The organism is Micromonospora sp. NPDC049529, from assembly GCF_055586685.1.
This window is the reverse complement of sequence record NZ_JBVJHT010000004.1, coordinates 215502-329933: the sequence shown is the minus strand read 5'-3', so window position 1 is coordinate 329933 and position 114432 is coordinate 215502. Positions and strand designations below refer to the sequence as shown.

The 114432-nt window shown below is 70.4% G+C and carries 101 protein-coding genes (2 of these 101 running past the window's edge); 55 read left to right on the top strand and 46 right to left on the bottom strand.

Annotation, left to right across the window (positions count from 1 at the left end):
* From ACZ6QQ_RS09055 to ACZ6QQ_RS09040, 4 genes are all read right to left on the bottom strand, one after another.
* Positions 1-174, bottom strand: partial view of a MerR family transcriptional regulator gene (locus tag ACZ6QQ_RS09055; protein ID WP_465875367.1) — the 5' portion only. 480 nt of this gene lie to the left of the window's left edge; only the first 174 of its 654 coding nucleotides appear in the window; it begins with the start codon at positions 172-174; its stop codon lies beyond the left edge, outside the window.
* A gap of 297 nt (positions 175-471) precedes the next feature.
* The gene (locus tag ACZ6QQ_RS09050; RefSeq protein WP_465875366.1) at positions 472-984 is read right to left on the bottom strand and encodes a copper resistance CopC family protein; all 513 of its coding nucleotides are present in this window, start codon (positions 982-984) and stop codon (positions 472-474) included.
* Positions 985-1061: 77 nt separating this feature from the next.
* Positions 1062-1649 carry a hypothetical protein gene (locus tag ACZ6QQ_RS09045; RefSeq protein ID WP_465875365.1) on the bottom strand — a complete coding sequence of 196 codons (588 nt, stop codon included), beginning with the start codon at positions 1647-1649 and terminating at the stop codon, positions 1062-1064.
* 99 nt (positions 1650-1748) lie between these two features.
* Complete coding sequence (locus ACZ6QQ_RS09040) at positions 1749-2945, bottom strand: carboxymuconolactone decarboxylase family protein (protein WP_465875364.1); 1197 nt, start codon at positions 2943-2945, stop codon at positions 1749-1751.
* Positions 2946-3422: 477 nt separating this feature from the next.
* On the opposite strand from ACZ6QQ_RS09040, the gene ACZ6QQ_RS09035 reads away from it, so the two are divergent.
* From ACZ6QQ_RS09035 to ACZ6QQ_RS09020, 4 genes are all read left to right on the top strand, one after another.
* Complete coding sequence (locus ACZ6QQ_RS09035) at positions 3423-3953, top strand: DUF5987 family protein (protein ID WP_465875363.1); 531 nt, start codon at positions 3423-3425, stop codon at positions 3951-3953.
* A complete protein-coding gene (locus ACZ6QQ_RS09030; protein ID WP_465875362.1) occupies positions 3950-5587 on the top strand; it encodes an FAD-dependent oxidoreductase in 1638 nt (545 codons plus the stop codon). Before ACZ6QQ_RS09035 ends, ACZ6QQ_RS09030 begins: the two co-directional genes overlap by 4 nt.
* A 138-nt stretch (positions 5588-5725) precedes the next feature.
* A complete protein-coding gene (locus tag ACZ6QQ_RS09025) occupies positions 5726-6835 on the top strand; it encodes a carboxymuconolactone decarboxylase family protein (protein WP_465875361.1) in 1110 nt (369 codons plus the stop codon).
* A 17-nt stretch (positions 6836-6852) separates the two neighbouring features.
* Positions 6853-8481: a DHA2 family efflux MFS transporter permease subunit gene (locus ACZ6QQ_RS09020; RefSeq protein ID WP_465875360.1), complete on the top strand. Its 1629-nt coding sequence runs from the start codon at positions 6853-6855 to the stop codon at positions 8479-8481.
* 82 nt (positions 8482-8563) lie between these two features.
* Here ACZ6QQ_RS09020 and ACZ6QQ_RS09015 read toward each other — a convergent pair whose 3' ends face one another.
* Positions 8564-9370 (bottom strand): TIGR03084 family metal-binding protein, encoded by an 807-nt coding sequence (locus tag ACZ6QQ_RS09015; protein ID WP_465875359.1) that lies wholly within the window; start codon positions 9368-9370, stop codon positions 8564-8566.
* A 285-nt stretch (positions 9371-9655) separates the two neighbouring features.
* On the opposite strand from ACZ6QQ_RS09015, the gene ACZ6QQ_RS09010 reads away from it, so the two are divergent.
* Positions 9656-10399 carry a maleylpyruvate isomerase family mycothiol-dependent enzyme gene (locus ACZ6QQ_RS09010; protein ID WP_465875357.1) on the top strand — a complete coding sequence of 248 codons (744 nt, stop codon included), beginning with the start codon at positions 9656-9658 and terminating at the stop codon, positions 10397-10399.
* A 45-nt stretch (positions 10400-10444) separates the two neighbouring features.
* Here ACZ6QQ_RS09010 and ACZ6QQ_RS09005 read toward each other — a convergent pair whose 3' ends face one another.
* The gene (locus tag ACZ6QQ_RS09005) at positions 10445-11350 is read right to left on the bottom strand and encodes a LysR family transcriptional regulator (RefSeq protein ID WP_465875356.1); all 906 of its coding nucleotides are present in this window, start codon (positions 11348-11350) and stop codon (positions 10445-10447) included.
* Positions 11351-11478: 128 nt separating this feature from the next.
* Between ACZ6QQ_RS09005 and ACZ6QQ_RS09000 the strand changes: the two genes are divergently transcribed.
* The 5 genes from ACZ6QQ_RS09000 to ACZ6QQ_RS08980 all read left to right on the top strand — a co-directional run bounded on the left by ACZ6QQ_RS09000 (position 11479) and on the right by ACZ6QQ_RS08980 (position 16607).
* On the top strand, positions 11479-12522 hold the full coding sequence (locus tag ACZ6QQ_RS09000) for a DMT family transporter (RefSeq protein ID WP_465875355.1): 1044 nt from the start codon (positions 11479-11481) through the stop codon (positions 12520-12522).
* Positions 12408-13667, top strand: coding sequence for an MFS transporter (locus tag ACZ6QQ_RS08995; protein WP_465875354.1), 1260 nt, complete (start codon positions 12408-12410; stop codon positions 13665-13667). Before ACZ6QQ_RS09000 ends, ACZ6QQ_RS08995 begins: the two co-directional genes overlap by 115 nt.
* Before the next feature lie 71 nt (positions 13668-13738).
* Positions 13739-14080: a PadR family transcriptional regulator gene (locus ACZ6QQ_RS08990; RefSeq protein ID WP_465875353.1), complete on the top strand. Its 342-nt coding sequence runs from the start codon at positions 13739-13741 to the stop codon at positions 14078-14080.
* Positions 14077-15027, top strand: coding sequence for a permease prefix domain 1-containing protein (locus ACZ6QQ_RS08985; RefSeq protein WP_465875352.1), 951 nt, complete (start codon positions 14077-14079; stop codon positions 15025-15027). Before ACZ6QQ_RS08990 ends, ACZ6QQ_RS08985 begins: the two co-directional genes overlap by 4 nt.
* Positions 15028-15116: 89 nt before the next feature.
* Positions 15117-16607, top strand: coding sequence for a hypothetical protein (locus ACZ6QQ_RS08980; protein WP_465875351.1), 1491 nt, complete (start codon positions 15117-15119; stop codon positions 16605-16607).
* An 89-nt stretch (positions 16608-16696) separates the two neighbouring features.
* On the opposite strand, the gene ACZ6QQ_RS08975 is transcribed toward ACZ6QQ_RS08980, so the two are convergent.
* Positions 16697-17650 carry an AraC family transcriptional regulator gene (locus ACZ6QQ_RS08975; protein WP_465875350.1) on the bottom strand — a complete coding sequence of 318 codons (954 nt, stop codon included), beginning with the start codon at positions 17648-17650 and terminating at the stop codon, positions 16697-16699.
* Between the two features lie 88 nt (positions 17651-17738).
* On the opposite strand from ACZ6QQ_RS08975, the gene ACZ6QQ_RS08970 reads away from it, so the two are divergent.
* Entirely contained in the window at positions 17739-18578 is an 840-nt protein-coding gene (locus ACZ6QQ_RS08970) for an NAD(P)H-binding protein (RefSeq protein WP_465875349.1), read from the top strand.
* Between the two features lie 110 nt (positions 18579-18688).
* Here ACZ6QQ_RS08970 and ACZ6QQ_RS08965 read toward each other — a convergent pair whose 3' ends face one another.
* From ACZ6QQ_RS08965 to ACZ6QQ_RS08950, 4 genes are all read right to left on the bottom strand, one after another.
* Positions 18689-21775, bottom strand: coding sequence for a DEAD/DEAH box helicase (locus ACZ6QQ_RS08965; RefSeq protein ID WP_465875348.1), 3087 nt, complete (start codon positions 21773-21775; stop codon positions 18689-18691).
* 91 nt (positions 21776-21866) lie between these two features.
* A complete protein-coding gene (locus ACZ6QQ_RS08960) occupies positions 21867-25475 on the bottom strand; it encodes a tetratricopeptide repeat protein (protein ID WP_465875347.1) in 3609 nt (1202 codons plus the stop codon).
* Between the two features lie 15 nt (positions 25476-25490).
* Positions 25491-25946, bottom strand: coding sequence for a hypothetical protein (locus ACZ6QQ_RS08955; protein WP_465875346.1), 456 nt, complete (start codon positions 25944-25946; stop codon positions 25491-25493).
* Positions 25947-26594: 648 nt separating this feature from the next.
* Positions 26595-27011: a GntR family transcriptional regulator gene (locus ACZ6QQ_RS08950; RefSeq protein ID WP_465875345.1), complete on the bottom strand. Its 417-nt coding sequence runs from the start codon at positions 27009-27011 to the stop codon at positions 26595-26597.
* 266 nt (positions 27012-27277) lie between these two features.
* Between ACZ6QQ_RS08950 and ACZ6QQ_RS08945 the strand changes: the two genes are divergently transcribed.
* Both ACZ6QQ_RS08945 and ACZ6QQ_RS08940 read left to right on the top strand, forming a co-directional pair.
* Complete coding sequence (locus tag ACZ6QQ_RS08945; protein ID WP_465875344.1) at positions 27278-27589, top strand: DivIVA domain-containing protein; 312 nt, start codon at positions 27278-27280, stop codon at positions 27587-27589.
* A complete protein-coding gene (locus ACZ6QQ_RS08940) occupies positions 27589-27846 on the top strand; it encodes a hypothetical protein (protein WP_465875343.1) in 258 nt (85 codons plus the stop codon). The genes ACZ6QQ_RS08945 and ACZ6QQ_RS08940 overlap by 1 nt, the downstream gene beginning before the upstream one ends.
* Positions 27847-27891: 45 nt before the next feature.
* On the opposite strand, the gene ACZ6QQ_RS08935 is transcribed toward ACZ6QQ_RS08940, so the two are convergent.
* The gene (locus ACZ6QQ_RS08935; RefSeq protein WP_465875342.1) at positions 27892-28242 is read right to left on the bottom strand and encodes a hypothetical protein; all 351 of its coding nucleotides are present in this window, start codon (positions 28240-28242) and stop codon (positions 27892-27894) included.
* Positions 28243-28414: 172 nt separating this feature from the next.
* Between ACZ6QQ_RS08935 and ACZ6QQ_RS08930 the strand changes: the two genes are divergently transcribed.
* Positions 28415-28852, top strand: a complete 438-nt coding sequence (locus tag ACZ6QQ_RS08930; RefSeq protein ID WP_465875341.1) for a hypothetical protein — start codon at positions 28415-28417, stop codon at positions 28850-28852.
* Between the two features lie 24 nt (positions 28853-28876).
* Here ACZ6QQ_RS08930 and ACZ6QQ_RS08925 read toward each other — a convergent pair whose 3' ends face one another.
* A complete protein-coding gene (locus ACZ6QQ_RS08925) occupies positions 28877-29260 on the bottom strand; it encodes a winged helix-turn-helix transcriptional regulator (RefSeq protein ID WP_465875340.1) in 384 nt (127 codons plus the stop codon).
* Positions 29261-29389: 129 nt separating this feature from the next.
* On the opposite strand from ACZ6QQ_RS08925, the gene ACZ6QQ_RS08920 reads away from it, so the two are divergent.
* The 6 genes from ACZ6QQ_RS08920 to ACZ6QQ_RS08895 all read left to right on the top strand — a co-directional run bounded on the left by ACZ6QQ_RS08920 (position 29390) and on the right by ACZ6QQ_RS08895 (position 36965).
* Positions 29390-30253, top strand: a complete 864-nt coding sequence (locus tag ACZ6QQ_RS08920; RefSeq protein WP_465875339.1) for an SDR family oxidoreductase — start codon at positions 29390-29392, stop codon at positions 30251-30253.
* Positions 30254-30392: 139 nt separating this feature from the next.
* The gene (locus ACZ6QQ_RS08915; RefSeq protein WP_465875338.1) at positions 30393-31607 is read left to right on the top strand and encodes a PP2C family protein-serine/threonine phosphatase; all 1215 of its coding nucleotides are present in this window, start codon (positions 30393-30395) and stop codon (positions 31605-31607) included.
* Between the two features lie 83 nt (positions 31608-31690).
* Entirely contained in the window at positions 31691-32494 is an 804-nt protein-coding gene (locus tag ACZ6QQ_RS08910; protein ID WP_465875337.1) for an alpha/beta fold hydrolase, read from the top strand.
* A gap of 159 nt (positions 32495-32653) precedes the next feature.
* A complete protein-coding gene (locus tag ACZ6QQ_RS08905; protein WP_465875336.1) occupies positions 32654-35275 on the top strand; it encodes an MXAN_6230/SCO0854 family RING domain-containing protein in 2622 nt (873 codons plus the stop codon).
* Positions 35276-35457: 182 nt separating this feature from the next.
* The gene (locus ACZ6QQ_RS08900; protein ID WP_465875334.1) at positions 35458-36150 is read left to right on the top strand and encodes an RNA polymerase sigma factor; all 693 of its coding nucleotides are present in this window, start codon (positions 35458-35460) and stop codon (positions 36148-36150) included.
* Positions 36147-36965, top strand: coding sequence for a hypothetical protein (locus tag ACZ6QQ_RS08895; protein ID WP_465875333.1), 819 nt, complete (start codon positions 36147-36149; stop codon positions 36963-36965). The genes ACZ6QQ_RS08900 and ACZ6QQ_RS08895 overlap by 4 nt, the downstream gene beginning before the upstream one ends.
* A 115-nt stretch (positions 36966-37080) precedes the next feature.
* Here the strand turns inward: ACZ6QQ_RS08895 and ACZ6QQ_RS08890 are convergent, their stop codons facing one another.
* The 4 genes from ACZ6QQ_RS08890 to ACZ6QQ_RS08875 all read right to left on the bottom strand — a co-directional run bounded on the left by ACZ6QQ_RS08890 (position 37081) and on the right by ACZ6QQ_RS08875 (position 41935).
* The gene (locus tag ACZ6QQ_RS08890; protein WP_465875332.1) at positions 37081-38673 is read right to left on the bottom strand and encodes an MDR family MFS transporter; all 1593 of its coding nucleotides are present in this window, start codon (positions 38671-38673) and stop codon (positions 37081-37083) included.
* An 81-nt stretch (positions 38674-38754) separates the two neighbouring features.
* Positions 38755-39375 (bottom strand): TetR/AcrR family transcriptional regulator, encoded by a 621-nt coding sequence (locus tag ACZ6QQ_RS08885; RefSeq protein ID WP_465875331.1) that lies wholly within the window; start codon positions 39373-39375, stop codon positions 38755-38757.
* Between the two features lie 79 nt (positions 39376-39454).
* A complete protein-coding gene (locus tag ACZ6QQ_RS08880; protein ID WP_465875330.1) occupies positions 39455-40681 on the bottom strand; it encodes an exonuclease domain-containing protein in 1227 nt (408 codons plus the stop codon).
* Positions 40682-40828: 147 nt separating this feature from the next.
* Positions 40829-41935 (bottom strand): Ig-like domain-containing protein, encoded by a 1107-nt coding sequence (locus tag ACZ6QQ_RS08875; protein WP_465875328.1) that lies wholly within the window; start codon positions 41933-41935, stop codon positions 40829-40831.
* 205 nt (positions 41936-42140) lie between these two features.
* Between ACZ6QQ_RS08875 and ACZ6QQ_RS08870 the strand changes: the two genes are divergently transcribed.
* Positions 42141-43475, top strand: coding sequence for an AAA family ATPase (locus tag ACZ6QQ_RS08870; RefSeq protein ID WP_465875327.1), 1335 nt, complete (start codon positions 42141-42143; stop codon positions 43473-43475).
* A gap of 7 nt (positions 43476-43482) precedes the next feature.
* On the opposite strand, the gene ACZ6QQ_RS08865 is transcribed toward ACZ6QQ_RS08870, so the two are convergent.
* On the bottom strand, positions 43483-44142 hold the full coding sequence (locus ACZ6QQ_RS08865) for a response regulator (RefSeq protein ID WP_465875325.1): 660 nt from the start codon (positions 44140-44142) through the stop codon (positions 43483-43485).
* A complete protein-coding gene (locus tag ACZ6QQ_RS08860) occupies positions 44139-45350 on the bottom strand; it encodes a sensor histidine kinase (RefSeq protein WP_465875324.1) in 1212 nt (403 codons plus the stop codon). Before ACZ6QQ_RS08860 ends, ACZ6QQ_RS08865 begins: the two co-directional genes overlap by 4 nt.
* 130 nt (positions 45351-45480) lie before the next feature.
* Between ACZ6QQ_RS08860 and ACZ6QQ_RS08855 the strand changes: the two genes are divergently transcribed.
* The 7 genes from ACZ6QQ_RS08855 to ACZ6QQ_RS08825 all read left to right on the top strand — a co-directional run bounded on the left by ACZ6QQ_RS08855 (position 45481) and on the right by ACZ6QQ_RS08825 (position 53406).
* Positions 45481-46392 carry an ABC transporter ATP-binding protein gene (locus ACZ6QQ_RS08855; RefSeq protein WP_465875322.1) on the top strand — a complete coding sequence of 304 codons (912 nt, stop codon included), beginning with the start codon at positions 45481-45483 and terminating at the stop codon, positions 46390-46392.
* Positions 46389-47249 carry a hypothetical protein gene (locus tag ACZ6QQ_RS08850; RefSeq protein WP_465875320.1) on the top strand — a complete coding sequence of 287 codons (861 nt, stop codon included), beginning with the start codon at positions 46389-46391 and terminating at the stop codon, positions 47247-47249. The genes ACZ6QQ_RS08855 and ACZ6QQ_RS08850 overlap by 4 nt, the downstream gene beginning before the upstream one ends.
* A 122-nt stretch (positions 47250-47371) precedes the next feature.
* Positions 47372-48817: an alpha/beta hydrolase family protein gene (locus ACZ6QQ_RS08845; protein WP_465875318.1), complete on the top strand. Its 1446-nt coding sequence runs from the start codon at positions 47372-47374 to the stop codon at positions 48815-48817.
* Between the two features lie 118 nt (positions 48818-48935).
* Positions 48936-51626, top strand: a complete 2691-nt coding sequence (locus tag ACZ6QQ_RS08840) for an FtsX-like permease family protein (RefSeq protein WP_465875317.1) — start codon at positions 48936-48938, stop codon at positions 51624-51626.
* A 141-nt stretch (positions 51627-51767) separates the two neighbouring features.
* The gene (locus ACZ6QQ_RS08835) at positions 51768-51893 is read left to right on the top strand and encodes a hypothetical protein (RefSeq protein WP_465875315.1); all 126 of its coding nucleotides are present in this window, start codon (positions 51768-51770) and stop codon (positions 51891-51893) included.
* A 51-nt stretch (positions 51894-51944) separates the two neighbouring features.
* Positions 51945-52418, top strand: a complete 474-nt coding sequence (locus ACZ6QQ_RS08830; RefSeq protein WP_465875313.1) for a hypothetical protein — start codon at positions 51945-51947, stop codon at positions 52416-52418.
* 154 nt (positions 52419-52572) lie between these two features.
* On the top strand, positions 52573-53406 hold the full coding sequence (locus ACZ6QQ_RS08825; RefSeq protein WP_465875311.1) for a hypothetical protein: 834 nt from the start codon (positions 52573-52575) through the stop codon (positions 53404-53406).
* Between the two features lie 94 nt (positions 53407-53500).
* On the opposite strand, the gene ACZ6QQ_RS08820 is transcribed toward ACZ6QQ_RS08825, so the two are convergent.
* Genes ACZ6QQ_RS08820 through ACZ6QQ_RS08810 form a run of 3 tightly spaced genes read right to left on the bottom strand, consistent with a single transcriptional unit; the run spans position 53501 to position 55353 of the window.
* Positions 53501-54079, bottom strand: a complete 579-nt coding sequence (locus ACZ6QQ_RS08820) for a hypothetical protein (RefSeq protein ID WP_465875310.1) — start codon at positions 54077-54079, stop codon at positions 53501-53503.
* A gap of 24 nt (positions 54080-54103) precedes the next feature.
* Positions 54104-54304 (bottom strand): hypothetical protein, encoded by a 201-nt coding sequence (locus tag ACZ6QQ_RS08815; protein WP_465875308.1) that lies wholly within the window; start codon positions 54302-54304, stop codon positions 54104-54106.
* Positions 54301-55353, bottom strand: a complete 1053-nt coding sequence (locus ACZ6QQ_RS08810; RefSeq protein WP_465875307.1) for a helix-turn-helix transcriptional regulator — start codon at positions 55351-55353, stop codon at positions 54301-54303. Before ACZ6QQ_RS08810 ends, ACZ6QQ_RS08815 begins: the two co-directional genes overlap by 4 nt.
* Before the next feature lie 405 nt (positions 55354-55758).
* Between ACZ6QQ_RS08810 and ACZ6QQ_RS08805 the strand changes: the two genes are divergently transcribed.
* Positions 55759-56226, top strand: a complete 468-nt coding sequence (locus tag ACZ6QQ_RS08805; protein ID WP_465875305.1) for a PPOX class F420-dependent oxidoreductase — start codon at positions 55759-55761, stop codon at positions 56224-56226.
* Positions 56227-56253: 27 nt separating this feature from the next.
* Here the strand turns inward: ACZ6QQ_RS08805 and ACZ6QQ_RS08800 are convergent, their stop codons facing one another.
* On the bottom strand, positions 56254-56646 hold the full coding sequence (locus ACZ6QQ_RS08800) for a hypothetical protein (protein ID WP_465875303.1): 393 nt from the start codon (positions 56644-56646) through the stop codon (positions 56254-56256).
* Positions 56647-56946: 300 nt separating this feature from the next.
* Here ACZ6QQ_RS08800 and yicI point away from each other — a divergent pair, with 300 nt between their 5' ends.
* Positions 56947-59220 carry an alpha-xylosidase gene (gene yicI / locus ACZ6QQ_RS08795; protein ID WP_465875302.1) on the top strand — a complete coding sequence of 758 codons (2274 nt, stop codon included), beginning with the start codon at positions 56947-56949 and terminating at the stop codon, positions 59218-59220.
* 8 nt (positions 59221-59228) lie between these two features.
* Here yicI and ACZ6QQ_RS08790 read toward each other — a convergent pair whose 3' ends face one another.
* From ACZ6QQ_RS08790 to ACZ6QQ_RS08780, 3 genes are read right to left on the bottom strand one after another with little or no spacing between them, the layout of a single operon-like run.
* Positions 59229-60002 carry a YqeB family protein gene (locus ACZ6QQ_RS08790; protein ID WP_465875301.1) on the bottom strand — a complete coding sequence of 258 codons (774 nt, stop codon included), beginning with the start codon at positions 60000-60002 and terminating at the stop codon, positions 59229-59231.
* On the bottom strand, positions 60003-60800 hold the full coding sequence (locus ACZ6QQ_RS08785) for an ABC transporter permease (protein ID WP_465875300.1): 798 nt from the start codon (positions 60798-60800) through the stop codon (positions 60003-60005).
* A complete protein-coding gene (locus tag ACZ6QQ_RS08780; RefSeq protein WP_465875298.1) occupies positions 60797-61696 on the bottom strand; it encodes an ABC transporter ATP-binding protein in 900 nt (299 codons plus the stop codon). The genes ACZ6QQ_RS08785 and ACZ6QQ_RS08780 overlap by 4 nt, the downstream gene beginning before the upstream one ends.
* A 129-nt stretch (positions 61697-61825) precedes the next feature.
* On the opposite strand from ACZ6QQ_RS08780, the gene ACZ6QQ_RS08775 reads away from it, so the two are divergent.
* The 3 genes from ACZ6QQ_RS08775 (at position 61826) to ACZ6QQ_RS08765 (ending at position 64923) form a co-directional block, all read left to right on the top strand.
* Positions 61826-63073, top strand: coding sequence for a sensor histidine kinase (locus ACZ6QQ_RS08775; protein WP_465875296.1), 1248 nt, complete (start codon positions 61826-61828; stop codon positions 63071-63073).
* On the top strand, positions 63070-63810 hold the full coding sequence (locus tag ACZ6QQ_RS08770) for a response regulator (RefSeq protein WP_465875294.1): 741 nt from the start codon (positions 63070-63072) through the stop codon (positions 63808-63810). Before ACZ6QQ_RS08775 ends, ACZ6QQ_RS08770 begins: the two co-directional genes overlap by 4 nt.
* Before the next feature lie 171 nt (positions 63811-63981).
* Positions 63982-64923: a phosphotransferase gene (locus ACZ6QQ_RS08765; RefSeq protein WP_465875293.1), complete on the top strand. Its 942-nt coding sequence runs from the start codon at positions 63982-63984 to the stop codon at positions 64921-64923.
* Here ACZ6QQ_RS08765 and ACZ6QQ_RS08760 read toward each other — a convergent pair.
* Positions 64898-67393 (bottom strand): hypothetical protein, encoded by a 2496-nt coding sequence (locus tag ACZ6QQ_RS08760; protein WP_465875291.1) that lies wholly within the window; start codon positions 67391-67393, stop codon positions 64898-64900. The genes ACZ6QQ_RS08765 and ACZ6QQ_RS08760 overlap by 26 nt on opposite strands.
* Positions 67394-67663: 270 nt before the next feature.
* Here ACZ6QQ_RS08760 and ACZ6QQ_RS08755 point away from each other — a divergent pair, with 270 nt between their 5' ends.
* Positions 67664-68383, top strand: coding sequence for a hypothetical protein (locus tag ACZ6QQ_RS08755; RefSeq protein ID WP_465875290.1), 720 nt, complete (start codon positions 67664-67666; stop codon positions 68381-68383).
* A 146-nt stretch (positions 68384-68529) separates the two neighbouring features.
* On the opposite strand, the gene ACZ6QQ_RS08750 is transcribed toward ACZ6QQ_RS08755, so the two are convergent.
* The 4 genes from ACZ6QQ_RS08750 to ACZ6QQ_RS08735 form a co-directional block, all read right to left on the bottom strand.
* Positions 68530-69255, bottom strand: coding sequence for a hypothetical protein (locus tag ACZ6QQ_RS08750; protein WP_465875289.1), 726 nt, complete (start codon positions 69253-69255; stop codon positions 68530-68532).
* Positions 69248-71581, bottom strand: coding sequence for a hypothetical protein (locus tag ACZ6QQ_RS08745; RefSeq protein WP_465875287.1), 2334 nt, complete (start codon positions 71579-71581; stop codon positions 69248-69250). The genes ACZ6QQ_RS08750 and ACZ6QQ_RS08745 overlap by 8 nt, the downstream gene beginning before the upstream one ends.
* Positions 71582-71583: 2 nt before the next feature.
* The gene (locus ACZ6QQ_RS08740; protein ID WP_465875286.1) at positions 71584-72444 is read right to left on the bottom strand and encodes a hypothetical protein; all 861 of its coding nucleotides are present in this window, start codon (positions 72442-72444) and stop codon (positions 71584-71586) included.
* Positions 72445-72558: 114 nt separating this feature from the next.
* A complete protein-coding gene (locus ACZ6QQ_RS08735; RefSeq protein WP_465875522.1) occupies positions 72559-73239 on the bottom strand; it encodes a Crp/Fnr family transcriptional regulator in 681 nt (226 codons plus the stop codon).
* 161 nt (positions 73240-73400) lie between these two features.
* Between ACZ6QQ_RS08735 and ACZ6QQ_RS08730 the strand changes: the two genes are divergently transcribed.
* Positions 73401-73916 (top strand): SRPBCC family protein, encoded by a 516-nt coding sequence (locus ACZ6QQ_RS08730; protein WP_465875284.1) that lies wholly within the window; start codon positions 73401-73403, stop codon positions 73914-73916.
* A gap of 31 nt (positions 73917-73947) precedes the next feature.
* On the opposite strand, the gene ACZ6QQ_RS08725 is transcribed toward ACZ6QQ_RS08730, so the two are convergent.
* The 5 genes from ACZ6QQ_RS08725 to ACZ6QQ_RS08705 all read right to left on the bottom strand — a co-directional run bounded on the left by ACZ6QQ_RS08725 (position 73948) and on the right by ACZ6QQ_RS08705 (position 79577).
* Entirely contained in the window at positions 73948-74451 is a 504-nt protein-coding gene (locus tag ACZ6QQ_RS08725) for a hypothetical protein (RefSeq protein WP_465875282.1), read from the bottom strand.
* A 228-nt stretch (positions 74452-74679) separates the two neighbouring features.
* Entirely contained in the window at positions 74680-76245 is a 1566-nt protein-coding gene (locus ACZ6QQ_RS08720) for a S1 family peptidase (RefSeq protein ID WP_465875281.1), read from the bottom strand.
* Between the two features lie 266 nt (positions 76246-76511).
* Positions 76512-78107, bottom strand: a complete 1596-nt coding sequence (gene aceB / locus ACZ6QQ_RS08715; protein WP_465875279.1) for a malate synthase A — start codon at positions 78105-78107, stop codon at positions 76512-76514.
* 96 nt (positions 78108-78203) lie between these two features.
* Positions 78204-78644: a hypothetical protein gene (locus ACZ6QQ_RS08710; protein WP_465875277.1), complete on the bottom strand. Its 441-nt coding sequence runs from the start codon at positions 78642-78644 to the stop codon at positions 78204-78206.
* A gap of 180 nt (positions 78645-78824) precedes the next feature.
* Positions 78825-79577, bottom strand: coding sequence for an MIP/aquaporin family protein (locus ACZ6QQ_RS08705; RefSeq protein ID WP_465875275.1), 753 nt, complete (start codon positions 79575-79577; stop codon positions 78825-78827).
* Positions 79578-79710: 133 nt separating this feature from the next.
* Here ACZ6QQ_RS08705 and ACZ6QQ_RS08700 point away from each other — a divergent pair, with 133 nt between their 5' ends.
* From ACZ6QQ_RS08700 to ACZ6QQ_RS08685, 4 genes are all read left to right on the top strand, one after another.
* Positions 79711-80811: an NAD(P)-binding domain-containing protein gene (locus tag ACZ6QQ_RS08700; protein WP_465875273.1), complete on the top strand. Its 1101-nt coding sequence runs from the start codon at positions 79711-79713 to the stop codon at positions 80809-80811.
* A 292-nt stretch (positions 80812-81103) separates the two neighbouring features.
* On the top strand, positions 81104-81511 hold the full coding sequence (locus tag ACZ6QQ_RS08695; protein WP_465875272.1) for a hypothetical protein: 408 nt from the start codon (positions 81104-81106) through the stop codon (positions 81509-81511).
* A 318-nt stretch (positions 81512-81829) separates the two neighbouring features.
* Entirely contained in the window at positions 81830-82222 is a 393-nt protein-coding gene (locus tag ACZ6QQ_RS08690) for a cupin domain-containing protein (RefSeq protein WP_465875270.1), read from the top strand.
* 45 nt (positions 82223-82267) lie between these two features.
* Positions 82268-84088 (top strand): glycoside hydrolase family 15 protein, encoded by a 1821-nt coding sequence (locus tag ACZ6QQ_RS08685; RefSeq protein ID WP_465875268.1) that lies wholly within the window; start codon positions 82268-82270, stop codon positions 84086-84088.
* Between the two features lie 84 nt (positions 84089-84172).
* On the opposite strand, the gene ACZ6QQ_RS08680 is transcribed toward ACZ6QQ_RS08685, so the two are convergent.
* Both ACZ6QQ_RS08680 and ACZ6QQ_RS08675 read right to left on the bottom strand, forming a co-directional pair.
* On the bottom strand, positions 84173-86287 hold the full coding sequence (locus tag ACZ6QQ_RS08680; RefSeq protein WP_465875267.1) for a catalase: 2115 nt from the start codon (positions 86285-86287) through the stop codon (positions 84173-84175).
* Positions 86288-86401: 114 nt separating this feature from the next.
* Positions 86402-87610 carry a threonine synthase gene (locus ACZ6QQ_RS08675; protein ID WP_465875265.1) on the bottom strand — a complete coding sequence of 403 codons (1209 nt, stop codon included), beginning with the start codon at positions 87608-87610 and terminating at the stop codon, positions 86402-86404.
* A gap of 208 nt (positions 87611-87818) precedes the next feature.
* On the opposite strand from ACZ6QQ_RS08675, the gene ACZ6QQ_RS08670 reads away from it, so the two are divergent.
* The 4 genes from ACZ6QQ_RS08670 (at position 87819) to ACZ6QQ_RS08655 (ending at position 92648) form a co-directional block, all read left to right on the top strand.
* Positions 87819-88604, top strand: a complete 786-nt coding sequence (locus tag ACZ6QQ_RS08670; protein WP_465875263.1) for an aldo/keto reductase — start codon at positions 87819-87821, stop codon at positions 88602-88604.
* Positions 88605-88785: 181 nt separating this feature from the next.
* Positions 88786-90657 carry an IPT/TIG domain-containing protein gene (locus ACZ6QQ_RS08665; RefSeq protein ID WP_465875261.1) on the top strand — a complete coding sequence of 624 codons (1872 nt, stop codon included), beginning with the start codon at positions 88786-88788 and terminating at the stop codon, positions 90655-90657.
* A 90-nt stretch (positions 90658-90747) separates the two neighbouring features.
* Entirely contained in the window at positions 90748-91137 is a 390-nt protein-coding gene (locus ACZ6QQ_RS08660) for a TOBE domain-containing protein (RefSeq protein ID WP_465875259.1), read from the top strand.
* 461 nt (positions 91138-91598) lie between these two features.
* Positions 91599-92648 (top strand): hypothetical protein, encoded by a 1050-nt coding sequence (locus ACZ6QQ_RS08655; RefSeq protein WP_465875257.1) that lies wholly within the window; start codon positions 91599-91601, stop codon positions 92646-92648.
* Between the two features lie 65 nt (positions 92649-92713).
* On the opposite strand, the gene ACZ6QQ_RS08650 is transcribed toward ACZ6QQ_RS08655, so the two are convergent.
* Entirely contained in the window at positions 92714-93835 is a 1122-nt protein-coding gene (locus ACZ6QQ_RS08650) for a glycoside hydrolase family 12 protein (RefSeq protein WP_465875255.1), read from the bottom strand.
* Positions 93836-94130: 295 nt separating this feature from the next.
* Positions 94131-95018: an IclR family transcriptional regulator gene (locus ACZ6QQ_RS08645; RefSeq protein WP_465875253.1), complete on the bottom strand. Its 888-nt coding sequence runs from the start codon at positions 95016-95018 to the stop codon at positions 94131-94133.
* 54 nt (positions 95019-95072) lie between these two features.
* Here ACZ6QQ_RS08645 and eda point away from each other — a divergent pair, with 54 nt between their 5' ends.
* The 4 genes from eda to ctaD all read left to right on the top strand — a co-directional run bounded on the left by eda (position 95073) and on the right by ctaD (position 100161).
* Positions 95073-95888, top strand: coding sequence for a bifunctional 4-hydroxy-2-oxoglutarate aldolase/2-dehydro-3-deoxy-phosphogluconate aldolase (gene eda / locus ACZ6QQ_RS08640; protein WP_465875251.1), 816 nt, complete (start codon positions 95073-95075; stop codon positions 95886-95888).
* A 2-nt stretch (positions 95889-95890) separates the two neighbouring features.
* Positions 95891-96988 (top strand): sugar kinase, encoded by a 1098-nt coding sequence (locus tag ACZ6QQ_RS08635; RefSeq protein WP_465875249.1) that lies wholly within the window; start codon positions 95891-95893, stop codon positions 96986-96988.
* A 117-nt stretch (positions 96989-97105) separates the two neighbouring features.
* Positions 97106-98212, top strand: coding sequence for an FAD-dependent monooxygenase (locus ACZ6QQ_RS08630; protein WP_465875521.1), 1107 nt, complete (start codon positions 97106-97108; stop codon positions 98210-98212).
* 191 nt (positions 98213-98403) lie between these two features.
* Positions 98404-100161 carry an aa3-type cytochrome oxidase subunit I gene (gene ctaD / locus ACZ6QQ_RS08625; RefSeq protein ID WP_465875248.1) on the top strand — a complete coding sequence of 586 codons (1758 nt, stop codon included), beginning with the start codon at positions 98404-98406 and terminating at the stop codon, positions 100159-100161.
* A 173-nt stretch (positions 100162-100334) separates the two neighbouring features.
* Here the strand turns inward: ctaD and ACZ6QQ_RS08620 are convergent, their stop codons facing one another.
* Genes ACZ6QQ_RS08620 through ACZ6QQ_RS08605 form a run of 4 tightly spaced genes read right to left on the bottom strand, consistent with a single transcriptional unit; the run spans position 100335 to position 106260 of the window.
* Positions 100335-101561 (bottom strand): MFS transporter, encoded by a 1227-nt coding sequence (locus tag ACZ6QQ_RS08620; RefSeq protein ID WP_465875520.1) that lies wholly within the window; start codon positions 101559-101561, stop codon positions 100335-100337.
* Positions 101562-101614: 53 nt separating this feature from the next.
* Positions 101615-102196, bottom strand: coding sequence for an isochorismatase family protein (locus ACZ6QQ_RS08615; protein ID WP_465875246.1), 582 nt, complete (start codon positions 102194-102196; stop codon positions 101615-101617).
* Between the two features lie 30 nt (positions 102197-102226).
* Positions 102227-103513, bottom strand: a complete 1287-nt coding sequence (locus ACZ6QQ_RS08610; RefSeq protein WP_465875245.1) for a nicotinate phosphoribosyltransferase — start codon at positions 103511-103513, stop codon at positions 102227-102229.
* A 53-nt stretch (positions 103514-103566) separates the two neighbouring features.
* Positions 103567-106260, bottom strand: a complete 2694-nt coding sequence (locus ACZ6QQ_RS08605; protein WP_465875243.1) for a helix-turn-helix transcriptional regulator — start codon at positions 106258-106260, stop codon at positions 103567-103569.
* A gap of 203 nt (positions 106261-106463) precedes the next feature.
* On the opposite strand from ACZ6QQ_RS08605, the gene ACZ6QQ_RS08600 reads away from it, so the two are divergent.
* The 3 genes from ACZ6QQ_RS08600 to ACZ6QQ_RS08590 all read left to right on the top strand — a co-directional run bounded on the left by ACZ6QQ_RS08600 (position 106464) and on the right by ACZ6QQ_RS08590 (position 109110).
* Positions 106464-108158, top strand: coding sequence for a P-loop NTPase family protein (locus ACZ6QQ_RS08600; protein WP_465875241.1), 1695 nt, complete (start codon positions 106464-106466; stop codon positions 108156-108158).
* Between the two features lie 103 nt (positions 108159-108261).
* A complete protein-coding gene (gene clpS, locus ACZ6QQ_RS08595; RefSeq protein WP_465875239.1) occupies positions 108262-108552 on the top strand; it encodes an ATP-dependent Clp protease adapter ClpS in 291 nt (96 codons plus the stop codon).
* Positions 108553-108615: 63 nt separating this feature from the next.
* A complete protein-coding gene (locus tag ACZ6QQ_RS08590) occupies positions 108616-109110 on the top strand; it encodes a DUF2017 domain-containing protein (RefSeq protein WP_465875519.1) in 495 nt (164 codons plus the stop codon).
* A 102-nt stretch (positions 109111-109212) separates the two neighbouring features.
* Here ACZ6QQ_RS08590 and ACZ6QQ_RS08585 read toward each other — a convergent pair whose 3' ends face one another.
* Positions 109213-110076, bottom strand: a complete 864-nt coding sequence (locus ACZ6QQ_RS08585; RefSeq protein WP_465875238.1) for an aldo/keto reductase — start codon at positions 110074-110076, stop codon at positions 109213-109215.
* 129 nt (positions 110077-110205) lie between these two features.
* On the opposite strand from ACZ6QQ_RS08585, the gene ACZ6QQ_RS08580 reads away from it, so the two are divergent.
* The 3 genes from ACZ6QQ_RS08580 (at position 110206) to ACZ6QQ_RS08570 (ending at position 112094) form a co-directional block, all read left to right on the top strand.
* A complete protein-coding gene (locus ACZ6QQ_RS08580; protein ID WP_465875237.1) occupies positions 110206-110694 on the top strand; it encodes a M67 family metallopeptidase in 489 nt (162 codons plus the stop codon).
* A 69-nt stretch (positions 110695-110763) separates the two neighbouring features.
* Positions 110764-111117, top strand: coding sequence for a MoaD/ThiS family protein (locus ACZ6QQ_RS08575; RefSeq protein ID WP_465875236.1), 354 nt, complete (start codon positions 110764-110766; stop codon positions 111115-111117).
* An 11-nt stretch (positions 111118-111128) separates the two neighbouring features.
* Positions 111129-112094, top strand: a complete 966-nt coding sequence (locus tag ACZ6QQ_RS08570; protein WP_465875235.1) for a PLP-dependent cysteine synthase family protein — start codon at positions 111129-111131, stop codon at positions 112092-112094.
* A gap of 13 nt (positions 112095-112107) precedes the next feature.
* On the opposite strand, the gene ACZ6QQ_RS08565 is transcribed toward ACZ6QQ_RS08570, so the two are convergent.
* Positions 112108-112563, bottom strand: a complete 456-nt coding sequence (locus ACZ6QQ_RS08565) for a hypothetical protein (RefSeq protein ID WP_465875234.1) — start codon at positions 112561-112563, stop codon at positions 112108-112110.
* A 305-nt stretch (positions 112564-112868) separates the two neighbouring features.
* On the opposite strand from ACZ6QQ_RS08565, the gene ACZ6QQ_RS08560 reads away from it, so the two are divergent.
* Positions 112869-113615, top strand: a complete 747-nt coding sequence (locus tag ACZ6QQ_RS08560) for an MBL fold metallo-hydrolase (protein ID WP_329107901.1) — start codon at positions 112869-112871, stop codon at positions 113613-113615.
* A 100-nt stretch (positions 113616-113715) separates the two neighbouring features.
* Positions 113716-114432: the 5' portion of a glycosyltransferase family 4 protein gene (locus ACZ6QQ_RS08555; protein ID WP_465875233.1), read on the top strand. 429 nt of this gene lie beyond the right edge of the window; the window shows 717 of its 1146 coding nt (coding positions 1-717); it begins with the start codon at positions 113716-113718; the stop codon falls past the right edge of the window.

Here is a 114432-nt window from a genome sequence, read left to right as displayed (position 1 = left end):
CATTCCGATACCGGTGAAGACCCGGATTAGTTTGAGTCGTGAGAGGTGTTCTTCGTCGTATTCGGCCTGGTTTCGCGCAGTGGGCGTCCCGGGTGGCAGTAGCTGTTCTCTCAGGTAGAACTTGATGGTCGCGACCGAGACCCCACTCTGCCTGCTCAGTGTCGAAATTTTCATCGAACTCCAGGGATTGAGTGGGGTTCGTTCAACGCATGCTGCCACACATGATCGAGCACCGCAAGCCTCGTTACGGGTCAACAAAAGGCCGCTTGACCAGGTATTCTCCGCCCCCGATCCGCATCGGTTAACGCCTCTCGTCGAGGCGATCCGGGCCGCCTGCGGCCACTTTGAAACGGATCAATTCAGGTGGGTCCGACTACGGAAATGCGCACCACCGGAGTAAGCGGGCGGGCGGTCCGGAGCCGACGGCTCACCATTCGGCCCCGATCGGCCGCGCCCGTCCCGCTGCCCCGTTCAGGGCAGGCGCGGGCGGCGCAGCAGCAGGTTCAGGAGGGCGCCGATGAGTAGGAGGGCGATGCAGGTCAGCACGATGCTCAACGGGTCGGCGCTGGCGTGGGCGTGGCCCCCGGTCGCGGCGGCCTCCGGCGGCGGTGCGACCCACCGCTGTGTCGAGCCGGCGGCGACGGTGAAGTCGGCGACCCCGTCCAACTCCTCCCCGCCGGCGAGCGCCACGTGGTACGCCACCCGGTAACCGCCGGCCGGCAGCAGCCCGACCGGCGCCACCACCCGTGCACCGTCCAGCCGTGCCGCGCCCCGGCTCACCACCGTGCCGCGTTGGTCGGCGACGGTGATGTGGAAGTCGTCGGAGACGACCGGCCCGCTGAAGTTCAGGGCCACCTCCACCGGCGGTCCGGGTACGGCCGCGCCGTCGGCCGGGCTGATCCCGGTCAGCTCGACCTCGGGTCCACCCACCACCGCCGGTATGCCGATCGCCAGTGCAGCGACGATCACCAGCGCGGTGCCCAACCGGCTCCGCCAGGGACGCGATCGGGCCGGCGGGGCTGGTTGCTCCCCGCCGGCCGCTGCGACCGAGTCGAGCACGACTACCGTTGGCCCGACGAGACGAGTTCCCGGTCCGGGGCGCAGTTGCACTCCGCCTGCGCCCGTTCGGTCGGGCTCGGCCGCAGGTGGTAGTACATGGCGACGACCATGGGCAGGAACACGATGGTGTTGTAGAACAGGTGCAGCTCGACCCGGGGGAACACCAGCTGGGCGATGCTGGTCGGCACCGCCTGGCCGAAGAAGATCACGCCGGCCTGCGCCTGTACGAAGAGCAGCAGGTGTTCGATGTGGTGCCAGAACTGGATCGCGAACGCCACCATCCACCAGGTACGGGCGCGTCCGACGAAGCCCTTGCGCAGCAGCCACAGTCCGGCGAGCATCACCAGGGCGTACCCGTAGTGCAGCCACTCGGAGCTGACCAGCCACGGGAACCACTGGCCGAGTACGCCACGGGACTGCTTCACGGGTCGGTTGAGGACCCAGATCTGGAACGCCTGGGTGAGGTGCTCGGCCCAGTGGGCGAGCACGATGAGCATGAAGATGTTCAGTGCCGCCCGATGGCGGGCACCGTTCAACCGGTCGATCAGGCCGGTTCCGGAACCGCCGGCCGGGGCGGTGTAGGTGCTCATTTCTCCTCCAGCGGGGATGGTGCGAGGGGTTGCTGGGCGTGCCGCGGCACAGGGGTCGCAACCGTTACAGATTGTCAGATCATCGGTTCCCGGAGTTATTCACGATTGCTGTCTCTCGACGTTCTGGGCCGTGCCCGTACCGCCCGGAACCGGTTCCACCGGACCGGCGGCGAGGGTCGCCGGGGCGTACCAGCTGCCGACATGACGGGCGGTGACGTAGCTCGCCCAGGCCGTGACGTCGAGTAACGCCGCGTCACCGGGGTGCAGGGCGCGGAACTCCCGCACCACATGCTCGTCGACCTGGTACGACGCGAAGGCGGTCAGCAGGGCCAGCCGGGCGGCCACCTGTTCCTCCGCCGGCAGGTCCTCGATCAGCTGTTCACACCACCGACGGCTGAGCCCGGTCTCCTCCCCGCGCCACTGCCCCAACCGGCGCCGGACCAGGTCCCGTACGGCCGGGGTCAGCGACCGGATCCCGGCCGCCTCGAACGTGGCGTCGGCCCGGCCCACCGCCGACGCGATGGCCGGATCGTCGGCCGCCCACTCCGCCCCGGATGGCAGCGGGGCCGCCGGGAGCAGATCCACCGATCGTCCGGGCAGGCGTTCGGCCCGCAGGGTCGAACGCAGCATGACGCTGGCGCCGCGCTTGAACCGGCGGCGGCCGGCGGCGTTGAGCCGGGGCGGGATGAGGAAGCTGGAAAGGAAGACGTTCACCATCCGGCTGAGGTAGTGCATCGCCACCACCACGCCGACCAGTTCGGCGCGTTCGGTCGGCCCGAACGGCAACTCGCCGGCGAGCCCCACCTCGGGCTGGTGCGCACCCCGGGCCCAGGTCGCGATCGCGCGGGTACGCGGATCGCTGAGTTCCTCGACCTTGTCGGCGACGAGCGCCTCCGCGTCCTGCTCGGTCGCCAGCTCGTACATGCCGAGGCTGTGCATGTCTACGCAGTAGGGGCAGATGTTCGCCACCGACACCGCGGTCGCCACCGCCTCCTTGACCTGCCGGTCGACGACGCCGACCGGCAACAGCGTCTCGCGCATGAGCATCCAGTACGCGGAGGCCAGGTCCGGCACGGGTGAGTGCAGCTGCACCGGCGGCACGACGAGCCCCATCTCCTCGGCCACCTGGGTGTACACCTCGGCGAGCGTCCCGGCGGCGGCCGCGACCGGCACCGGGGTGACGTACTTGACCTGACGCTGCACAACTGATGCCGCTATCCGCTTGACGACCATGCTGGCCTCCCCTACTGCGATGCGCGACGAGGTCGCCGGGAGACCGGGACGCGCCGCGCTCATCGATGTCAGTATTGGCGCCCCGACGGGCGCCGCGACCGTCGTCGGCCACAATGAGCACGTTTCGAGAAGGCCACGCTCCGGTCCGTCGGGGAATAACCATCCGGTACGCCGGGAGCACGTTGGAAGAAGACCCGCGGCGGATGGGCCGGTGATGCCGGTGATGTCAATTCTTTCGGGTGCTGCGGAAGATGTTCCGCCGAGCTGCCGATCATGCCCGTACGGCCGTCGGACGGGCGTCCGCCGGCACCTGCCGCACGTCAGGAGATGCGCCGCCATCGGTGCCAATCGGACCATGAGACGTGGCGGATCGATACCGATTCACCACGCGATACCCAGGCCATCATTTCGGCTATCCTTCCGCATTCGCCCGCCGGGCCGGGAGCAATTATCCAGCTGATCCCGGCCCGATGTGCGGTGACTATTTAAGCAGGAGGCGACACCGTGCAACCCGGTACCGCAGAAACGAACCAATGGAGGATGACGCTGGAGGCGTACGCCGACACGATCGTGCCGGGCGAGCGGCGTACGCCGGACGACCGGGCGATCGCCGGAGTGGCGGTGGGCGGCGGGGCGGTCGCCTCCGGTGCGGTGGAGCTGCTGGAACTGCCCGGCAGCGGTCTGGGCGAGATGCTCGAAGGGTTCATGGCCATGCTCAACGGCCACGCCCAGGAGTACGCCGCCGAGCACGACCTCACCCTCGACGAGTCGGTTCCCGCCTTCGTCGCGCTGCCGTTCGCCGACCGTACCGCCCTGGTGGTCCGGCTGACCGCACGGGACCACCCGGAGCGGGGCATCTTCGTGGGGCTGGCGATGTTCAGCAACATGGCCTTCGACAGCGCGGCGCACATGCCCACCCTCGACGCCCTCGCCGCGGGCCACCCCGGACTGCTGACGATCGGCTACCTCAAGCCCGAGCCGGACGGCATCTGGCGCTTCCCGCGTTTCTCGTACGGCCGGGCCCTGGCCCAACTCCACCCGAACACCACCGCCACCGGGAGCCCTTCATGACGAGCACGGAACAGACCGACGTCCTGGTGATCGGCAGCGGCTTCGGCGGCGCGATCGCCGCGTACCACCTGGCCGCCGGCGGGGCGAAGGTGGTCGTCCTCGAACGTGGACCGTGGTTGTCGGCGGACGAGTTCGACCACGACTTCGAGATCGGCAAGTCGTTCACCCGGATCTTCGACTTCACCCTCGGCGAGGGCATGAGCCTGCTCAGCGGCAACTGCGTCGGTGGCGGCAGCGTCGTCTACTTCGCGACGATGCCGAGGGCGCCGAAGTTCGTCTTCGAACGCCAGGGCAGCATCGGCCGTCGGATGTGGCCGGCGTCGGTCACCCGGGAAAGCCTCGACCCCTGGTACGACCGGGTCAGCGAGGCGCTGCCGGTGACCCAGACGAGCTGGGAGGAGGTGCCGTACGCCGGTGGGCTCTGGGCCGCCGCCTGCAACCACGCCGGCCGTACGGCGAACCCGGTGCCCTCGGCGGTCGACGTGTCCATGTGCACCAACTGCAACTGGATGATGGCCGGCTGCAAGTTCGACGCGAAGCGGTCGCTGCTGCTCAACTACCTGCCGGGAGCCATCTCGCACGGCGCGGAGATCCGCCCGCTGCACGAGGTGCAGTACCTGTCGCGCAACGACGACGGCAGCTACCGGGTGCACTATTCGACCCTCGACGAGGTCGACTACCGGGTGCACCACACCAGCGGCACGATCGACGCGAAGATCGTCATCGTGGCCGCCGGTGCCGGGGCGACCCCGGTCATCCTGCAACGCTCCGAGGAGACGCTCGGCGCCATGCCGCACGCCGTCGGCCGTTACTTCTCCGGCAACGGCGAGCGCCTCAACACCGCCGTCATGAACGAGGACAAGGTACGCGAGGTGCTCGGCCTGAGCCGGGAGAACGGGCTCGCGTACGCCGCGAACCAGATCGGGCGCGGCCCGGTCGTGGCGACCTGGGACCACCTGGACGGAAACCTGCCCGAGTACGAGCGCTTCTCGCTGGAGCAGCTCTACTTCCCGCCGGGTCTCGGCACGATCCTCGCCCAGGTGCCCGACGCCGAGGGCCCGACCTGGTTCGGGGTGGAGAAGAAGGAGCTGATGCGGCAGTGGCCGTCCTGGCTGACCATCTTCACCATGTCCGAGGACGACAACGAGGGCGTGTTCGGGCCGCCGCCGCCGACCGGTAACGCGCACCGGATCTCGCAGCAGATGCTGGGCCAGGGCGCGTTGTCGTACCGGCCGACGGTCAACACCCGGCGCGGCTGGGATCTCTCCGACGCGGAGGTCAAGGAGATCCTGGAGAAGGACGGCCTGTCCCGGGTCATGCCGTGGACGAACGAGGTGGTCGGGGCGTACACGGTGCACCCGTTGTCGTCCTGCCGGATCGGTGACGACCCGGAGACCTCGGCCCTCGACGACCGGCACGAACTGCGCAACCACCCCGGCATCTTCGTCACCGACGGATCGGCCGTGCCGGGCGCGTTGACGGTGAACCCGGCGCTGACCATCGCCGCCCTGGCCGAGCGGGCCATGCCGGGCATCGTCCGGGCCGCCCAGGAACGCGGAGTCGCGGTCACCTACGTCGGTTCGCTGCCGGACGCCGGTCACGCCACCCGTACCCCGAGCCTGGATCTCGTCTGATCCTGTCGGCACCGGCCCCGCCCCGGGGCCGGTGCCGACGCTTCGTCCAGCCGCCGCCGTGGCCGGTTTCCGGGCGACACCGGGACCGGCCGGGGCGGCCGAACTCCATTACCCGCTCCTGATCGGAAGGGAACCCGCATGAGTGGGTTGCTCGAACGGGCGACACGTGGCCCGGCCACCGCACACGTACGACACGTCCAGGCGGTTCCGCCGCTGGCCGCGACCGGGCTGGTAGCCCAGGTGTACCGGCAGGTCGAGCGGGACTTCGGCATGCTCGCACCCCCGGTCAGCCTGCATTCGCCGGCACCCGAGACACTCGCCGCGGCCTGGTTGATGCTGCGCGAGGCGCTGGTCGCGCAGGGAATCGCGACCCGCGAGGCGAAGGAGGCCGTCGCCGCCGCCGTCTCGGTGACGAACCGGTGCCCGTACTGCGTCGAGGTGCACGGTGCCACCCTGCGCGGCCTGCTGCGGGGTGAGTCGGCGGCGGCCGTGGCGGCGCAACGCTGGGACGAGGTGACCGATCCGGGCCTGCGGGCGATCGCCGAGTGGGCCGGCGGCACCGGACTGGGCCCGGCCGGTTCCGCGACGGGTGCCCCGGTGCCGATCGGCTCGCCGGAGGCAGCCGAGCTGGTCGGGGTCGCGGTGACGTTCCACTACGTGAACCGGATGGTCAACATCTTCCTCGCCGACTCGCCGTTGCCGGCCGGCATTCCGGGTCCGGCCCGGTCCGGCGTACGCCGGATGGCCGCCTGGCTGATGGGGTCGCTGGCCCGCCGTACGGTCGAACCGGGCGACGCGCTGCCGTTGCTGCCGGCGGCCCCGCCCCCGGCGGACCTGGACTGGGCGGCCGGTCACCCGACCATCGCCGACGCCTTCGCCCGCGCGTACGCCGCGATCGACGCCGGTGCGCCGACGGTGCCGGACGCGGTCCGGGCCCTGATCCGGGAACGGCTCGCCGACCCGACCGCCGAACCGCCCGGACTCAGCGCCCGTGCCTGGGCGAACGCGGCCGTGGCGGGCCTGCCGGAGGAGCAGCGCCCGGCCGGTCGGCTGGGTCTGGTGACCGCGTTCGCGTCCGCGCAGGTCGGCACGGACCTGGTGGACGAGTTCCGGCAGGCCCACCCCGGCGACGACACGCTGATCGCCTTCACCTCGTGGGCCAGCCTGGCCGCGGCCCGGCAGATCGCGGTGACCCTGACCGCCGCCGGTACGGCCCAGCCGCCCGCCGTGCCGCACCTCGAAGCATGACCACGGCACCAGGGCGCGTGAGCACGGCGAGGCCGGTCAACCCGTGGGCCGCGTTGGCCGTGCTCTGCCTGGGCAACTTCCTGATCCTGCTCGACACGAGCATCGTCAACACCGCCGCACCGGTGATGATGAGTTCGCTCGACACCGGCATCGGCACGGTGCTGTGGGTGCTCAACGGGTACCTGCTGGCCCTGTCCACCCTGTTGATCGTCTTCGGTCGGCTCGGTGACCTGGTCGGCCCGCGTGCGGTGTTCGTCGGCGGCCTGGCCGTGTTCGCGCTGGCGTCGGCGTTGTGCGGCGCGGCCCAGAGTCCGGGCCAGCTGATCGCCGCCCGGGTGCTCCAGGGCATCGGCGCCGCCGCCCTGCTGCCGCAGGCGCTGGTGCTGCTCTCGGCCATCTTCCCACCGGCCCGCCGGGGGGCGGCGTTCGGCATCTTCACCGCCGTCGCCGGGATCGCGGCGGTCAGCGGCCCGACCGCCGGTGGGCTGATCGTCACCCACCTCGGCTGGCAGTGGATCTTCTACGTCAACGTGCCGCTCAGCCTGGCCGGCATCGTCGCGGCGTTGCGTCTGGTCCCGGACCTGCGCCAGCCGCGACCGAAGAGCTTCGACCCGGTGGGCCTGGTCCTGGCCACCCTCGGCCTCAGCGCCCTGGTGTACGCGCTGGTCGAGGGGGAGCGGCACGACTGGGGCAGCATCGTCGGACCGGTGACGGTGCCGCTGGTCCTGCTCGCCGCCGGGGTGCTGCTCGGGCTGTTCGTGCTCTGGGAGCGGCGCCAACCCGAACCGCTGGTCCCGCTCGGCCTGCTGCGCAACCGCGACTACGCCATCCCCACCGTCATCACCCTGATCACCTCGTTCGCCCTGTACGGCTTCCTGCTCCTGTTCGTCATCGAAACCCAGACCCTGTACGGCATGACGCCGCTGGAGTCCGGGCTCACCGCGCTCCCGTGGACGATCACGCTCAGCGCGGTGGCCCCGGTGGCGGGCCGGCTCACCGACCGGCTCGGCGGCCGGATCCTGCTCGTGTTCGGCCTGGCGGCGTTCGCGGCCGGGGTGCTGGGGATGGCGTTCCTGCCGACCCGGGGGTCGACCGTCTGGGTCTTCGTCGCGCCGCTGATCCTGATCGGCATCGGGATGGGTGCGGCGATCGCGCCGACGACCACCGAGGCGATGCGCAGCATTCCTCCGGCACAGGCCGGGGCCGCCTCCGGGGTGCTGAACACCGCCCGCCAGGTGGGCGCGGCGCTCGGTGCCGCCGTGATCGGCGCGGTGCTCCAGAACCGGCTGTTCTCCTCGTTGCAGGAGACCACGCGGCAGCAGGCGGCCGATCTCCCGCCGTCGGCCCGACCGGCCCTCCACAGCGGCATCGCCGACGCCACCGAGGACGGGTTGCGGCTCGGCAGCGGCCAGCAGGGCGGATTCACCGCCCCCGACGACCTCCCGGCCGACCTGGCCGAGCAGGTGGAGCGGTCGGCGGTGGAGGCGTTCGGCGACGCGCTGCTCGCCGCGGCCCGCCCGACGCTGGTCGTGGTCGCCGTCGCGCTGCTGCTCGGCAGTTTCCTCTCCACCTTCATGACCCGGCGGGTCCGGGCCGGTCGGGTGGCGACGGCACAACCCGACGAGGTGCCCGCCGGCCGGCGGTAGCCGTACCGGGATTGGTGACGCCGAACGCCGGCCGGTGCGAACCGGCCGGCGTCCGACGTGTCGATGCGGGCCCTCCGAGCAGTCAGGAGCGCTGCGCGGCGGCGAACTGTCCCGGGGTCCGGCCCGGTCCGGCCGGGCCACGGTAGGCCTGGGCGATGTCGAGCCACTGCTCGGCGTCCGGTCCGGTGGCGTGAAGGGCCAGGTCGTCGCGGTGCCGCCGCCTGGTGACGAGCAGGCAGAAGTCGACGGCCGGGCCGGTGATCCGCTGCTCGGCGTCGGCCGGGCCGTCGGCGAACGGCGCCCCCGACGGCAGGGTGAGTTCGAACCGGAACTGCACGTCCGGCGGGGTCAGGTTGCGGGCCTGGTAGCCGAAGTCCCAGACCCGGGCCGCGAACCCGGCCAGGTGGGCGACCCGGTCGGTGTATTCCCGCCGTACGCCGAGCCCGTCGGCGATGTCCTGGCCGTGGGCGAACAACTCCATCATCCCGGCGGCGGCGAGCACCGGCGCGGGCAGTGGCCGGACCAGCCACGGTACGGTCTTGCCGGCCGGCACCGACGCCAGCGCCTGCTCGGCGGCCGCCTTCTCGGTCCGCCAGAGACCCAGCAGCACCTTCGGCGGGGCGGCCAGGAACGGCGCCATCGCCGCGTCGACGTTGGCGTTGAAGTCGCTGCTCAGCCCCTTGATCAGGGCGTTGAAGTCGTCGGGGCGGGCGGCGGACAGGGTGGCCAGGCGGAAGGTCGCGGCGAGGTGGGCGACCTGGTGGGCGACCGTCCAGCCCTCGGCCGGGGTGGGCAGGCTCCACTGGGCGTCGTCGAGATCGGCCACCAGGGCGTCGACGTCGTTCCCGTCGGCGATCAGGGCGGGGATCACGTTCTCCGGTGTTGTCACGCGTGTCTCCTCTCACTCGGTCGGCTGGTGTCCGGTCCGAAGGGGACGGGCCGGGCCCCGCCGCGGCACCGGCCCGCCCGGTCACCCTCGCGGTACGGCTCGGGCGACGAGCACGCCGACCGCTCCATCGGTGCAGTCCGATCAAGCTTCGCCTCGGCCCACCCACGCTGTCTTCTCCGCCCATGCGGAGTCCCTTTGTATTTGTCGCTCCGACGACCCGATTCGAAAAGCGGATCAGGCAACCTGGAAGAAGGCCGCCGGGTTCAACTGCAATACCGTCGACAAATGCGGGTGTACGACATGATCGTCGACGAGCGTCGGCGGGCCGCGGACCTGTTGGCCGGCCTGACCGACGCCCAACTGTGCACACCGAGCCTGTGCGCGGGGTGGACCATGCACGACATCGCCGCCCACCTGGTCAGTTACCTGCGGTTCGGCCAGGCGAAGCTCTACCTCGGCATTGCCGCGACCGGTGCGGATCTCGACCGGGTCAACCTGGCGCTGACCCGCTGGTACGCCCGCCGACCCACCGCCGCGATCATCGAACAACTGCGTCGCGGGTCGCGATCCAGGACCACGATTCCCCGATCCGGATACGATCCGGTGCTCGCCGACATCGTGTTGCACGATCTCGACATTCGCCGCCCACTCGGAATTCCGCGAATTGTTCCCGAGGAACGGCTGTGGGTGGCGTACCAGCATCTCGCGGCGAAGCCGTCGCCGGGTTTCGCGCTCGGCGGCCGGTTGCGCGGACTGCGTCTGGTGGCCGACGACGCCGGCTGGGACCACGGCACCGGTCCGGTCGTACGCGGCGGCGCCGAGGCGCTGGTGCTGGCCATGGGCGGCAGGATCCCGGCGCTGGACGAGCTGACCGGTGACGGGGTGCCGGTGCTGCGCGAGCGGTTGACCTCGGCGACGAGGACGCCGATCGCGCAGCGGCTGGGCCGGGTGGTCGACGTGGTGCTCAGCCCGCCACCACGGGAGCGTCGGTCCCGCGAGGCGGTCGGACCGGGTTCCGCGACCGGTTGAGTAACCGGTCGGCTGCTGATCGGTTCCGGACGCCCGGCCGGGTTCTCACGGCCGGGCGTTCGTTGTCGCCGCCTCCCGTAGCGCGTCGAGCAGGGTGTGCAGCGCCGGCCGGTCCGGGGACGACTCCCGTACGGCGGCGTAGATGACCCGCACCGGGACCGGGTTGCGGACCCGGCGTACGACAACGGCGGGGTGGCGGTTGCCCAGTCCCATCTCCGGCACCAGGCTGACGCCGAGTCCGGCGGCGACGAAGCCCTGCGCGGTGGCGTAGTCCTCGCTCTGCACCACGACATCGGGGCGGAAGCCGGCGACCGTGCAGGCGTCGAGGACCGCGTCGAGGCAGGGGCCGGGCCACTCGCTGCCGACCCACGGCTCGTCGGCGAGGTCGCCCAGGTCGAGCACCCGTTTCGCGGCGAGCCGGTGCCCCCGGGGCAGGACCGCGACGTACCGGTCGTCGAGCAGGTGGGTGAACCGGATCCCGTCGTCGGTCGACCGGTCGGGTGGCGCGACCACGATCGCCAGGTCGGCGCCGCCCTGCTTCAACTCCGGCAGTGAGTCCTCGGGTTCACCCAACCGCAGTTGCACCCGGACGCCGGGGTGGGCGCGGCGGAACAGGGCGACCGCCGGTGCGACCAGGCTCGCCCCGGCGGTGGCGAAGTAGCGGACCGCCAGCCGACCGGTGCGCCCGGCCCGTAGGTCGGCCAGCGCGGTCTCCGCCTCGGCGACCTGTTCACCGATGGCGGCGGCGTAGTCGTTGAGCAGCCGGCCGGCGTCGGTCGGGCGTACGCCGCGCCCGGTCCGCTCCAGCAGCGCGAGCCCGGCCTCCTTCTCCAGCACGGTGATCTGCTGGCTGACCGCCGAGGGGGTGTAGCCGAGGTCGCGGGCGGCCGCGCTGACCGAACCGCTGGTCACGACCGCGCGGAGCAACTGCATCCGTCGTACGTCAAGCATGTAGCTCACCTTAACGCTCCGTGCAAATCTTTTCGCTTGTCTTACACCTGCTTCCGGGACACGGTGAACACCAGTCCACCCCCAGGAGGCGAACGGTGCTCGGCGGCTCGCGCGGAACCCTCGTACGCATGGCGGTCCTCGCCCTGCTCTGGGGTTCGGGCTTCCTCTGGATCAAGGTCGCGCTCGGTGGCGGCCTGACCCCGCTCCAGATCACCGTCATCCGCTGCGCCCTCGGCGCGGCCGTCCTGCTGGCGCTCGCGTACGCCGCGCGCCAGCGCCTCCCGCGCGACCGACGGACCTGGCTGCACCTGGTGGTGGCCGCCTTCTTCTGCAACGCCCTGCCGTTCTTCCTGTTCAGCGTCGGCGAACAGACCGTCGACTCCGGTGTGGCCGGGGTCCTGAACGCCACCACGCCGCTCTGGTCCCTGCTGATCGCCCTCGCCCTGCGCGGCGAACGCCACCCGCGCCCGCTGCGGCTGGCCGGCCTCGGGCTCGGCTTCGCCGGCACCCTGCTCATCTTCGCGCCCTGGCACGAGGCGGGCCTGACCAGTTGGGGCGCCCTGCTGCTGCTCGCCGCGGCGGCCAGCTACGCGGTCGCCTTCGCCTACATGGCCCGGCACCTGAGCGGCCGACCGACCGGGCCGCTCGCCCTCTCCGCCGCCCAACTGCTCACCGCGACCGGCCTCACCACGCTCGCCCTGCCCGCCGGATCGGCCGGCCCGTCGTCACCCACCCTGACCGCGATCGTCGCGGTCGTCGTGCTCGGCACCCTGGGTACGGGGGTCACCTTCCACCTCAACGCCCGGCTCATCGCCACCGAGGGCCCGGTCACCGCCGCCACCGTCGGCTACCTGCTGCCGGTCGTCTCGGTGGCCCTCGGTGCGCTGGTCCTCGACGAACCGCTCAACCCGCGCATCCTCGCCGGCATGGCGGTCGTGCTCGTCGGCGTCGGCCTGACCCGCACCCGGCAGGCGTTGCCCGCTCCGGTACCGCCGCCCGCTCCGGTGTTGCCGCCCGCTCCGGCACCCGGTCACCCCGACGATCGAACGGAAGCACCGTGCAACCCCACTCACCCTGGCGGGTCCCCGACTTCCGCGTCCTGTTCACCGCCGGCATCCTCAGCCAGCTCGGCACCAACGTCGGATACGTCGCCGTACCCCTCATCGCGGTAACCGCCCTCGACGCGAGCCCCGGCCAGGTCGGCGCGCTCGCCGCGCTGGGCACCGTCGCCTTCCTCCTGATCGGACTGCCGGCCGGGGCGTGGGTGGACCGGCTGCGGCAGCGCCGGGTGCTGATCGTCGCCGACCTGGCCCGAGCCATCCTGTACGCCTCCGTCCCGATCGCCTGGGCCCTGGACGCGCTCACCCTCGGGCAGCTCTACCTGGTGGTCCTGCTCGGCGGCTGCGCCACCGTCTTCTTCGACATCGGCTCGCAGAGCGTGCTGCCGCAACTCGTCGGCCGCGACGGTCTGGTCCGGGCGAACGCGGCCGTGGTGAGCCTGATCGCCGCCGCCAACGTCGCCGGGCGGGGCGTCGGTGGAGCACTCGTCCAGCTGCTCACCGCCCCGCTCGCCGTGGCCGGTACGGCGCTGGCGTACCTGGCCTCGGCGGTGCGGCTCACCGCTCTGCGCCGTACGCCGGCCCCACCGCCGCCGCAGCGACGTACCCGGCTCGGGGCGCAGATCGGGGCGGGACTGCGGCACGTCTTCGGCAACCCGGAGCTGCGGGCGCTCGCGCTCACCGCGGCCCTGGGCAACTTCGGTTCGCAGATCGTCAACACCATGCTCCCGGTGCTGATCGTCGGCCAGCTCGGTCTGCCGGCCGGTGCGCTCGGCCTGTTCTGGGCGGCCGGCGGTGCCGGTCTGCTGGTCGGCGCCAGCTGTGCCCGCCCGATCGCCGCCCGCCTCGGGTACGGCCGCACGCTGGGCCTGGCCGGCATCTGCCTGGCCCCGGCCGGGCTGCTGGTGGCGTTGCTGGACCGGGGCCCGTGGCTGTGGTTGGCCGGGGCCGGCTGGGTGCTGGCGTTGTTCAAGACGGGTCTGGACAACGTGCTCGGGGTGAGCCTGCGTCAGCGGATGACGCCCGACGCCCTGCTCGGCCGGATGAACGCCACCTTCCGGTTCGTGCTCACCGGGGCGCTCGCGCTCGGCGCGGCGGTGGCCGGTCTGATCGGCGAGTTGACCGGCGTACGGGTCACGCTCTGGGTCGGCGCCGCCGTGATGGCCACCGCCTTCCTGCCCGTCTTCTGCTCCCCGGTCCGTACGCGTCGTGCGTTGCCGCAGGAGGAACAGCAGGTGGGAGCCATGGTCCGGGGCTGACCCAATGTCCTTGAGGGAGACAATGATGTCCCGATGGACAACACTGTGTGGCACACACTATAGTTTGACGCATGGCAAGCGATGAGATCCTCCGGACGCACCTCCAGGAACTCCGGCGGGGCACGGTGGTCGCGGCGAGCCTGGTCGCGCTGCGCCAACCCGGCTACGGCTACGCCCTGCTCCAACGACTGACCGAGCACGGCTTCCCGGTCGACGCGAACACCCTCTACCCGCTGCTGCGCCGCCTGGAGGAACAGGGCCTGCTGACCAGCGAGTGGAACACCGACGAGAGCCGGCCGCGCAAGTTCTACCGGACCAGCGAGGACGGCGAGACCATCCTGGGTCGACTCCTCGACGACCTCGCCGCCATCCAGACCTCCATGACCGGGCTGATCGAAGGAGCCGACCGATGAACACCCTCACCGACCGCTACCTCGCCGCGACCCTGGTATCCGTGCCGGCGCAACGCCGCGACGAGATCGCCGCCGAGCTCCGCGGTTCGATCGAGGACATGATCGAGGACCGGGCCGGCAACGGCCAGGACCCCGCCACCGCCGAGCGCGACGTGCTCACCGAACTCGGCAACCCGGAGCGCCTCGCCGCCCGCTACGCCGACCGCCGGCTGCAACTCATCGGCCCCACCTACTACCTGGCCTGGGCCCGACTGCTGCGGCTGCTGCTCAGCTTCGTACCGGCCCTCGCCGGCACCATCGTCGCCGTGGTCAACGCGGCCGAGGGCGGATCGGTCGGTAGCGTGATCGGCTCCGGGATCGGCACCGCCGTCGAGGTGGCGGTCCAGATCGGCTTCTGGGTCACCGTCGCATTCGCCATCGCCGAACGCGCCAAGCCCAACCTCGACCTGCCCGACTGGACCGTCGACCAGCTACCCGACGCCCCGGTCGACCGTCAGGTGAGCCTCACCGACACCGTCGCGGTCGTCGTCATGACCGGCCTGCTCCTCGCCTACCTGCCCTGGCAGCACTTCCGGTCCTGGGTCGAGACCACCGACGGCACCAACATCCCGATCATCGACCCGGCGCTGTGGACGTCCTGGCTCCCGGCCCTGATCACTGTCCTGGTCGCCGGCCTGGTCTTCGAGATCGTCAAGTACCGGATCGGGCGCCTCACCTGGCCGCTGTTCGGAGTCAAGGTCCTGCTCGACCTGGCGTTCACCCTCCCGGTGATCTGGCTGCTGCACACCGACCGGCTGCTCAACCCGGCCCTGGCCGACCGCTTCGACTGGCTCGGCGACGACGACAACCTCACCACCGTCACCACCCTCGGCGTCGCCATCACCGCCATCGTCGTCTTCTGGGACATCGTCGACAGCGCGATCAAGACCCGCCGCGCCAACGCCTGACACCCGCGCCGACCGAGCGCCACGCCCGGCACGTGCAGACGTGTCGGGCCGGCGCCCGTGCACTCCCGGCCTCCCGGTCCGGTGCGGTGGTGTCGGCGGTCGCCGTTAGGCTTCGCGCGCTCGCTGTGAGAACGGAGGCACAGGACATGGGAGAGACCGAGACGCCGTCGATGTCGCTCGGGGAGATCATCGACCGGTTGGAGCATCCGGACCCGGTCGCTGTACGGCTGGCCGACGGTGACCCGGCGCTGTTGCCGCAGCGACCGAGGCGGATGTTCCTGGCCGCACCGCTCCGGCACGACAGCGACACCTGGGACCGCTTCGTACGGCGCTTCGAGCTGGAAGAGTGGGGCAAGCCCGGTTGCGTGATCGCCGACTCCGGCAACGAGGTGCCCGTGGGAGGACTGACGGGCTGGTCGCCGTGGCGCCTCTTCCTCGGCTCCGACCCGGCGATATCGCTGTTCGGCTGGCACGGGGCGCTGGGCAAGCCAGCCGGGCTGCCCGAACTCGGAGCATGGGTGCTCGTGCCCGAGCAAGCCACCGCCGACGAGATGTCCGCAATCGCCTGGGCCCGGGAAAACGTCGGGCAGCCGGTCACCGCCCCGAGCGATCGGCGCCACCGGATGATGACCGAACGCGAGCCGGACACGTACGACTACGGTTTCGATCTTCGGTTCAACCGGGCGCCAGAGCAGCGCCTGGCCCTTGTCCTGTTCACCTACGACGACCTGCTGGCCCGCGCGGCTGCACTGGCCGAGTGGCTGAGTGACGTACGCGAGACCGTCATCGCTCCGGTCGCCGGTCGGTTCGGTGACAGGTTGATCATCGATCCGACGGGCGAGGCGTTTTCCGGCGCGGCCTACGGCGCAGCACTGAACCTGCACGTGGTCTCGACGGAACAGGAATCGTGCTGGGCCGCCGCCGACGAAGAGGGCTGGCAGCAAGCGCTCGACCGCCTCCGACGTGGGGAACTGCGCGAGTTCTCCGCCGGTCTGACTCGGTCGAACGGGAAGGGCGCGTGGAGCCACTACCAGGCTGGGCTGGACGTGTCCGTTACGTTGCGGGACCAGTTCAGCGACCTGACCGGGCCGCTCGCCGACGGCCACCCGGCGACGATCGTGCTGGAGGTCGGCAGGTCGCTGCTGGAGGAGGCGGGCATCGGCGGCGTGGCGCACATGGTGGACCTGCTACAACAGGCGAGTACCCGATTCGAAGTCGCACACGGCTACGTGGGTGTCTCTTCGTGGCGAATGACGGACCGCTCCCAGTACGAGAATCGCCACGGCGCCGCATGGAATGGAACCCGACTGGACGTGATGACCCGAGGGGTCCATTGGGGAAACCTGATCGGCTCGAAGCACCTGGCCGCGATCGGTGGCGAGCATCGCCTCCGGCAACTCCACGCCGCTGGGCGGATCAGTGGCGTCGAGCAGTGGAGCACCGAGCCGGCCCTGTGGTGGTACCAGCTCACCGACGACCCGTACGGCCCCGTGAACCAGCGTGCCGACGAGGTAGGGGCCCTGTTGCAAGCGATCACTCCTCGTCGCCTCCGACCAGCGGAGCAGCACAGCCCATCGTGATCGATGACGTACGCGGTCCTTTGGTGCCCTGCCGATCCCGGTTCGGACGCGCGACCCGGTGACCGCCGACCCGACCGAGTGCCACCCCGTCACATTCGCGACGTGACCGGGTTGGCGCTCCGGTGTTCGGCCGCCGAATCCACCAGCCGACGGTGCTCGCTCGGGCTCACCCCGTGCACCCGCTTGAACGCCGCGCTGAACCCGAACGCGTCCGCGTACCCGAGCTGGCGCGCCACGGCCGCCACCGTCGCCGTCGACTCCGTCAACAGGTCGGCGGCCAACGCCATCCGCCAGTCGGTGAGGTACGTCAACGGCGGCTCACCCACCAGCCCGGTGAACCGTTTCGCCAGCGTCGTACGCGACACCCCGGCTCGCGCCGCCAGCGAGGCGAGCGTCCACGGTCGGTCCGGCGCCTCGTGCATCGCCCGCAGCACCGGCCCCACCGTCTCGTCACCCAGCGCCCGGTACCAGTCCGGCGGCTCGGCGTCCGGCTGGTCGAACCAGTCCCGCAGGGTGCAGACCAGCAACCAGTCCAACATCCGGTCCAGCACGATCTGCCGACCGGGCCGACAGTTGCCGAGCTGCGCGTCCAGATAGTCACGCAGCGACGCGCAGTCGTGGTCGTCCGTCGCCACCAGCACCGGCGGCAGTATCCCCAGCAGCCGCTGCGGCGCCCGCCCCTGCACGTGGTACGCCCCGGCCAGCAACACCATCCGCTCGGCTGGATCCGCGTCCACCGCTCCGGTCACCCGCGACTGCCCACAGTGGATATCCCGGACCTCTCCCGGCCGGAAGTCCGAGCGGGGCTCGGTGGAGAAGACGAACGGCTCCGGTCCGCGTACGACCGCGATCTCGCCGAGGCTCACCTGGCGGGGCTTGTCGCTGCTCGGGTGGGTGATCCAACCCTCGCCGCGCAGCGGCGCGCAGAGCGTCAGGGGTGCGCCGTCGACAAAACGCAACGCCCCCGGCGGTGACAGCACCGACCGCCCGAAGGCGGCACCGTCGGCGCGTACGCCGCGCAGCAGATCGTCGAACGGGTCCATGACCTCACCATAGGTCGCGGACGATCGGACATGCCCGGCGTACGGCTGCCCATGTCCTGTCCGTCGCCGAGCCGGTTGACTGGTCACCATGACAGCAGACGCGAACGACATCCTCGTCATCGGCGGCACCGGCAAAATCGGACGCCGGCTGGTACCGGCGCTGCGGGCGTCGGGCCGGCGGGTCCGGGCGGCTTCCCGCTCGGGCGAGGTGCGTTTCGACTGGTCGGACCCGGACACCTGGCAGCCGGCCTTATCCGGGACCTCGGCGGTCTACCTGATGGCCCCGGAGGGCCCCGACGAGGCCGGCGAGTTCGTCACGCTGGCGACAAAATCCGGCGTCAGCCGGTTCGTGGCGCTCTCCGGACGCGGCATCGACCAGATCGAGGGCGACTTCTCACCCGGCATGCTCGCCGCCGAGCAGGCCGTACGCGACTCCGGAGTCGAATGGACCATCGTCCGGCCGAACAACTTCAACCAGAACTTCAGCGAGGACCTGTGGCACCAACCGCTGCGCGACGGCCGGTTGGGTCTGCCGATCGGCTCCACCCCGGAACCGTTCATCGACACCCGGGACATCGCCGACGTCGCCACCCTCCTGCTGACGACCACCTCGGACAGCCACCACGGCCAGGTGTACGACCTCTCCGGCCCCCGCGCGCTCACCTTCGCCACGGCGGTGGCGACGATCGCCGAGGCCGCCGGAAAGTCGATCCGGTACGACGAGCTGACGCCGGAGCAGTACCGGGCGGAACTGCTCGCCGAGGGCTACCCGGAGGAGGTCGCCACCGCCCTGAACGTCATGTTCACCGGAATGCGCGACGGCCACCTAGCCGAGCCGACCGACACCGTAACCCGCCTCCTCAACCGCAACCCGACCGACTTCGCCACCTACGCCACCCAGACGGCAGCGACCGGCGCCTGGTCATAACCGCCCGCACACCGTGCCCGCCCCTCTCTCCTCGTCGATCTAGGGCAAATACGTGTGAGTCAATCTCCAGTCACCACCATCTGCCCTAGATCGCCGAAGAGAGGGGTGGGTTAGGCGGCGATGACGCGGGCGGCGTGGAAGACGTCGGCGGGGAGTTCGTGGTCGAGGCGCCAGAAGATCCGCATCGGCCGGCTCCCGGTGTGTCCCTCGTACGTCATCGGCCCCGCGTAGAGGTACGGCGGGGCGCCCAGGTCGCCGTCACGTTCCTTGGACTCGCGTACGAACAGGTGCACGCTCGACCCGCGTTCCCGGTGGTTCATGTAGCGCTGCCCGGTCGGGGAGGCCACCGAGGTGGTGCTCTGCGACTCCCACTGGAACAGCTCCGGGGTGATGGCGCGGTCGGCGTACATGGTGGTGGGGGAGTAGTGCTGCTCCGACTTGCGCAGGGTGACGAAGAAGATGTCGGCCTGCTCCGCCTCGACCCACTTCACCCCTTCCCGCATCGACGCCGCGTCCGGTACGCCGAACGCCGCCAACACCTCGTTGCGGCTGTACCTGGCGTGCACCCGCAGCGGAACGGTCGGCGACGCCACCGGGCCGACCACTCGATGCATCCGTTCCCGCAGCACCTCGTAGAGCTGCCCCAACTCGGCCCGCCGATCAGGGTGTTCCGACCAGAGCCGGATCAGCCGCTGCTCCCGTTCGCCGACCGCCACCTTCGGCCCGAACAGGTTGAGGTGCATCAGGTCGACCAGCCGTCCGGAGGCCGGCGTTTCACCGGCGGCGATCTGCCGCAGCAGGTCGAGCCGGTCCGGGTCGTCCAGGTGCAGCATCCGACCGATCGCCGGCCCGAGTACCCTGTCGTCCGGCCCGGCCGGCCCGGTGTCCAGCCCGGCGAGCCGACGCAGCCCGGCCCAGCCGCCGATGCTCTTGCGCCGGTAGAGGTCCTCGACCTCCAGCCCGGTTTCGCGCAGGTATTCGGCCAGGCTCACGTCACCGAGTTGGCGCAACTCGGCGGTGAGATTCTTGGTCGAGCTGGGCAGCGCGCTTTTCAGGTTCGCCAGCACGATGTCCTTGGCGACCCGGTCCAGCTCGATGTGGCAGCCGCTGGGCAGGGTGGGAAAATCTTCGCGTACGGCGGTTTCGACCGCTCGCCGGCTGACCCCGGTCAGCGCCCGCCAGCGTAGGTCGAAGCGGAAGTTGGCGTTCTGCCCACCGATGAAGTCGAGCACGGTCAGGCACGCTTTGTTGTCGTCCAGGCGCAGCCCACGGCCGAGCTGCTGGAGGAAAATGGTGGCACTCTCGGTCGGGCGCAGCATCAGGACCGTGTCGACCATCGGCAGGTCGACACCCTCGTTGAACACGTCGACGGTGAACAGGACCCGCACCTCGCCGCGTTTGAACGCGTCGATCATCGGCTGTCGGTCGGTGATGTTCGAGGTCACGGCCCGTGCCGGCACACCGGCCCGGGTGAACCAGTCCGCCATGAACTCGGCATGCTTGATGCTGACGCAGAACCCGAGCGCCCGCATGCTGTTGACGTCGACCTTGTCGCGTACGGCTTGCAGGATCGTGCGGGCGCGGGCGTCGTTGCCGGTGTAGACCCGGTTGAGGTCGGCGGCCTCGTAACCCTGCCCGCGTTTCCACGTCAGCGTCGACAGGTCAACATCGTCGTGCAGCCCGAAATACTGGAACGGCGCGAGCAGCTGCCGCTCCAGCGCCTCCCACAGGTGCAGTTCAACAGCCGCGTGTCCGCCGAACCACAGCCGCACGTCGCCGCCGTCAGCCCGGTCCGGGGTCGCGGTCAGCCCCAGGAGTACGCGCGGCTGCACGTGTTTCAACAGCCGGGCGTACATCGGCGCGTCGGCGTGGTGGAATTCGTCCACGATGACCATGTCAAAGCGGGTCGGGTCGATCTCGTGGCGGTCGAGCGACTGAATCGAGGCGAAGACGTGTCGCCACAGGGTTGGCCGTTCGCCGCCGACCAGGACCTCACCGAAGCTGCCGTCGCGCAGCACATGCCGGAAGACCGACCGGCTCTGCCACAGGATTTCCTTGCGGTGCGCGACGAAAAGCAGTGACTCGACGGTCTTGTCCCGGCGCAGTTCGCGGTAGTCGAGGGCGGCGACGACGGTCTTGCCGGTGCCGGTCGCCATCACCACCAGGTTGCGGTAGCGCCCGTGGACTACCCGTTCGGCGGCGAGGTCGGCCAGGATCTCGCGCTGGTAGCCGTACGGCCGGACGTCGATGTTGGTTATCTGGATGTCGGAGTCGGTGAACGCGCCGCCGGTGTGCTCGTTGCGGAGCGCTCGACGTAGCCGGTCGCCGTCCCGCCCCGGCTGGTAGTCCTCGAACGCGGGATCGCTCCAGTAGTCGGTGAAGGTCGCCTCGAACGTGTTGATGACCGACGGTTGTTCGAGGTTGGAGACCCGGATGTTCCACTCCAGGCCGTCGACCAGCGCCGCCTGCGAGAGATTCGAAGATCCGACGTACGCGGTGCTGGCCCCGTTGTGACGGCGGAACAGCCACGCCTTGGCGTGCAGGCGGGTGGTTCGGGTTTCGTAGGAGACCTTGACCTCGGCGCCCAACTCGACCAGCCGGTCCAGGGCACGTTGGTCGGTCGCGCCGAGGTAGGTGGTGGTGATGACCCTGACCCGGCCACCACGTTCGATCAGTTCCCGCAGGGGGCGCTCGACCAGGCGCAGCCCGTACCACTTGATGAACGCACAGAGCAGGTCGACCTCGTCGGCCGACGCCATCTCGGTAGCCACCTCGTGCCCGATGCGCGGCTGATCCCGCCCGTTGACCAGCAGCGCCCCGGTCGACAGGGGAGTGCGTGGCCGTACGGGAAACCTCGGCACTTCCGGCGGGGTGGGCGGGTCCGCGATCGCGGTGAGCAGCTTGTGTACGTCAGCCACCTGGTCAGCGCCGTCAACGGCGTCCGGGTCGATCCGTTCGATCGCCCCGGCGATCTGGTTCGCGATCGCCACCTGCCGAGCAAGCTTCTCCCTGTCGGAGCCACCGACCGCCCGCAACGCCCGAGTGGTCAGCGCGGCAATATGCCGACTCAACACCTCGTGCGCGTCCACCGGATCAAGATCCGCACGTTCCACCAGCTCAGCCCCGATCCCGTCGAGCTGACCAGCCAGCCCGTACGTGATCAGACGCTCGTAAATCCCCCGCCCCAGCTCAACCACTAATGCAATCTACGATTACAGCCAGGTGAAGTAAAGAACAAACCACGATGCGCGCTGCCGCAGCTTGCGCTGAAATGAATGAGCGTGTCGCTCATGTGGCCTCGCGATCTGGATCGATAGCAATATCCGTCCATTCGCCAAATTCTTCAAGGGTGGCTATTGGCTCACTGCCCGCAATTGCGCTTGCGATCTTCTGCAAGAGGCGTGGAGATCGATGTCCGTTTGCGATAGCGACCTCGACGTTGCGATTGAGTGGCCAGCCCTCGGAAAGAATCCCTTGTAAAAGTAGTTGCTTAACGACTCCTAATGCGCGGCCGGGGCCTCGCTCAACGTGCGCGAACCAGTAAAATTCACTCTCCAGGCGTATGCTAGCCTCGATCTCTTGTGTTAGCAGGTTCGCCACCAGCGCAGTCGCCCTAAGATCTTCTCCTATTATGAAAAGTACTTGTGCAAGATTAACAAGGTTGTTGGGGTCCGGGGGAGAGAAGCTGCATGCCTGCTCAAGAACTTCAAGGGCGGCCTCCAATTGACCTTGGTGGTGATGTAGGAAGAGGCCGAAGCGACCGAGAATATCTGGACTAGCTGCACGTTCGGCCAGCGCCCGCTCGAATAGGGCACGTGCCCGGCCCATTTCTCCTCTCGTCGCAAGCAGTTCGGCGAAGTTGGCAAGATTATTGACATGCCCTGGATCGACTTCTAGGGCGCGATCGTACAGCCTCTCTGCAAGCCCGGGGTCGCCTAACCTCGTTTCGGCGAATATCGCGAAATTACCAATTAAATTGGCATCGTTCGGATTAGCCTCGACCGCATTTTTGTAAAGATCGAGAGCGGAATCCAGTTTTCCTGGAATGCTGCTTAGGTAGCGTGCGTAGCTCTCGGCAGCCCAACTGTTGGAGGGGTCCGACGTCACCGCTCTGTCAAATAACTCCCGTGCTTTTTCATGGGCACCGCGATTGCCAAGGAAGTCGGCGAAGTCGGCTAGGTTACCTGCATTCCTTGGATCTATTTCTAAGGCACGCGTGTAGAGCGTCTCGGCGAGATCGTCATCTTGAAGCTTTGTCTCCGCAAACACGGCGAAACTGCCGATTGTGTTTGGGTTGCGAGGATCGACCTCAATAGCCTTCTCAAATAGCTCGCGTGCCCGATCTGGGTCTGTCTTTTGGTTGGCGAGAAACCGAGCGTAACTAACAAGTACCGAACTGTTGGTGCGCCCGCTCTCTATCGCTCGTTCAAATAGTTCCTGGGCGTCGTCAAGATTGCCGAGGCGGGCCTCTAGGTTAGCGAAATTTGTTAGCGTAACAGCATGTGACGGTGCTAGCTTCAGTGCACGTGAATAAGAACGCTTGGCAAGTTCGAGGTCACGAAGTTTGGTCTCGGCGAAGCTAGCAAAGCTTGCGATTAGACTATGACTTTTGGGATCGACCTGAAGAGCCTGTTCAAATAGTTCTCGTGCACGATCGACCCCGCCAATTTCGCTGGCCATGAACTGCGCGTAGCGCTCTAAGGCCCAGCTATTGACGGGAGCGATCGAAGCCGCACGGTCGAACAGTTCGTGCGCTTCGTTACGTCGCCCTCGCTCCGCGAGGAAATCAGCGAACGCGATGAGTGATCCGAGGTGTCCTGGATTGGCTCCTGATGCTTGCGTGAAGAGCTGCTCGGCAAGATCGAAGTCATGAAGTTTTATTTCGGCGAAAATTGCGAAGTTGCTGATGAGGTTCGGGTCGTTCGGGTTGGTTGCGATCGCGCTTTCGAATAGCTCGCGAGCGCGACCCTCCTCTCCTGGTTGGTCGGCTAGGAACCATGCGTACCGAGACAGTGTTGCGATCCCGCCGGGATCAGCTGTCATTGCTTCGTCAAAAATCAGTTGCGCATCATGCGTATGGCCTTGGCGCGAAAGGAAATTCGCGTAGTTGAGCAAATTTCTTACATGTGCACCGTCTACTATTAGTGCGCGCCGGTAAAGATCTCTAGCTAAATCGGTGTTACGGATATGGGTTTCGGTGAAAGCTGCAAAATCACCGAGAAGATCGGGGTTGTTGGCATCGATTTGAACTGCTTTCTCGTACATCTCCTGCGCTTTGGTATATTGCGTTGTATGCGAGCCTAGTATCCCGGCATAACCGGCCATTACTAAGCTGCTGTGGGGATGCTCCACCAGGGCGCGCTCAAACAGTTCGACAGCTTGTTCGAGTTCCCCTGTGCGTGCATTGAACTGCGCAAAGTTGACGAGGTTATTGGCATGTCGTGGATTTACCTCAAGTGCTCGCGTGTATAGTGATCTCGCTAGGGCGGTATCGCGAAGGCTGTTTGCGGCGAAGATTGCAAAGTTCCCTATCAGTCCTTCGTCATCTGGGTCGATTTCAATCGCCTTCTCATACACTTCTCTCGCGCGAACGAGATCGTGTGCCTTGCTAGCAAGGAAGCGGGCGTAGCTCTCGAGTACCCAGCCGCTGAGAGGTTTCGCTGAAATGGCACGCTCGAACGATTCGCGCGCACGATCTTGTTCGCCTTTGTCTGCCAGGTATTCGGCAAAGCCGGCAAGATTGAGGGCATGGTTAGGGTCAATCTCGAATGCTTTAACGTAAAGTCTTTCGGTGAGATCGGTATCTCGGAGTTTGGTATCCGCAAAGTTGGCGAAGTTTCCGATCAGGTCGGGATCGGTCGGGTCGACCTCAACTGCTCGTTCGTACAATTCGCGAGCGCGTGCAAATTCTCGCAGGTGATCGGCGAGAAAACGAGCGTATCCTTCGAGGGCGCGGGCGATGCTTCCGTCTGTATGGATTGCCCTTTCAAAAAGTTCCTGGGCTTGAGTGTAGTCTTGCTGTTGCGCGAGCATGTCGGCAAAGTTTGCGAGATTTCTCGTGTGCTGCGGATCGATCGATAGCGCACGGGAGTATAGTCGTTCGGCAAGCGCGGCGTCGTGAAGCTTGGTTTCCGCGAAAATTGCAAAGTTGCCAAGCAAATCAGGGTCAATCGGATTTTGTTCGATGGCCTTTTCGTAAATGTCGCGAGCGCGGTTTGGATCTCGCATCTCGTCGCCTAGAAAATTGGCGAAGCTGTACAATGTGAGACTGTTCGAAGGGTCGATTGTTAAGGCTTGTTCGAAAAGTTGGAGGGCGTGCGTCAATTCACCCTTCTGGGCCTGACTCTGTGCGCCTCGTACTAGACGTCGTGCGCTTTCGTCTCTGTTGTCGGTCGGTATTGTCAGATCCGTGGAATCCCCGACGTCATTCCTTGCGACAGCTATTGCTCCGTCAACTATTTCCGCCGGTTTGAGTACCGGGGATATTGTATTCGCGGTCGCCCCGGGTTTCCGTGCACCTTGTTCCATTGCAGGTAGATTGTAGATGAACTTCAGTCGCTGCACTTCTTGGGCTGAAGTTGCCAGAACTAATTCTTGGCCCTCCTGGTCCTGCTCGCGTACTCTATCTTCCTGGCGTTCGGAAATGTTCTCGGTTAGATGCACTTGCGGGGCAGGGGGAGTGACTGGTGGGTCTGCTGTATCCGCCCGCTCTGTGCCGCTGAGGCCGTCTGATTTGTCCTGAGTCGCGTGATTTCGCGGGCTTCGCTTTCGCGCAGCGGCGTCTGCGAGTTCTAGGAGTTGTCGGGCAGCGTCTTCCGCGCGCTTCCATCGGCGTTGCTCGCCTGGAATAGGTATAAAACCCCAACCAACGACGCGAATCGGTGCTTCATCACCCATCTATCCACCCTACACCTAGTCCTGCGTTCCTTGCGTCAGCAACGAGACGGCTGCTATCGCACCTGCGGTGGCGGCGAATGCGATCTGTATCCCTAGCGTCCACTGTACTGCGTGTACCACAGCTACATTGGCGTTCGCTGCCTTTAGCGTCGCTGCGCGTAGTTCGGTGAGGAGTTTTTGTTCGTCCCAACCATGTAAGTGGGAGAGTTCAAGAACCCTGGCCTGATCCGCTTCCGTGATCCTGTCGAAAAGGATAATTAGAATCACTGCGACGAATGAGGTGCCGAGGAGAATCGTAGCAATAAAGTCTAGGGCGCTTACCTTCCCTACTTGCAGCGCGGATGCGGCGAGTGTAGCTGCGGTCGCCGAGGCGAACGTAGCTAATAGCTTGGCGGTGTCGATCTGTGCTCGCTGTCGTGCAAAGGTTCTGTCGGCTTGACTTTCAAGCCACTCTGCGGGGGTCTGCCCCATTGGGCTAGTCCTCATTCCTCAGAGTCGGGCAACTGAATGTTGTCAGAGTAAGCACCTTGAACTGGAAGCGGTGACTTTACCAGGACCGACACCCCTGTTGCGACCCTCGGCGCCGTGCTTGTGTCAGCGCCCCGCAGCCTGAGGCCTTGTCGCTGGGCGTCTATATTGCCTCAAATGTACCGACCTGCGTGATTGATGTTCGTTGAGCCGGGTGTCCCTGGTCTAGTGATGTTCTTTGCCAAAAGGGTGTATGGACCTTCGCCGCCTCCCGCGGCCACTAGGGCCTGCGTCGGAGTCAGTCACAGCCATATTCGTTGATGGCGACGAGGTGGATCGTGGCTTCGTAGCAGAAGCCCAGCTTGTCGAAACGGGTGACAACGGCCCGGTTGCGTTTGAGTCGTTGATGCGTACCCCACGGCGTGACGCTGCTTGTAGGTATCGGGATCGAAAAGCCGGTGGTCGGCCGCCCTCGGACCTTTTGGCCCGCCGGCGGGCGTGCTGGTCAGCCATGCTCGGGATCGTCGTGGATTCCGCGTTGGTGCAGGTAGACCCATTGGCCTTTGACATGTATGCCGGCGTGCCGATTCTCCGCTCGTTCGTCATCGCTCGGGATTATGAGGTGAGCCAGGAGGGGCCGGAAGGTCTGGTTCAAGTCGTCTTCGGGCGGATCAGCTCGACCTGATCGCCGGGCTGAACTTCTACCTCACCCTTTGGGTGACGGATTTCGAGCACGGGCACCCCTTCGTCGAGGTGCATGTCTTGACGCTCCCTGCCTGTTGGCATTCGCGCAACCACTGACCCGCCCGCAGGCAACTCGGCCTTTGTGCGGTCGGGGGTCTCGCGTACGCGGGTGCCGTGGCCCCGGATGGTGCTGACCAAGCCTTCGGAGCGGAGCAGGGACACGGCCATCCGTACGGCTTCGCGGCCGATGCCGTACTCCTGGGTCAGCCGCGCCTCGCTCGGCAGCGTCGTGCCGGGCGCCAGTTCGCCGGACTCGATGCGCTCGCGGATCAGGTCAGCGAGCTGCACATAGACCGGCGTGTGCGAGCGCGGATCGATGCTCATACCGCACAAGTCTTGTTCCCCCGTGGGCTGAGCTGGTTGTGCCCCTGAGCCCCTGTACGTATAGTCGCAGGATCGAACCCCGTTCATGGGCGAATTCGGATAACCGCCCCTGCGCTGAGGGCTCGACTGGCATGGCTGATGAGCGGCCCTGCTGCCGTACTGCTGGACCCGAGGCTGCGGTGGTGGGGCGAGGTGGTCCGCCCGTTCGCGGCGGACGGGCGGGCCACCCCTTCCAGACCCGATCCGAACCGGAAGGCAGGCACAACATGCGTAACTTCTTGGCACGGTTCCGCAGGGGCGAGCGGGAGAGCAGAGGGGTTCACTACCGGTCCAGGGCATACGCGCCGTTGCGGCCGTGGCAGGTGCGCGGGCGGCGGTTCCGTAGGGTCGGCTGGTTCGGGCGGCGCGGGCTCGACCCGAACGAGGTGCAGGAGTTCCTGGACCGGGTCGCCACGGACATGACCAACCTCTACGACGAGCTGGCGCAGAGCAGGGACGAGACGATCCGGGTCAAGGCGGCGCTTCGGCAGTGGCAGTCGCGCCAATCTCGTACGGCGAACGTCTCGGAGCGCTACTGATGACCGACCGGGAGCGTTTTGTCGTACGCGTGCCGGTGCTTGCCCGAGACCTGGCCGGCGCCCAGCGTCTGGCCCGGGTGGTGGGTCGGTCCCTGCGGCTGCTGCCGCTTTTCGACCCTGGCGAGATCACCGTGTCGTACGAGGACGAGCAGCGCGTACATCATCGGGTGTTCTGTGACCGGTTCCTCGGTGGCGGCCGGCGCTGCCTGCTGCATGCCGACCACGACGGCGCCTGCGCCCGCCGGATGCGGCGATGAGCAGGCAGAAGGACGTGTCGCGGGCTGCATCCGCAGGTTCCTGGTTCAGTGCTCGCCGGCCGCCGGGTCGTCGCGGGTCTGCATCTCGCGCAGCGCCTCGTCGGCGGCGATGACCTCCTGGTACCACTGCCGGTGAACCCGGTACGTGCGGTCGAGGTGGAACCGGTAGTAGAGCCCGGTCGGCCTGCCGAACCGGAGGTCGCGCGGGAGGCGCTGTACGCCCCTGCGGCCCATGACGAGGATCGCGCGGTCGGTGACCACGAACGTCTCCGCCGGCATCGTGAAGATCCCCCAGCCGGCCAGCGTCATGAATCCCGTCTGGACCTGCTCGCCGGGCTCCAGATGCGGCGCTGCCTGGGTGGCCAGCATCTCGCTGCGTCGTTCCCTGTAGCCCACGGTTCTCCTCCGATACCAGATGGGCGTCCTGCTGCGGCGTCGTCAGTATGGGCTCGGTCGGCCGTTCCTGCTCCTTGGCGTCCGGAACCGGCCAGGTTGGGGCAATTGTTCACGAACTTCGATACCGTGGCGGGCGACTCCGGATCATTCGTCCACACTGGTGAGGCAATCGATGACCCCAGCCCCCGCCCGACTCGCCGTGTCGATACTGCTGCTCACCGCCCTCGCCGGCTGTGGCGAGGCACCTCGGGAGTCCCGTACGCCGGGCGCCCCGGCATCCGCGACGGACGCCCCTCGGGAACCCCAGCCCTCGGCACCCGCGACGGACGCCCCCTGGGAGGCGCACACCCTGGTCCTCTCGATGACCGGAACGGCGACCCTGGAGCACGTCAGCTACGAGGTCAACGGCGAGACCGTGGAGGAGAAGTCCGCGAAGCTGCCGTGGGAGAAGAGCTTCCGGATCGAGTCGGGCGCGTGGAAGCTGGTTGTCCGGCACAGCGACGGGAACGTCAGGGCGATCGCCACGCTCGACGGGAGTCTGTTCACCCAGGGCGCCGGTAGCGGTGACGGCACCGGCCAGCTACAGCTCTCCGGATCGATCGACGAGTGAGCCGGGGGCGCTGCCTGCCGGAAGCTAGCGGCTGGCGTTGGTGCTGTTCACCTCGGCCTGGACCAACTCCACCAGGTCCACGATCTTGGCGGCGACGCGTGCGCCGAACGGGGTCAGGCTGTATTCGACGTGCGGTGGGATGGTGGCCTGCACGTCGCGCAGGACCAGGCCGTCGCGTTCGAGTCCCTGGAGGGTCTGGGCGAGCATCTTCTCGCTGACGCCGTCGACCCGGCGACGCAGGGCGTTGAAGCGGTACGAGCCCTCGTGCAGTGCGGCGAGGGCGAGCAGGCCCCACTTGCCGGCCAGGTTCTCCACGATGCGCCGGGAGCCGCAGTCGCGGGCGAAGACGTCGGCGACCATGGCGTCGTCGCCGTCGTACCCGTCTGTGGCGGGGGTGGAGTCAACCATGGTCCCTACGGTAGCCGTGAGCTGGGCGCGGGCATCAGTGAAAGTGCTCACTATTCCTCGGCGCTTTCGAAAAGTTAGTACATCCTTCTGGGAGGCAACCCGTCAGTTGACCCGCCAAAGGAGCTGGACATGATCGTCGTCACCGGGGCCACCGGGCATCTCGGCCCCATCGTCATCGAGGAACTGCTGGCGCGCGGTGTGCCGGCCGCGGAGATCGTTGCCGCCGTACGCACCCCGGAGAAGGCGGCCGGGCTCGCCGAGCGGGGCGTACAGGTGCGCCGGGCCGACTACGACGAGCCGGACAGCCTCGTTGCCGCGTTCGCGGGCGCCGACAAGCTGCTCTTCATCTCCGGCAGCGAGGTCGGGCAGCGGGTGCGCCAGCACGGCAACGTCGTCGAGGCCGCCAAGGCGGCGGGCGTCGGACTGCTGGTCTACACCAGCATCCTGAACGCCGACAACACCGAGATGCTGCTCGCCGAGGAACACAAGGCGACCGAGGCGATCATCCGCGAATCGGGCCTGCCGTACGTCCTGCTGCGCAACGCCTTCTACTTCGAGGTCTACTCGGCCAACTTCCCCGCCGCCCTGGAGCACGGGGCACTGGTGAACGCCACGGGCGACAACCGGCTGTCGGTGGCGAGCCGCGCCGACTTCGCCGGTGCGGCGGCGGCCGTACTCACCACCGAGGGACACGAGAACAAGGTGTACGAACTGGGCGGCGAACCCGGGTTCACGCTCACTGAACTCGCCGCCGAACTGACCCGCCAGAGCGGCCGTACCGTGGTCTACAACGACCTTCCGGGGGCCGAGTACACCGCGTTCCTGACCAGTGTGGGTCTGCCGCAGCAGGCGGCCGAGGTCTTCGCCGACGCGAGTGTCGGGGCGACGCGTGGCGAGGCGTTCACCGACAGTGGTGACCTGCCGCGCCTGCTCGGCCGCCCCACCACCTCGCTCACCGACGCCGTGGCCGCCGCACTCAAGGAACTGGGCTGATCCCGATCCGGTCCTGACCGGGGTGACGGCGTGCCGTTGTCGGAGGGTACGCCGTCACCCCGCCTACCTCCCGTAGCCGGGTCGGCCCCCGGTGGCAGGATCAGCGGCGGGCTCCTACGGTGGGGGTGACATTTGGAGGATGCGCGTGGTCGACGCGGGCGAGGCCGTGCGCTGGTTGCACCTGAACGCACCCCGTGGGGGGCCGGACGACCTGTCCGGTCTGATCGCGCGGGCGGCGCCGAGGATCGGTGCCGGTGAGATCGTGGTCTACCTGGCCGACTACGGGCAGACCCAGCTCGTGCCGCTGCTCGGCAACGGTCTGGAGGACCGGGAGGCCCTGTCCATCGAGGCGACGCTCGCCGGGCGCGCGTTCAGCGGGCTCGACGTGCAGGTGACGGTCGACGGCGGAGACCGGATGTGGGTGCCCCTGCTGGTCGGGTGCGAGCGGATGGGCGTACTGGAGGTGGTCACGCCGGCCGCCGGGGATCCGGACACGGAGGCCGCCGCGCGGGAACTCGCCGTCAGCGTCGCCCAGGTCCTGGTCAACCGCCGGCCGTACGGCGATGTGGTCGAGCGGATGCGGCGGCGGCTGCCGATGCAGGTCGCGGCGGAGATCGTCTGGGGCCTGCTGCCGCCGCTCACCTTCGCCACCGACGACATGATGGTCACCGCCATCCTCGAACCGTGTTACGACGTCGGCGGGGACGTCTTCGACTACGCGCTCAACGACAACGTGCTCAGCGTCGGACTGTTCGACACCTGCGGGCACGGGATCAAGGCGAGCACGCTGGCCTCACTCGTGGTCAACGTCTACCGCAACGCGCGCCGCTGCGGCCTCGACCTGGTCGACACCGCGCTCAGCATCGACAAATGGATCCGTGCCGAGCACCCGAACCTCTTCTCGACCGCGCTGCTCGCCGAGCTGGACCGGGCCACCGGGCGGCTGCGTACGATCAACGCCGGTCATCCCGGTGCGCTGCTGCTGCGCGACGGCAAGGCGATCCGCGAACTCCCCGGACCGACCGCGCTGCCGCTGGGCCTCGGCCACCTGTCGGGCAGGCGTCCGCAGGTGCACGAGGAGGACCTGCATCCGGGTGACCGGGTGCTGGCGTACACCGACGGGGTGACCGACGCGCGCAGCGGCGACGGGGAGCGGTTCGGGGTCGAGCGGCTGGTCGACTTCGTCAACCGGGCACTCAACGACCGGTTGCCGACGCCCGAGACGATGCGCCGCCTGGTACGCGCCGTCGTCGCGCACCAGGACGACGAACTCCAGGACGACGCGACGGCGATGTTCCTCGAATGGCGCCCGCCGCGCAGCCCGCTCGCCCACCTCTCCGGCGCCGACTCGTAGGGCGGCGGGACCACCTCCACGCCCACCGGACCGTAATCTGTTGACGACCTGTCGAGTGTCGTGAACAGGTTCGGGGGAATCGCATGGGCCGGGTGACGTCGCAGGACGGCACGTCGATCGCGTACGAGCGGCAGGGGAGCGGACCGCCGGTGATCCTGGTCGGGGGCGGGCTCGACGACGGCTCGGAGAACGCGCCGCTCGCGGCCGAGTTGGCCCGGTGGTTCACCGTGTATAACTACGCCCGGCGCGGCAGGGGCGACAGCGGCGACACCCTGCCGTACGCCGTACAGCGGGAGATCGAGGACCTCGCGGCGCTGATCGGCGAGGCCGGCGGATCGGCCAGCCTGCACGGTGTCTCCTCCGGCGGTGCGCTCGCCCTGGAGGCCGCGGCGGCGGGTCTGCCGATCGACCGGCTCTCGGTGTACGAGGTGCCGTACCTGGTGGCGGCCGATGTCGCCCAGTGGTGGCCGGAGTACGTCGATCACCTCGAACTGCTGCTCGCCGAAGGTCGTCGCAGTGCGGCGCTGGCCCTGTTCATGCGGATGGCCGGCTCGTCCGAGCAGGACATCGACGAGGCGAGACGGTCACCGCTCTGGCCCGGTCTGGAGGCGCTCGCCCACACCCTCGTGTACGACGCGGCCTGCCTGGGTGAGGACGGCAGACCACCGGTCGCGCGCCTGGCCCGGATCAGCCAACCGACCCTGGTCAGCACCGGCCGGGCTCGCATCGAGCCGATAACCATCAACCAGCAGCGCAGCTTCTTCGACCATGCCGCCGACGTGATCGCGGCGAAAATTCCGGGAGCCCAACGGCAGATCGTCGGAGGTCACGGCCACGTCGTCGACCCGTCGAGGTTCGCCCCGCTGCTCGCCCTGTTTTTCCGCTGAAACCCGCGTGCGGTCCTCGGGGCGGCGGCGGTAACGTTCCGGTCTGCGGCGAGGGCGGCTCCTGGGCGTGCTTCCTTCTATCTTCTTCTTAAAAAGGCAACTAGTGCGCCCGATCTCCGCCCTCGCCGTCTATCCACTGTGGAAAGGGCGGTGTCGGCCGTGGCGATCGCGCTCGGTACGGGTTCCAAGCGGGTCACCCCGGACCCGGTCGCGCTCGCGTTGCTGCGCCGGTCCGGGCTGGTCGTACCGGGGCTGCTCGCCGGTGGTCGGAAGGTCAAGCGGCCGGGGCGCCAGTCGGTGCCGGCCGAGCCCGGTCTGCTCGCGCTGGAAGCCGACGTGCTGGCACTGGGCTACCTGATCGGACCACGGCTGCGCGGCTACCTGGCCGGGCGGGAAGTCGAGCGGCTCGCCGCGATCGGCCTCGGCCTGATCGGCGCGCTGGAGTCGATCGTCGGCGCGGACAAGCCGCACGTCCCCCTGTTCCGCAACTTCCCGCGCAGCGTCCCCGAGGACACGTACACGCTCTGGGTGCGGCGGGTTTTCACGCTGCTGCTCCAGCAGCCGGACCAGCCGTGCGTGCTGTGCGGGGACGTCGAGACCGTACGCCCGGTGGCACCCTGCGCGCACCTGATCTGCGACGACTGCTGGGACCTGGGCGACTACACCGGCTGCCCGATCTGCCACCAGCGGATCGACCCGGTCGCACCGTTCCTGCACCCGGCCCGTGCGACCGGCGCCACCGGTCAGCTCCCGCCGCCTCGGCGGGTCGCCGTGCTCGAACTCGTCGACGACCTGGGCCGCTCGGTGGGCCTGGCGGTCGAGGCGATGCTGGCCCGGCGTACGCCGCTCACCCCGCAGGACAAGGGCGAGCTCGGCGTGCTGCTCGACCGGGTCGGACACGGCGACCTGGACTGGCTGCCGGACGAGATCCCGATCCGGGAGACCCGCGCGCTGGTGCTCGCCCGCCTGGTCGCCGACCCGTCGCTCGCCGACCGGCTGCCCGACCTGTTCACCACCCACATCGGCACGGCCACCGACGCGCTCCGCCTGCTCTACGTCCTGAACGGCGGCGACGCCGGACTGGTCACCGCGCCGACCCGGCGCCGTTCGCTGCCCCGGCGGCTGCGCCGGCTCCTGCTCGCCCGCCTGGACGCGCTGCCGCTCGCCGCGCTGGTCGAGGACCTGCACCGGCACGGGCCGGCGTGGCAGCGGATGGCGGAGAACCTGCACCCGTTCGAGCAGGCCGACCGCCACCCGCAGGCCGCGGCGGCGTTCGCCGTGCTGCGCGGGACGCCGGTCGACACCGGCACCGGGTTCGGGCGGCTGCTCGCCGGTGTGGCCGCCGCGCACCCGACGATCCTGGAACACGACCGTGGTCGGCTGCGCACCTCGGGCTGGGCGGCACGGGTGGAGGACGCCCTCGTGGCCTGGGACATCGGCACCGCGCTCGACCTGCTCGCCCGGCGTCCGGGCGTACTGGCCCGTCGGCTGGTCGAGCTGGCCTCGCGTACGGACGAGCCGGAGGCGCTGGTCACCACGGCCGGCGCGGCGCTGCGTACGGTGGCGCCCGGGGTGCTGATCGCCGCCCTGGGTGCGGTCCGGGCGGCCACCTGGCCGGCCGGCACCCGCCTCTACTTCCCGCGCGGTGGCAGCGCCCGGCTCTGGGCCGAGCCGGATCACCGGCCGCGGCTCGACGCGGACCTCGGCGCCGCGCTCGACGCGATGCTCACCGGGGAACTGCTGGACCGCGCCGCCGGGCTGGCGCCGGTCGGGGTCGCCCTGCTCGACGCAGGCCTGGCCGACCTGGTCGCGCCGTTCACCGAGCGGACCGCGTCGGCAACCCTGGTACGCCTGCCGCGCGGCAGCAGCCAGCCGCTGCCGGACGGGCGGATCGTGCGGCTGTTCCTGCACTGGACCGAGCCGGCCGGCACCCGCGTCGACCTGGACCTGTCGGTGGCCATGTACGACCGGGACGGTGGGTTCGTCGGCTGGTGCGACTACACCCGCCTCCGGTACGGCGACCGGCTGGCCGTGCACTCCGGCGACCTCACCTCGGCACCGGCGCCGCTCGGCGCGAGCGAGTTCGTCGACCTGAACGTCTCCGCGCTGCGCAAGGAGGGGATCCGTTATCTGACGATGGTGGTGTTCAGCTACAACGACGTCCCGTTCGACGCGATGACCGACGCCTTCGCCGGCTTCATGGGCGACCCCGGCCAGGGTGGTACGCCGTTCCAGCCGAAGGCGGTCGAGCAGCGGTTCGACCTCACCGGTTCGGTCAAGGTCGCCACCCCGCTCCTGGTGGACCTGGAGGAGCGGCGGCTGCGCTGGGTCGACGCCGCGATCGGTGGCACCGGTGGCGAGCACTCGGTGGCCCGTTACTCGCGTACCCTCGGGCGGCTCACCGCCGCGGTGGACCACTACTTCGCCGCCGGTCGGCGGGTCAGCCTGTGGGAGTTGGCCTGCTGGCACGCGGCGGCCCGCGCGGCCACCGTGCTGGTACGACACCGCGACGGCACGGTTGTCGGCTACCGGCGCGACGACGGCGAGTCGATCGTGGCGTTCGCCGCCCGCCTGGTCGCCCTCGGCCCACCCGACCAGGAGGTGACCGGGGAGGACCCGGGCGGACCAGGTACGCCGCCGCCGGACTTCGCGGCGCTGGTTCGCGGGGACGTGACGCTGCTCGGCGGCGCGCAGGCGTACGCGCTGTACCGGTCCGGGCTCGACGCCGGCACGGTCGACCTGCTCGACGCGGCCGACCTGCTCGGCGTGCTCAGCCGCTGACCGCTCCACGCCAGCCGGTGACCGCGCCGTCCGTCCGGTCACCGGCAACCTCCGGATACCGCACGTCCGAGGGGCCGGGGGTGTGACGAAACGGTGGTCCGCGACGCTGAGTCCTTGGTGGAGTGGCTCTGCCGTGCGGAGGGGGTGCTGATGTCGCAGTCGTATCTTTGGCCGAGAGCCCGATGAGTGGTCGGGTGGACCATGACAGGGCTGCCGACACCGATGAGCTGTCGGCCTCCGTCCTCGGTGCCCAGGCCGGCGACGAGGAGTCGTTCTGCCGCCTTTACCGGGCGGTCCAGCCACTCCTGCTCCGGTACCTGCGCGTACTCGTCGGTGCCGCCGCCGATGACGTGGCCTCGGAGACCTGGTTGCAGATCGTCCGCGATCTGTACTCCTTCCGCGGCGACTATGACAGCTTCCGGGGGTGGGCGGCGACGATCGCCCGGCACCGGGCACTGGACCACGTCCGATACCAGCGCCGCCGACCGAGCGTCGCGGTTCCGGTGGAGGAGTTGGGTGAGTTGGCCGACGCGGCGGACACCGCCGGGCTGACCGAGGAGGCCCTCGCGACCCGCGCGGCGATCGAACTCATCGCGACCCTGCCGCCCGACCAGGCCGAGGTGGTCCTGCTCCGGGTGGTGCTCAACCTCGACGTGGCGACGACCGCGCGGGTTCTGGGCAAGCGGGCCGGTGCGGTACGAACCGCCGCTCACCGGGGGCTGCGCCGGCTCGCCGAACAACTCCGGCAGCGGGCCACCGTCACCACGGTGACCGCCGGCACCATCGGCCCGGATCGGGGCGACGCGACAGCGGCGGGGCGGGACGGTGCGACTGTGACAGCGGCGGGGCGGTTGACGCTGAAGGACATGAGATGAGCAGACCCCCGTACCACGGGAGCGACCGCGACCCCGCCGAGCGCGTACGCGACGACGGGTCGGACGACCTTGCCCGGTTGCTCGCCGCAGCGTCCACGCCCGCGCATCCGGACGAGTTGTCCGGCGAGCCGGTGGTGCTGAGCGCGTTCCGGGCCCACCACGAGGGCCGGATCCGTCGGCCGCCGGGTCGCCGCTCCGTCCCGGCGGCGCTGGCCGTCAGATTCCTCACCGTGAAGGTCGCCCTCGCCTCGGTCGTGGCGGTCGCCGCCACCGGTGGCGTGGCGCTCGCCGCGACCACCGGCGTGTTGCCCGACGCGCTGGTCAGCGCCGGGTGGACCGGTACGCCGGGCCGCCCGCACCCCACGTCCGCGCCGCCGCAGGCGGCCACCCGGTCACCCACCCCGGCCCCGCGTGACCTGTGCCGGGCCTACCGCGATCGAACGAGTGAGAGTGAGGGCGGCATGTTGGACGACCCGCACTTCCGGACCCTGATCGAGGCCGCCGGGGGACGCGCCGACGTGCCCGGCTACTGCGACGGGCTGCTGGCCGGCGGCGGGGCCGTGGTTCCGCCCACGGCCGGCGGTTCCGCCGAGCCGGGTGACCGGCCGGCCCAGCGGACCGGCCAGCCCTCGTACCCGCCGGGTAAGCCCACCGGCCTGCCGGGCAACCAGCCCTCGTACCCGCCGGGTAAGCCCAGCAGCGTGCCCGGCAACAGGCCCAGCAGCCTGCCCGGCAACAGGCCCACCGACCGGCCGGGTAACCAGCCCACCGATCGGAGCGGTAAGCCGGACCGGCCCGCCGTACCCCGCTCCTGACGGTGTGTCGGGCGGGGGCGGTGCCCGAGCCGACCGCGCCGACCGGGACGGACGCCGCGAGCCCGCACCCCGGCAAGGGGTACGGGCTCGCGCTCGGTGACGCGGGTCGGGCGGCTCAGTGCATCGGCGCTACGGTCGCCGCCGTCGCCTGCTCTTCCTGTTCGAGCCGTTCGGTGCCGCTGAGGGTGCTCAGCGGCTTCTCCTTGATGAAGATCACCGCGATGAACGCGAGCAGTGCGATCGGTGCGCCGACCAGGAACAGGTCGGCGGTGGCGGTGCCGTACGCGTCCTGCACGATCCGCAGCACCGGGGCGGGCAGGGTGGCGAGGTCGGGTACGGCGGCGGTGCCGCTGCCACCGCCGGCCGCCGCCGGAAGGTTCTCGGTCAGCAGCGAGGTGACCCGGTTGGCCAGGACGGCGCCGAGGGCACTGACGCCGATGGCACCGCCCATGCTGCGGAAGAAGGTCAGCACGCTGGTGGTGGCGCCGAGTTCCTGCGCGGGTACGTCGTTCTGGGCGGCGAGGACCAGGTTCTGCATCAGCATGCCGACGCCGATGCCGAGCACCGCCATGTAGACCGACAGCACCAGCACGCTGGTCCGGGCGTCGATGGTGCCGAGCAGCACCATGCCGGCGGTCATGATGGCGCCACCGGCGACCAGGTAGATCTTCCATCGGCCGTACTTGGTGATGAGCTGGCCGGCGATGGTGGACGAGACCAGCAGGCCGAAGATCATCGGCAGGCTCATCAGGCCGGCCACGGTCGGCGACTTGCCCAGCGCGATCTGGAAGTACTGCGACAGGAAGACGGTGCCGCCGAACATGGCGACGCCGACCAGGATGCTCGCCACGGTGGCCAGCGAGACGGTGCGGTTGCGGAAGATGCCGAGCGGGATGATCGGCTCCGCGACCCGTGACTCGACCCAGATCGCCAGTGCCAGCAGCACCAGGCCGCCGACGACCATCAGCGCGGTCCAGCCGGACGCCCAGGCGAACCTGTGCCCGGCGAGCGAGGACCAGATGAGCAGGGTGGAGACGCCCGCGATGATGAGGGCGGCACCGGCCCAGTCGATGTTGACCTTCCGGCGTACGACCGGCAGGTGCAGGGTGCGCTGGAGCAGGAAGATCGAGATCAGGGTGAACGGTACGCCGATCAGGAAGCACCAGCGCCAGCCCAGCCAGGAGGTGTCGACCAGCACGCCGCCGATCAGCGGGCCGGCGATGGTGCCGACGCCGAACACCGCGCCGAAGATGCCGGCGTACCGCCCCAGTTCGCGCGGCGGGATCATGGCGGCCATGACGATCAGGGCGAGCGCGCTCATGCCGCCCGCGCCGATGCCCTGGACGATCCGGCTGACCAGCAGCACCTCGACGTTCGGGGTGAAGCCGGCGATCAGCGAGCCGACCACGAACAGGCCGAGGGAGAGCTGGATCAGCAGCTTCTTGCTGTAGAGGTCGGCCATCTTGCCCCAGAGCGGGACGGTGGCGGTCATGGCCAGCAGTTCGCTGGTGACGATCCAGGTGTAGACGGTCTGGCTGCCGTGCAGGTCGGCGATGATGCGGGGCAGCGCGTTCGCCACCACCGTGGAGGCCAGGATCGACACGAACATGCCGACCATCAGGCCGGAGAGGGCCTGGAGGACCTCCCGGCGGGACATGCGACCGGAACCGACCTCGGCGGGTTCGGATGGCGCGGCGGTTGTGGTCATCGACGCTTCCTTACTGAACTGACGAGCAGGGGTGGATGGCCCCGGCGCCGACGGGCCGGAGCGGGAAGTGGGTGGGTCGGTTCAGGTGGTGGACCGGGGGTCGGGTAGGCCGGCGGCGACCCCGGCGAACGCCTCGTCGACGAGGGTGGCGAGCGGCAGGTTACCGGCACTGCCGGCCCAGCGGATCATGGCGACCCGGAAGGCCGCGCCGGTCACGGCCGCGACCAGGGCCGGATATCCGTGGTCCGGTCCGACCCCGGTACGCGCGGCGAGCGCCTCGGTGATCGCCCGCTCGGTTTCGGTGCCGCTGGCCACCAGCCGGGGCAGCAGCCCCGGATTGTGCGCCACCACCCGCATCCGCAGGAACCACAGTTCGGCGTCGGCCTGCATCTCGTCGACCACGGCGGTCAGCGCCAGCCGGACGGCCTCCAGCGCGGGCTCCTCCGGCGGCACGGCCGCCAGCGCCGCCAGTACCCGGGCGCTCTCGCCGGCCTGGTCGCCGACGAGCGCCTCGTCCTTGGAGGAGAAGTAGTTGAAGAACGTCCGCGCGGAGACGTCGGCGGCCTCGCTGATCTCCTCGACCGTGACCTGGTCGAGTCCGCGTTCGGCGACCAGGCGCAACGCGGCGGCCATCAGGGCGTCGTGGGTCTGCCGCTTCTTGCGGTCCCGGCGCCCCGGACCGGCGTTGTCGTCGATGGTCACCCGGCTACCGTACGAATAAAATTGCAGCTGCTGCAAACTTTTACTTTGCGCAGTGAAGTGATGCGTGCCACCGCTGGCGCTAGCTGCGGTTCACCATGGCGAGGAAGGCCGCCGGGTGCACCACGGGAATCCGGTACTTCCGGGCCTGCCGTGCCTTTCCGGAGAGGCTGTCCGGGTCGGCGGCCACCAGGAGAGCGGTCTTCTTCGTCACCGAGCGGCCGACCCCGTACCCCGCGCCGATCGCCCGGGCCTCCCAGACCTCACGCGGCTCCGCCATCTGTCCGGTGAACACGACGAGGTCACCGGCGGAGAGGGCGAAACGCTGTGGTACGAGCGGCGCCGACGCGGCGCCCCGGTTGCCGGACATCGCCCGGCCGATCGCGTTCTCCACCTCGTTCGGCGGCAGATCCAGCAGGGCGGCCACCGCATGCAGGTCGCTCAGTTCCTCGGCGGTGACGATCCCGTCGTCGGCTGCCTCCGTCGCCAGCGAGCGCAGGTACTGCCGGTGCAGGGCGACCACGTCCGGGCGGGTGAGTGCGAGCGCGCTCGCGGTTTCCACCAGCGAGTCCATCTCGCTGGCCGACAGATAGCGGTCGAGCAGCGCCCGGTCGAGCAGGGCCAGGTACGCGTCCGCCTGCGGCGGCTCGGGTACGCGTGGCAGCCGGTCGACCAGGCGGGCCAGGAAGTGGTCCTGTTTGCCTGCGGCGGCGCCGCGGGTCAGCCCGGTGACGCCCGCAACGGTCGTCAGCTGCGGCCACACCTGTTTGCCCGCGAGCCGGATCGAGTCCTCCCACGGCGGTGGTTGGCCCGCCGCGTCGAGGTAGTAGCCCAACAGGCGGGCGGCCGCGAGCGCGTCGTCGAGTGCCGAGTGTGCCTGCTGCTGGGGAATCGCCGCGGCCAGACAGCAGTCGGCGAGACTGCGGCTGGCCAGCGGGAGAAACTGCGGTGCCAGTCGCATCGTGCACAGGCCGTCCGCGTGGTGCACCGGGACGGTCGCTCCGATGCGGGCGTACTCGGCGGCGACGAAGCGGGCGTCGAAGGTGAGATTATGCGCGACGACGAGCCGGTGCCGCAGGCGTTGCGCGATCTCACCGGCGAGGTGGCGGAACGTCGGTGCGCGCCGGACGTCGGCCGCCCGGATCCCGTGTACGTGCTGCGGGCCGAGGTCACGCTCCGGGTTAACCAGGCTGGACCACTGGTCGGTGATCCGTCCCCGACCGTCCACGTGCACCACCGCGATCTCGCAGATCCGATCGTGCATGCCCGGATTGAATCCGGTGGTTTCCACGTCGATGACGGCGTACACCCGGCGTCACCCTCTCCATTGTCGAGGACGGAGACGCCACCCTATGGGCAAAGGATCGAGGACCAGAACACCCGAAGGTACCGGTGATCGGCATGGTGGTCGGGTCGGGTCGACCGATCAGCCAGGTGCTGCCGGTGCAAACTCGGGTCAGTCCTTCATGTTCACGGTGACGACGGCGGTGTCGCTCAGGCCGCCCTCGGTCAGCCGGTAGGTGAACGAGTCGGCGAGCGCGTGGCTGGCCGTACGGATGTAGTTCACCTCGTAGCGGGAGTCGACATTGGTCAGGTAGCCGTACTTCGGCGCCTTGGTGATGGTGAGCGTCGCCATGCTGGTGGCGACGTCGTTCACCCGTACCTTGATCACTTTGGGGGTGGCCCGGTACGCGTGCGCCAGGTCGTCGTGGGCGATCGGGGTGGTGCTGAAGGTGCCGTCGCCCCGACCGAGGTACTCGATCGTCGTACCGTCCGACTCGGAGGTGGTCCGTACGTCGGGTCGGCCGTCGGCGTTCAGGTCGAGCACCTTGAGCACGTACGTCTCGTTCGGGTCACCGGTGCGCAGGGTGATCTGCCGACCGTCGTCGAGCAGCACCCGCACCGCACCGTCCTCCGGATACTCCACGCAGTTGATCACCACGTCCTGTCGTCCGTTCATGTTCAGGTCGGCCAGCAGGAACCTCGGATCGGTGCAGGTGTAGTCGATCGGCCCCGGAACCAGGGTCCCGGCGGTGGTGTTGAGATAGGTGGTGAAGCCGCCGAAGTAGGTGCTGACGTGGAGGTCGGGCAGGCTGTCGCCGCCGAACTGGGCGACCCCGATCTCGTCGGTCTCCCAGAGGCCGGGCAGTGTGCCGACCGGCTGGAAGTTTCGCAGGATCAGCAGGCCGTAGTCGACGACCGGGCCGCAGCACCAGCCGACGATGACTTCCGGTGTGCCGTCGCCGCCGATGTCGAGCACGGTTCCGGCGTCCGGGCAGAATTCCGAGTTCGGGTCGCCGGTGATCGGGTACGGGTGCGACGTCGGGGCACCGAACCGACCGGCCGCGTCGCCGGGGAAGACGTTCGCCGCGCAGTGTTCGCCGTCGAAGCCGAGCGTGATCCGGTCGGTGAGGCCGTCCCCGGTGAGGTCCCCGTAGAACGGCTGGTTCGTCCCGGCCGCCGAGACGGCCGGCGGATGGAGCCCGAGTACGGTCACCAGGCTGGCGGCGAGGACACCGACGGTGACGATCAGTTGGCGTTTGCGTGCACGTACGATCCACATTGGTCTGCTCCTCGAATATCCGCAAAGGCCGTCTGACCTCGGGTTTCTCGGACGGTAGCGGTCCCTGGTCCACGCGGCCGTTTTCTGACAGTGATCTGACAGTCACTCTCAGTGTCGTTGGGTCGGGTTCGGCCCGGCGGCTGGGAGCGGATCGGTGCGGGCCGGTAGTGTGCCGGACACCGTCGGGTGGAAAGTGGGGCGGCGCATGGGCACGGGTTTGGCGTTGCCGCCGTCGGTCGAGGCGGGACGGGTGGTCGACGCGGTCCTGGCCGACCTGCGTACCGGCGCACACCGGGGCGTGGTGGTCGACTCGCCCCCCGGTGCCGGCAAGTCGACGCTGGTGGTGAGGGCCGCGGTCGAACTGGCCGCCGCCGGGGAGCCGCTGATCGTCATCGCCCAGACGAACGAGCAGGTGGACGACCTGGTCGACCGGTTGGCGGCGCAGGCACCCGGACTGCCGATCGGCCGGCTCTCGGCCGCCGACTACGTGCCGTCCGAGCGGGTCGCCCGGCACGACGGGGTCCGGGTCGCGGCCAAGGTCGCCGACCTCGGTGGTCCGGCCGTGATCATCGGTACGGCCGCCAAGTGGGCGATGATCAGCGAAGGTTCCTGGCCGTGGGCGATCGTGGACGAGGCGTACCAGATGCGCTCCGACGCCCTGCTGCGCGTCGCCGCCCGGTTCGAGCGGGCGCTGTTCGTCGGCGACCCCGGCCAGCTCGACCCGTTCTCCACCGTGGACACCGTCCGTTGGACCGGCCTGACCTGGGACCCGATGCAGAGCGCGGTGGCGGTGCTGCTGCGCCACAACCCGGACCTGCCGGTGCACCGGCTGCCGGTCTCCTGGCGGCTGCCCGCCTCGGCGGCACCGGTGGTGGCGGCGGCGTTCTACCCGTTCACCGGTTTCCGGGCCGGTACGTCGGCCGGGGACCGCACCCTGTCCCTGACCCGGCCGGGCCCCGGTGACCCGGTCGACGCGGCGGTGGACCTGGCCGCCGCCACCGGCTGGGCGCTCTACCAGCTACCCGCCCGGCACACCCCGCGTACGGACACCGAAGCGGCGGCGGCCTGCGCGGCACTGGCCCGCCGGGTGCTGGAACGCGGTGCCGTGGCGGTCTCCGAGCGGTCCGGTTCGGGTGCACCGGTCGACGCGTCCCGGATCGCGATCGGCGCAGCTCACCGGGACCAGGTGGCGGTGATCCGGTCGATGCTCGGCCCGGCCGGTGCGGACATCACCGTCGACACCGCCAACCGGCTCCAGGGCCGGGAGTACGACCTGACCGTGGTGCTGCACCCGCTCTCCGGCCGGCGCGACGCGACCGCGTTCCACCTGGAGTCGGGGCGACTCTGCGTGCTCACCTCCCGGCACCGGCACGCCTGCGTCCTGGTCGCCCGCGCCGGCATCGCCGACCTGCTCGACGCCCACCCGTCGACCGAACCGGTGCACCTCAACGTCCCGGTGAAGTTCCCGGACGGTTGGGAGGCCAACCAGTCGATGATGGCCGTGCTGGAGGGATCCCGCGTCCTCGCCGGTCGGGCGTGAGGCCGCCTCACCGGGGCGGCGCCACCAGCCCCGTCTCGTAGGCGATGATGACCAACTGGACCCGGTCGCGGGCGTCGAGCTTGGCGAGCAGCCGGGTCACGTACGTCTTGACGGTGGCGACGCTGATGAACATCTCGGCGGCGATCTCGGCGTTGGACCGGCCACGCCCGATGAGGGTCAGCACCTCGCGTTCCCGGTCGGTGATGCCGCCGACCGGGCGCGGTCGCGGCGGGGTGGGCTCGGGTCGACCGGCGAACTCTTCGATCAGGCGGCGGGTGACGCTCGGTGCGATCAGGGCGTCTCCGGCGGCGACGACCCGGATCGCGGTGAGGATGTCCTCCAGCGCCATGTCCTTGACCAGGAATCCGGACGCGCCGGCCCGCAACGCGGCGTAGACGTGCTCGTCGTCGTCGAACGTGGTCAGCACGAGGACCCGGGCCGGGCGGGGGGCCGAGGTGACCAGCCTGGTGGCCTCGATCCCGTCCATGCCGGGCATGCGGATGTCCATCAGCACCACGTCCGGGTGCACGTCCCCGGCCAACCGGACCGCTTCGGCACCGGTCGCGGCCTGCCCGACGACGTCGAGGTCGGCAGTGTCGGCGATGACCATCTGGAGGGCCGTACGCACCAGCGGCTGGTCGTCGGCGAGCACGACGCGTACGGTCATCGGACCCCGGCCGGCACCGGCAGGCGGGCCGTGACGCGGAAACCGCCCTCGGGCAGCGGTGCGGCGGAGAAGTCCCCGTGCAGCAGGCCGACCCGTTCCCGCATGCCGAGGATGCCGTAGCCGGTGCCCGAGACGCGGTCGGCGGTGCTGCCCCGGCCGGACCCGTGGTCGACGATCTCGATCGACAGCTCCTCGGGCCGATGGTCGATCGACACCCGGCAGAATCCGGTGCCCGCGTGACGCGCCACGTTGGTGATCGACTCTTGGATGATGCGGTACGCCGACAGGTCGATGTCCGGCGGCACCGGTCGGTGCTGCCCGTGCCACCGCACCTCGACCCGGACACCGGCGGCGGTCGCGGCGGCGGCCAGCCGGTCCACGTCGGCCAGGCCGGGCACCGGGTCGAGCGTCGTACCCGATCCCGGTTCGGCCTGGCGGAGCGCGCCCAGCATCCGGCGCAGCCCGGTCAGGGTCTCCCGGCTGGCGGTCTCGACCGCCGTGATCGCGGTGCGGGCCGCCGCCGGCTGGGTGTCGATGACCCGCGCCGCCGCGCCGGCCTGGAGGGCGATGATGCCGATGCTGTGGGCGACGATGTCGTGCAGTTCGCGGGAGATCCGCAGCCGCTCGGTGGTGATCGCCTGGTCCGCGTTCCGGGCGGCCAGCCGCTCGGCGTGGTCGCGGGTCCGCCGGGACGAGTTGCCGATCTGCCAGGCGATGACGGCCGTCATCGCCACGGCCAGCTGCTCCGAGGTGTCGATGGGAAAACCGAGCAGCAGTCGCGTGGCCGCGTGGACGATCAGTACTCCGAGGACCGTGGACCCGGCGGCGATCGAGGTCCGGCGTGGCCGGGTCGCGGCGACGAAACACAGGGCGACGTCGACCGCGAGGAACTGTGGGATCCTGATCGCCGTCGAGTTCAGCTCGGTCGTCGTGACGACCGCACCGGCGAGGACCAGGAGCAGGGCCGGCAACGGTCGCCGCCGCAGCAGAGCGCTGCCGGCGGCCACCATGGCGGTGGCGATGGCGAGCAGCAGCCAGCTGGCGAACACCCGGTTCAGGCCGGGACCGGGCTCGGGCTGCCACGCCGGCTCTCCCGGCAGCCGGACGGACGGGACGAACGCGTACGCCAGGCCCGCGCACCAGGCCAGGGCCGTCCAGACACCGGGCGGTACGCGCCGCAGCAGTGGCAGCGGCGGCGTGGCGGGCATGGCCCGATCGTAGTGCCGGGCCCCGGTACGGGCATTCGACCGTGGTCGTACAGCCCCGGTCCCCGGCACCGGCCGGATTGCCACCGGGGGTCAGATGTGGTGTGCGCGCGGCTTCGGCACCGTTGACCCGGTGATCGAAGTCAACGAACTGACCAAACGGTACGGAAAGACCGCCGCGGTCGCCGGTCTGACCTTCACCGTGCGTCCCGGACAGGTGACCGGCTTTCTCGGACCCAACGGTGCCGGCAAGTCGACCACGCTACGGATGATCCTCGGCCTGAACACCCCCACCGGCGGAACCGCGACCGTGGGCGGGCGGCCGTTCCGGGACCGCCCGCGCGGGCTGCGGCACGTCGGGGCGCTGCTCGACGCGCACGACGTCCATCCGGGGCGCAGCGCGGTGGCGCACCTGAGCGCGCTGGCCCGCAGCAACGGCATAGCGCGTCGCCGGGTCGACGAGGTGCTGACGGAGGTGGGGTTGGCCGGCGCGGCGCGGCGGCGGGTCGGCGGGTTCTCGCTGGGGATGAAACAGCGGCTCGGCATCGCCACCGCCCTGCTCGGGGACCCGCCGGTGCTCGTCTTCGACGAGCCGATCAACGGCCTGGACCCGGAGGGTGTGCTGTGGGTGCGGGGCCTGTTCCGGCGGCTGGCCGCCCAGGGGCGCACCGTGTTCGTCTCCAGCCACCTGATGACCGAGATGGAGAACACCGCCGACCAGCTCGTCGTCATCGGCCGGGGCAGGCTGATCGCCGCGGAGTCGCTGGCGGAGTTCGCCGCCCGCAGTACCCGGCACCGGGTGACCGTACGCACTCCGGACGCGGCCGCGCTGGCGACCGTACTGGTCGGTGCGGGCGGGGTGGTGGAGCAGGACGCCGAGGGGACCTGCACGGTCACCGGGCTGAGCGCGCCCCGGATCGGCGAACTCGCCTTCGAGCACCACATCGTGCTGCACGAGATCGCCACCCGTACCGCGTCGTTGGAGGAGGCGTTCATGGAACTGACCGCCGGCAGTGTCGAATACCTCGCAGGAGAATCCCGATGAGCATCCCGAGCCTGTCCGCACGGTCGACGTCCGCGCGTACCGCCGGGCCCCGGGCCCGGTTCGGCGACCTGCTCGCCGCAGAGTGGATCAAGCTGTGGTCGCTGCGCAGCACCTATCTGGTGCTCGGGACCGGCGCGTTGGTCTCCCTGGGAATCACCGCGAACTCCGCCCGGGTGAACACCGGCTTCGTCGCGGGCAGCGCGAATCCGCTGGAGCAGGGCGCCGCGATCGACACGATGTACACCGCCTTCGCCTCGGAGGCATTCCAGCTTCTCATGATCGTGGCGGCCGGCATCGGCGCGTCGGCACTGTCCGGCGAGTACGCCACCGGACTGATCCGTACGACGTTCGCGGCCGTGCCCGCCCGCCGTTCGGTGATCGCGGCCAAGATGGTCGTGGTGGCGGCGGTCATGCTCGCCTTCGGCACCCTCGTCTCGGCGACCTCGTTCGGCGTGACCCAGGCGATCTACGACACCCAGCACATCGGACTGTCGATCGGTGCTCCCGGCGCACTGCGCGCCGTCGCCGCGTCCGCCCTGCTCGCACCGGTGTGCGCCCTGGTCGGGATGGCCTTCGGCGCGCTCGTACGGCACGCGGCCGGGAGCATCGTCGCGACCATCCTCGTCCTGCTTCTCCTGCCGGCGCTCGTCACGGGCGAGACCTACCGGTGGGTGAGGGAGATCGGCAACGCGATGCCGCTGTCGGCGTGGCAGGCCCTGGTCAGGGATCCCACGCTCGTGCGCCATGTGTCGGAGAGGTACCCGGTGACGGTCACCGAGGCGTGGATCGTGCTCGGCGCCTGGGCGGTCGTCGCGGTGCTCGTCGCCGTGACCGTCGTCCGTCGCCGGGACGTCTGAGCCGGCCGTCCACTGTGTGGTGATGTCCGCGTCGGGATTGACATGTGACCTTCTGGTCACCTAACTTGGAGTGAGCATCGAGACGTACGCGGCACCGACCGCCGACACAGGGGAGTACGACGATGAACTCGATCCCGCGCCGAGGGTTGCTCCACGCCACCCTGCTCGCGCTGCTCGCCGGCTCGCTCACCGCCGCTCCGGCCGTCGCCGCGCCACCGCCCGGCGAATCCGGCGCCGGCACCGGGAGTCGCAGCCACACCGGCACCGAGCGGCGCAGCCACACCGGCACCATCGACGGTGCCGACTACCGGGTCGAGCTGCCCGACAACTGGAACGGCACGCTGGTGCTGTTCAGCCACGGCTACTACCCGCCGGACTGGCGACCGGAGGGGATCGCGCTGGCGAACCGCCCGGAGACCGAGCAGTGGCTGCTCGACCACGGGTACGCCCTCGCCGGATCCAGCTACCGGGGCACGGTCGGCTACGCCGTCGAGTCGGCCCTGCACGACCAGATCGCGCTGCTGGACTGGTTCGACTCGCACGTCGGCCGACCCCGGCGCACCATCTCCACCGGACAGTCGCTCGGCGCGGCCGTTGCCGTACTGCTGGCCGAACGGCACCCGCGCCGGTTCGCCGGGGTGAGCACCACGTGCGGCGAGTACGACCCGCTCGGCACCTGGAACATGGCACTCGACCTCACCTTCGCCATCCGTACGCTGCTCGCCCCCGGTGAGGACATCGACCTGGTACGCGCCGACGACCCGACCGCCAGCGCGGGCGCGCTGCAACGGGCGGTGCAACGGGCGGCCGGCACACCGCAGGGACAGGCCCGGATCGCGCTGGCCGCCTCGTTCGGCAACGTCCCCGGCTGGTACTCGGCGCACTCGCCCGAGCCGACCGACCCGACCGAGGTGATCCTGGCCCAGGCGGCGTGGCTGGAGTGGGCGTACGCGCTCGGCATGGGGCCGACCGGGCGGGCGGACCTGGAGGCGCGGGCAGGCGGCAACCCGTCCTGGAACGTCGGCGTCGACTACGGCCGTCAACTGGCCCGCTCGGCCCAGCACGAGCAGGTACGGGCGGCGTACCGGACGGCCGGGCTCGACCTGCGGGCCGACCTGGACCGGCTGGCCGCCGCACCCCGGATCGCCGCCGACCCGGCCGCCGTCGGTTACCTGTACCACTACGGCGTGCCGGTCGGGCGTACCCCGGTGCCGGTGCTGAGCCTGCACAACACCCGCGACGGCGGTGCCGTCACCGACCAGGAACGCTGGTACGCCGACCAGGTACGCCGCACCGGTGAACCGAGCCAACTGCGCCAGCTCTACGTCAACCGGGGTGGGCACTGCGCCTTCAGCGCGGCCGAGGAGATCGTGGCGCTGCGGGCACTGCTCGATCGGATCGAGACCGGCCACTGGTCCGACCTCGACCCGCACCGGCTCGACCGGGCCGCCGGCGGCTACCCCGAGCCGTACCAGTTCGTCCTGGACCTGGCCACCTTCGCGGACCGGCCGATGCCGCCGGCCTTCGTCCGGTACAGCCCGCCGCGGTTCCCGCGCCCCTCGCGTTGACCCGTCGTGCGGTGCGAACCTTTTGCCCCGCCCGACCGGTCAGGACTGGCAGAGCCGTCCGGCAGTTCGACCGGATCGGCGCCCCGGGGCGGCGAAGGGCGGTACGACCGTGGGACAGGTGTCCGAGCGGGCCGGTGGCGAGAAGACCCGGCCGACCGGTCCACCGATCGCCGAACGTCGAGCGGGGCGGCGCCACCACGCGACCCGGTCCGGTCCGCTGCGCCGGATCCGGACCTACGCCGGACTCATGGCACTGCTCGGCGTGCTCTGCCTGGTCGCGGCGCTGCTGGTCGGCGCCGTACCGCGACTCGCGAACGGGTTCACCGACGAGGGGCTGCGGCAGGACCTCGGTCGGCTGCTGCACCCGGCCCGGGACCTGACGTTCACCGCCCGGCCGGGACAGTCCGCAACCGACGATCCGGCCGCGATGGCGGCGCGGCTCGACCCGTACCGCAAGGGGTTGCCGGCCCCGCTGCCGGCGCTGGTCGACCAGCAGTGGTACGCCGCCCGGGTCGGCCCGGAGCGGTTGGAGGTCTCCGGCGACGCCGCGCCGTTCGACGGCCGTTGCCGGCCGGTGCTGTCGTTGCGCTTCCAGACCGGCGCGCAGCAGGCGGTCACGATGGTCGACGGGCGCTGGCCCGCATCGGCCGGCACCGTCGAGGCGGCCGTCTCCCGGCAGGTGGCGGACGCGGTCGGACTGCGGGTGGGGCAGACCTTCAGCATCGGTGGCGCCGACCCGGCACCGGACCCGAGCCGGTCGGCACCGGTCCGGGTGGTCGGGATCTACCAGCCCGACCAGCCCGACGCGCGGGACTGGGACGACATGCCGCTCGCGGTCCAGTCGTGCCCGGTGCCCAGCGACGGCGATACGCACCGGGCCGCGCTGCTCACCGACCTGTCCGGGCTGAGCACGGCGGCCCGACGGACGGGCGTGCTCACCCACGAGTGGAGGTACCGGCTCGACGAGCGGCGGTTGTCCGCCTCGGACCTTCCGGCGCTGGTCTCGGCGGTGGCGCGGACGACCCGTACCCCACCGGCGGACGGGCTGGTTCTGACCACCGGTCCGGCCGCCGCGCTGACGACCTTCGAGGACCAGCTGCGTACGGTCCGAGCCCTGCTCGCCGTGGTCCGGGCCGGTACGTTCGTCTGCGTACTCGGGCTGGTCCTGCTCGCCGCCCGGCTCCTGACCGACCGGCGGCGGGAGGAGTTCCACCTGCTCGGGGCACGAGGTGCCGCCACGTCGACGCTCGGTGCCCGGACACTGGCCGAAACCGTGCTGGTCGTACCGGCGGCGGTCGGCGCCGGCTGGCTGCTCGCCGCCCTGCTTCCGGGTCGCCCGGCCGAACTCGAACAGCCGCTGCTGGCGGCGCTGACCCTGACCGGCACACTCGCGGTGCCGTTGTCGGTGATGGCCGCGCACCGTCGGCGGGGACCGGTCGACCGGCGGCGGGAGGCGGTTTCGCCGCGCCCGACCGTACGCCGGCTGACCGCCGAGGCCCTCCTGCTCCTGCTCGCCGCGCTCGGCGTGGTGCTGCTCCGGCTGCGCGGGCTCGACGCCACTGTCATGAACGTGATGCCGCTGGACCGGGACGGCGGCGTCGACCCGTACCTGGTGTCGGTGCCGGTGCTGCTGGCCGTCGCGGCGGCGGTGATCGCGCTGCGGGTGGTCCCGTGGCCGCTGCGCGGGGCGGGCGGGCTTGCCGCCCGGTCCCGCGGCGTGGTGGCGTTCGTCGGGCTGAGCCGGGCCGGTCGGGCCGCGCCGGCCGGCTTCGGGCCGCTCGCCGTCCTGATCGTCGCGATCAGCACCGGCGTGTTCACACTGTCGGTGGCCGGCGCCATCACCGGTGCCCGTGATCGCGCCGCCGACGTGGAGATCGCCGCCGACGCCCGGCTGACCGGTGCCGCGTTCGTGCCGTCGACCGTGGACCGGCTCGCCGGGATCCCCGGCGTGAGCGCCGTCGCACCGCTGCTGGTCGAGTCCGGTACGCCGGTGCGCACCGGTACCGGGTCGGGCGGTCGGGAGGTCGGCCAGGTGCAACTCGTCGTCCAGGACGGTCCGGCGGTCGTCCGGGTCGCCGGGGCGAGCGGACTCGATCCGGACCTGCCGGCCGAGCTGACCCGGCCCGGACCCGTCGGCGGTCCGATTCCGGCGGTGGTCTCGCCGGACGTGGCCGTGGACCTCGCCTCGGGCGGCGTCGTCGAGGTGCAGGGGCGCCGGTACGAGATCCGGGTGAGCGCCGTACGGACCAGCTATCCGGGCGTCGACCTCGACGTCCGGCGTTTTGTCGTCCTGCCCTGGCAGGCGTTGCCGGTGCCCGATCTCCGGCCGATCGTGCCCAACCGCTTCCTGCTGGCCGGTGACGGCTTCTCGGCGGCGCGGGTACGTGAGGTGGGTGACGCCGGTCAGCGCGAGTATCTGGCCGGGGTGCTGGGGCGTGCGGTGGTGGCCGACTCGCCGCTGCCGCTGCCGGCCGCCGTGACCACCCGGCCGGCCCATCGGCAGGCGCTGGAGCGGGCCGGGGTCAACCGGGTGCTGAGTTTCACCTTCGTCGCCGGTGCCGCCGGTGCGGTCGGGTTGGCGCTGCTCGCGGTGGCGTTCACGGTGCTCGCCGGTGCGCCGGGCCGGGCCATGGTGGTGGTCCGGTTGCGCACGCTGGGCCTGTCGGCACGCCAGGGCCGGGAATTGGTGCTGTACGAGCTGGTGCCGGTGCTGGGAGCGGCCATACTGACCGGCATCTCGGTCGGCGCCGTGCTGCCGGCCCTGCTAGGCCCAGCGCTCGGCTTGTCCGACCTCACCGGTGCGGATTGAACCACCAGCAACTTCCACAACCTACTGATCCAAGATCCGCGCAGATGTAGAGAAAGAGTGGCTTCCCACGCGGGAATAGCCCCTCTTTCTCTACATCTGCGCGATCGTGGGGTGGGGTGGGGTGGGGTGGGGTGGGGTGGGGTGGACTCGGGATCGGCCGTTGCGGCCGCCGACCTCCTCGCCGAGCGGAGCGAACTGGTCGAACCGTCGGGGTCGCTCGATCTCCAGGGCGGGCGGCTCGTCGTACCGACAGCGACGGTGCCGTGATCGTGGTCATGATCAACCCAAATCGGACGCGGGGACGGTAAGCTCACCCCCGTGACCGCCGTGATGCTCTCCCACCCCCTGTGGTGGATGGCGCGCCGGTCACTGCGGCTGCTCACCGGCCTGATCCTGATGGCGCTCCTGCTCGGCCTGGGCGCCGGTGCCGCCGAGGCCGCCCCGCCGTCCGCCGTCGCGCCGCAGTCGGTCGTGACCGCGCCCGCCACGGCCACGGACGCAACGGCAACGGCCCTGTACGTGTCGGCAACGGCCACGGACGCAACGGCAACCGACGCAACGGCAACGGCCCTGTACGTGCCGGCAACGGTCACGTACGCAACGGCCACGGACGCGTCGACCGTCGAGACGGCGCCGCAGGCCGGTGCGTCGACAGCGGACGCCGCCCCGGTCACCGTCGGACCCGGCCGAGCGGACCAGCCCACGGTGTCGCACCGCCCGGCGCGGTCGGACCTCCCGACCGGCACGGGGTACGGGCTTCCCGCCGCCCCGAGGGCCCCGCCCCGCAGGTGACGCGGCCGGCCACTGCGGCCGGCGAACGTGTCTGCGCGATCCGCGACCCGTATCCCAGGCTCCCCGTGGGCTGATCGGTGACGACGTCGGACGGAATCGCGCGAATCTGCTGGGAACCCCGAACGCGATCGTTTATCGGCGAGGTGTGCTGGTTATGGACAATCTCATGTACTTCTTCCTGCTCGACATTCCCCGGGCGGCGGTGATCTGGTCCGCCCTGATCGTGGTGGCACTGATCGCCATGGCCGTCCTGATCGCCCGTCGGCCCGCGCCCGAGTTCTCCGACGGAGACGTACCGACCGGCGGCGGGGCCGGCAACCCGATCCGGGCGGCCGTCGCCGGCCGGGCCCGGCTCACCGCCGAGGCACAGGAGTTGATCCGGTACGCCGACGAGGTGGCCGTCGCGGCGGGACGGGCGGCCGAGACGGCCCGCCGTCGCCGCGAGGAGTGGCTGGCCGCGCAGGACGACGCCGAGGCGGCGTGGCGGGCGTACGAGGCTGCCGACGTCGACGCCCGGCGGGTGGCCGCCACCACGTACCTGCCGGTTCCGCGTACGCCACGCACCCCGGCCGAGTACGCCGACCGGGAGCGTTACCTGCACCGGGCCGCGCTGAGCGCCTGCGGTCGGCAGGAACTGTCCGTTCTGGAACTGGGCGACGCCCTGGCGCACCGCAACGGGTGGGACCCCCGCCGGCACCCGGTCGAGCAGGAGGTCGTGCTGCGCCGCGCCGTACGCGACGGTCGGCTCGCCGCCCAGCACCGGGCGGCCGAACGGGAGCGGGCCGCGTGGCGTACGGCCGAGGCCGCCGCGGTCGCCGCCCGGAGCCTGCGGGACGAGGCGTTCGCGGCGGCCGAGCGGGCCAGCCAGGCGTCGCACCTGCTGCCGCCGGGCGGCGGCGGTACGGGCGGCGCCGCCGGTACCCCGGTCCGCGACGCGTCCCGCCGAGCCCGGCCGAACGCCCGGTGGCGCCCGGCCAGCGCCGGCTGATCCCAGCCCGGCAGTTGGCCGGGCCGGGACCGGAGTCGGTCCGCCGATCAGGATCCGGGCGACGTCGGTCGGCCCGCGATCCGGGTGTCGCCGGTCAGGCCATCCGGAAGCAGGTGCCGCAGAACCCGCCCGGGTCCCCGATCTGCCCCTCGTCGAACAGCAGGATCGGCTTCGTCACCAACGGATCGTTGGTGGACAGCGGCTCCCAGGTCATGTCGAGGTCGGCATCGAAGGTCACCCGGAGGCAGGCCACCGGGGCGGTGATGGTCCGCATCAGACAGATCCCGAGCTCACCGGGCTCCATCAGGCCGTACGTGTGGGCCGAGACCGGTGTGGGCGCGCCGACCAGGTACGGCCGCAGTTGTCCGTAGAAGGCGCGGGCCGAGGTTTCGTCGGCCCGGAACGCCACCATGGCGAAGCGGTACATCGACCAGTCGGGGCCGCAGTTGGTGATCTCGGCGGTGACGAAAAGCTGTTGGCTCGCACCGAGGACCGGGGGATCGATCTCCCCGGTCGCGCAGGACGTCGCGAACCAGGCAGCGGGGATGGGCGGCGGGTCCGCCTGGACGACCGGGGGATTGCCGCCGGCAACGGCGGTGCCCGGGGAAAACAGCAGTGTCACCGCGGTGACGATGGCGAGAAGCTGGGCGAGGCGGACCGGTGACCGGCGCATTCGTCTCCTTGGGGTGGGGTGTCGTCAGGGCGCTACGGGCTGGTCCGGCTCCGGGGCCCCGGGACGCACCCCGGGGTCCACGAAACAGGTGGCGCAGACGCCGACTCCTCTGCCCGAGAGGTTGAACTCCGTACCGGCTGCGGTCACCGCGCCCGCGAAGGCGAGTACGGCAGCGGTCACGAGCGTGATCAGGGTCGGTACGAGGCGGATCGGCAGGTGTCTCATTCGTCTTTCCCGGGTGGAGGTTCGGTGGTGCAGGACGTCGGTAGGGGAGCGGCACCGGCGGCGCCGAGCAGGAGGGCGAGTTGGAACCGGTTCTCCACGCCGAGCCGGTCCATCAGCTCCCGCATGGTGTACGCCACCGTCCGTACGCTGAGTTTCAGCTCGTTGGCGGCGGACACGTCGGTGTGTCCGGCGGACAGGAGCGCGACGAGCGCCTGCTCCCTGGGCGTGAGTGTGATGGGCGGAACCCCCTGTCGGTGCGGATCGCGTCCCTGCATCCACAACCGGTCGAAGAGTCCGCAGAGTGCCTGTACCACCGGCGGGTCGTCGACCTCGACGACGCCGGTTTCGAAGTTCAGCGGGTCGGCCGGGAAGAGCACGACGCGGCGGTCGAAAACGATCAACTTGATGGGTAGGTCGGGCAGTTCCCGGTAGGTCATGGCCGTTCCGCCCATCTGGGCCAGGTGCGCGGTGGAACGGTCGCCGTCGCCGGGTGGCCGGCCGAGAACGCGGATCTGGATGCCCCGTTCGACCAGGGCGCGGTCGACCGGGAGGGCAGCAGCGGTCGCGTCCGCCGTGATCACCTCCTCGGTGTTGATCGCCAGGTGCTCGTACCGCTCGGCGGCGGCGAGGTGGGCGATCCGGCGTCGGGCGAGCGAGCGGCTGCCCCAGCGCCGGATCCGGGACTCGTCCAGCACCGGCAGGTCCAGCCCGTCGAGCGTGCCGAAGTGCTGCCGCCACCGGTCCCGCCCGGTGCACGGCACGACCGGTCGGCGCAGGTGTCGCAGCACCTGGGACACCGGGCACGGGTCCCAACGCCGGGCCACCGGGCTGCCGGACCGCAGCGCGGGCGACCGGGTCGGCCGGGCCGCCCGTACGGCCGCCAACTCGTCCAGGGCGGCGACCACGCGTGACCGGGGCAGGCCGAGTTCTCGGCTCAGTTCGGTGTCCTTGCGTCCCCCCATCATCGTGAGTGCGCGGTAGATGAGATCCGCGTCCGGTGACACCCCCCACCGGGTGAGGCGCGGAATCGTCTCGGTGGTTTCGGGCACCCGATCCTCCCGTTGACCGTTGTGGAGCGGCCCCCCGCTCTTGCCCATACACAGCACATCATCGCGTCAACCCGACGGGAAGGGCGGCGGTGCGGCATTGCACGATCATGCAATGGATTGCCGAGTGTCCTTGCTCGACCGTGACGCGCTGTCGCATTGTCATCGGGCAGCGCGGGGAGAGCTACACAACGGGGGGTAGCTCTCTCCGCGACGTGGGTCGGGGCCCGGCGACGCGTGCGATGCGGGGGCACCGCGCGGCAGCCGACCCGGCCATGCCCGCCGTGGGGCCACGGGTGCCGTCCTCCCGGACCCGCAGGCCCCACGGCGGTGCGCGACCCGTCGCCGCGAATCCGGTACGGGGACCGCCCGCCGGGCCGCCGCAGGTGGCGACCTATGGTGGGTGCCATGCCCCGCGCCATCGCGACCAACACCCGGGTCGACCGTGACCACCTGACCGAGTTCCTCGCCCCGCGTCACCGGGCCGTCCTGCTCACCACCCGGGCCGACGGCCGCCCCCAGTCGTCGCCGGTGGCGTGCGGCGTCGACGCGGCCGGCCGGATCGTCATCTCCACCTATCCCGAACGGGCGAAGGTGGCCAACATCCGCCGCGACCCCCGGGTGTCGGTCTGCGTCCTCTCCGACGACTGGAACGGGCCGTGGGTGCAGGTCGACGGCACCGCCGAGGTGCTCGACCTGCCGGAGGCGCTGGAGCCGCTGGTCGACTACTTCCGGTGCATCTCCGGCGAGCACCCGGACTGGGACGAGTACCGGCAGGCGATGCGTACGCAGGGCAAGTCGCTGATCCGGGTGACGATCGACGGCTGGGGTCCGCTGGCCACCGGTGGCTTCCCACCCCGGCTCGCTGACAACTGACGGTGATGAGCACGGCGACGTGACCGGTCAGCGGGTCGGGCCGCCGACGACCTGTAGTTGCAGCGGGCGGTAGTCGGTGTGCGGGTCGGTCACGGTGAAGCCGGCCGAGTCGAGGATGGACCAGATCGCCTGCCGCATCGACTCGGCGACGGCGCCGAAGTGCCGCAGCACCGGGTCGTCCATCCGTTGTTCGGCCACGCACGCCACCACCGCGTTGCCCAGTCGCCGGTGCGGTCGCCAGAGCACGAACACACCGCCGGCCTCGTCGTCGCCCGGGTCCACGTCCACGGTCACCCCGGCGAAGTAGTCGTCGTCGCCCTCGGCGGCGACCGGCAGACCCGCCTCGGACAGCACGTCGCGTACCTGTGCCGCGAGGCGCTTCCAATCGTCGAGCACCGTGGCCGGTACGAGGGTGAACACGCCGGGACTCCTCCAGCGTCCGAAGCGGCCGCGTCACCGCGGTCCTGACCTGATCAACAAGGTCGACCCTAGCTGGTCCTCCCATACGACCACACGCCCACCGTGACGACGCGGGCCGTGCTCGTACGGGAATTCCCGGTCACGCCATTGACACGGCCCTGGTGCGCTCATAGCTTCGGTCGAGGCCGTCAGTCGAATCGCTTCGACTGACGGCTCTTCCCGATCTCGACCTTCGACGACGACAACAACCGGCGGTGTGGCCGGCGCGGTCAGGTGACGCATCGACCGATAGGACCTGGGATGAAGTTCAGCAACGGCTACTGGCGGATGCGCGACGGCGTGCAGCCGCTCTACCCGATGCAGGTACGCGACGTCACGGTGGAACCCACCGCCCTCACCGTGTACGCCCCGACGAGGAAGATCCTGAACCGGGGCGACACCCTCAACCAACCGCTGGTCACCGTACGGTGCACCTCGCCCGCGCCCGACGTGATAGCGGTGCGGGTCGGGCATCTGCTCGGCGGACGTCCCCGCCGACCGGAGTTCTCCCTCGCCACCGACCCGTCGACCGAGGTGCGGACCGGCGACGGCGCCGACTTCGCCACCATCACCTCCGGTGCGCTGACCGCCCGGTTCCACCGGGGCGACGACTGGCGCCTCGACTTCGTCGCGGCCGACCGGGTGCTGACCAGCAGCGGTTACAAGAGCATGGCCGCGCTCGACACCGACGACGGCCCGTACGTCCGCGAACAGCTCCTGCTCGGCGTCGGCGAAACCGTGTACGGGCTCGGCGAGCGCTTCGGCCCGCTGGTGAAGAACGGCCAGACGGTCGACATCTGGCAGGAGGACGGCGGCACCAGCAGTGAGCACGCGTACAAGAACGTGCCGTTCTACCTGACCACCGGCGGGTACGGCGTCTTCGTCAACCACCCCGGTCGGGTGTCGTTCGAGGTGGCCGCCGAGGCGGTGTCGAAGGTGTCGTTCAGCGTCGCCGGGCAGTCGATGGAGTACCTGGTCATCTACGGCCCCACGCCACGGGAGATCCTGCGCCGGTACACCGCGCTCACCGGCCGCCCGGCCCTGCCACCGGCCTGGTCGTTCGGCCTCTGGCTGAGCACCTCCTTCACCACCTCGTACGACGAGGAGACGGTCAACACGTTCGTCAGCGGGATGGCCGACCGGGACCTGCCGCTGTCGGTCTTCCACTTCGACTGCTTCTGGATGCGCGAGTTCCACTGGTCCGACTTCGAGTGGGACCCACGGGTCTTCCCCGATCCGGTCGGGATGCTGAAGCGACTGCGGGAACGGAACCTGCGGATCTGCGTCTGGCTGAACCCGTACATCGCCCAGCGGTCGGCGCTGTTCGCCGAGGGGATGGAACACGGCTACCTGGTGCGGAACGCCGACGGCGACGTCTGGCAGTGGGACCAGTGGCAGGCCGGCATGGCCCTGGTCGACTTCACCAACCCCGACGCCTGCCGCTGGTACGCCGACAAGCTGCGGGTCCTGCTGGACATGGGGGTGGACGCGTTCAAGACCGACTTCGGCGAGCGGATCCCGACCGACGTGGTGTGGCACGACGGCTCCGACCCGGAACGGATGCACAACTACTACACCCACCTCTACAACCGGGTCGTCTTCGACCTGCTGCGCGAACACCGGGGCGAGGGGGAGGCGGTGCTGTTCGCCCGGTCCGCGACCGCCGGTGGGCAGCAGTTCCCGGTGCACTGGGGTGGCGACAGCGAGTCCACCTTCGAGTCGATGGCGGAGACGCTGCGCGGCGGGCTGTCACTGGCTATGTCCGGCTTCGGCTACTGGAGTCATGACATCGGCGGCTTCGAGGGCAGGCCGGATCCGGCCCTGTTCAAGCGCTGGGTGCCGTTCGGGCTGCTCTCCACGCACAGCAGGTTGCACGGCAGCCAGAGTTACCGGGTGCCGTGGGAGTTCGACGAGGAGGCGGTCGACGTACTGCGGATCTTCACCCGGCTCAAGGCGCGGCTGATGCCGTACCTGTTCGGGCAGGCGGTGGTGGCGCACCGGGAGGGGATGCCGGTGCTGCGGCCCCTGGTGGCGGAGTTCCCGGACGATCCGGCGGTGGCGTACCTGGACCGGCAGTACCTGCTCGGCGACAGTCTGCTCATTGCCCCGGTGTTCTCGGCGGACGGCACGGTGGACTACTACGTGCCGGCGGGCACCTGGACGGATCTGATCACCGGGGCGGAGATCACCGGTCCGCGCTGGGTGCGCGAGTCGGTCGGCTTCGACCGCGTTCCGCTCCTGGTCCGCCCCGGTACGGTCCTGCCGCTCGGCGCCGTGCACAATCGCCCCGACTACGGGTACGCCGACGGCGTGACCCTGGCCGTCTACCAGCTTGCCGACGGCGCGGACGTGACGGTGAGCATCCCCGCCCCCGACGGCTCCGAAGCCGCCCGGTTCACCGTCACCCGCACCTCCTCCACCCTCACCGCCACCCGCCGCCTAGGAGCCCCCCTCCCCTGGCACATCCACCCCCACCCCCACCCCACCCCCCACCCCATCCCCGCCCCCCAGCCCACCTGGACCGGCCCCTGTTGATCATGAAGTTAGGTACGCGGATCGGCTCGGGTTCCGTCGCCAACTTCATGATCAACAGGGCGGGGGGTGGGGGTGGGGGTGGGGCGGCGCCAGTGTTGGTGTTTTTGGTCGTCTTTGAGGATGTAGCCGAGGTGGGTCAGTTCGGTGCGGATTCGGGTGGCGTAACTGGACCTGCCGTCCTTGAGGGCCTTCTGGCGGGCGGTCAGCAGGACGTTGACGTTGTCGGGCAGGTCGTCGACGGGTGCGACCCAGAGGCGGTAGTCGGCCCGGTACGGATCCTCGGCGAGCCAGCGGTAGCCGTGCGCCTCGAACGCCTCGCGGAGAGGGTCGCCACTCAGGTCCGACTTCTCCCGGGCCAGCTCGGCGCCCACGGGGTCGAGCAGCACCAGGTGCTTGCCGTCGAGGAAGACCACGGCCACCGCGGATCCGTCGACCCGACGTACGGTGCCGTCGCGGCGGGCGAGGGTGATCCGGTCGGCGGCCACGGTCACCGCGAGCTGCTCGTGCACCGCCGTGACCGCGACGATCAGACCGGCGATCACGCCGATCACGACGGCGCCGAGGGTGGCCGCGGGGTCGGGCAGGTCGTCGACGAACTTGGCCGGGATCCGCAGCGGTGCCCACGGCACCTTCGTCATCCAGCCGGTGAGCGCGTGCAGCCCGGCGATCGCGCCCGCGCCCAGCAGTGGGAAGAGAACCCAGATCAGCAGTCGTACCCAGCCGGGCTCGGCCACCACCCGTTCACCGGGTGGCGCCCCCGGCGCGGGCTCGGCCGGGGACATCTACGACACCTCGCGACGGATTATCCGCACCACTCCGGCGACCAGCGGCACCAGCACCCAGACCGCCACCGACACCGCGATCCGGCCCCACTGTCCGGCGGTCACGTCGGGGGTGGTCAGCGGCTCCAGGGTGAGGGTCAGGTCGAGCCACTCCGCCACCTCGCGTAGCCCGCCGATCATCGTGCCGAGCAGCGTCCAGGCGGTCGGCAGCACGAAGTAGAGCACGATCGCCAGCGGGGTGTTCAGCAGCAGCATGCCGAACGCCACACCCATCACCACGTTGACCACCTGGAACACGGCCGCGTACGCGATCAGCTGCGGTTCGAGCGACCAGGTGCCGGCCCCGCCGAGCGCCTCGGCCAGGACGGTGCCGATCGCCGCGATCACCAGACTGGCCAGCACCGAGGCGAGCGAGGCGACGACCGCGGCGGCGATCTTCGCCACCAGCACCCGCGACCGCTGCGGCACCAGCGCGAACGTCGTCATCACGGTGCGCTGCGACCATTCGCTGGTGACCAGCAGGATGCCGAGCACCGGCAGCAGCATGCCGATCGGCAGCAGCGACGGGACGAAGAAGTTGGTGAACGTCTGGTCCGCGTCCGGCATGTTGAACAGCTGGACGGCGACGATCACCGCCGCCGCCAGGGCGATCACGATCAGCAGCCAGTAGCCGGCCCGGGTGTCGGTGAGCTTGCGCAACTCGACACCGGTCAGCCGGGCCAGGCCGGGGTGGGGCAGCGCGGGAGGGGACTTCGGCCCCGCCGGCGAGGTGGCCGGGTTGATGGTCGTCGTGGTCATTTGACTGCCTCCCGTACGGAGTCGCCCGCGGTCAGGGTGAGGAAGATCTGTTCCAGGCCGTTGCTCTCGGCGGAGCGCAGCTCGACCAGCACCGCGCCGACATCGGCGGCCACCCGTCCCACCGCCACCGGCTCGGCCTGGACCAGCAGGCTCCCGTCGGTGCTGGTGGTGGCGGTCAGCCCGGCCCGTTGCAGGGCCGTACGCAGGGTCTGCGGGTCGACCGCCCGGACCACGGTGCCGGTGCCGGCCAGCAGCTCGTCCTTGCTGCCCTGGGCGACGACCTTGCCGCCGCCGATCACCACCAGCCGGTCCGCCACCGCCTCCACCTCGCGCAGCAGGTGCGAGGAGAGCAGCACCGTCCCGCCCCGGTCGGCGAACTCGCGCAGCAGTCCGCGCATCCAGAAGATGCCCTCCGGGTCCAGCCCGTTCGCCGGCTCGTCGAGGATCAGCACCCGTGGCTCGCCCAGCAGTGCCTGGGCCAGCCCGAGCCGCTGGCGCATGCCGAGCGAGTACTTACCGACCCGCCGCTTCGCCGCCACCGCGTTCAGCCCGACCCGGTCCAGGGCCTCGCCGACCCGTCGCCGGTTCACGCCCATCGTCATCGCGGCCAGGGTCAGCGCCTCCTGGCCCGTACGCCCGGCGTGCTGGGCCGAGGCGTCCAGCAGGATGCCGATCTCCCGCCCCGGGTTCGGCAGGTCCCGGTAGCGGACCCCGTTGATGGTGGCGGTGCCGGCCGAGGGCGGGGTCAGCCCGCAGATCATCCGCATGGTGGTGGACTTGCCGGCACCGTTCGGGCCGAGGAACCCGGTGACGGTGCCCGGTTCGCAGTGGAACGTCACGTCGTCCACGGCCGGGTGCGCCCCGTACCGTTTGCTCAGGTGGTTGACCGCAATCATGGGATCAGCGTGACCGTCCGGGGCCACCCGCCGCTGCGGCCGTCGGTCGGTGTCGCGCGACCTTGGTCTACGCGCGGACCTCGACTTTGGTCGCTGTCGGTGGCCGGTGACGGTACGTAACATGGGTGCGTGACCGGTACCGGGGCTTCGGAGAACGCCTGGCTGCTGCCGTCCGCCCTGACCGCCCCGGCGGACCGGGCCGGCCGCCAGCCGCGCCGCACCACCCGGGACTGGATCGTCGACTCGCTCTGCTTCCTGATCGCGTTCGGTTTCGTGATCCTGGTCTCCTGGGACCTGCACCAGCGGGACCAACCGAGTCCGCTGGGCACCATCCCGGAGTGGGTGCTCACCATCGACGGCTGGCTCAGCGTCGCGCTCTGCGGCGTGCTCTGGGTACGCCGCCGCTGGCCGGTCCAGCTCGCCCTGGCCGCACTGCCGCTGAGCCTGATCTCCACCCCGTCCGGGATGGTGGTGCTGATCCTGCTCTTCACGGTGGTGCTGCACCGGCCGCTCAAGGTCGCCGGCCCGGTGATCGGCCTGCACGTGCTCGCCGCGCTCGCCTTCTGCTGGCTGCGCCCCGACCCGTCGATGAGCATGCTGGTGTCGATGACCCTGACCGTCGCGATCACGGTCTCGGTCGTGCTCTGGGCCATGGTCGTCCGGGCCCGACGGCAGCTCGTGGTGTCGCTGCGGGAGCGGGCGCACCGGGCCGAGGCGGAGCAGCAGTTGCGCATCGCCCAGGCCCGGCACCTGGAACGGACCCGGATCGCCCGGGAGATGCACGACGTGCTCGCCCACCGGATCTCGCTGCTCAGCCTGCACGCCGGGGCGCTGGAGTTCCGCCCCGACGCGGCCCCGGACGAGGTGGCGCGGGCCGCCGGGGTGATCCGCGACAACGCCCACCTGGCCCTACAGGACCTGCGCGAGGTGATCGGGGTGCTCCGCGAGGAAAGCACCGGCGAGGCGCCGGAGCGGCCCCAGCCGACCCTGGCGGACCTGGCCGTGCTGGCCGAGGAGTCCCGCCGGGCGGGGATGCGGGTCAGCGTCCGGGAACGGGTCGACCGGGCGGAGGTGGTGCCGGCCGGGATCGGGCGCAGCGCGTACCGGATCGTGCAGGAGGGGCTGACCAACGCCCGCAAGCACGCGCTCGGCGCGGCGGTGACGGTGACCGTGGCCGGTGGTCCCGGCACCGGGCTGAGCGTCGAGGTCCGCAACCGGTGGCCGGTCGGGCAGCTGCCCACGCAGCGGATCCCCGGCACCGGCACCGGGCTGGTCGGGCTCGCCGAGCGGACCAGCCTGGCCGGCGGGCGGCTGGAACACGGCCGGACCGAGGCCGGTGACTTCCGGCTCGCGGCCTGGCTACCGTGGTCGGCGTGAGAGTGGGCGGCGACGGGTCGACGGCGGCGGGCGGGGACACGACGATCCGGGTGCTGCTGGTCGACGACGACGCGCTGGTCCGGGCCGGACTGTCGATGATCCTCGGCGGGGCCGACGATCTCCGGGTGGTCGGTGAGGTGGCCGACGGTGGTGAGGTCGCCGCCGCGGTGGCGGCGTACGCGCCGGACGTGGTGCTGATGGACATCCGGATGCCCCGGGTCGACGGGCTGGCCGCGACCGAGGCGCTGCGGCAGGCACCCGATCCGCCCGAGGTGCTGGTGCTGACCACCTTCGACGCCGACGAGCACGTGCTCAGGGCGCTGCGCGCCGGTGCCAGCGGCTTCCTGCTCAAGGACACTCCGCCGGCCGAGATCGTCCGGGCGGTGCGCCGGGTGGCGGCCGGCGAGGCCACCCTGTCGCCGGCCGTCACCCGCCGGTTGATCGCGTACGCGACCGGCCCCGCCCCGGAGTCCGGCGGCGCCCCTGCGGCCGCCGGTGGGCGGTCCGGTGCGGATGCCCGGCGGGACCGGGCGCTGCGGCAGCTCGCCGGACTCAGCGAGCGGGAACGCGAGGTGGCGCTGGCGCTCGGCCGGGGCTGCTCGAACGCGGAGATCTCGGCCGAGCTCTACATGAGCGTGGCGACGGTGAAGGCGTACGTCTCCCGGCTGCTGGCGAAGCTCGACCTGAACAACCGGGTGCAGGTGGCCCTGTTGGTGCACGACGCGGAACTGGTCTGAGCCGACCCCGACTTGCGCGATCACTCCCAGTTTGTCCGTTCGGCGTCTTTTCCAGATGACCGCAGTTCTTTGTACGGATGCTGACGCGGATCGATGCCGTCCCCAAAATGAACGTGGAGTATCCAGTTAGTGACGATGGGTAGTCATCGTGGGGTTGGAAGGCGGATCGACATGCCGGACAGCAAGCTCGACCAGCCGGAGTTGGCCGCCCTCCTCGCCCGGTACGACATCGCCGCACCCGACGTCGTACCGGTGCCCGACGGGACGACCAACACCAGCTACCTGATCCGGGGCCGGACCGCCTCCTACGTCCTGACCGTGCTCGACGACCACGACGAGACCTCCGCCCGACGGCTCACCGCCCTGCTCGACCACCTGGTCCGGCACGGGGTGCCGACCAGCCGCCCGCTGCGCGGCCGCGACGGTGCCGAACTGGGCACCTTCCGGGGCCGACCGGTGCTGGTCAAGCAGTACCTGCGCGGCCACTGCCGGGCACCCCTGCCCCGGCACAGCTGCGCCGCCGCCGGGGCACTGCTCGGCCGGGTGCACACCGTGCCGGTGCCGAACTGGCTACCCCGGCGGGTACGCCGACTCCCCACCGGCTGGCTGGCCCGGGTGGACACGTTCGCCGACCGCCGGTTCGCCGACTGGCTCCGCGAGCGGTGGGTCGACGCCGCCGGGGTGGAGACCCTGGCCGGACCGTACGGACTGGTGCACGGCGAGTACGTGGCCCGGAACCTGGTGATCGGTGAGGACGGCGGGCTGGCCGTACTCGACTGGGAGACGGCAAGCCACGACCTGCTGGTGCTCGACCTCGGCATGGCACTGGTCCGGCTCTGCGCCATCGACGGCCGGTTCGACGCCGACCGGGCGGCTGCCGTACTCGGCGGCTACCGGCGGGCCCGCGAACTCACCGACGGCGAGTACGCCCACCTACGCCCCGCCGCCCTCTACGCCGGGCTCTGCGTCGCCTACCACCGCTACCTGCGCTACCAGCGGCGCCGGCCCGACCCGGACGGCGTGCACCGCTACCGGGCCCTGCCGGCCTTCCTGGCCAGCCTCGACCAGCACTGGGACCGGCTCCTGGTCAACTCGGCCGCCCGGACCCGCTGACCGGCCCACCGCCCGGACCATCAGCCGGGGCGCCGTCCGGACCGTCGACCGGGCCGGCGGCCCGGATCCGGGGTCGGGGTACGGCGGTCGCGGATCCCACCTCACCGGCCAGCCGGTCCACGGTCAGCCAGACCGCCGGGTCGGTCCAGTAACCGGAGTGGCGGCCGGCGACCGGCTCCGGCTGACCGTAGATGTACCAACTCGTCCGTGGGTCCGGCAGTTCCACGTCCACCGGCTGCCCGTCACCGTCACCGCCACCATCACCGCCACCGCCGTCGATGGCGGGATCCGGGGCGAGGACCGGGCCGCCGACGAAGTCGGTCAGGTAGTAGAAGTTGCGCCAATCGCGTACCGCCGTCCCCGACGTACCGTCGGCCGGGGTGAGCCGGCGCAGCGCCGCGTCGTCGAAGTACGCCGGAAACGCCCAGCCGTAGAGGGTGCGCAACGGCGACCCGAAGGTCACCAACGCCACCACGTCGTCGTCCGGCCGGCTGTGCGGCTGCAACAGCGCGGCGGCGGCGATGACGGTGCCCTGGCTGTGCGCGGTGAGGACCACCCGGCCGCCCCGGTCGTGGATCCGCCACAGCCGCCGCTGCACCTCCGGCACCGCCCGTTCCGCGTACGACGGCGGCGCCAGCGGGTGGTACGCGCGCGGCCAGAACGTCATCACGTCCCAGATCACGCCGATCCGGCGTCGACTCTCCAGGTTGCGCCAGCCCCGGCGGAGCACCACGATCACCGCCAGCGGGATGCCCGACGCCAGGTAGCTGCCGAGGGTGAAGGCCCACTGGGTGCCCCAGGGCAGCTTGCCGCAGAGCCAGAAACGTACCTGGATCGCGACCAGCACCGCCGCCCCGACCACTGCCATCGTGGTCATCAACTTGTCCAGGTCGTGCGCCACCCGGGCGAACCGCCGGGCCCGCGCCACCCGTGCGCCCCAGGCCCACCCGACCGACGACGACCCCGGACTGCCCGATGGGGAGGATCCGCCGGTTGCCGCGTCGTACTGCCAGCGTCGCTCGTCGGCCGGCTCGGCCACATTGCCCCGGTACCACTCGCAGATCCGGGCCACCGTCGCCCGGTCCGTCCCCGCCCGCCAGTAGACGACCAGCTCGTACAGGGCGAAGAGCAGGATCAGCGCCAGCGGGACCAGGGTCAGGTAGTGCACCAGCTTGCCGATGATCGGGTAGACGTACACCTCCGAGCCGGTGGTCGGTGCCGATGGCAGCGTGGTCCGCGACGACACCTCGGCCACCAGGTCGGCGAACCGGGACATCGCGCCGAGCAGGACCACGTTGAGCGCGAAGACGCTCAGCGCCAGCGCCACGAACGGGCCGAAGATGACGAACGTCCCGCGCCGCCAGCCGCCGGCCAGTGACGCGACCAGCACCAACAGCAGGCTGCCGAAGACACTGCCGAGGGTCAGGCCGGCCACCGTCGGGATGCCCGGCAGGTAACCGAACGGTTGGGCGTACCCGGGTTGGATCGCGGCGAACCAGCCGGCGCCGACCAGCGCGACCGCGCCCACCGCGAGCGTCGCGAGCGCACCCCCGGCCGGGCACGCGTCGAGCGCGGTGAGGACCAGTACGGCGACCATCAACCCGCCGCCGACCAGCAGGACCAGCAGGTGCAGCCAGCCGGCGGCCACCGGCGCCCCGGCCGCCGACGAGGTGGCGTGCACGGTGTGTACGAGGCTGAGCCCGACGAAGCCGAGGCCCGCGCCGAGATGCAGGCAGCCCAGGTCGAGGGCGCTGCGCCGGCCCGCCCAGAAGCTCGGATCGGACAGCCCCACGCCGGGCTGGGCGGCGCTGCGCGCCGAGGGCGGGACGGTGACCCGCAGCGGCGGGCTGACCGCCTCGTACCGGCTGATCGAGCGCAGCGTCAGCACAGCCAGCAGGGCGATCAGGGCGAGCGGCGCCAGCGCGCCGATCAGCAGCCGCCGGCCCGGAAAGTCGGCCAGCAACGGGTCGCGCAGCGGACGCAGCAGCCAGCTCTCGTCGGCGCACCGGGCCTGTCCACCGCACTGGTACGCGAGCAGCTCCAGCGCCGTGATCACGGAGATGAGCAGCAGGTTGAGGGTGAGGCAGAGCGCCGCCCAGCGGGCCGCCGTGCGGTGCAGCCGGAACCGCCACCGGGAGGCGAGGGTACGCGGCGAGCACATCCAGCCGGCGACGTTCGCCAACGCGAACGGGAAGAGCAGCAGCCAGAGCACCCGTGACCCGGCCCGCGACGTGATCCCGCCCCACGAGTACGCCTCGACGTGCCGCCCGGCCATGTCGGCGGTCCGGTAGAAGCCGGCGATCCGGTCGCCGGAGACCTGCAACGGGGCGTCGTCGCCGAGCAGGTCCTGCGGGGTGGTCCCGCCGACGCCGTGCAGCCGTAGTTCGGTGACCCCGGTGAGGTCGGGAATCGGGGGTACGAGCCCGGGGGGACGCTGGACCGGATCGGTGTCGAATCGCACGAGCGGCATGGGCAACATCTCCGATGATCAGCTCCGGAACCTCGTTCTCCCTGTTCAGGGCCGTGTTCGAGGCGACCGTCGCTGCTCCACCGTGCGCCCGTCGGGCACCTGACGCAGTCAGATTTCGGACTATATGCGCTGAAAATGGCAAACCAGCGGGTGTGGCGTCCCATCCGACATCCACCGGCCGGGTGCCGTGTCACCGAGCCGACGCAACCGTCGTCACGGTCCACGGGTGTAACGGGCACGGCCGGGAACCGGCCATGACGAGGAGGAACGATGTACCGAGCACGGGGGACCGGCGGCCGATGGCGGGTCGCCACGATGACGGCCGCACTGGGCGCCGGACTGCTACTGGCCGGGTCGGGCTGCACCGGCGCCGACGAACCGTCCACCGGCGGCACCGGTGCGGGCGGCACCGCGCCGACCACCGCCGTCGCCACACCCACCGCGTCCACGCCCGTGACGGCGGCACCCGCGACGGCGACACCCACCGACCCGCCCGCCACCCGTACCCCGAGCCGCCCGGCCGCGACCAGCGCGAAGCCGCCGGCGGGGCACCACCCGGCGCGCGACCTCACCGACCTGGAAGCGCTGACCGACGGCCTCACCCTCGGCCGCCCGGTCAACGGGGTACGCCACGGCGAACTGGTCGTGACCATCCGGAACAACGGGCGCTTCCCGGTCGACCGGCTGATCTTCACCGTCGAACTGCCGGCGAGCATGTCCGCCGACGGCGGCGACTGGGCCGGCTGCGACACCCTGCGGTCGCGGCAGGACGGATTCCCCGCCGGATCCAAGTGTGACAAGGGCCTCCTGGCCGCCGGTGAGTCCCGCGTCTACCGCCTCGGCGTGCAGTCACCATCCTCGGAGGACGACAACGACAGCACCGTCTCCCGCTGGCTCACCGACACCTGGTCCGCCGGCCCCCGGGGCGAGATGTACCGCGACACCGCCCCCGACAACAACCGCCGAATCTTCCGCATCACCCGCTCCTGACCCCCCACCCCACCCCCCCACCCCACCCCACCCCCCCCTTGCCCCACTCCTTGCCCCGGCGATCTAGGGCAAATGGTGGTGGTCGGAGATCAACAAACACGTATTTGCCCTAGATCGCCGGGGCCGGGGGCGGGGTGGGGGAGCGGTTAGAGGTTGAGGACGCGGGCGGCCAGGTCGCCTCGGTCGAAGGAGACGAAGACGTCGCCCAAGCGGGCGAGGAGGTACCTGCGTTCCTCCTCGTTTAGTCCGCTGAGGAAGTCATGCACCATGCCCGCGATCGCGGGGACCTCCGGTGTGACGGACGATGTGATCCGGGCTGCTACCCGCTCGAACTGATCGTTCAACAGCGGCTCCAACGAATTCGGGTGGTGCTTGAGCCAGTAGCAGCGTGCCGTAGCGGGATCGGCGAGTACCTGCTCCCGCAGGTACCGCAGCTGTGACTGCTCCAGTTGCTGTTCCAACTGCTGGACGGCCAGGTTCCGCCGCAACTGGGCTGCCAGTTGCGCGGCCTGCTCCACCTCCGGCGCCACCGTCAGCGCAACCTTGCAAAGCAGTATCCGGATGTTGGACGGCTTCAGGTTCAGCAACGGCAGCCGGTAGTTCAGTTCGGCTTCCAACACCGAGCGACTGGTCACCTCGGCCGCTGCCGTAATGCGTCTCGCCGTGTCCAGCAAAAAGTATTTCAATGCCGTCTCGCCACGCTCGGCCTCACCACCCAGCAGTTGCCATTCGGCTGTGACCACTACGGTGAACGTCGCCCCAGGCATGCTGCTCGGCAGCACGTCGATGATCTCGATTCGCCGGGTGGCCGGTGGCGGTGGCGCAACCGGCGGCTCGGGCGGACTGAATAGGTCATGGAAGAGCTCAGACATTCCCATACGTGCTCCAAACCTCGGATCGGGAAGGGCGGGTCAGGGTCGGATCGGCTTTGTGTAGTTCGCTGACCAAGCGGTCTCGGAGAGCGCCGTGCGCCGGACGGCTGAGGTCCGAGGCGGGCGGCTGCCATTCGTACAGCAGGGCGCGGATCCGGGCGATCCGGCGGCCGGCGGCGGCGTCGGCGCCCACCGCGACGGCCATCAGATGGGTGACCAGTCGGGTCCGGTGCTCGTTCCCGGCCGCCACGTCCCACCAGCGGCGCAACAGCACCGAGACCCCACTGCCGGCCCCGGCCGAGTGTGTCACCGCGTGGCCGACCGCCGTTCCGAGCGTCCGGAGCATCTCCGGGGACGCGTCGACGACCTCGTCGAGGACCTCGTCGGCGGTATCGGTCGGCGTCCGGGTGTTCGGGATCGGGTGCTGCGACGGTTCGGTTTCCGGCGTACGCAGGGAGCCGGCCGGTGGCCCGGACGGCCGACCGACGAGTTCGAGCGCCCGACCGGCCAGGACGATCCGGGGTACGGAGTTGCCGGCCAGCCACCTGCCGAGTCGGAGCAGCACCGGGGTACGCAACGCCGGGCGCTCCCAGAGTGACCGCAGCGCGGCCAGCACCGCCTCCTCGACCTCGGGCTGACCCCAACGGGCCAACTGCCCGAGCCGGACCAGTGCCTGCTCGACGTAGAAGTCGGCGAACCTGCCCCCGCAGACCTGGGCCACCGTTGCCAGCACCGACGGGTGGTGCCGCACGGCCGCCCACCGGTAGAGCCGACGTCGGGTCGCGGTGCCGATCTCCGGACTGAGGGCGGCCAGCCCGAGCAACTCCACCAGCGGTGCACGCAGCTCGGTGCGTCGGGCCCAGACTGGTGTCACCACGGACAGGATCTCCGGGGATTGTCGCCGCAGGGCGGTACGCAGCAGTAGCTCGGCGATCCCGGCGGCAAGCGTACGGTCGACGCTGTTTCCGGTGAGCGGCAACCGGGCCAACCAGCGCCAGAGTTCGTACTGGAAGCTGTCGGTTCGGTCGGTGATGACGAAGTCCAGCACCGCGTCGCCGTACCGGGGGCGGCGAAACTGCACCCGACCGGCCTGGTCGAGGTACGCGCCCACCTCGTCGAGCAGTGCTCGCACCCCGGACTCGGCCAGGCCGACGGGTGTGTCGTCGCCGAGTTGTGCGCCCAACTGCTCGGCCGCCCAGAGCACCCTCCCCGGGGTGGTGCCGGCCAGGGTCGCCGCCGCCACCAGGAAGAGTCTCGGCCGTGGTTCCCGATGCAGACTGAACCAGGTGCGTAGCTCGGCGTCCCAGTTCCGGAACGCCGAGGTGAGTCCCTCCAGTAACTCCTTGGAGGCCGGCTGATCCGGACCGAGCAGTTCCTCCCGAGCCGGGCGGCCGGTTGGCGATGCCAGGAGGTCGTTGGTCAGCCGGGCCAGCCGTACCGCGTCGGCGGGTGTCGCGGCCGTCAGCAGGTTCGACACCCTCGGAGTGTCGGGCAGCCAACTGAGGTCGAGTTCCGGGAAGAACTTTCGTAGCTGTGCGCCGAGCACCCGGTGTGCCGGTGGTGTGCCCACCCGCAGCACCGGTCCGTCCGCCTCCGGGTCGAGTTGAGACCACACCTCCCTGGTGACGGTCACCACCAGGTAGGAGCCGATCCTCGCCAGGGATTCGCCGTGCGCCGCGAGGTCGCGAGCGAATCCCGGGTGCACGTGCGATGCCTGCTCGGGCAACTCCAACAGGTATGCGAAACCCGCGTGTACGGGCAGCGCGGTGATGTCGAGTTGTTCGTCCCTGGCCGGGTCGAAGGCCCGGATCTCGCGCAGCGTACGGCCGGTGCCGTCGAGCAGACGCAGAGCGGCGGTCCGGCGACCGCTACCGGCCGCCGCCACGAGCACCGTCGCGCCGTACAGCCGTAGCAGGTCGACGGCTTCCGCACTGCCGAGCAACTTTCCGTTCGTACGCCGGTAGCCGGGCTCGACGAAGGTACCGAGCAGTTCCCGTACATACCGCTTCGTCAGCTCGTGGTAGTCGCGCATCCGGTCGAAGTGTTGGTACAGATTGCCGTAGACGATTCCGGCGACCTGGCCGGAGTTGGGTCCGACAGTGACCGTCACCGAGGGCGCAAGGTGCTCGGCGTCATCTTCCGCCAGGTCGTCTTCCAGCAGCTCATCCTCTTCGATCCCAAGGTCCGCATTCCGGTCCTCGGCCAGATCCGACGGTGCCGACTCGGCATCGGCGGAGGTGAGCTGTGGGCTGTGGGCGAACGGCGGTGCGGCGACGGTCGGGTCCCCAGCGGAGGCGTCCGGGGCTTCTTCGGTCGTGCCGGTCATGCTCACCGTCCTGCGCCGGACTGGTGCATGCCGCCGCTGACCGTGCCGGCCACCTGCCCGCTGTTCCGTGCGACGCGTACGGCCGTGCTGCCCGGCCGGGCCCGCTGCCCGCCGCCGACGGACTCGTCCGCGGGATCCGGCCGCCCGTCCGGCGCGTTGACGGAAGCACTCGTCTGGTCGTGGTGGCCGGGCGGAGAGAGGCGCGGCAGGACCAGCAGGCTTCCCGAGGGCTCGGGTATGTAGATCCAGGCTCGCTGGCTGAACTGTTTACCGGGCACGGTGGCCGCGACCTCGATGAAACGGTCGGGATGGCGGCCGGTGTAGCCATCCACCACCACGTCCTGGAAGACCCGGTCGGAGAGGACAGCGGCCACGCAGGTGACCTCGGCGCTCGCTGCGGCGAGCATCAGCTTCACCGGCTCGGAGTCGAGCAGCCGGTGCGTGTCGTTGCGGGCGGTGCCGTTCCCGGACAGGTGCGCTCGGCTCGTGTCGACGGTGACGGGGCCGACGTTCAGGGCCACCCGCAGACGGATGAGCGGCGTCCCGCGCCGGGACGAGTGGTTGTATTCCGCGACCACTTCCTGAAGCGTGGCCAGGTAGGGGTGGACGAGCGCGGGCAGCAACCGGGTCGGTACGCCGATCGCGAAGCCGTCGCCGGTACCGGCGAAGAACGGCGGCATGGTCCAGGCATCGCCGATCCCTGCCCTGGTCGCTGCTTCTTCGGCCAGCCGGGGGATGAGGTCACTGACCTGCTGGTGCGTGCTGCCGGGCTCGCCGGTGAAGCCCTTCGCGTCCACGGCGAGTATGCCGGTATAGGGCGGCAGTTCGCGGGCGGCAGTGAATGGGGTCTGCGTTGCGATCACGGTGTCTCCTGCCGTCGGGGGTGACGACACCGCATCTTGCCGACCGGAGGTCTTCTGTTCTGCCCAGTAGTGGGCAGTTGTGGCAACCGTACGTGGACGGTCGTGGCGGAGCGGTCAGGAGATCTCGTACCCGATGTCCGTGAGCCGCGCGATGTCGGTCAGGTACATCCGCCGTTTTTCCGTCCGGAGCACACCCGCCTTGCGCAGCGACGTCAGTTCGGCCACCACGGCGTTGCGGGACGCGCCGATGAGCTGCGCCAGTGCGTCCTGCGGCAGGCCCAGGTCGAGGATTGCCTGGTTGTCCCCGTTCCCGCTGTCGTGGGTGAGGCGCAGCAGCGTACGGGCGAGACGTTGCCGTACCGGCAGCAGCGCGATCTCGACCCGTTGGTCGTCCGACTCGCGAACCCTGGCGCTGTGGTACCTGTGCAGCGCGCGGTCGAGTCGGCGTTCGGCGATCAGCGTGGTGAACTCCTCCGCGTTGAGCACCCGCGCGTCGACCGTGCGCAACACCGCCACTCCGGCGGAACGGGGAGTGCCATTGAGCGCGGCCATTTCACCGATCAGATCGCCGCCGAAACGGATGCCGATGAGGCTCTGGTGGCCGTTCGCCTCGGTCCGGAAAACCTTGACCGAGCCGGCGAGCAGGACCAGGACCTCCCGATCGGTCGTCTCCTGAAGGAACAACACCTGGCCGCCGGGTAGGCGTTTCGGGTGTCCGGCAGTGGCCAGGGCGGCCCAATCCTCCCGCGTCACGAAATTGACGAAGCTCGCTTGTGCGGGTGGGGTGACCGGCATACCGGTCACCGTACTGATGATGCGCCGACCATGGGCCCCATCACCTCGGCGTTCCGGCGGGCCAGTGTGGACACGGGCGCCGGTGGATACTGGCGGTTGCTCGTGCCGCGACGATTCGTGCGGCCGGCGATGGCTGGACAACGGGGGACGGGGAGAGCGGTATGCGTCGACAGGACATCGATGTCACGGCCCGGTCGCGGGGCGGGGTGGAGACGGTGTACGAGCTGTTGCGGGCAGGCGAAACCTGGCCGACCTGGTCGGGGCTGGACTCGTTCCAGTTGGAGCGGGCGGTGCCGGCGATGGCCGGTGACGGGGCGGCGCACAGCGGAGCCGGCGCACAGGAGGGCGTGGGGGCGATCCGGGTGTTCCGTACCGGGCCGATGACCAGCCGGGAAGAGATCGTCGAGCTGGTGCCGGGGCGGCGGTTCAGCTACGTACTGCTGTCCGGGCTGCCGTTGCGCGATTACCGGGCCGACGTCGACCTGACACCGACCGCCGACGGGTCCAGCATCCGTTGGCATTCGACGTTCGAGGCCAAGCTGCCCGGCACCGGCTGGTTCTACCGTTGGTTCCTCGGCCGGTTCATCCGACAGACCGCCGAGGGCCTGGCCGCGTACGCCGGGCGGGGTGCCGCCGGTCCTGATCCGTTGACCCCGGTTCAGGACCCGGCAACGTAGCGCAACTTCGGCAAGACGAAGTTCGCTCCACCTAGCAGGTGCGTACGCTGGGGCGGCCTTCGATCCGGAGGCTGAAGGTAGCGGACGCCGTACCGGGGCTGGAGGTCGAGCTGGCGACATCCAGCCGGGTGACCACTCCGTCGATCGCCTTGCAGTAGGTCAAATAGGAAAGCTCGGAGCTCTCCCGGCCCTCGACGAACCGCCAACCGGCCGCTTCCGCGCTGACCCGGGAAAGCGACAGCAGGTCACTCTGGCTGTACTGGCGGTCGATGTCGTAGTTGCGTGTGACGGCCGCGAACTCGGGACCGACGTGGTCTTCCTTGTTCCGGGGCGGCCGGAAGTCGCACGCGTGCGTCGTGGCGGTTTCACGTACGAGCTGCGCATTCTCGGGGGCGAGCAGGAACAACGCATCCGCCCGATAGGTTTCCAGTGCGCTCGCCTGACTACCGGAGGGAGTGCACCCCCACCAGCCGAGTGCTTGACTCGCCCACGCTGTAGTCGCGATCGCGGTGCCGACGACGAGACCTGCGGCCATCAGTCGGGACCGCCGCGACCACGTGATTGGGCTCACGGTTCACCATCCTGCCAAAATCATGGCAACTCTACATTGTGGCAATGTGAGAAACTGTAGCACCGGGTGTCAATGTTCGTGCTGGCCCGGGTTCTTCGCCGGCTGGTACCCGGTGAGAGCGATTGCCGTCGTACGGGCCTGCCGTTCCGGATGTGACCGACGTTCTCGTCGGCCACATCCGGAACGCTGATCTCAGGCCGCCGTGTGCAACCTGAAGCCGTAGTCGATACCTTCCAGGTTTATCGTCTGTGCACGTACGTGTGAGAGCACGTTCTCGATCGGGGTGTAGTAGTTGGTCTCGCTTCCCGGCGGACCACAGGCTCCCGTGCTGGCATCTCCGTACGAGAGGATGCCGTACGCCTTGTTGTCGATCTCGCTAAACAACGGACCGCCACTGTCGCCGGGACGCGCGCAGATGTTCGCCATGAATCCACCCTGCGAATGTCCGACCTGTCCGCACCGGGTTCCGGGATTGTATCCGGCGTTCGAGTGGTAACCGGATCCCAGAGAGCTGTCGCCGCTGCCGGTGGCGCAGACAATCCAGCCGCTGACCACCTGTGGGCGGGTGTAGTAGCCGTTGATGGCATAGCGGCCGTCCTGGCAGCCCGTCCATGTGGAGTCGCTCCACCAGCACCACGACACCACCCGGTTCTTCGGGTGTCCACCGAGCCAGTAGTCGTACCAGTTCTGTCCGGGGTCCGTGCGGAATGGCATGATCGCGTAATCCCAGGGGTAGGCCCTTGCCCCATTGACGTGCGCGTTCTCGAAATTGAAGACTTCGTAGCTGATCGGTGTCCCGTCGATCGTCTCGCTGTAGTTGACACCAGTCTTGTACGGTCCCACGGTGCAGTGACCAGCGGTTAGCACGTAGTTCCAGCCACGACTGTCCGTCATGTTGAAGCCGACGCTGCATTGTCCCCACCAGGCGCTCTGGTAGTCGCTGTTCGGATAGACCGGGGCCGCCGCGCTACGCAGCATGTCGAGCCGCATGCCGCCGCTCATCGGGGGTCCGCAGTATCGCGGATCGCAGCCGGGACTCACCGGATTGGCGGCCTTCTGGGCCGCCTTCTCCTTGCCGCCGAGGACCATTTGCCTGACCGTGACCTTGTCGCCCTCCGCTGCGGCGGCCTTCAGGATCGACGCGTCAGGGTTCAAAATCCGCGACTGCTCGGCCGCCGGCCTTTTTGCGCTTTCCTCCGCGCCGGCCCGCTGGTAGAGCACGACTGTGTTCGACTTGACATCGATGTCGGTCTCGGCCCGCCGAATCTTCGGGTTCGGGTCGTTGTTCAGGTCCTTTTCCAGGCGATTCTGTGTCGCCGTCAGCTCCTTCAGTGACCAGCGGGACTTCGCCGTCGCCATGTGTTCTTTGTCTTCCAGCAGGCGGATTGCCTGGGCGGCCCGTTCGGGTACAGTCGAACTGATGTTTAGGACCCCGCCGTTTTCCTGGTCCAACCACATTCCCGCATACTCGTCGGGATGATGCTTGGAAAGCCACTCGCCGATCTGGATCGACGCCTTTTGTAGATTGAGGCGACGCAGGGCCTCGGTCTCGTCGACTTTGAAGGCGTTCATCAGGTACGAGACCGATCCCTTGGCCTCGTTCGCGGTGACCGGTGTGAATTCGAGTCGTGGCATCGCCTCGACTGCGGATGCGGCGGGTACGCCGAGGGTTCCTGCGGTGAGGCCGGCGGCCAGTATCACCGCAATTCGTAGGGTGATCGACCGTCTGGGCCGGATTGTGCTTACCTTCGTCTTCATCGTTCTCCCCGTGACGTGATGACCAGGTGTGGCAAGTACATCGGGAAGATCGATGTTCCGAACAGTCCATTGTGGAAGAAATCACTGTGACAAATTTCGATGCATCGAAGTACCTGGTCGCGCGTTCGTGACGCTGCGCTGATCTTGACTGAATGTGGGGGTGTTCGTTACAGTGCGCCAACGGTCATGGCGGCTCGTCCGACCGACCGCCGAGGGCCTGGCCGCGTGCGCCGGGCGGGGCGCCGCCCCGACCACCTGATCGCGGGTCAGGGCATCCGCTCGTACGCGGGCAGGGTGAGGAAGTCGACGAAGTCGTCCGCGACGGCGACCTCGAGGAAGAGTGAACGGGCGGCGTCGTACCTGCCGGGGTCGCCGCCCAGCCTCGCGATCTCCTCGTCGGCGATCCGTTCGACGAGTTCCCGGGTGACCAGGGTGCCCGGCTGCGCGCCGTCACCGTCCACCGTCACCCCGGCGTGCAGCCACTGCCACACCTGGGAGCGGGAGATCTCGGCCGTCGCCGCGTCCTCCATCAGGTTGTTGATCGCCACCGCACCGGTGCCGGTCAGCCAACTCGCCAGGTACTGGATGCCGACGCTGATGTTGTCGCGCAGCCCCGCCTCCGTACGCGAGCCAGGCGTGTGCCGTACGTCCAGTAGTTGCGCGGCGGTGACGGTGACGTCGGCGCGGACCCGGTCCACCTGGTGCGGCCGGTCGCCGAGCTGGGCGTCGAAGATCTCCCGGCAGAGCGGCACCAGGTCCGGGTGCGCCACCCACGAGCCGTCGAAGCCGTCGCCGGCCTCGCGGGTCTTGTCCTCGCGCACCCTGGCCAGCGCGGTCTCGTTGACCTGCGGGTCGCGCCGGCTGGGGATGAACGCGGCCATGCCGCCGATGGCGTGGGCGCCGCGCTTGTGACAGGTCCGGACGAGCAGTTCGGTGTACGCCCGGATGAACGGCGCGGTCATCGTCACCGTGTTCCGGTCCGGCAGTAGGAAGTCGGCGCCCCTGCTCCGGAACTTCTTGACCACGCTGAACATGTAGTCCCAGCGACCGGCGTTCAGCCCGGCGGAGTGCTCGCGCAACTCGTGGAGGATCTCCTCCATCTCGAACGCCGCCGGGAAGGTCTCGATCAGTACGGTCGCCCGGATCGTGCCCCTCGGCAGGCCGAGCCGCTCCTGGGACAGGACGAAGACGTCGTTCCAGAGCCGTGCTTCGCGGTGGCCCTCCAGTTTGGGCAGGTAGAAGTACGGCCCCGCGCCCCGGTCGAGTTGCCGGCGGGCACAGTGGAAGAAGTAGAGACCGAAGTCGACCAGTGCCCCGGCCAGTCGTTCACCGTCGACGAGCAGGTGCTTTTCGGTCAGGTGCCAGCCGCGCGGCCGTACGACGATCGTGGCGAGGTCGCCGTCGCGCAGCGTGTAACGCTTGCCGGTGGGTGCGTCGAGTTCGAGCGTACGGTCGATCGCGTCCCGCAGGTTGAGCTGGCCGCCGACGACGTTCTCCCAGGCCGGGGTGTTGGCGTCCTCCAGGTCGGCGAGCCAGACCTTCGCTCCGGAGTTCAGTGCGTTGATGGTCATCTTCGCGTCGGTCGGGCCGGTGATCTCGACCCGGCGGTCGACCAGTCCGGGGGCGGGTGGCGCGACCCGCCACTCACCCTCGCGGACGTGCGCCGTCTCGGGCAGGAAGTCGAACAACTCGCCCCGCGCCAGGGCCGCCTCCCGCGCGGCCCGGCGGGCCAGCAGCTCCCGCCGCCGGGGCTCGAAGGTGCGGTGCAGTTCGGCCAGGAAGGTCAGCGCCTGCGGGGTGAGGATCTCGTCGTAGCGGTCGTGCAGCGGGCCGTTGATCTCGACGCCGTCGGGCAGACTCATCCGGCACTCCTCCCAGCGTTCCGGGCGGTCCGCCCGGACTCGATCGACAACGGCGGTGCCGACTCTAGCCCCTGCCGACGCGGAGCAACCGCCTGCTCAGGACAGCGCGGTGGCGGTGACCGGACCGGTCTCGGGCAGCTCGGTGACCGTGATGGCGGCGACCGCCCGGTCGGTGATCAGCCCGCCGTCGACCAGGGCCAGCCGTACGCCGTTCGGGTCACCGGAGCGTTCACGCAGGTTGGGGGCGAGTTCGCGGACCCGCTCGCTGCTGGCGTCGTCGAGGGTGAACCGGCCCCCGTCCCAGCTGCCCTTGACGGCGAAGAACGGCTTGCTGTCGTTGTCGAGGTCGCCGTTGAGCACCACGCTCCGGTCCGCCCCGGCGAGTTCGCTGGACGCCTCGTTCAGCCCCCACACCTGGTAGGTCGCGGAGCCCGAGTCGGGTGCGTCGCCGACCCCGACCCCGGTGCAGCCGGTCAGCCCGAGCACTGCGCCCAGCAGCAGCAGGGGAAGTGCCCGCCGCAGGTGTCCGTACGCCATCCCGACCGCCCTGTCGTGGACCGTGATGGCGATCCGGGCGCCATCGACCGGGTGCCAGTCTATCGACCGGGATCTCCGTACTCCCATTCCGGCGAGGTCGGGGCCGCTCAGCCGGTGAGCTTCGGGCACTGGCGTGTCCGCTTCGGGCACGGGCACCCGCACCGCCGGTTCCGAGCGAACCTAGGCGAGGCCGGGTCCGGGGGAGTCGGGTGCCGGAGCGGGGCCGCCGGGGCCGGGGCTGGGCGCCTGGGCGGGGCTGCGCCAGTCGGGACCGAGGGTCAGTGGCAGGGCCAGCGCGGCGAGGACGCCGCCGATGAGCGGCGCCACGATGAAGACCCAGAGTTGGGACAGGGCCGCCCCGCCCTCGAACAGGGCCGGGCCGAACGATCGTGCCGGGTTCACCGAGGTGCCGTCCAGCGCCACGCCGACCAGGTGACAGGCGGCGATCGCGAGGCCGATGGCGACCGCGGCGATCGCGCGTTGCTCGTACCTGCTGGTGACCGTGAGGATGACCAGGACCAGCAGGAAGGTGAGCACGATTTCCAGCAGGAACGTGCCACCGAGGTTGATGTTGGCGCCGTAGCCGTTGGTGCCCAGCGCCCCGCTCTGGTCGACCACGTCGCCGCCCTTGACCAGGATCCAGAGCAGGAGTGCGCCGATCACCGAGCCGACCAGTTGGGAGATCCAGTAGCCGATCGCCCCGGCCGGGGTGATCCGGCCGGTGAGCAGTGCGCCGAGGGTGACGGCCGGGTTGACGTGACAGCCGGAGAGCGGCAGGAGCATGTAGGTGAGCACGAGCAGGATGAAGCCGAAGGTCAGGGCAACCACGACGACGCCGCCCTCGACCCGGGCGGCGATGACGCTGCCGACGCCGAAGAAGACCAGCAGCAGGGTGCCGAGGAACTCCGCGCCGTAGCGTTTGCTGTTGTCCATGTCGTCAGGATAGGAACCTGTTGGTAGTTTCGATGACATTTCCTGCTGATTGTCTGAGACGCGCCGAATCGGGGTGAGCCGGCCCACGCCCGCGCGCGGTACGGATCCCCGCACCGAGGTGGTTGTACCGGCCGTGGACGGCCGTGATGTCGACGTGGTGGTGATCGGAGCCGGTCAGGCCGGGCTCTCCGCCGGATACTTCCTGCACCGGGCCGGGTTCACGCCCGAGACCGGTTACCTGCTGCTGGACGGCGACGACGGACCGGGCGGGGCATGGCGGCACCGGTGGCGGACGCTGCGGCTGGACGGCGTACACGGGATTCATGATCTGCCCGGACTGGCGCTCGGGGCGGCCGACCCGACCCGGCCGGCGGCCGACGTGGTGGCCGAGTACTTCGGGGCGTACGAGCGGGAGTTCGGGTTGCCGGTGCACCGCCCGGTACGCGTCGACGCCGTCCACGACCGCCCCGACGGCCGGCTCGACGTGGTCGGCGTACGGGTGGGTGCCGGTCCGGACGCCGCGCCCGTCGGCTGGACCGTCCGCGCGCTGATCAACGCCACCGGCACCTGGACCAGGCCGTTCTGGCCGCGCTATCCCGGCCAGGAACTGTTCCGGGGCCGGCAGTTGCACACCGCCGACTACCGGGGACCGGCCGACTTCGCCGGACGGCACGTGGTGGTGGTCGGTGGTGGCACCTCGGCGGTCCAGTTGCTCGGCGAGATCTCCGAGGTGGCCGGCGGGACGACCTGGGTGACCCGTCGACCGCCGGTGTTCCGGGAGGGCGAGTTCACCCGTGAGGAGCACGGTCGAGCCGCGGTGGCCCGGGTCGACGAGGCGGTACGCGCCGGTCGTCCGCCGGGCAGCGTGGTCGGTGTGACCGGGTTGGTCGACACACCCGGGGTGCGCGAGCTGCGTGAACGCGGCGTACTGCGCCGGTTGCCGATGTTCGACCGGATCACCCCGGACGGGGTCGCCTGGGCCGATGGTCGGCTGGTTCGGGCCGATGTGATCCTCTGGTGCACAGGGTTCCGGGCTGCGCTGGACCACCTCGCCCCGCTGCGGCTGCGCGCGCCGGGTGGCGGGATCACCATGGACGGCACGCGGGTGGTCGCCGATCCGCGGATCCAGTTGGTTGGTTACGGTCCGTCGGCGAGCACCATCGGCGCGAACCGGGCCGGGCGGGCGGCCGTACGCGAGGTCCGGCGCCTGCTGCGTCCGGCGGCCCTCGGTTGAGGGTTCCCGCCGGTTGACCTTTCACCCCTTCCGACCAGCACTGACGTCGGCAGTCTGTCCACAAGGGAAGCGATCCGGTCCGGAGATTTGCGAGCACTACTCGTATTTGTAGTGGTGTGTCGTTGATTATACAGGTGTACGACCTGGTCACTGGCGGTAGTCGAGCTTAGCCTTAAGGTAGTAATTGGTATTGATCAAGATGAAACTCCACTTTCATCCCAGGTCAAGTTATAGATACCAATTTCTCTGATTCCACTGGCTACCGTCAGCCCGTCCCGCAAGGAGTCGCACCATGTCCGAATCCGCCAGCAGCAAGACGACCGCGCAGCCGCCCGTGAGCGCGGCCGAATCAGCCGAAGCCGGTGTCGAGTTCATCCCGGCGACCGGCGCCGGGATGCCGCCCACCGCCCAGACGTTCTTCGCCGTGATCAACGGCGGCACCGGTGCCGTCGTACGCGGCTTCGGTGTGGTCTCGGCCGCCCGTCTCGCCGTCGGCCAGTACCAGGTCGTGTTCAGCCACGACCTCACCGGCTCGGCCTACGTCGGGACGCTCGGACTCCCCGGCAACGTCGGCGCGTCCCCCTCGGGCGAGATCGCCGTGGTCGGTCGCAGCGGCGTCGCCAACGGAATCTTCGTCCAGACCTGGACCTCCGCGGGTGTCCCGGCGGACCGCTCGTTCCATATCGCTGTGCTTTCCTGACACCCCACCAGTGGTCCCCGGGACCTCCCCGGTCCCGGGGACCACTGGTGTCCGGGACCGGGCGAGGTGTGGACAGGCGCGCGACGGGTACATGAGCGCGCGGCGCCGCCCGACCTCTGCCGGGCGTCGCCGCGCTCTGGCCGTCTCCCACCGTCGCAGCCCTTCGGCGGTACACCAGCGGGGACCTGGCTCGACCGGCCCGGTTCGCCGGTCACATATTGACGTTCCCGCTCCGCCGGCCGGCAAACCTCCATCGCGTGACTCTTCGTCCCGCACCGGCCGTGCGTCATCCGGTGTCGGTCCGGGTAAGGAGGGGACATGGAGCATTTCACTATCGCGACCGTCGCCGAGAAGAGCCCGGACTTCCGTCGGGTGCTCTGGACCGGTGAGCACACCCAACTCGTCATCATGACCATCCCGGCCGGCGGTGAGATCGGCGAGGAGGTCCACGAGGACACCGACCAGATCCTCACCTTCGTCTCCGGCACCGGCGAGGCCCGGGTGGCCGGCGAGACCAGGGCGGTGGCCCAGGGTGACCTGGTGGTGGTGCCGGCCGGCACGAAGCACAACTTCGTCAACACCGGCCCCAACCCGCTGGTGCTCTACACCGTCTACGGCCCGGCGGAGCACGCCGACCAGGCGGTGCACCGGACCAAGGAGGAGGCCGACGCCGCCGAGGAAGCCGGCCAGGACCAGCCGCCGACCTCCTGACCCGAGCCCGAGGCTGACCGGCGGGGAACGGGGTATGCGGGGGCGGTGTCCGCGCCGCTGCACACCGATACCCCGATCTCCGACTACGGGTTCCTCTCCGACTGCCGGTCGGCCGCACTGGTCGGCCGGGGCGGCTCGGTCGACTGGTGGTGCCCGGCCCGGTTCGACAGTCCCTCGGTCTTCGGTCGGCTGCTCGACCCGGACGCCGGGCACTGGCTGCTCGCTCCGGCCGGACGGGGACGGCCCGACCACCGGACCGAACGGGACTACCTGTCGGGCACGCTGGTGCTGCGTACCGTGCACCACACCGACGACGGAAGCGTGGCGGTCACCGACGCGCTCGCCCTCGAACCGGGGGCGCGCGGCCACGACCTCGGGCAACGCTCGCCAGCGGTGTTGCTCCGGGTGGTCGAGGGGCTCACCGGCACCGTACGGATGCGCAGCGAGTTCGTACCCCGGCCCGAGTACGGCCTGCTGGCGCCGTACGTGCACCACCGGGGGGACAGGATCGTGGCGGCCGCCGGCCCGGCGACGCTGACCCTGAGCGCACCGGTGTCGGTGCACTGCGAGCAGGGCCACGCCACCGCCGAGTTCGACGTCGACGCCGGCCAGGTGGTCGAGTTCGAACTGGCCTACACGCCGGAGTACGGCCAGACGGTGCCACCGGTCGATCCCGCCCGACGGGTGAGCGTCGCCGACACCACGCGGGCCTGGTGTTCGCTCGGCGCGGTGCACAGCTACGAGGGGCGGTACGCCGACCAGGTACGGCGCAGCGCGCTGGTGTTGCAGGGGTTGACGTACGTGCCGAGCGGAACCCTGGTGGCCGCCGCCACGACCTCGCTGCCGGAGGACCCCGGCGGCAGCCGGAACTACGACTACCGGTACGCCTGGCTGCGCGACTTCGCGTTCACCATGCACGCCCTCTGGGTCGCCGCCTGCCCGGACGAGACGTCCCGGCTGTTCGCCTGGGCGGCCCGTTCCGCCGGCCGGATCGGCACCGGCCCGATCCAGATCATGTACGGCGTCGAGGGCGAACGGGACCTGACCGAGCACTCGTTGGCACACCTGCGCGGGTACGCGAACAGCCGCCCGGTCCGGGTCGGTAACGACGCCTGGGGGCAGCGCCAGCTCGACGTACCGGGCGAGATCTTCGGCGCCGCGAAACGGCTCAGCGACCAGCTCGGCGACTTCGACGAGGAGTTGCGGGCGATGCTGATCGACCTGGCCGAGGGGGTGGCGGGCAGTTGGCGGGAGCCGGACTGCGGCATGTGGGAGGAGCGCGGCACCGAGCGGCAGTACCTGTCGTCGAAGGTGATGGCCTGGATGGCGCTGGACCGGGCGGTGCAGCTGGCACCCAGGCTCGGTACGCACGGACAGGCGCAGGTCAGCCGCTGGTCCGCGATCCGCGACGAGATCCGGGCGATGGTGCTGGCCGAGGGCTGGAACGAGCGCCTCGGCGCGTACGTCGGGGTGATCGGCACCGACGAGCTGGACGCCTCCGCGCTGATCATGCCGTTGGCGAAGTTCCTGCCGGCGACCGATCCCCGGATGCGTTCGACGATCGAGGCGGTCGAGAGCCGGCTCGGTGCCGACGGGCTGATCCGGCGCTGGTCGGGTGACCCGGCCAGCTTCGTGCTCTGCACATTCTGGCTGGTGGAGTGCCTGGACCTGCTCGGCGAGCGGGACCGGGCCGAGACGCTGTTCGAACGTACCCTGGCCCGGAGCAACGACCTGGGACTCTTCGCCGAACAGATCGACCCCGCCAGCGGCCAGCATCTCGGCAACACCCCGCAGGCACTCTCCCACGTAGGCCTGATAAACGCCGCCTGGCAACTAACCCAACCCGCACCCCCGTCCCACAGGTAAGGCCCCTCATGTAGAGAAAGAGTGGCTACCCCCGAAGGAATAGCCACTCTTTCTCTACAAGAGCGCGGCCGGTGAGCGCGCGGGTCAGGCGGGGACCGCGTCGAGCGCGCGGTTGAAGTGGCGGTGGGCGGCTACCGCCTCGACGAAGGAGGTCACGAAGTCGTCCCCGGCCGGTCCGGCGGCCGACTGTACGACCACCCCGGCCGCCCGGCCCACGCCGCTGCGGTCCGGTACCGGTGCGGTCAGGCCGGCCTGGTTGAACACCGCCAGCCCGCCGCCGAGGATGCCGATCGGCTTGGCGTGCTTGTACGCCTCGGCGACGAAGTGGACCGCGTACCCGTCCCCGGCCAGCGCCAGCGCGGCATCCTCGCCGGCCGGGAGGACCACCGCGTCGTAGAGGACCGAGGCGACGGTGGTCATCGCCCGGGTGACCGGCAGGGCGCCGCCGTCGGCGGTGGTCACGTTCCCGTCGACCGGGGCGAGCAGCTCGACCGTGGCACCGAGCCGGGTCAGTGCCTGCTCCAGCACGGTGACGCTCTGTCGGTCCACCCCGTCGGTGACCAGGACCGCGATCTTTCGGCCGAGGATCGTCTCCCGGGCCGTGTCGGCCTGGCTGAGCGCAGGGGAGCGGCGGCCGTGGTTCTCGCCCTCCGGTTCCGGTACGGGCACCCCGATCCCGGCGGCGACGGCGGCGGCCAGCCGGTGGTCGATCCGGTTGAGGTGCGACACCATCAGCGCCCGGATCCGGGGCCGGGTGACCTTGCCCAGCTCGAACCGGTACGCGGCCACGATGTGCTGCCGCTCCCAGTCGGACATGCTGTTCCAGAAGAGGGTGGCCTGGCCGTAGTGGTCGGCGAAGGTGGCGCTGCGGCGGCGTTCCTTCGGCCCGTCGACCCGTTCCGGGTAGTGGACGAACGGCTGCGCGTCCGGCCCGGCGATCAGCGGTCCCTCGTCGCCGATCGAGTGCGGGTGGTAGTTCGCCGGCCCGCGCCGGATGGTCTGCTGGTGGAAGCCGTCCTGCTGGTGGTTCGCCACCGGGGCGACCGGCAGGTTGATCGGGATCTGGGCGAAGTTCGGGCCGCCGAGGCGGGTGAGCTGGGTGTCGAGGTAGGAGAAGAGCCGGGCCTGCAACAGCGGGTCGTCGGTGAAGTCGATGCCCGGCACCACGTTGCCGATGCAGAACGCCACCTGCTCGGTCTCGGCGAAGAAGTTCTCCGGGTTGCGGTCGAGCACCATCCGCCCGACCGGGGTCACCGGCACCACCTCCTCCGGGATGATCTTCGTCGGGTCGAGCAGGTCGATGTCGTCGAAGGCGAACTCCTGGTCCTCGGGGATGAACTGCATGCCGAGCTCGTACTCCGGGAAGTTGCCGGCCTCGATCGCCTCCCACAGGTCCCGGCGGTTGAAGTCCGGGTCCTTGCCGGCGATCTTCTGCGCCTCGTCCCAGACCAGCGAGTGGGTGCCGAGCACCGGGGTCCAGTGGAACTTCACGAACGTCGCCCGGCCGGCGGCGTTCACCAGCCGGAACGTGTGTACGCCGAACCCCTGCATGGTGCGGAAACTACGCGGGATGGCCCGGTCGGACATCAGCCAGATGACGTGGTGCATCGTCTCCGGTTGCAGCGACACGAAGTCCCAGAAGGTGTCGTGCGCGGAGGCGGCCTGCGGCATCTCGTGCTGTGGCTCCGGCTTCAGCGCGTGCACCAGGTCCGGGAACTTGATCCCGTCCTGGATGAAGAAGACCGGCATGTTGTTGCCGACCAGGTCGAAGTTGCCCTGCCCGGTGTAGAACTTGGTGGCGAAGCCGCGTACGTCGCGCGGGGTGTCCGACGAGCCACGGGATCCCTGCACGGTGGAGAACCGGACGAACACCGGCGTACGCGCCGACGGGTCGTGCAGGAAGGTGGCGGCGGTCCGGTCGGCCAGCGACTCGTACACCTGGAAGTAGCCGTGCGCGCCCGACCCGCGCGCGTGCACCACCCGCTCCGGGATCCGCTCGTGGTCGAAGCGCATGATCTTCTCGCGCAGGTGGAAGTCCTCCAGGAGGCTCGGCCCCCGCGCCCCGGCCCGCAGCGAGTTGTCCGTGTCCGACACCCGGATGCCCTGGTCGGTGGTGAGGTATCCGGAGAGCGGGTCGACCTGGGCGCCGGCCAGTTGTCGGGACTTGGTGGTGGGTTCGGGGTGCGGTGGCGTGGTCATCGCGGATCCTCCCGAGGCGAGGGTAGTTTGTCCCGAATCAGGGCAAGCTGCGTGCTTACCGCGATTCTGCGCCGACGAAGCGCGCCCCGGGCGGTTTCAAGCAGTTTCGGAGTGTTACGGGCGGGGCAGCACCGGCAGGTTGTCGGCCTCGACCGTCTCCGGGTACTTCAGCCCGGCGCCGGTGTTGAGCACCACCACCCGCTCGTCGCCCCGGATCCAGCCACCGGCCCGCAGCTGCTTCGCCGCAGTCAGGCAGGCGGCGCCCTCGGGGCAGAGCAGCAGCCCCTCACGGGCCCCGAACTCGCGCAGGTCGGCCAGGATGTCCTCGTCCCGTACGGCGATCGCGGTGCCCGCCGTGTCCCGCAGCGCGTCCAGGATCAGCTCGTCACCCAGCGGCGCCGGTACGGTGATGCCGAACGCCACCGTCTGCGCGTCGACCCAGGGCTCGGCCCGCCGGGCGCCCGAGCCGAAGGCCCGCACGATCGGGGCACAGCCGGTCGACTGGACCGCCACCAGCCGGGGGAACCGGTCCCCGATCCAGCCGAGCTGGCGCATCTCGTGCAGCGCCTTGTGGATGCCGATCAGCCCGACCCCGCCCCCGGTCGGGTAGAGGATCACGTCCGGCACCTGCCAGCCGAGCTGCTCGACGATCTCGTACCCCATGGTCTTCTTGCCTTCGAGCCGGTACGGCTCCTTCAGCGTGCTCGCGTCGAAGATCGGACCCTCCGGCGAGTCCGCCGACGCGGCGATCAACCCGGCGATGTAGCGCCCGGCGTCGTTGATCAGGCCGTCGATCAGGTGCAGGTCGGCGCCGGCGGCGATCACCTCGCGCCGGGTGATGGTCGGCGCCGCGACCGGCATCGCGATGGTCGCGCCGAGCCCTGCGCGGGCGGCGTAGGTGGCCCAGGCGGCACCCGCGTTGCCGTTGGTCGGCATCGCCACCCGGCGGATCCCGAGCTCCCTGGCCCGGCTGACGCCGACGGCCGCACCGCGCGCCTTGAACGAACCGGTGGGGATCAGCCCCTCGTCCTTGATCAACAGACCGGGCAGGCCGATGCCGGCGCCGTAGCGGGGGGCCGCCAGCATCGGCGTCCACCCCTCGCCCAGGGTGGTCACGTTCGCCTCGTCGGCAACCGGCAGCAACTCCCGGTAACGCCACAGGTCGGCCGGTCGGCCGGCGATCTCGGTCGGCTTGACCACGGCGGCCACCGCGTCCAGGTCGTAGCGGGCCAGCAGCGGCGAGCCGCAGGAGCAGAGGTTCTGCGGCCGGTCGGCCTCGGCGGTGTCGCCGCAGCGCGGGCACTCCAGGTGGGTCAGGTACACCGTTCTCCTCGGGTGGTCCGTGCGGCGGGACGGCCCGGAGCGGGCGTCCGCGCCGGGCCGCCGTCCGAAGATCAGAAACTGTACGCCGGTCGGCTGACCGTCGTGCGCGGACGTCCGGAGCCGTCCGAACCGTGATCGGCACCGGTATTGTCCCCCTGGGCGGGTGACCGGCGTGCATGGTCCCGGCCGCTACGGGTAGGAGATCACCATGACCTCATCTGTGGACCAACCCACCGTCGCCCTCCCCGGCGACGTGGCGATGCCGCTGGTCGGGTTCGGCACCTGGCAGGCCACCGGTACGGCCGGCTACGAGTCGGTCCGGGCCGCGCTGGAGATCGGCTACCGGCACATCGACACCGCCACCGCGTACGGCAACGAGGACGAGGTGGGACGGGCGCTGCGGGACAGCGGGGTGCCGCGCGAGGAGGTCTTCCTCACCACCAAGCTCCCGCCCGAACACGCCGGCAACGAGCGTCGTACGTTGGCCGCCAGCCTGACCGCCCTCGGCACCGACTACGTCGACCTGTGGCTGATCCACTGGCCGCCGCAGCGTGGTGGCGGGCTCGACGTCTGGCGGGAGTTCCTCGCCGTACGCAACGAGGGGCTGGCCCGCGCGGTCGGTGTGAGCAACTACAGCACCACCCAGCTCGACGTGCTGATCCAGGCGACCGAGGAGGCGCCGGCGGTGAACCAGATCCGCTGGGGCCCGTCGCTGTACGACCCGGACCGGGTGGCCGAGAACCGACAGCGCGGGGTGGTGCTGGAGGGGTACAGCCCGTTCAAGACCACCGACCTGAACCACCCGGTGCTGGTCGAGATCGCCGCCGCGCACGGCGTCACCACCAGCCAGGTGGTGCTCCGCTGGCACGTCGACCACGGGGTGGTGGTGATCCCGAAGTCGGTGACGGCGGAGCGGATCCGGGGCAACTTCGACGTGTTCGGCTTCTCGCTCGACGAGGACGAACTGCGCCGGATCGACGGCCTGGCCGGCTGACCACGAAGCGGGGGTACGGCCCCCCGTTTGTCCGGATAGTTTGCTCCATCTAAGCAACATGCGGTACGATCGGTCCGTTTTCGTCGTAACCGCCCCTTAAGCGCCTTCGTTACAAGGATCGGGTTCCAGCGGTTCCTTCTCGGCTGTCGGGAAGAGCTGGCGTGATCTTGAGACGAGGCGAATGGTGCGTCCTTTCTGGCGGAACACATCTACAGCGGTGCTGACCCTGGCGGTCACCGGAGCGGCGACGCTCGGGCTGGCAACGCCGGCCCTCGCGGCGGCTGGCGACGCGAGCGCCCGAGGGGTCGTGGTCGACCTCGACGCCGAGGTGCTCGGCGTTCCGGTGATCAGCGCGGGCCGCACGATCGGCACGGCAGTCGCGCCGGTCGGTTTCGGTACGGACAGCGAAACGGCCGTCCCGATCGTCCTGCCGGGCGCGGTCGGCGTGGTGGCCGGCGGCACGGTGGACGTCAGCGCCACCCGCGCCCCCGGTATCTCCCTGGTATCGAGCACGATCAACGGGCTCTCGCTCGGCATCCTCGGCATCAGTGCGATCACCGCCGAGGAGATCTCCGCGGACGTGACCTGTCCGGCCGTCGGCGCCCAGACCGCCGAAACCGTGGTGACCGGACTGGAGGTGTTCGGCGTGCCGGTCGTCCTGGTCGCCAACGCGCCGGCTGTCACCAGGAGTTCCCCCGTCGTCGTCCCCGGCGTGGTCGGCGCGGCCCTCAACATCACGTTGACCCGGATCGAGACGGTCACCGCGGGCGGGGCCACCGCCACCGGTGTGCTCGCCACGATCACACTCACCGGCACGGTGGTCGTGCCGATCAACATCGCCGTGGGCAGCGTGATCCTGGCCGAGGCCACCTGTGAGCGGGCGTTGCCCGCGGCGGCGCCGACCGCCGCCACGATCAACCCCAACTCCGGACCGCAGTCCGGCGGGCAGCAGGTCACCATCACCGGCACCAACTTCGTCCCCGGTGCCACCACCGTGCTCTTCGACGGCGTACCGGCGACCAACGTCGTCGTCGCCCCCGCCGGCACCTCGCTGACCGCGACCACCCCGGCCGGCGAGGTCGGACCGGCGTCGGTCGTCGTCGGCACCACGAGCGGGGACTCCGACTCACTGGCGTACACGTACATCGCCGACGGCAGCGACGCGGTCATCACCAGCCTGGCCCCGACCACCGGCCCCACCGCCGGCGGCACGACGGTCACCATCATCGGCAGTGGGTTCGAGGGCGTCACCGGAGTGACCTTCGACGGCACTCCGGGCACCGGCTTCACCGTGAACCCGGCAGCCACCGAGATCACCGTGGTGACCCCGAGCAACGCGGCGGGACCGTCCGTGGTGAACCTGGTCTTCCCGGCCGGTACGGCGCTCGCACCGGTCTTCGCCTTCGTCGCGCCGACGATCGCCGACGTCGTACCCGACACCGGCTCGACCTCGGGCGGCACCAGCGTGACGATCACCGGCACCGGCTTCACCGGCGCCACCGGGGTGACCTTCGGCGGCAACCTCGGCACCAACCTGGTGGTGAGCCCGGACGGCACCTCGCTGACCGTCACCACCCCGGTCGGACCGGTCGGACCGGTTGACGTGGCCGTGCTCCTGCCCGGCCCGGACGCCACCGCACCGGACGGCTTCACCTACGTGCTGGCCGCGCCGACCATCAGCGACCTCGACCCGAACCAGGGCCCGGCCGCAGGTGGCACCACCGTCAGGGTCAACGGCAGCGGCTTCGTGCCGGGCGCGACCATCGTCAACATCTGCGAGCGGTCCATCGCGGCCACCTCGGTCACGGTCAGCCCGGACGGCCTGTCGCTGACCTTCGTGACCCCGCCCTGCGCGAGCGGGAACACCACGGTCAGCGTCACCACCGACGCGGGCAGCTCCAACGGGCTGACCTTCCGCTACATCCCGGGTGGCCTGCCGGTCACCGGTGCCCCGGCGGGCACCCTGTTCGCCGTCGCGACACTGCTGATCGGTGCCGGTGCTGTCGCACTGATGCTGATCCGCCGCCGTACGCGGCTCTCCTTCACCGCCTGATCCGGCGACAGCCGATCCGGGCTCCGGGGCACCTGCCCCGGAGCCCGGCTTCGTTCGAGGCGGCACGGGGTGCGGCTCTAGGGTGGTCGGGTGGCGACGTATCGGATTGGTGAGGCGGCCGAACTGCTCGGGGTCAGCGTGGACACGGTCCGGCGCTGGGTGGACGCGGGCCGGCTCGCCGCGACCCGGGACGAGCACGGTCACCGGACGATCGCCGGCACCGACCTGGCCGGTTTCGCCCGGTCACTGGCGGAGACACCCGACGGCGGCACCGGCCGCTCCTCGGCCCGCAACCGGCTGCGCGGAATCGTGACCGCGGTGAGTCGGGACTCGGTCATGGCGCAGGTCGACATCCAGGCCGGACCGTTCCGGGTGGTGTCGCTGATGAGCCGCGAAGCCGTCGACGAACTCGGGCTGGACGTGGGGTCGACGGCGGTCGCCGTGATCAAGTCGACCACCGTGGTGGTCGAGCGCGCCTGACCGGTCGAGCGGGTCCGGCCGGTCCGGGCGGCGATCCGGACCGATCGGGTACGCCGTTGCGTCCGAATTGGACAGTGGTGTCACACCACCCGGAAGTGACCATACCGGGGCGCGTTGTCGAAGGGGTGCCGCCACCCGCTCCCCACCTCCTCGGCCTCCCCGCTCACGAGGCGCTTCGACTACGCAGAGTGTTGTTCCTGGGTTCATTGAGCAACGTTGTCTCACGGCCCTGACCTGGTGTATTACCAATCTGGACGGCCGCACTGTCAATTCCGTGACTAACAGCCAGTATGTGTAACGCCGCGCCGCGTTGCCCGTGGATTTTCTCGCCGTTCTAGGGCAAAGTGGCGTCACCCACAGACCGAACCACCCGACCTGCGCCCTGACCGGTGGCACAGCGGGCCGGGTGAAGCGGACGGGTGGGACAGGGACCTGGGGTGGAGCCATGGGGAGGCGCACAGATGAACAATGACGTGGACCGCGGCGGCGCCGTGCCGCCGCTGTGGGGGCACTACAGCGAATCGGAGCCCGATTTCGCCACCTGCCTGCTTTACCTGGACTGCGGTGACGAACCGTCGCGCAGTCTCGCGCTGCTGGAGCACTGGTACGACGAGGCGTGCCGGCTGCTGCTGCCGTTCGTGCAGCCGGAGGGTGCGCCGGAACCGTGGCTGTCGCTCAGCGCGTACGAGCAGCACCCGGACGGGCGGGCCCGGCGTCGCCGGCCGCAGCGCTGGCGGGACGGGCTGACCGAGGGGCTCTACCAGCTCTCGGCGCACTGGGCGGACGTCGACCCGGCGGCGGTCGCCTCCGAGCTCGAACTCTACGTATTCCGCTACGCCCACCAGCGGCACCTCAAACTGCAGGTGTCGGTGGGGTTCGAAGGGCGTCCGGGGCGGCTGGCGCAGGTGCTTCCGGCGCTGGTCGAGCTGACCCGCCGGGTCGGCGACGTGGCCAACCCCGCGTACGGCGAGATCGTCATCAACGCCGGCACGATCGCGCCGGCCACCCTGCTCGACTCGGTGCTCGCCCGACCGGTCGAGGAGTCGGCCCAGGCCAGCCGGGGTTACCTGCGCGGCTACGAGTGGGTGACCCTCTGCCCGGAGGAACTGCTGGCCCGGCTGGGCGGCGTCGCCGCGCTGCGGGACACCGGCGCGTTCGTCGAGGTCGTGCCGCTGTCGTACGGCGGAGCGTTGCTGCGGGCGACGTACTCGCCGGCCGACTACCGGGGTGACCGGGTCCGGGCCGTCTTCCAGGCGCTGGCCCCGGTGCTGCCGCCCGGTCAACCCCGCGACCTGCCGGCCGATCTGCCGAGCCAGGACCTGAGCCGGGTGGTCTTCGCCGACGCCGGGTACCCGTACGGGGCGCTGGACCTCGGTGCCGCCCTGCCGCCGAAGGACACCGCCGCGCCGGTTCCCGCCCGAGGGCAGCAGCCGGTGCAGGCGATGGCGCCGCAGGGCTGGTCCGGCTTTGGCACCCCCGGCGGCACCGCACCGGCGCACCGCGACTACTGAGCCCCTGGTCGTCCGGGTTTCGCGTACGTGTCCCGGGCGACCAGGGGCCGGTGGTCCGTTCAGTGTCAGGCGCGGGTGCAGGCCGTGCCGTTCAGGGTGAACGTGGTCGGCGCGGTGTAGCCGCCGCCGTGGGTGCCCTGGTAGCCGAAGGCGACCGTGGCACCGGGGGCGATGGTGCCGTTGTGGCCGATATTCCGGGCGGTGACCGCTGAACCGCTCTGTGTCACGGTGGCGTTCCAGGAGCTGGTCACCTGCTGTCCGGAGGGCAGGTTGTAGGCGAGCGTCCAGCCGTTGACCGGGCTGGACCCGGTGTTGGTGACACTGACGTCGGCGGTGAACCCGTTCGACCAGGCGTTCGAGGTGTAACCGACCCGGCAGCCACCCGTACCCGGGTTCGTCGGCGGCGTGGTCGGCGGGTTCGTCGGCGGGGTGCCGCTGTTGACGGCTGCGGCGAACGAGGTGACGCCGAGCCCGGCCCCGCCCTGCCACGGTTCGAAACCGGCCTGGATGCTGGTCAGGTACCAGGAGTTGGTGATCGCGCCCCGGTTACGCACGTCGTTGATGAAGTCGAGCACGCTGAAGTTCCAGGCGGTGATCGGCGACGGGGCGACGTACGAGATCACGTTGTTGCCGCCGTTGTTGCCGGTCCACACCTCCCAGCTGCGCCCACCGACGGTCGCACTGCCGGTACGCGATCCGATCGGCTGGATCGAGCCCTGCCGGTTGAACCAGATCATGATCTCCATCTGGTTCACGCCGGTGGTCTTCGGTGTCGGATCCAGCCAGATGTCGTACGACGCGTTGTACGTCGCGCCGCTGACGTACGTGTAGTTGATGCTGCTGGTGGCGCTGCTGATCCGGCTGACCTGGATCGGCAGGTTGGTGCCCGGGGAGCAGTTGCCGTAGTGGCAGCCGAGATAGACCGACGGGTACGACACCGGGGCGCCGTTGGTCGGTGCCGAGCCCTGCTGGCTCAGTACCGAGAAGCCGGTCGAGGTGACGTTGATGCACTGCTGGGCGGTGGTGCCCCAGCGGTTGTTCTGGACCACGTAGCGGCTCTGGATGGTGGTGCTGCCGTACTGCTCGCAGATCTGGGTGTCGGCCTGGGCGGGGCCGGCGACCACGATGGCGACGAGCGAACCCGCGGCGAGCAGGCCGGTCGCCGCGATGGCGCGGACGGTTCTCATGGAAGCTCCTTGGACGGTGGGTGGCCGTGGAGTGTGTCCCAACTGCCGTGCACTCCCCGCCAAAAGCGCCGGGAGCGCTCCCATCATCACCCAACACATTCACCCCCGTCAAAGCCTCACCCGCCCACCACCCCCCACCACCCCCCACCGCGCCTTCCCGCGTCCCCGTTGATCTAGGGCAAATGGGGGTGATCGGAGATCGACAAGCCACCATCCGCCCTAGATCGACGGGGAGGGTTGGGGCGAGGGCGAGAGCGGGGGTGGGGGTGGGGGTGGGGGTGGGGGTGGGGGTGGGTTAGAGGGTGGGGAGGAGGGGGCGGGCGGCTCGGATCTGGGTGAGGGTGGTGGTGAGGGCGGTGACGATTCGCGGTTCGCTGGTGGCGTCCAGACGGGTGGTCGGGATGGAGAGGCTGATCGCGTCGGTGGCGGGGGCCTGGAGCGGTACGGCCATCGCGAAGCAGACGATGCCGTCGGTGTTCTCCTCCCGGTCCACCGCGTACCCACGGGCCCGGATGGTCGCCAGCTCGTCGTGCAGCGCGTCCGGATCGATGATGGTCTGCCGGGTCAGCGCCGCGAGCGGCCAGTGCAGCAGCCGGTCGACCGCCTCGTCGGCCCGCTCGGCGAGCAGCACCTTGCCCAGCGCGGTGGCGTGCGCCGGCAGGTGTCGACCGATCGCGCTGTAGAGCCGCAGCGGGTGCACCGACTCGCGCTTGGCCAGGTAGACCACGTGCGGCCCGTCGAGCCGGCCGAGGTGCACCGTCTCGCCGAACTCGGCGGCGAGCTGGTCGAGGACCCCGCTGAGCAGTCCGGTGACGGTGTCCGTCTCCAGGTAGGCGGCGCCCACCTGAAGGGCGCGTACGCCCAGCCCGAACCGGGTGCCGGTGACGTCCGCCTCGACCCAGCCGCGCTGGATCATCGTGCGCAGGATGCCGTGCAGGCTGCTCTTCGGAATGCTCAGCGCGCGGGCCAGGTCGCCGAGCGAGCGCGGGCCGGAGCCGTCGGCCAGCGCCTCCAGCACGTCCAGGGTCCGCCCGGCCGACTTCACCGGCTGGAAAGCCTCGCCCCTGGCCACCTCACCCCCGGCTGTCTCGGCCCTGGCTGTCTCGGCCCCGGCTGTCTCGGCCCGGGGGGTCTCACCTCCGGGCGCGTCGATGTCGCTGGTCGCGTCGGCGGTGCTCGTCATGGCGGCCACTCTAGACCGCTTGACACCCGCAACGGCCACAGTAGGGTCACGTATGTGACTAGCGTTCATCATTCTGAACAATCATCGGACCCGGCGAGGAGCACGGCGACGCCTGCTGGCGGTGCCGACGGGCGGCACTCGGTCCCGTCGGCCATCGCGGCCGGGCGGATCCTGCCCGTGGTGGTGCTCGAAGACGCCGCGGCGGCCGTCCCGCTCGCCGCCGCGCTGACCGCCGGTGGCCTGCACACCGTCGAGGTGACCTTCCGCACCGACGCCGCCGCCGAGGCAATCGCGCTCATGTCCGAGCGGCCGGACCTGCTGGTCGGCGCCGGCACCGTACTCACCCCGGCGCAGGTCGACCGGGCGGTCGAGGCGGGGGCCCGGTTCGTGGTCAGCCCCGGCTTCGGGCCCGCCGTGGTCCGGCACTGCCAGGAACTGGGCGTACCGGTGTTCCCCGGTGCGGCCACCGCGACCGAGATCCAGTTCGCGCTCGACGCCGGGCTGGACACGGTGAAGTTCTTTCCGGCCGAGCAGCTCGGCGGGCTGAACATGATCAAGGCGCTGGCCGCGCCGTTCCGCTCGGTCCGGTTCATTCCGACCGGCGGGGTGAACACCACCAACCTGCCCGACTACCTCGCCCACCCGGCGGTGCTCGCGGTCGGCGGGACCTGGATGGTCGCCCCGGCCCTGCTCGCCGCCGGCCGCTGGGACGAGGTCACCCGGCTGACCGCCGCCGCCGTCACCGCCGCCCGCGCCGCCACCGCCGGTAGCGACGGGGCGCACGCCATCGCCACTGCCGGTAGCCCCGGCACGAAGGGCGCCGCCACCGCACAGGCCGCCGCCGGCACCGCCACCGGGAGTCAGGTGTGAGTGTGATCGAGCTTCGTCCCGCCGACCGGTGCCGCTACGACCTGGTGTCGCTCGGCGAGATCATGCTGCGACTCGACCCCGGTGAGGGACGGGTGCGCACCGCCCGAAACTTCCGCGCCTGGGAGGGCGGCGGGGAGTACAACGTCGCCCGGGGGCTGCGCCGCTGCTTCGGACTGCGTACCGCCGTGGTCACCGCGTTCGCCGACAACGAGGTCGGCCGGCTGCTGGAGGACCTGGTCCTGACCGGCGGCGTGGACACCGCACTGATCAAGTGGATGCCGTACGACGGGATCGGGCGCACCGTCCGCAACGGACTCAACTTCACCGAGCGGGGCTTCGGCGTACGCGGCGCGGTCGGCACCTCGGACCGGGGCCACACCGCCGCCAGCCAACTCCGTGCCGACGACGTCGACTGGGACCACCTCTTCGGCACGCTGGGCGTGCGCTGGCTGCACACCGGCGGCATCTACGCCGCCCTCTCCGAGACCACCCCGGAGACCATCGAGGCGGCGATGTCCGCCGCGCGCCGGCACGGGACGGTCATCTCGTACGACCTCAACTACCGGCCCAGCCTCTGGCAGGCGGTCGGCGGGCAGGCGCGGGCCCAGGAGGTCAACCGCCGGCTGGCCCGGTACGTCGACGTGATGATCGGCAACGAGGAGGACTTCACCGCGTCGCTCGGCTTCGAGGTGCCCGGCACCGACGAGTCCCTGGCCGACCTGGACGCGGCGAACTTCCGCCGCATGATCGAGGCGGTGACCAAGGAGTACGCCAACTTCCGGGTGGTCGCCACCACCCTGCGTACGGTGCGTAGCGCCACGGTCAACGACTGGGGTGCGGTGGCCTGGTCCGCCGACTCGGGATTCGTCGAGGCGACCCACCGGGCGGGCCTGGAGATCCTGGACCGGGTCGGCGGCGGTGACAGCTTCGCCTCGGGTCTGGTCTACGGGCTGATGGAGCACGGTGACCTCGCCCTCGCGGTCGAGTACGGCGCCGCGCACGGCGCCCTGGCCATGACCACCCCCGGTGACACCTCGATGGCCAGTCGGAAGGAGGTGGAGGCCCTGATGAGGGGTGCCGGAGCGCGGGTGCAGCGCTGATAATCGAAAGCGGGGAGGGCCGGAGCGCCACCCGCGTGGTGCTATCGGTGAGCGGTCGCGCGGAGTAGCGTCTTGGCTTCAACGCGTGCCGAGACCCCTCCCGGAGGCGTCACCAACATGCTCGGTTCCACCCTGCGCATCCTCATCGTCGGCGGAGGCATTGCCGGTCTGGCGACTGCCCGTGCCCTCCGGCTCGCCGGTTTCCGACCGGAGGTGACCGAGTGGCAGTCCGCGCCGATGTCCATCGCGGGCGGCATCTACCTGCAGGGTAATGCCGCCCGCGTACTGCGTGAGCTGGGACTGGACAGCCCGGTCCGGCCACTGGGCCAGGTGATCGGGCGGCAGCGGTTTCTCGACGTGCGCGGGCGACGGCTGTGCGAGGTCGACCTCGGCCTGCTCTGGGCCGGGGTGGGGGAGTGCCGGGCGCTGCCCCGCGCCGAACTGCACCAGGTTCTGCTGACCGCCGCCGGTGGCGAGGTCCGGTACGCCACCGGGATCAGCTCGCTGGATCTGTCCCGGGACGCCGTCACGGTCACCTTCGACGACGGCCGCCACGGCGAGTACGACCTGGTGATCGGGGCCGATGGCCGGCACTCGACGGTGCGGAGGATGGCCGCGCTCGGCGGTCCGGCCCGGCCGGTCGGCCAGGTCGTCTACCGCAGCGTGGTGACCGGTGGCCCCCGGGTCACCGACTGGACCGGGCTGCTCGGCCACCACTCCGCGTTCGTGGTGGTGCCGATGGGCGCCGGTCGGCTGCACTGCTACGCCGACGAGACCTGCGCCGAGATGCCGGACGACCCGGTGGCCCGACTGCGGGAACGCTTCGCCGAGTACGGCGGCCCGGTGCCGGCCGTGCTCGACGCGATCCGCTCGGTGCGGGTCGGGATGAGCGACGAGGTCGAGTTGGGACGCTGGTCGCGCGGGCGGGTGCTGCTGGTCGGTGACGCCGCTCACGCCACCGCGCCGACCCTGGCCCAGGGTGCCGCGATGGCAATGGAGGACGCCCTGGTGCTGGCCCGTGCACTCACCGTGGCGGAGACCGTGACCGAGGCGCTGGACCGGTACGAGAGTCGTCGGCGCCCCCGTACGAAATGGGTGCTGGACCGGACCCGCGACCGGGACCGGACCAGGGACGTGCCGCCGCCGCTGCGCGATCCGTTGCTGCGCGGACGCGGCGCCCGGATCTTTGCCGAGCACTACCGGTTACTACTCGATCAGGCGTAACCGCGTACCGCGACGTCGGCCGAACGGCGGACGCCGGTGGACCACCCCGACGGCGCGTCCGGCCACCCGGCGCCGGAGCCGCCGCTGCTGGGGACTATTCTCGCCTCCGAGATACGGCCAACAGAGAATCAACAGCGCGTGCGGATCAGATCTGTGGGCGCAGTGGGACTAACGAGAACCGGAGGCCACTCGTGACCACCGTCGCACCGAAGCCGATCGTGACCCGGCCCTGGCCGGTCCGCCAGCCGGTAAAGGGTTCGGCCATCGCGCGGCTGCTGCGTACGACGGACGCGAAGCAGATCGGGATCATGTACATGATCACGGCTTTCGCGTTCTTCATGATCGGCGGCCTGATGGCGCTGCTCATGCGCGCCGAGCTGGCCCGGCCGGGCCTGCAGTTCCTGTCGGCCGAGCAGTACAACCAGCTCTTCACCATGCACGGCACGATCATGCTGCTGTTCTTCGCGACGCCGATCGTGTTCGCGTTCGCGAACTACGTGGTGCCGTTGCAGATCGGCGCACCGGACGTGTCGTTCCCCCGGTTGAACAGCTTCGCCTACTGGCTCTACCTGTTCGGCGGAACGATGGCGCTCGGCGGCTTCGTGAGCCCCGGCGGCGCGGCCGACTTCGGCTGGTTCGCCTACGCGCCGCTGAGCAGTGTGGAGAACTCGCCGGGTGTCGGCGCCAACCTGTGGATCGTCGGTCTGGCCGTCTCCGGTCTGGGCACCATCCTCGGTGGCGTGAACATGATCACCACGATCCTCACGCTGCGTGCCCCCGGCATGACGATGTTCCGGATGTCGATCTTCACCTGGGCGATCCTGGTCACCAGCCTTCTGGTGATCATGGTCTTCCCGCTGCTGGCGGCGGCCCTGTTCGCGCTCGCCGCGGACCGGATCCTCGGCGCGCACGTCTTCGACGCGGCCACCGGTGGACCGATGCTCTGGCAGCATCTCTTCTGGTTCTTCGGCCATCCCGAGGTCTACATCGTCGCGCTGCCGTTCTTCGGCATCATCAGCGAGGTCATCCCGGTCTTCTCCCGCAAGCCGATGTTCGGCTACAAGGGCATGGTCGGCGCGATGATCGGCATCGCCGCGCTGTCGATGAGCGTCTGGGCGCACCACATGTTCGCCACCGGCCAGGTGCTGCTGCCGTTCTTCTCCTTCCTGAGCTTCCTCATCGCCGTACCGACCGGCATGAAGTTCTTCAACTGGATCGGCACCATGTGGCGGGGCCAGATCAGCTTCGAGGCGCCCATGCTCTGGGCGATCGGCTTCCTGGTCACGTTCCTCTTCGGCGGCCTCTCCGGCGTACTGCTGGCCAGCCCGCCGGTCGACTTCCACGTCTCCGACACGTACTTCGTGGTGGCGCACTTCCACTACGTACTCTTCGGCACCATCGTGTTCGCCGTCTTCGCCGGCATCTACTTCTGGTTCCCGAAGATGTTCGGCCGGATGCTGGACGAGCGGCTGGCCAAGGTGCACTTCTGGCTCACCATGGTCGGCTTCCACACCACCTTCCTGGTGCAGCACTGGCTCGGCGCCGAGGGCATGCCCCGCCGGTACGCCGACTACCTGCCCGGAGACGGCTTCACCACGCTGAACACGATCTCCACGATCGGCGCGTTCATCACCGGTATCTCGACGTTGCCGTTCATCTACAACGTCTGGAAGTCGTACAAGACCGGACCGGTGGTCGAGGTCGACGACCCGTGGGGTCACGGCAACTCGCTGGAGTGGGCCACCAGTTCGCCGCCGCCGCTGCGCAACTTCGACCGGATGCCCCGGATCCGCTCCGAGCGGCCGGCATTCGACCTCAAGTTCCCGGAGCTGGCCGCCGGCCACTCCCTGGCCGGTCCCCCCGAGGGCGGTGCCAAGCCCCTGACCAGCGAGTCCGACGGCGGCGCCAGCTACCAGGAGGACACCGCCACCAACGTCGACCGCCACTGACACACCGCACGAACGCCGAAGGGCGCCGCACCCCCAACAGGGTCCGGCGCCCTTCCGCGTGTCCCCCCACCCGCCCCCGCTGGGCGGGGAGAGGCCCGCAGATTCACTGAATGAGTGGGAATCCGAGGCGCGATTACCACTCATTCAGTGAAAGTGTGCGGATCTTGGAGGGGTTAAGGGGTGAGGGCGGGGGTGGGGACCGGGGGGTGGGACGGGCGGCGGCGGTGTAGGTGTAGGGGGAGGACGGTCAGGGCGATCAGCGCGCCGAGCAGGCCGGTCGCGGCGAAACCCCAGACCGGGGACGACGCGTCGATCACCGCACCGGCCAGCGGGGCGCCGAGCGCCACCCCGACGGTGATCGCCGAGCCGTGCAGGCCCATCGCCTCGCCCCGTACGCTCGCCGGGGCCAGCCGGCTGACCGCGTCCGCGGTGGCGGCCAGGGTCGGCGCGCAGAGTGCACCGGCCGGCAGCAGGAGGAGGCTGAGCAGCCACCACCGGCTGCCGCCGAGCCCGACCGGAATCGTGGCCAGACCCAGCAGGACGGTCAGCAGCAGGGGCGACACCGAGCGCGACAGCGCCCCGTACGCGAAGCCGCCGACCAACGAGTACGCGGCCCACACCGAGAGCACCGCACCGGTCCAGCCGACCTGGCCGTGCTCGCGCAGGATCGCCACCACGGAAACGTCCGTACCGCCGAGCACCAGTGTGCCGGCCGAACTGAGCGCGAGCAGCCCGACCAGGCGTCCGGTGAGCCACTCCCGCCGAGCGATCCGCACGGGTGGCGCGGTCGCCTCCTGCGCCGTGCGGGTCGGCGGGTCGAGCAGGAACAGGGTCACCCCGGACAGGACCATGCCGGCACCGATGGTGTAAATCGCGACCTCGGGCGACACGACGGTGGCCAGGAGCACGGCCAGCGCCGGCCCGGTCATGAAGGACACCTCGACCGACATCGAGTCCAGCGCGTACGCCTGCCGCCGCTGCGGCGGCGCGACCAGCGCCGCGATCGACTGCCGGACCACGGAGAAGACGGGAAGCGTGAGCAGACCGCCGAAGAGGACCGAGCCGAGCAGGACCGGGTAGGACAGGCTCGGCGCGGCGACCCAGAAGACCGCCGACGCGACCGTGGTGAGCAGCAGCACCGGCCGCAGGCCGCGCCGGTCGACCAACCGCCCCAGCATGGGTGCGCCCAGCGCCGAGCCGACCGTCATGACACCGCCGGCCGCCCCGGCGGCGGCGTAGCCGTGACCCAGGCCGACGACATGCAGCGTCAGCACCACGGCCGAGGCCGCCATCGGCACCCTGGCCAGGATCGACACCAGTAGCAGCGGCCTCAGTCCGGGCAGCGCGAGCACACTGCGGTAAGGCTTCAAATCCAGCACGGTCCGTACCTCCCGGACCATCTTGGCCCAGGGGCCGGACCCCGGCGCCACCGGGTTTCGGCCGAACGCCCCGCTCAGCTGCCCTGGAGCACCGGTTCACCCCGGAGGGTGATCCCCGCCTCGTCCAGCTCGACCAGCGTCGCCCGCGTGGTCTGCCGGCCCACCCCGGCGGTCAGGTCGAGCAGAACCGTGGTGGCGAAACCCTCCCGGGCGGCGTCGAGCGCGGTCGCCCGGACGCAGTGGTCGGTGGCGATGCCGACCACGTCGACCGCGTCGACATCGCGCCCGCGCAACCAGTCGGCCAGGCCCTCGCCGCTGTCGGACAAACCCTCGAACCCGGAGTACGCCGCCGCCTGTTCCCCCTTGCGGAAGACCTCCTCGATCGGGTCCGTACGCAGGTTCGGGTGGAAGTCCGCACCGGGCGTGCCGGCCACGCAGTGCTCCGGCCAGGAGTCCACGTAGTCCGCCGGCTCACCGAAGTGCGCGCCGGGATCCACGTGGTAGTCCTTGGTCGCCACGACGTGCTGCCACCGGTCCGGTTCGGACGCCAGGAGTTCGGAGATCCGTGCCGCGACCCCGGCGCCGCCACCGACGGCGAGCGAGCCGCCCTCGCAGAAGTCGTTCTGCACGTCGACGATGATCAGTGCTCTGCCCATCTGGCTCATGCCTTTCGCAACGGTCGCGGGTCAGCTCGTGGGAACCACGGTGACCGGGATGGTCGGGTCTCCGGCGGAGAGCTTGAGCCCCTCCCAGGGGATCGAGATGAGGCACTGCCGCAGATGCTCGCGGGACTCGACCAGGCCGGGCAGGTCCGCCGGCTCGCCCGCGATCACGTAACTGCGCTGGAGCAACCGGTCGTTGGGCCGGTGGTCGGGCACCCCCTGGGAGACCACGATCTCCTCGGTCGCCGTACCGGTCGGCTTGTGCCGGCGGATCGCGACCTTGCGGCCGCCGACGGTCGCCTTGTTCTCCGACCGCTTCACCACCGGTCGCCCGTCGACCTCGACCAGCTTGTAGACCAGCCCGGCGGTGGGCGCACCGGAGCCGGTGACCACCGCGGTACCGGCGCCGTACATGTCGACCGGTTCGGCGGCGAGCGCGGCGATGGCGTACTCGTCGAGGTCACCCGAGACGATGATCTTCGTTTCGGTGGCGCCGAGCGAGTCGAGCAGTTCCCGCGAGTGGTGCGCCAGCACCGACAGGTCACCCGAGTCGATCCGGATCGCCCGCAGGTCCGGGCCGGCGACCGCGATCGCGTTCCGGATGCCCTGCGCGATGTCGTAGGTGTCGACCAGCAGCGTCGTCCCCTTGCCCTGCGCCGCCACCTGGGAGGCGAACGCCGCCGCCTCGTCGTCGTGCAGCAGGGTGAAGGCGTGCGCGGCGGTGCCCGCCGTCGGGATGCCGTAGCGCCGGCCGGCGGCCAGGTTGGAGGTGAAGCCGAAACCGGCCAGGTACGCCGACCGGGCGGCGGCGACCGCCGCCTCCTCGTGCGCCCGCCGGGAACCCATCTCGATCACCGTACGGCCACGGGCGGCGGTCACCATCCGGGCCGCCGCGGCGGCGATCGCACAGTCGTGGTTGAGCACCGACAGGGCCAGCGTCTCCAGCACCACGCACTCGGCGAAGGTGCCGGAGACGGTCAGGATCGGCGAGCCGGGGAAGAACAGCTCACCCTCGGCGTACCCCTCGATGTCGCCGGTGAAGCGGAACCGGGACAGCCAGGCCGCGGTCTGCTCGTCGACCACCCCGGCCGAGCGCAGCCAGTCCACCTCGGCGGCGTCGAAGCGGAACTGCCGGATCAGCTCCACCAGACGGGCCGTGCCGGCGACCACGCCGTAACGCCGTCCGGTGGGCAGCCGGCGGGTGAACACCTCGAAGACGCACTGGCGGTCGGCGGTGCCGTCCTTGAGGGCGGCACTGACCATGGTCAGCTCGTAGTGGTCGGTCAGCAACGAGGAATGGGGATTGCTCACCGGTCCAGCCTAAGGGTGTGCTGTTTCGGGCGGGACGGCATGACCACAGGCGTTCACCCAGTGGTCTTCCCGCCGTGGTCCGGCAACGCCCGCAACGCCGGCCAGAGTTCCCCGCGTCCGGTGACGCCGAGCTTGGTGTAGACCCGCTGGAGATGATTTTCCACCGTGCGGGTGGAGATGTAGAGCTGCTCCGCGATGTTGCGGCTCGGTACGCCACCGGCGGCCAGCCGGGCGATCTGCCGCTCCCGGTCGGTCAGGGCCGGCTGCTCGGCGGTGAGCGCCGGGGTGCGTACGACGTCGCAGCGCTCCAGCAGCGCGCTCAGCCGTACGGTCGCCTCGTGTGCCCGCGGCGACTTGGCCTCGCGGAGCCGGGCCACGGCCATAGCCGTCGCCTCGGCGGCGAACAGGGTCAGTTCCCGCTCGTCGAAGCCGTCCGCGACGGCCAGCAACTCGTCGCCGGAGCGGGCGGCCACGGCCCGCCCGTGCCGGGCCAGCAGCGGCGGCAGCGGACCCTCGACAACCTCGGTCAACTCGGTGAGCCGGTTCGCCACGGTCTGCCGGCGCCCTCCCCGGTTGGTACGGCCGATCTCCCGGTCGGCGCGGTCCAACCGGACCAGGTCGTGCAGGGCCAGCACCTCGTGCCCGGCGAGCCTGTGCTCGCGGAGCCGTTCGACCAGCTTTCCGAGGTGGGCGGCGGCACCCTCGACGTTGCCGGTCGCCGCCAGCACCGCGGCCCGCGCCTGCTCCCGCCACGGGTAGAGGATCGCCATGCCGGGCGAGTGCCACTGGTCGGAGGCGGCCATCGACTCGGTCGCCAGGACGGTGTCGCCGCTCAGGGCTGCCGCGTGGGCCCGTTCGGCGTGCGCCAGACCGGCGAAGACCCGGCTGGTGGCGAGCACCGCGCAGGCGTCCGTGCTGCTCCGGAACGCCTCCCCGGTCCTGCCCCGCAGCCTGGCCGCCTGGGCACGCAGGATGGACAGGTAGCCGGAACCGAGCCGGAAGTCCCCGGCCACCGCCAGGTCGGCGAACTCGGCGGCCACGATCGCGTCGATGCCGTGCAGGTCACCGGCGAGCGCGAGCCGGGTGCCGCGCGCCAGTTCCAGGGCGAGTTGCAGGTACGGCATGTCGGTACGCCAGAGCGCGGACTCCGCCTCCACCCCGGCGACCGCCCGGCCGCTGTGCAGCAGTTCGCCCCGAGCCGCCTGGAGGTGCGCGATCGTGCACCGGGCCAGCCCACGGGCGGAGAGGGTGGCGGCCGGCCGGTCCAGCACGGCCCGGCTCAACCGCAGCGCCTCGGCGAAGTCGAGCTGGTGCAGGCGCATGATGGCCTCGAAGGCGCGTACCCGGGCGTGGGCCGGCGGGTCGGTGAGCTGGTCGGCGGCGGCCGCTATCTCCTTCACCGTCGACTGCTCGCTGAGCCCCCAGTAGGTCACCATCCCGCGTACGGTCAGCCACCGGCCCCGTTGTTCGTCGGAGTCGACCTGGTCGGCGGCGGCGTCGAGGACCGAGATCGCCTTCTCCGGCTGGTCGGTGAACATCAGGATGGTGGCGAGCAGTTCGGCGGCGTCGAACCCGCGCTCGGTGTCCAGTGCGGCCTGGGCCAGCCGGGCGGCGAGCGGGACGTCGAACCGGCCGAACGCCTGCCCGGCCGCGCTCATCAGCAGGCCGGCGTCCTGTGCGGTACGGGAGTCGAGCCGCCAGACCGCCAGCCGCAGCAGGTCGTCGCGGCGCTTGTTGCCGGCCTCTTGGAACAGGTCGGCGAGGATGCCCTTCAGTCGCCGGGCCCGGGTCGCCGGGCACTTCCTGCGGACCAGGTCGCCGTAGAGCGGATGGGCCAGCCGTACGTTGGTGCGGCGGTCGTCGGGCAGCAGGCGGATCAGGCCGCGTTCCAGGGCCGTGTCGACGTCGGCCTCGTCGGCCGCCTCCTGCAACAGCTTCAGCCCGATCGGCTCGCCGAAGGCGACCAGTTCGAGCACCCGGCGTACGCCCGGACTGAGCGCCCCGATCCGGGTGTCGATCAGGTCCTCCAGGCTCGGGGCCAGCTCCAGCGTGCCCTTCCGGGTCCAGGTCCAGGTACCGAACTCGCTCTCCACCAGCTCGTTGCTGGTCACCGCGGCGAGCACCAGCTCGCGCAGCATCAGTGCGTTGCCCTGGGCGTACCGGGAGAGTCGGTCGGCGGAGATGGGGTCGAGTTGGCCGCCGAGCATCTCGTCGAGCAGCTCGCGTGCCTCGGCCAGGCCCATCGGCGGCAGCTCGATGTGCTCGACCAGGTCATCCCTCCACAGTGCCCGGATCGACAGCGGGATCTCCTCGCCGCTGCGGACCGTGCAGAGCACCTTGGCGTTCTCGGCGTGCGCGATCAGGTAGACCAGCGCGGCCGAGGACTGGTCGAGCAGGTGGGCGTCGTCGATGGCGAGCACGATGGTCCGGCCGGCGGCCTGCTGGTGCAGCGCGTCGAGCGCCCAGCGCAGCACCCCGGCGGCGGAGAGTCCGGCCGGTTGGTCGGCGGGCAGCACCTGGGCCAGTCCGCCGAACGGCAGCCCGCTGGTGGCGATGTTCCCGGACGCCTTCCAGACCGCGAACTGGTCCGCCGGCAGGCGTTCGAGGGCCTCCCGGAGGAGTCTGCTCTTGCCGATCCCGACGTCGCCGCTGAAAATGAGGCCACGACCGCCTGCACTGGTGATGGCGGCGATCAGTCGGTCGAGTTCAGCCGTGCGGCCGACGAAGTTCCACAGAGGCATCGCCATCCACGCAGCATATCGATCTGACTCATTTCAGGTGCTACCCGCGACGCGCCGGAGTTGAGTATGGATGCGGTTGCCGATGAGTAGCAACGCTGCTCGCAGCGTGTGGACATCGACACGTAGCGTTCTCTTGTCCGGGGGTGAATGCCGGACTCGCACCTGTCCGGCGTGATCCGCCGGATCCCCGATGGTCAGGAGGCCGCCGCATGGAGTCCGGACCGCGCTACGACAGCACCGGTTCCGGCCCGGCCGACACCGCCGGCACCGCTCCCGGCCCTTCCGATGCCGGTTGCGTCCCGGTCCGTACGGTCGACGACTCCGCCGACGGCCGGGACCGGCCCACCGACGCGCCGGACCCGGCCGCGACGGGCCAGCGGTCCGGCACCGCGCCGGACCGCCCCGCACGGCCACGGGTCGACGAGGCACCGGTCGACCCGGCACCCGACGAACCGCTCGCGGTGGTCGCCGTCGGTCCCGCCGGAGCAGGCCGGGGCGCCGTCATCGCCGCCCTGCTCGGCGCCGACGAGGCCGACCTGCGAGTGCCGGAGGGCAGCTACCTGGTGGTACGCCACGGCCGCGAGGTCACCGGCGCGGCCTACGTGCCCGGCTACCGGGAACCGCACGGGTACGCCACCGGGCCCACCGGCGCCGGACCCGCCCTGGCCCGCCCGCCCCGCCGGGTCGAACTGACGCACCCCGAGCCGCTGCTGCGCCGCTTCGACCTGGTCGACACGCCGCACACCGGCGCCCTCGGTCTCGCCGGCATCCGGGTCCTGCTCGACGTGGTCGAGCGGTCCGGCGCACTGCTCTTCGTGATCTCCGCCGACCAGGCGTTGGGCCTGGCCGACCTGGACCTGCTCACCCAGGTCGCGCGCGGCGACGCGAAGGTCTTCTTCGCGGTGACCCCGGGCCCGGACGGTTGGTCGCCGGCCGGTGCCGACCCCGGATCGGACCCGCCGGACCCGGCCCACGACCTCGGGCCGGAGATCGGCTACCTGCTCGCCCCGACCGATGGCGACCCGACCGAGGTGGTCCTCGGCGCCCACCGGGCGGCCCTGCTGGCCGCCGTGCCGGCGCTGGCCGACGCGGTCTGGTTCGCCGTCGACCCGGAGCACGGGGACGCCGGCCCGTTGCCCGGTGCGCTGGCCGGCTGGGCGGACCGCGAGGCGATGCGACGGATAGCGGCGCATCCGCCGGTGCCCGCGAACGCGACCCGTACCGTGCGGGTCGCGCTGACCGAGCCCGACTCGGACTGGGCCGACTGGCTCGACCGCGAGGTGCACATCCGCGCCCACCGGCTCCGACAGCACCTCGCCCTCGAACTCGCCCACATCCACCTGCGGTGTGTGCAGGAACTCGTCTTCGGCGGCGGCTGCCGGGCCCTGCCGGCGGCGCTGGACCGGGAACTGCACGCGCTGTCGCTGCGCACGGTCGCCGAATCCGACGAGGGCGTGGACCGGATCCTGACCGAGACCCTCACCCGGGTCTTCGGTGAGGCACCCGACGAGGCCGTACGTCGGCGGGTCGCGGTCGCCGTACGGTGGGGCGTCGCCGAGGAGCGCGGCGGGCGCGAACTGGCCCGGGTGCTGCTCGTGACGAGCACCGGCGGGGTCGCCGCGGTCACCGGTGCGCGGGCGGTGTCGGCGCTGGCGGTGTACCCCGGTGAACTCGGCGGGCTGGTCCTGCCGCCGATCGGCGTCGGTCTCTCCGGCGGCTGCTACCAGCACTGGCGCAGTCCGGCGAACGCCGACACGCCCAAGGCCCGGTCCTGGCTGCAACGGGCCCTGCGCGAGGTCGAGCTGGAACTGGCCCGCGAGCTGAGCCGGCGGTTCGAGGCGGTCCAGGTGTCCCTGGGTGTGGTGCTCGGTGACGCCGTCGAACATGGCATCCTGCTCGCCTGAACCGCCGCCGATCCGGCGCCCGCGGCGACCCCCGCGCCAACTTCCGGACATCGGCGGCGTTCCGGTTCAACAGTTCCCGTGGGGCAGTGGCACGATGGAGGGCATGGCGGCTCCCCAGATAGCACCAGTCGAGACGCCGGACACCGAGGAGGTGCCGGTTTCCGACCGGGCCTGGGTCACCATCGTCTGGGACGACCCGGTGAACCTGATGTCGTACGTCACCTGGGTGCTGCAGAAACTCTTCGGCTACAGCCACGAGAAGGCCGAGCAGCTCATGCTCGACGTCCACCACAAGGGCCGCGCGGTGGTGTCCAGCGGCGCCCGTGAGCGGATGGAGCACGACGCGTCACAGTTGCACGCGTACGGACTGTGGGCGACAGTCGACCGGTCGTGAATAGTGGGCACCGGGCGATCGGATCGGCCGGGCGCACGAGGGCAGCGGGGAATCGGAGTGAGCATGTTCCGTCGGTACGGCGAACACTGCGTGGCCACGTTCGCCGCGGACGAGGTACGGGTGCTGCGCAAGGTCGCCGCCGAGGTGGTCGGCCTGCTCACCGACGGCTTCGACCATGACGACCCGGTGGTCGGTCGGCTCTTTCCGGACATCTATCCCGAGGACCCGGCCAACTCGGCCGAGTTCCGCCGCTACACCGAGGGCGACCTGAAGACCGGCAAGATCGATCAGGCCGGGGCGATCCTGGCCGGGCTGCCGCCGGAGTCCGGTGGTGAGGTACGTCTCGATCCCGAGGCGGCCGAGGCGTGGCTGCGGGCCCTCAACGACGCGCGGTTGGCGATGGGCGTACGGCTGGAGATCAAGGACGGCACCGACCTGGGTGACGAACTCGACCAGGCCATCCTCCAGGATCCGACGTCGAGCCGGGTGTTCCAGCTCTCCGTCTACGCCTACCTGGGCTACCTCCAGGAGTCCCTGCTCAACGCACTGGTCGACTGACCACTCGTCGACCGGCCACTCAGCGGGGCCGCGTCCGGACGGGCTGTCCGGACGCGCACGGGCCCCGGGCTGACAGCCGTGGCCCGTGCGCGCGAGCGGGGCTCAGCCGAAGGTGAGGGCGGCCAGTTCGTCGTCGTCCAGGGTCAGCGCCGAGGCGGCCACCGAGTCGAGGATCGACTCCGGCCGGCTCGCGCCGGGGATCGGGATGACCACCGGCGACTGGGCCAGGTGCCAGGCGAGGCAGATCTGCTGCGGGCTGACGCCCCGGGAGGCGGCGACGTCGGCGAACGGCTGGAACCGGCTGCCCAGTTCGGCCGCCTGGGCGATCCCACCCAGCGGTGCCCAGGGCAGGAACGCGATGCCCAGTTCGTCGCAGAGCAGCAGCTCCGGCTCGGAGCTGCGGAACGCGGGCGAGAACTGGTTCTGCACCGAGACCAGCCGCCCGCCGAGGATCTCCTGGGCCTGCCGGATCTGGTCCGGGTTGGCGTTGGAGATGCCGGCCATCTGGATCTTGCCCTCGTCCAGCAGGTCGCGCAGGGCACCGATGGAGTCGGCGTACGGGACCGACGGGTCGGGGCGGTGGTGCTGGTAGAGACCGATCGAGTCGACCCCGAGCCGCTTGAGCGACGCCTCACAGGCCGCCCGGATGTGCGCCGGGCTGCCGTCGGTCAGCCAGTTGCCGTCGCCCGGCCGGTACATCCCGCCCTTCGTGGCGACCAGTACGTCCGAGGTGTCGCCGCCGTAGCTGTCCAGGGCGCGGGCGATCAGTGACTCGTTGTGGCCGACCTCGTCGGCGTACAGGTGGTAGGCGTTGGCGGTGTCGATCAGGGTGACACCGGCGTCGAGCGCGGCGTGGATGGTCCGGATCGACCGGTTCTCGTCCTCCGGGCGGCCCTCGATCGACATCGGCATGCCACCGAGTCCGATCGCGCTCACCTCGACGGCACCGATACGGCGGTTCTTCATGTGCGGAGCCCTCCTTGGATCACATCTCGATGAACAGCTTCCCTCGTCGTGACCGGGTTAACCCGGTCGGGGGGTCCACGGGGTGAGGTGGCCCCGCCGGGGCGCCGAAACAGGCGGTAAGCTGGTGCCGTGCTGAGCATCGACCGGGCGATCCGCGACGCGATCGTCGCGCATGCTCGTCGGGACCATCCCGACGAGGCCTGTGGTGTGGTCGCCGGTCCGGCCGGCAGCGACCGGCCGACCCGACACATCCCGATGGACAACGCCGCCCGCTCGATGACCTTCTACGAGTTCGACTCGATGGAGCACCTGCGGGTGTGGCGGGAGATGGACGACCGGGACGAGGAGCCGGTGGTGATCTACCACTCGCACACCGCGACCGAGGCCTACCCGTCCCGGACCGACATCTCCTTCGCCGGTGAGCCGGGCGCGCACTACCTGCTGGTCTCCACCCGTGATCCGGAGGTCGAGGAGATTCGCTCGTTCCGCATCGTGGATGGTGTGGTGACCGAGGAGCCGGTCCGGATCGTCGAGGCCGCGGTGGACCCGCACGCCGTGCAGTCCTACATGTTCGGGCAGAGCCCGACGACGGTCGACTACGAGTGTTCCGGCCGCTGACCCGTTCGCGGGTGGTATCCGGTCGTAGTCCCTTTTTCCCTGAACCGTCGTTTATCTAGGAGTAACAGCATGTCCATCGAGGTTCGCATCCCCACCATCCTGCGCAGCTACACCGGCGGCGCGAAGATCGTCGAAGGCGCCGGGGACACCCTGGCCGAGCTGCTGTCCAACCTGGACTCCCACCACGCCGGCCTACGCGGGCGGCTGGTCACCGACGAGGGCTCGCTGCACCGGTTCGTCAACGTCTACGTGAACGACGAGGACGTACGTTTCCTCGGCGCGCTCGACGCGAAGGTCGCCGACGGTGACACCGTGACCATCCTGCCGGCCGTGGCCGGCGGCGCGTTCGGCTTCGCGGCGGCTGCGGCGATCGTCTCGCACAGCGCGGCGGCGGGTCGCCGCGCACCGGTCACCGCTCGCTGAGGCGGCCAGCCGTGGCGCGGTACGACAACCTGCTCGACGCCACCGGTGGCACGCCACTGGTGGGTCTGCCGCGCCTCTCACCGACGGTGCCCGAAGGGGCGCCGCCGGTGCGGCTCTGGGCCAAGCTCGAAGACCGGAACCCGACCGGCAGCATCAAGGATCGCCCGGCCCTGTACATGGTCCGGGCGGCCGAGGCTGCCGGTCGGCTCCGGCCCGGCGACACGATCCTCGAACCGACCAGCGGCAACACCGGCATCTCGCTGGCCATGGTGGCGAAGCTGCACGGCTACCGGCTGGTCTGCGTGATGCCGGAGAACGTCTCCGCCGAACGGGTCCAACTGCTCCGGATGTACGGCGCCGAGATCATCTTCTCGCCGGCCGCGGGCGGCTCGAACCAGGCGGTGGCCACCGCGAAACAGATCGCGGCCGAGCACCCCGACTGGGTGATGCTCTTCCAGTACGGCAACGAGGCGAACGCGCGGGCGCACTACGAGACCACCGGGCCGGAACTGCTGCACGACCTGCCGACCATCACCCACTTCGTGGCCGGGCTCGGCACCACCGGCACCCTGATGGGCACCGGCCGTTACCTCCGGGAGAAGGTCGACGAGATCGAGATCGTCGCCGCCGAGCCACGGTACGGCGAGCTCGTCTACGGGCTGCGCAACATCGACGAGGGCTACGTGCCCGAGCTCTACGACGCGACCGTACTGAGCCGGCGGTTCTCCGTCGGCACCCGCGACGCGGTGCTGCGTACCCGGCAACTGGTCGAGGTCGAGGGCATCTTCGCCGGCTTCTCCACCGGCGCCATCCTGCACGCCGCGCTCGCCGTCGCCCACGAGGCCGTACGCGCCGGCCGCCGGGCCGACGTCGCCTTCGTGGTCGCCGACGGCGGCTGGAAATACCTCTCGACCGGTGCCTACGGCGGCACCCTGGGCGACGCGGAGGAAGCCCTGGAGGGACAACTCTGGGCCTGAGACCCGGCGCCGCCTAGAGTGCGGCGAGAGTCACCGCCAGATTGACCGCGAGCGGCAGCGTGGCGAGGCTCAGCATGATCCAGGGCAGTCGAGGGTGCCGGACGGAGAGGAACGCGACCATGGTCAGCGCGACGCCGCCCAGGCCGACGCCGGCCATCATCGGCTCGTACCAGTCCGGCGCCACCCCCGCGACGATCGCGACCAGTCCGCGTAGCCCGGTGGCGAGCCCGATCAGGCCCAACGCGGTGGCCCAACCGCAGACACCGAGGATCTGCCGGCTGGTGCCGCGCGGGCCCGCCCGCCGGGTGCAGATCGGGTGGTCGGCGGTGGGTGCCGCCCACGGCACCGGGGGCGGCTGCGGATGACCGGTGGGCGTCGCCGGCCGGATCGTGCCGGTCGCCACCAGCGGTACGGTGCCGATAGCGACCGTCGGCGTGACCGTCTCCCGCTGCGGGGCGTCGATCGTCATGTCAGCCTCGGTGGGCACGGTGCACCGTCCTGGTCCGCGTCATCGCCCGCCACCACCGGCGGACCTTGTCACCTGATGCAACGCTCAGGTGTGACGGGGCGTAACGGCGGGGCGGGTGAAGTCGTTCGGCCCAAGTGGGAGGCGGTGGTTGGGCCGGTGTCACCTTGGCGACAACATGCGGCAGTTTTTTCTTGCCTCCCGGTGTCGAAGCGTAGGCTGCGCACCGTGACAGAGGCGCCGGCAGAGATCGTCTACATATTGGTCGGCGGGCTGTCCGTGACCATCGGTAACTTCAGGACGACCGGATGCGACTGACTGTTCTGGGCTGTGCCGGGAGCTTCCCGGGTCCCGAGGCGGCCTGTTCGGCCTATCTGGTCGAGGCGGACGGGTTCCGGCTGCTGGTCGACTTCGGCTCCGGTTCACTCACCGCCCTGCAGCGCTACGCCGGGCTGCACGCGGTCGACGCGATCCTCCTCACCCACCTGCACTGCGACCACATCCTCGACGCGGTCACCTACGTCGTGGTGCGCCGGTACGCCCCCGACGGGCCGTACCCGCCGTTGCCGGTGTACGCCCCGGCCGGCGCGCCGGACCGGCTCGCCGGTGCGTACAGCCAGGACGAGACGAGCGTCGACGACGTCTACACCTTCTACGGCCTCCAGCCCGGCAGTTTCCCGATCGGCCCGTTCACCGTCACCGTCGACCGGGTCAACCACCCGGTCGAGACCTACGGCGTACGGCTGGAGCACAACGGCCGGTCGCTCGCGTACTCCTCGGACACCGCACCCTGCGAGGCGCTGCTGCGACTCGCCCACGGCGCCGACGTCTTCCTCTGCGAGGCGAGCTACCTCGACGGCGTGGACAACCCGCCGGACCTGCACCTGACCGGGCGCGAGGCCGGGGAGATCGCCACCAAGTCGGAGGTCGGCCGGCTGGTGCTGACCCACCTGGTCAGCGCCTGGGGCAGCGAGGCACTGACCTACGAGGCGGCCGCCTCGGCCTTCGCCGGCCCGGTGGAAATCGCCCGACCCGGCGCCCGCTACGACATCTGACGCGGTCCGGACATCGACGGCGACATCTTGTGCGGCACTGTTTGCCAACCGGTCAGCTAACCGTCGCCCGCCGCACCAGCACGGGTTCCACGGTGAGCGCATGCGCATCGCGATCGTCACGGAGTCCTTCCCGCCGGATGTCAACGGTGTGGCGCACTCCGTCGTCCGCGTCGCCGAGCACCTGGTCCACCGGGGGCACACCCCGATCGTGATCGCTCCGGCGCCGTCGTCAGCCACCCGTGGCTTCCCCGGTGACCACCCGTACCCGGTGATCCGGGTGCCGAGCGTGGCCGTGCCGCGTTACCGCAGCTTCCGGCTCGGGCTGCCGTCGGCCCGGCTCGCCGACGCGCTCAACCAGCACGCCCCGGACGTGGTCCACCTGGCCAGCCCGTTCGTGCTCGGGGCCCGGGGGATGGCCGTCGCGAGCCAACTCGACCTGCCCACCCTGGCGGTCTACCAGACCGACCTGGCCGCGTACGCCCGCCACTACCGGCTCGGCTGGGGCGAGGCCGCCGCCTGGCGCTGGCTGCGCAACATCCACAACGCCGCCGACCGTACCCTGGCCCCGTCCACCCGGTCCGCCGCCGACCTGGTCACCCACGGGGTGCAACGGGTGTGGCTGTGGCGGCGGGGCGTCGACAGCGTCCGGTTCGACCCGGCGCTGCGCAACGACGAGGTACGGGCCACGCTCGCCCCGAACGGGGAACTGCTCGTCGGCTACGTCGGCCGGCTGGCGGTGGAGAAGCGGGTCGAGTTGCTGGCCGCCACCTCCCGGCTGCCCGGCGTACGGCTGGTCGTCGTCGGCGACGGTCCGGCC

Excerpts from the sequence above, each read along its gene's own strand:
- ACZ6QQ_RS09045 (WP_465875365.1), bottom strand. The coding sequence starts at position 1,649 with ATGAGCACCTACACCGCCCCGGCCGGCGGTTCCGGAACCGGCCTGATC.
- ACZ6QQ_RS09040 (WP_465875364.1), bottom strand. The coding sequence starts at position 2,945 with ATGAGCGCGGCGCGTCCCGGTCTCCCGGCGACCTCGTCGCGCATCGCA.
- ACZ6QQ_RS09035 (WP_465875363.1), top strand. The coding sequence starts at position 3,423 with ATGACGCTGGAGGCGTACGCCGACACGATCGTGCCGGGCGAGCGGCGT.
- ACZ6QQ_RS09030 (WP_465875362.1), top strand. The coding sequence starts at position 3,950 with ATGACGAGCACGGAACAGACCGACGTCCTGGTGATCGGCAGCGGCTTC.
- ACZ6QQ_RS09025 (WP_465875361.1), top strand. The coding sequence starts at position 5,726 with ATGAGTGGGTTGCTCGAACGGGCGACACGTGGCCCGGCCACCGCACAC.
- ACZ6QQ_RS09010 (WP_465875357.1), top strand. The coding sequence starts at position 9,656 with ATGCGGGTGTACGACATGATCGTCGACGAGCGTCGGCGGGCCGCGGAC.
- ACZ6QQ_RS09005 (WP_465875356.1), bottom strand. The coding sequence starts at position 11,350 with ATGCTTGACGTACGACGGATGCAGTTGCTCCGCGCGGTCGTGACCAGC.
- ACZ6QQ_RS09000 (WP_465875355.1), top strand. The coding sequence starts at position 11,479 with ATGGCGGTCCTCGCCCTGCTCTGGGGTTCGGGCTTCCTCTGGATCAAG.
- ACZ6QQ_RS08990 (WP_465875353.1), top strand. The coding sequence starts at position 13,739 with ATGGCAAGCGATGAGATCCTCCGGACGCACCTCCAGGAACTCCGGCGG.
- ACZ6QQ_RS08985 (WP_465875352.1), top strand. The coding sequence starts at position 14,077 with ATGAACACCCTCACCGACCGCTACCTCGCCGCGACCCTGGTATCCGTG.
- ACZ6QQ_RS08975 (WP_465875350.1), bottom strand. The coding sequence starts at position 17,650 with ATGGACCCGTTCGACGATCTGCTGCGCGGCGTACGCGCCGACGGTGCC.
- ACZ6QQ_RS08970 (WP_465875349.1), top strand. The coding sequence starts at position 17,739 with ATGACAGCAGACGCGAACGACATCCTCGTCATCGGCGGCACCGGCAAA.
- ACZ6QQ_RS08960 (WP_465875347.1), bottom strand. The coding sequence starts at position 25,475 with ATGGGTGATGAAGCACCGATTCGCGTCGTTGGTTGGGGTTTTATACCT.
- ACZ6QQ_RS08955 (WP_465875346.1), bottom strand. The coding sequence starts at position 25,946 with ATGGGGCAGACCCCCGCAGAGTGGCTTGAAAGTCAAGCCGACAGAACC.
- ACZ6QQ_RS08950 (WP_465875345.1), bottom strand. The coding sequence starts at position 27,011 with ATGAGCATCGATCCGCGCTCGCACACGCCGGTCTATGTGCAGCTCGCT.
- ACZ6QQ_RS08945 (WP_465875344.1), top strand. The coding sequence starts at position 27,278 with ATGCGTAACTTCTTGGCACGGTTCCGCAGGGGCGAGCGGGAGAGCAGA.
- ACZ6QQ_RS08940 (WP_465875343.1), top strand. The coding sequence starts at position 27,589 with ATGACCGACCGGGAGCGTTTTGTCGTACGCGTGCCGGTGCTTGCCCGA.
- ACZ6QQ_RS08930 (WP_465875341.1), top strand. The coding sequence starts at position 28,415 with ATGACCCCAGCCCCCGCCCGACTCGCCGTGTCGATACTGCTGCTCACC.
- ACZ6QQ_RS08925 (WP_465875340.1), bottom strand. The coding sequence starts at position 29,260 with ATGGTTGACTCCACCCCCGCCACAGACGGGTACGACGGCGACGACGCC.
- ACZ6QQ_RS08920 (WP_465875339.1), top strand. The coding sequence starts at position 29,390 with ATGATCGTCGTCACCGGGGCCACCGGGCATCTCGGCCCCATCGTCATC.
- ACZ6QQ_RS08915 (WP_465875338.1), top strand. The coding sequence starts at position 30,393 with ATGCGCGTGGTCGACGCGGGCGAGGCCGTGCGCTGGTTGCACCTGAAC.
- ACZ6QQ_RS08910 (WP_465875337.1), top strand. The coding sequence starts at position 31,691 with ATGGGCCGGGTGACGTCGCAGGACGGCACGTCGATCGCGTACGAGCGG.
- ACZ6QQ_RS08900 (WP_465875334.1), top strand. The coding sequence starts at position 35,458 with ATGAGTGGTCGGGTGGACCATGACAGGGCTGCCGACACCGATGAGCTG.
- ACZ6QQ_RS08895 (WP_465875333.1), top strand. The coding sequence starts at position 36,147 with ATGAGCAGACCCCCGTACCACGGGAGCGACCGCGACCCCGCCGAGCGC.
- ACZ6QQ_RS08890 (WP_465875332.1), bottom strand. The coding sequence starts at position 38,673 with ATGACCACAACCGCCGCGCCATCCGAACCCGCCGAGGTCGGTTCCGGT.
- ACZ6QQ_RS08875 (WP_465875328.1), bottom strand. The coding sequence starts at position 41,935 with ATGTGGATCGTACGTGCACGCAAACGCCAACTGATCGTCACCGTCGGT.
- ACZ6QQ_RS08870 (WP_465875327.1), top strand. The coding sequence starts at position 42,141 with ATGGGCACGGGTTTGGCGTTGCCGCCGTCGGTCGAGGCGGGACGGGTG.
- ACZ6QQ_RS08865 (WP_465875325.1), bottom strand. The coding sequence starts at position 44,142 with ATGACCGTACGCGTCGTGCTCGCCGACGACCAGCCGCTGGTGCGTACG.
- ACZ6QQ_RS08860 (WP_465875324.1), bottom strand. The coding sequence starts at position 45,350 with ATGCCCGCCACGCCGCCGCTGCCACTGCTGCGGCGCGTACCGCCCGGT.
- ACZ6QQ_RS08850 (WP_465875320.1), top strand. The coding sequence starts at position 46,389 with ATGAGCATCCCGAGCCTGTCCGCACGGTCGACGTCCGCGCGTACCGCC.
- ACZ6QQ_RS08845 (WP_465875318.1), top strand. The coding sequence starts at position 47,372 with ATGAACTCGATCCCGCGCCGAGGGTTGCTCCACGCCACCCTGCTCGCG.
- ACZ6QQ_RS08825 (WP_465875311.1), top strand. The coding sequence starts at position 52,573 with ATGGACAATCTCATGTACTTCTTCCTGCTCGACATTCCCCGGGCGGCG.
- ACZ6QQ_RS08820 (WP_465875310.1), bottom strand. The coding sequence starts at position 54,079 with ATGCGCCGGTCACCGGTCCGCCTCGCCCAGCTTCTCGCCATCGTCACC.
- ACZ6QQ_RS08815 (WP_465875308.1), bottom strand. The coding sequence starts at position 54,304 with ATGAGACACCTGCCGATCCGCCTCGTACCGACCCTGATCACGCTCGTG.
- ACZ6QQ_RS08805 (WP_465875305.1), top strand. The coding sequence starts at position 55,759 with ATGCCCCGCGCCATCGCGACCAACACCCGGGTCGACCGTGACCACCTG.
- yicI (WP_465875302.1), top strand. The coding sequence starts at position 56,947 with ATGAAGTTCAGCAACGGCTACTGGCGGATGCGCGACGGCGTGCAGCCG.
- ACZ6QQ_RS08790 (WP_465875301.1), bottom strand. The coding sequence starts at position 60,002 with ATGTCCCCGGCCGAGCCCGCGCCGGGGGCGCCACCCGGTGAACGGGTG.
- ACZ6QQ_RS08785 (WP_465875300.1), bottom strand. The coding sequence starts at position 60,800 with ATGACCACGACGACCATCAACCCGGCCACCTCGCCGGCGGGGCCGAAG.
- ACZ6QQ_RS08780 (WP_465875298.1), bottom strand. The coding sequence starts at position 61,696 with ATGATTGCGGTCAACCACCTGAGCAAACGGTACGGGGCGCACCCGGCC.
- ACZ6QQ_RS08765 (WP_465875293.1), top strand. The coding sequence starts at position 63,982 with ATGCCGGACAGCAAGCTCGACCAGCCGGAGTTGGCCGCCCTCCTCGCC.
- ACZ6QQ_RS08760 (WP_465875291.1), bottom strand. The coding sequence starts at position 67,393 with ATGCCGCTCGTGCGATTCGACACCGATCCGGTCCAGCGTCCCCCCGGG.
- ACZ6QQ_RS08755 (WP_465875290.1), top strand. The coding sequence starts at position 67,664 with ATGTACCGAGCACGGGGGACCGGCGGCCGATGGCGGGTCGCCACGATG.
- ACZ6QQ_RS08750 (WP_465875289.1), bottom strand. The coding sequence starts at position 69,255 with ATGTCTGAGCTCTTCCATGACCTATTCAGTCCGCCCGAGCCGCCGGTT.
- ACZ6QQ_RS08745 (WP_465875287.1), bottom strand. The coding sequence starts at position 71,581 with ATGACCGGCACGACCGAAGAAGCCCCGGACGCCTCCGCTGGGGACCCG.
- ACZ6QQ_RS08735 (WP_465875522.1), bottom strand. The coding sequence starts at position 73,239 with ATGCCGGTCACCCCACCCGCACAAGCGAGCTTCGTCAATTTCGTGACG.
- ACZ6QQ_RS08730 (WP_465875284.1), top strand. The coding sequence starts at position 73,401 with ATGCGTCGACAGGACATCGATGTCACGGCCCGGTCGCGGGGCGGGGTG.
- ACZ6QQ_RS08725 (WP_465875282.1), bottom strand. The coding sequence starts at position 74,451 with ATGGCCGCAGGTCTCGTCGTCGGCACCGCGATCGCGACTACAGCGTGG.
- ACZ6QQ_RS08720 (WP_465875281.1), bottom strand. The coding sequence starts at position 76,245 with ATGAAGACGAAGGTAAGCACAATCCGGCCCAGACGGTCGATCACCCTA.
- aceB (WP_465875279.1), bottom strand. The coding sequence starts at position 78,107 with ATGAGTCTGCCCGACGGCGTCGAGATCAACGGCCCGCTGCACGACCGC.
- ACZ6QQ_RS08710 (WP_465875277.1), bottom strand. The coding sequence starts at position 78,644 with ATGGCGTACGGACACCTGCGGCGGGCACTTCCCCTGCTGCTGCTGGGC.
- ACZ6QQ_RS08705 (WP_465875275.1), bottom strand. The coding sequence starts at position 79,577 with ATGGACAACAGCAAACGCTACGGCGCGGAGTTCCTCGGCACCCTGCTG.
- ACZ6QQ_RS08695 (WP_465875272.1), top strand. The coding sequence starts at position 81,104 with ATGTCCGAATCCGCCAGCAGCAAGACGACCGCGCAGCCGCCCGTGAGC.
- ACZ6QQ_RS08690 (WP_465875270.1), top strand. The coding sequence starts at position 81,830 with ATGGAGCATTTCACTATCGCGACCGTCGCCGAGAAGAGCCCGGACTTC.
- ACZ6QQ_RS08680 (WP_465875267.1), bottom strand. The coding sequence starts at position 86,287 with ATGACCACGCCACCGCACCCCGAACCCACCACCAAGTCCCGACAACTG.
- ACZ6QQ_RS08670 (WP_465875263.1), top strand. The coding sequence starts at position 87,819 with ATGACCTCATCTGTGGACCAACCCACCGTCGCCCTCCCCGGCGACGTG.
- ACZ6QQ_RS08665 (WP_465875261.1), top strand. The coding sequence starts at position 88,786 with ATGGTGCGTCCTTTCTGGCGGAACACATCTACAGCGGTGCTGACCCTG.
- ACZ6QQ_RS08655 (WP_465875257.1), top strand. The coding sequence starts at position 91,599 with ATGAACAATGACGTGGACCGCGGCGGCGCCGTGCCGCCGCTGTGGGGG.
- ACZ6QQ_RS08650 (WP_465875255.1), bottom strand. The coding sequence starts at position 93,835 with ATGAGAACCGTCCGCGCCATCGCGGCGACCGGCCTGCTCGCCGCGGGT.
- ACZ6QQ_RS08645 (WP_465875253.1), bottom strand. The coding sequence starts at position 95,018 with ATGACGAGCACCGCCGACGCGACCAGCGACATCGACGCGCCCGGAGGT.
- ACZ6QQ_RS08630 (WP_465875521.1), top strand. The coding sequence starts at position 97,106 with ATGCTCGGTTCCACCCTGCGCATCCTCATCGTCGGCGGAGGCATTGCC.
- ACZ6QQ_RS08620 (WP_465875520.1), bottom strand. The coding sequence starts at position 101,561 with ATGGTCCGGGAGGTACGGACCGTGCTGGATTTGAAGCCTTACCGCAGT.
- ACZ6QQ_RS08615 (WP_465875246.1), bottom strand. The coding sequence starts at position 102,196 with ATGGGCAGAGCACTGATCATCGTCGACGTGCAGAACGACTTCTGCGAG.
- ACZ6QQ_RS08605 (WP_465875243.1), bottom strand. The coding sequence starts at position 106,260 with ATGGCGATGCCTCTGTGGAACTTCGTCGGCCGCACGGCTGAACTCGAC.
- ACZ6QQ_RS08600 (WP_465875241.1), top strand. The coding sequence starts at position 106,464 with ATGGAGTCCGGACCGCGCTACGACAGCACCGGTTCCGGCCCGGCCGAC.
- clpS (WP_465875239.1), top strand. The coding sequence starts at position 108,262 with ATGGCGGCTCCCCAGATAGCACCAGTCGAGACGCCGGACACCGAGGAG.
- ACZ6QQ_RS08590 (WP_465875519.1), top strand. The coding sequence starts at position 108,616 with ATGTTCCGTCGGTACGGCGAACACTGCGTGGCCACGTTCGCCGCGGAC.
- ACZ6QQ_RS08585 (WP_465875238.1), bottom strand. The coding sequence starts at position 110,076 with ATGAAGAACCGCCGTATCGGTGCCGTCGAGGTGAGCGCGATCGGACTC.
- ACZ6QQ_RS08575 (WP_465875236.1), top strand. The coding sequence starts at position 110,764 with ATGTCCATCGAGGTTCGCATCCCCACCATCCTGCGCAGCTACACCGGC.
- ACZ6QQ_RS08565 (WP_465875234.1), bottom strand. The coding sequence starts at position 112,563 with ATGACGATCGACGCCCCGCAGCGGGAGACGGTCACGCCGACGGTCGCT.
- ACZ6QQ_RS08560 (WP_329107901.1), top strand. The coding sequence starts at position 112,869 with ATGCGACTGACTGTTCTGGGCTGTGCCGGGAGCTTCCCGGGTCCCGAG.